This is a genomic window from Alteromonas sp. HB246098 (assembly GCF_054890645.1).
On sequence record NZ_JBTZUG010000009.1, the window covers coordinates 1 to 115,343 of the forward strand.

At 43.2% G+C, this 115,343-nt stretch carries 94 protein-coding genes (1 of these 94 running past the window's edge); 25 read left to right on the plus strand and 69 right to left on the minus strand.

Annotation, left to right across the window (positions count from 1 at the left end; translation table 11 throughout):
* The first annotated feature begins 301 nt into the window (after nucleotides 1–301).
* Nucleotides 302–1,111 carry a hypothetical protein gene (locus ACYTPF_RS16660; RefSeq protein ID WP_461852997.1) on the plus strand — a complete coding sequence of 270 codons (810 nt, stop codon included), beginning with the start codon at nucleotides 302–304 and terminating at the stop codon, nucleotides 1,109–1,111.
* A 192-nt stretch (nucleotides 1,112–1,303) separates the two neighbouring features.
* Here the strand turns inward: ACYTPF_RS16660 and ACYTPF_RS16665 are convergent, their stop codons facing one another.
* The 3 genes from ACYTPF_RS16665 to ACYTPF_RS16675 are packed head-to-tail and all read right to left on the minus strand — an operon-like array spanning nucleotide 1,304 to nucleotide 5,550.
* The gene (locus ACYTPF_RS16665; RefSeq protein ID WP_461852998.1) at nucleotides 1,304–2,758 is read right to left on the minus strand and encodes a TolC family protein; all 1,455 of its coding nucleotides are present in this window, start codon (nucleotides 2,756–2,758) and stop codon (nucleotides 1,304–1,306) included.
* Entirely contained in the window at nucleotides 2,752–3,804 is a 1,053-nt protein-coding gene (locus ACYTPF_RS16670) for an HlyD family secretion protein (protein WP_461852999.1), read from the minus strand. Before ACYTPF_RS16670 ends, ACYTPF_RS16665 begins: the two co-directional genes overlap by 7 nt.
* Complete coding sequence (locus tag ACYTPF_RS16675; RefSeq protein ID WP_461853000.1) at nucleotides 3,805–5,550, minus strand: ABC transporter transmembrane domain-containing protein; 1,746 nt, start codon at nucleotides 5,548–5,550, stop codon at nucleotides 3,805–3,807.
* Between the two features lie 203 nt (nucleotides 5,551–5,753).
* Between ACYTPF_RS16675 and ACYTPF_RS16680 the strand changes: the two genes are divergently transcribed.
* Nucleotides 5,754–6,644 carry a LysR family transcriptional regulator gene (locus ACYTPF_RS16680; protein WP_461853001.1) on the plus strand — a complete coding sequence of 297 codons (891 nt, stop codon included), beginning with the start codon at nucleotides 5,754–5,756 and terminating at the stop codon, nucleotides 6,642–6,644.
* Nucleotides 6,645–6,688: 44 nt separating this feature from the next.
* On the opposite strand, the gene ACYTPF_RS16685 is transcribed toward ACYTPF_RS16680, so the two are convergent.
* Entirely contained in the window at nucleotides 6,689–7,351 is a 663-nt protein-coding gene (locus ACYTPF_RS16685) for a transposase (protein WP_461853002.1), read from the minus strand.
* Nucleotides 7,352–7,500: 149 nt separating this feature from the next.
* Nucleotides 7,501–8,148: a YkgJ family cysteine cluster protein gene (locus tag ACYTPF_RS16690; RefSeq protein ID WP_179984690.1), complete on the minus strand. Its 648-nt coding sequence runs from the start codon at nucleotides 8,146–8,148 to the stop codon at nucleotides 7,501–7,503.
* A 442-nt stretch (nucleotides 8,149–8,590) separates the two neighbouring features.
* On the opposite strand from ACYTPF_RS16690, the gene ACYTPF_RS16695 reads away from it, so the two are divergent.
* The 3 genes from ACYTPF_RS16695 to ACYTPF_RS16705 all read left to right on the plus strand — a co-directional run bounded on the left by ACYTPF_RS16695 (nucleotide 8,591) and on the right by ACYTPF_RS16705 (nucleotide 10,706).
* Entirely contained in the window at nucleotides 8,591–8,821 is a 231-nt protein-coding gene (locus tag ACYTPF_RS16695) for a type II toxin-antitoxin system Phd/YefM family antitoxin (RefSeq protein WP_461853003.1), read from the plus strand.
* Between the two features lie 134 nt (nucleotides 8,822–8,955).
* Nucleotides 8,956–9,207, plus strand: a complete 252-nt coding sequence (locus ACYTPF_RS16700; protein ID WP_461853004.1) for a type II toxin-antitoxin system VapC family toxin — start codon at nucleotides 8,956–8,958, stop codon at nucleotides 9,205–9,207.
* A 92-nt stretch (nucleotides 9,208–9,299) separates the two neighbouring features.
* Nucleotides 9,300–10,706 (plus strand): mannose-1-phosphate guanylyltransferase/mannose-6-phosphate isomerase, encoded by a 1,407-nt coding sequence (locus ACYTPF_RS16705; protein ID WP_461853005.1) that lies wholly within the window; start codon nucleotides 9,300–9,302, stop codon nucleotides 10,704–10,706.
* Nucleotides 10,707–10,807: 101 nt separating this feature from the next.
* Here the strand turns inward: ACYTPF_RS16705 and ACYTPF_RS16710 are convergent, their stop codons facing one another.
* The 41 genes from ACYTPF_RS16710 to ACYTPF_RS16910 all read right to left on the minus strand — a co-directional run bounded on the left by ACYTPF_RS16710 (nucleotide 10,808) and on the right by ACYTPF_RS16910 (nucleotide 52,891).
* A complete protein-coding gene (locus ACYTPF_RS16710) occupies nucleotides 10,808–11,995 on the minus strand; it encodes a nucleotide sugar dehydrogenase (RefSeq protein ID WP_461853006.1) in 1,188 nt (395 codons plus the stop codon).
* A gap of 163 nt (nucleotides 11,996–12,158) precedes the next feature.
* A complete protein-coding gene (locus ACYTPF_RS16715) occupies nucleotides 12,159–13,835 on the minus strand; it encodes a glycosyltransferase family 2 protein (RefSeq protein ID WP_461853007.1) in 1,677 nt (558 codons plus the stop codon).
* 86 nt (nucleotides 13,836–13,921) lie between these two features.
* Nucleotides 13,922–15,004, minus strand: a complete 1,083-nt coding sequence (gene rfbB, locus ACYTPF_RS16720) for a dTDP-glucose 4,6-dehydratase (RefSeq protein ID WP_461853008.1) — start codon at nucleotides 15,002–15,004, stop codon at nucleotides 13,922–13,924.
* Nucleotides 15,005–15,041: 37 nt separating this feature from the next.
* Complete coding sequence (gene rfbD / locus ACYTPF_RS16725) at nucleotides 15,042–15,911, minus strand: dTDP-4-dehydrorhamnose reductase (protein ID WP_461853009.1); 870 nt, start codon at nucleotides 15,909–15,911, stop codon at nucleotides 15,042–15,044.
* 45 nt (nucleotides 15,912–15,956) lie between these two features.
* Nucleotides 15,957–16,502: a dTDP-4-dehydrorhamnose 3,5-epimerase gene (gene rfbC, locus ACYTPF_RS16730; RefSeq protein ID WP_461853010.1), complete on the minus strand. Its 546-nt coding sequence runs from the start codon at nucleotides 16,500–16,502 to the stop codon at nucleotides 15,957–15,959.
* A gap of 76 nt (nucleotides 16,503–16,578) precedes the next feature.
* Complete coding sequence (gene rfbA / locus ACYTPF_RS16735; protein WP_461853011.1) at nucleotides 16,579–17,463, minus strand: glucose-1-phosphate thymidylyltransferase RfbA; 885 nt, start codon at nucleotides 17,461–17,463, stop codon at nucleotides 16,579–16,581.
* A gap of 12 nt (nucleotides 17,464–17,475) precedes the next feature.
* Nucleotides 17,476–17,598: a hypothetical protein gene (locus tag ACYTPF_RS16740; protein WP_461853090.1), complete on the minus strand. Its 123-nt coding sequence runs from the start codon at nucleotides 17,596–17,598 to the stop codon at nucleotides 17,476–17,478.
* 150 nt (nucleotides 17,599–17,748) lie between these two features.
* Nucleotides 17,749–19,065, minus strand: a complete 1,317-nt coding sequence (locus tag ACYTPF_RS16745) for an alginate O-acetyltransferase AlgX-related protein (RefSeq protein WP_461853012.1) — start codon at nucleotides 19,063–19,065, stop codon at nucleotides 17,749–17,751.
* Between the two features lie 22 nt (nucleotides 19,066–19,087).
* Nucleotides 19,088–19,765: a hypothetical protein gene (locus tag ACYTPF_RS16750; RefSeq protein WP_461853013.1), complete on the minus strand. Its 678-nt coding sequence runs from the start codon at nucleotides 19,763–19,765 to the stop codon at nucleotides 19,088–19,090.
* A gap of 247 nt (nucleotides 19,766–20,012) precedes the next feature.
* Nucleotides 20,013–22,802 (minus strand): glycosyltransferase, encoded by a 2,790-nt coding sequence (locus ACYTPF_RS16755; RefSeq protein WP_461853014.1) that lies wholly within the window; start codon nucleotides 22,800–22,802, stop codon nucleotides 20,013–20,015.
* Between the two features lie 15 nt (nucleotides 22,803–22,817).
* Complete coding sequence (locus ACYTPF_RS16760; RefSeq protein ID WP_461853015.1) at nucleotides 22,818–25,532, minus strand: glycosyltransferase; 2,715 nt, start codon at nucleotides 25,530–25,532, stop codon at nucleotides 22,818–22,820.
* A 669-nt stretch (nucleotides 25,533–26,201) separates the two neighbouring features.
* Nucleotides 26,202–27,374 (minus strand): glycosyltransferase, encoded by a 1,173-nt coding sequence (locus ACYTPF_RS16765; protein WP_461853016.1) that lies wholly within the window; start codon nucleotides 27,372–27,374, stop codon nucleotides 26,202–26,204.
* Nucleotides 27,375–27,667: 293 nt separating this feature from the next.
* The gene (locus ACYTPF_RS16770; RefSeq protein ID WP_461853017.1) at nucleotides 27,668–28,378 is read right to left on the minus strand and encodes a DUF6270 domain-containing protein; all 711 of its coding nucleotides are present in this window, start codon (nucleotides 28,376–28,378) and stop codon (nucleotides 27,668–27,670) included.
* Nucleotides 28,379–28,489: 111 nt separating this feature from the next.
* Nucleotides 28,490–29,637 (minus strand): IS3 family transposase gene (locus tag ACYTPF_RS16775; protein ID WP_461853018.1). Its coding sequence is split into 2 segments (ribosomal slippage): nucleotides 28,490–29,397 and nucleotides 29,397–29,637, totalling 1,149 coding nucleotides; the frame shifts between segments, so codons are not numbered across the junction.
* A 546-nt stretch (nucleotides 29,638–30,183) separates the two neighbouring features.
* Nucleotides 30,184–31,380, minus strand: coding sequence for a hypothetical protein (locus tag ACYTPF_RS16780; protein ID WP_461853019.1), 1,197 nt, complete (start codon nucleotides 31,378–31,380; stop codon nucleotides 30,184–30,186).
* Nucleotides 31,381–31,389: 9 nt separating this feature from the next.
* On the minus strand, nucleotides 31,390–32,229 hold the full coding sequence (locus ACYTPF_RS16785) for a glycosyltransferase (RefSeq protein WP_461853020.1): 840 nt from the start codon (nucleotides 32,227–32,229) through the stop codon (nucleotides 31,390–31,392).
* Nucleotides 32,226–32,996 (minus strand): sulfotransferase family 2 domain-containing protein, encoded by a 771-nt coding sequence (locus tag ACYTPF_RS16790; RefSeq protein WP_461853021.1) that lies wholly within the window; start codon nucleotides 32,994–32,996, stop codon nucleotides 32,226–32,228. Before ACYTPF_RS16790 ends, ACYTPF_RS16785 begins: the two co-directional genes overlap by 4 nt.
* 39 nt (nucleotides 32,997–33,035) lie before the next feature.
* Nucleotides 33,036–33,716 carry a hypothetical protein gene (locus tag ACYTPF_RS16795; protein ID WP_461853022.1) on the minus strand — a complete coding sequence of 227 codons (681 nt, stop codon included), beginning with the start codon at nucleotides 33,714–33,716 and terminating at the stop codon, nucleotides 33,036–33,038.
* Nucleotides 33,713–35,254: a glycosyltransferase family 2 protein gene (locus ACYTPF_RS16800; protein WP_461853023.1), complete on the minus strand. Its 1,542-nt coding sequence runs from the start codon at nucleotides 35,252–35,254 to the stop codon at nucleotides 33,713–33,715. Before ACYTPF_RS16800 ends, ACYTPF_RS16795 begins: the two co-directional genes overlap by 4 nt.
* Nucleotide 35,255: 1 nt before the next feature.
* The gene (locus tag ACYTPF_RS16805) at nucleotides 35,256–36,866 is read right to left on the minus strand and encodes a hypothetical protein (RefSeq protein ID WP_461853024.1); all 1,611 of its coding nucleotides are present in this window, start codon (nucleotides 36,864–36,866) and stop codon (nucleotides 35,256–35,258) included.
* Nucleotides 36,853–38,091: a hypothetical protein gene (locus ACYTPF_RS16810; RefSeq protein WP_461853025.1), complete on the minus strand. Its 1,239-nt coding sequence runs from the start codon at nucleotides 38,089–38,091 to the stop codon at nucleotides 36,853–36,855. The genes ACYTPF_RS16805 and ACYTPF_RS16810 overlap by 14 nt, the downstream gene beginning before the upstream one ends.
* Before the next feature lie 405 nt (nucleotides 38,092–38,496).
* The gene (gene rplQ / locus ACYTPF_RS16815) at nucleotides 38,497–38,898 is read right to left on the minus strand and encodes a 50S ribosomal protein L17 (RefSeq protein WP_012519212.1); all 402 of its coding nucleotides are present in this window, start codon (nucleotides 38,896–38,898) and stop codon (nucleotides 38,497–38,499) included.
* A gap of 41 nt (nucleotides 38,899–38,939) precedes the next feature.
* Nucleotides 38,940–39,929, minus strand: a complete 990-nt coding sequence (locus ACYTPF_RS16820) for a DNA-directed RNA polymerase subunit alpha (protein ID WP_039217818.1) — start codon at nucleotides 39,927–39,929, stop codon at nucleotides 38,940–38,942.
* A 19-nt stretch (nucleotides 39,930–39,948) separates the two neighbouring features.
* Nucleotides 39,949–40,569, minus strand: a complete 621-nt coding sequence (gene rpsD / locus ACYTPF_RS16825) for a 30S ribosomal protein S4 (RefSeq protein WP_012519214.1) — start codon at nucleotides 40,567–40,569, stop codon at nucleotides 39,949–39,951.
* A gap of 24 nt (nucleotides 40,570–40,593) precedes the next feature.
* Nucleotides 40,594–40,986: a 30S ribosomal protein S11 gene (rpsK, locus tag ACYTPF_RS16830; protein WP_012519215.1), complete on the minus strand. Its 393-nt coding sequence runs from the start codon at nucleotides 40,984–40,986 to the stop codon at nucleotides 40,594–40,596.
* A 14-nt stretch (nucleotides 40,987–41,000) separates the two neighbouring features.
* The gene (gene rpsM / locus ACYTPF_RS16835) at nucleotides 41,001–41,357 is read right to left on the minus strand and encodes a 30S ribosomal protein S13 (RefSeq protein ID WP_012519216.1); all 357 of its coding nucleotides are present in this window, start codon (nucleotides 41,355–41,357) and stop codon (nucleotides 41,001–41,003) included.
* Nucleotides 41,358–41,532: 175 nt separating this feature from the next.
* Nucleotides 41,533–41,649 (minus strand): 50S ribosomal protein L36, encoded by a 117-nt coding sequence (gene rpmJ / locus ACYTPF_RS16840; RefSeq protein WP_012519217.1) that lies wholly within the window; start codon nucleotides 41,647–41,649, stop codon nucleotides 41,533–41,535.
* 38 nt (nucleotides 41,650–41,687) lie between these two features.
* Nucleotides 41,688–43,007: a preprotein translocase subunit SecY gene (gene secY / locus ACYTPF_RS16845; protein ID WP_012519218.1), complete on the minus strand. Its 1,320-nt coding sequence runs from the start codon at nucleotides 43,005–43,007 to the stop codon at nucleotides 41,688–41,690.
* Between the two features lie 5 nt (nucleotides 43,008–43,012).
* The gene (rplO, locus tag ACYTPF_RS16850) at nucleotides 43,013–43,447 is read right to left on the minus strand and encodes a 50S ribosomal protein L15 (RefSeq protein WP_012519219.1); all 435 of its coding nucleotides are present in this window, start codon (nucleotides 43,445–43,447) and stop codon (nucleotides 43,013–43,015) included.
* Nucleotides 43,448–43,450: 3 nt separating this feature from the next.
* Entirely contained in the window at nucleotides 43,451–43,630 is a 180-nt protein-coding gene (gene rpmD / locus ACYTPF_RS16855; RefSeq protein WP_012519220.1) for a 50S ribosomal protein L30, read from the minus strand.
* A 6-nt stretch (nucleotides 43,631–43,636) separates the two neighbouring features.
* Nucleotides 43,637–44,137, minus strand: a complete 501-nt coding sequence (rpsE, locus tag ACYTPF_RS16860; RefSeq protein WP_012519221.1) for a 30S ribosomal protein S5 — start codon at nucleotides 44,135–44,137, stop codon at nucleotides 43,637–43,639.
* 9 nt (nucleotides 44,138–44,146) lie between these two features.
* Complete coding sequence (gene rplR / locus ACYTPF_RS16865; RefSeq protein WP_014950908.1) at nucleotides 44,147–44,500, minus strand: 50S ribosomal protein L18; 354 nt, start codon at nucleotides 44,498–44,500, stop codon at nucleotides 44,147–44,149.
* Nucleotides 44,501–44,512: 12 nt separating this feature from the next.
* A complete protein-coding gene (gene rplF / locus ACYTPF_RS16870) occupies nucleotides 44,513–45,046 on the minus strand; it encodes a 50S ribosomal protein L6 (protein WP_118491876.1) in 534 nt (177 codons plus the stop codon).
* 13 nt (nucleotides 45,047–45,059) lie between these two features.
* On the minus strand, nucleotides 45,060–45,452 hold the full coding sequence (gene rpsH, locus ACYTPF_RS16875) for a 30S ribosomal protein S8 (protein ID WP_012519224.1): 393 nt from the start codon (nucleotides 45,450–45,452) through the stop codon (nucleotides 45,060–45,062).
* A gap of 13 nt (nucleotides 45,453–45,465) precedes the next feature.
* Nucleotides 45,466–45,771, minus strand: a complete 306-nt coding sequence (gene rpsN, locus ACYTPF_RS16880) for a 30S ribosomal protein S14 (RefSeq protein WP_012519225.1) — start codon at nucleotides 45,769–45,771, stop codon at nucleotides 45,466–45,468.
* A 12-nt stretch (nucleotides 45,772–45,783) separates the two neighbouring features.
* Nucleotides 45,784–46,323, minus strand: coding sequence for a 50S ribosomal protein L5 (gene rplE / locus ACYTPF_RS16885; RefSeq protein ID WP_012519226.1), 540 nt, complete (start codon nucleotides 46,321–46,323; stop codon nucleotides 45,784–45,786).
* A gap of 17 nt (nucleotides 46,324–46,340) precedes the next feature.
* Nucleotides 46,341–46,655 (minus strand): 50S ribosomal protein L24, encoded by a 315-nt coding sequence (gene rplX / locus ACYTPF_RS16890; RefSeq protein WP_014950912.1) that lies wholly within the window; start codon nucleotides 46,653–46,655, stop codon nucleotides 46,341–46,343.
* A 12-nt stretch (nucleotides 46,656–46,667) separates the two neighbouring features.
* Nucleotides 46,668–47,036: a 50S ribosomal protein L14 gene (gene rplN, locus ACYTPF_RS16895; protein WP_012519228.1), complete on the minus strand. Its 369-nt coding sequence runs from the start codon at nucleotides 47,034–47,036 to the stop codon at nucleotides 46,668–46,670.
* A gap of 221 nt (nucleotides 47,037–47,257) precedes the next feature.
* Nucleotides 47,258–49,366, minus strand: a complete 2,109-nt coding sequence (locus ACYTPF_RS16900; RefSeq protein ID WP_461853026.1) for a GAF domain-containing hybrid sensor histidine kinase/response regulator — start codon at nucleotides 49,364–49,366, stop codon at nucleotides 47,258–47,260.
* Nucleotides 49,367–49,498: 132 nt separating this feature from the next.
* Complete coding sequence (locus ACYTPF_RS16905) at nucleotides 49,499–50,893, minus strand: DUF4397 domain-containing protein (protein ID WP_179984718.1); 1,395 nt, start codon at nucleotides 50,891–50,893, stop codon at nucleotides 49,499–49,501.
* A gap of 309 nt (nucleotides 50,894–51,202) precedes the next feature.
* Nucleotides 51,203–52,891 carry a S8 family serine peptidase gene (locus ACYTPF_RS16910; RefSeq protein ID WP_461853027.1) on the minus strand — a complete coding sequence of 563 codons (1,689 nt, stop codon included), beginning with the start codon at nucleotides 52,889–52,891 and terminating at the stop codon, nucleotides 51,203–51,205.
* Between the two features lie 1,011 nt (nucleotides 52,892–53,902).
* Here ACYTPF_RS16910 and ACYTPF_RS16915 point away from each other — a divergent pair.
* Nucleotides 53,903–54,343: a hypothetical protein gene (locus ACYTPF_RS16915; protein ID WP_461853028.1), complete on the plus strand. Its 441-nt coding sequence runs from the start codon at nucleotides 53,903–53,905 to the stop codon at nucleotides 54,341–54,343.
* A 222-nt stretch (nucleotides 54,344–54,565) separates the two neighbouring features.
* Here ACYTPF_RS16915 and rlmB read toward each other — a convergent pair whose 3' ends face one another.
* From rlmB to ACYTPF_RS16935, 4 genes are all read right to left on the minus strand, one after another.
* Complete coding sequence (gene rlmB / locus ACYTPF_RS16920; protein WP_461853029.1) at nucleotides 54,566–55,306, minus strand: 23S rRNA (guanosine(2251)-2'-O)-methyltransferase RlmB; 741 nt, start codon at nucleotides 55,304–55,306, stop codon at nucleotides 54,566–54,568.
* The gene (gene rnr / locus ACYTPF_RS16925) at nucleotides 55,307–57,724 is read right to left on the minus strand and encodes a ribonuclease R (protein ID WP_461853030.1); all 2,418 of its coding nucleotides are present in this window, start codon (nucleotides 57,722–57,724) and stop codon (nucleotides 55,307–55,309) included.
* Between the two features lie 325 nt (nucleotides 57,725–58,049).
* Nucleotides 58,050–58,409 (minus strand): HigA family addiction module antitoxin, encoded by a 360-nt coding sequence (locus ACYTPF_RS16930; protein ID WP_461853031.1) that lies wholly within the window; start codon nucleotides 58,407–58,409, stop codon nucleotides 58,050–58,052.
* Nucleotides 58,406–58,693, minus strand: coding sequence for a hypothetical protein (locus tag ACYTPF_RS16935; protein ID WP_461853032.1), 288 nt, complete (start codon nucleotides 58,691–58,693; stop codon nucleotides 58,406–58,408). Before ACYTPF_RS16935 ends, ACYTPF_RS16930 begins: the two co-directional genes overlap by 4 nt.
* A 235-nt stretch (nucleotides 58,694–58,928) precedes the next feature.
* Here ACYTPF_RS16935 and ACYTPF_RS16940 point away from each other — a divergent pair, with 235 nt between their 5' ends.
* On the plus strand, nucleotides 58,929–60,641 hold the full coding sequence (locus ACYTPF_RS16940; RefSeq protein WP_461853033.1) for an alkaline phosphatase D family protein: 1,713 nt from the start codon (nucleotides 58,929–58,931) through the stop codon (nucleotides 60,639–60,641).
* 125 nt (nucleotides 60,642–60,766) lie between these two features.
* On the opposite strand, the gene ACYTPF_RS16945 is transcribed toward ACYTPF_RS16940, so the two are convergent.
* The 3 genes from ACYTPF_RS16945 to ACYTPF_RS16955 all read right to left on the minus strand — a co-directional run bounded on the left by ACYTPF_RS16945 (nucleotide 60,767) and on the right by ACYTPF_RS16955 (nucleotide 63,888).
* Nucleotides 60,767–61,063: a type II toxin-antitoxin system RelE/ParE family toxin gene (locus ACYTPF_RS16945; RefSeq protein WP_014950919.1), complete on the minus strand. Its 297-nt coding sequence runs from the start codon at nucleotides 61,061–61,063 to the stop codon at nucleotides 60,767–60,769.
* Nucleotides 61,044–61,292 (minus strand): CopG family ribbon-helix-helix protein, encoded by a 249-nt coding sequence (locus ACYTPF_RS16950; RefSeq protein ID WP_044583914.1) that lies wholly within the window; start codon nucleotides 61,290–61,292, stop codon nucleotides 61,044–61,046. Before ACYTPF_RS16950 ends, ACYTPF_RS16945 begins: the two co-directional genes overlap by 20 nt.
* 232 nt (nucleotides 61,293–61,524) lie before the next feature.
* Nucleotides 61,525–63,888, minus strand: a complete 2,364-nt coding sequence (locus ACYTPF_RS16955; protein WP_461853034.1) for a TonB-dependent receptor — start codon at nucleotides 63,886–63,888, stop codon at nucleotides 61,525–61,527.
* Nucleotides 63,889–64,196: 308 nt separating this feature from the next.
* Here ACYTPF_RS16955 and ACYTPF_RS16960 point away from each other — a divergent pair, with 308 nt between their 5' ends.
* The 4 genes from ACYTPF_RS16960 to ACYTPF_RS16975 all read left to right on the plus strand — a co-directional run bounded on the left by ACYTPF_RS16960 (nucleotide 64,197) and on the right by ACYTPF_RS16975 (nucleotide 65,952).
* On the plus strand, nucleotides 64,197–64,514 hold the full coding sequence (locus ACYTPF_RS16960; RefSeq protein WP_461853035.1) for a type II toxin-antitoxin system RelE/ParE family toxin: 318 nt from the start codon (nucleotides 64,197–64,199) through the stop codon (nucleotides 64,512–64,514).
* 2 nt (nucleotides 64,515–64,516) lie between these two features.
* Nucleotides 64,517–64,810: a helix-turn-helix domain-containing protein gene (locus ACYTPF_RS16965; RefSeq protein WP_461853036.1), complete on the plus strand. Its 294-nt coding sequence runs from the start codon at nucleotides 64,517–64,519 to the stop codon at nucleotides 64,808–64,810.
* A 190-nt stretch (nucleotides 64,811–65,000) separates the two neighbouring features.
* Nucleotides 65,001–65,282: a PepSY domain-containing protein gene (locus ACYTPF_RS16970; RefSeq protein ID WP_014950922.1), complete on the plus strand. Its 282-nt coding sequence runs from the start codon at nucleotides 65,001–65,003 to the stop codon at nucleotides 65,280–65,282.
* Nucleotides 65,283–65,382: 100 nt separating this feature from the next.
* Nucleotides 65,383–65,952, plus strand: a complete 570-nt coding sequence (locus ACYTPF_RS16975; RefSeq protein WP_461853037.1) for a cytochrome b/b6 domain-containing protein — start codon at nucleotides 65,383–65,385, stop codon at nucleotides 65,950–65,952.
* 59 nt (nucleotides 65,953–66,011) lie between these two features.
* On the opposite strand, the gene ACYTPF_RS16980 is transcribed toward ACYTPF_RS16975, so the two are convergent.
* Both ACYTPF_RS16980 and ACYTPF_RS16985 read right to left on the minus strand, forming a co-directional pair.
* Nucleotides 66,012–66,656 carry a tetratricopeptide repeat protein gene (locus ACYTPF_RS16980; protein WP_461853038.1) on the minus strand — a complete coding sequence of 215 codons (645 nt, stop codon included), beginning with the start codon at nucleotides 66,654–66,656 and terminating at the stop codon, nucleotides 66,012–66,014.
* A gap of 161 nt (nucleotides 66,657–66,817) precedes the next feature.
* The gene (locus ACYTPF_RS16985) at nucleotides 66,818–67,069 is read right to left on the minus strand and encodes a TIGR02647 family protein (RefSeq protein ID WP_179984728.1); all 252 of its coding nucleotides are present in this window, start codon (nucleotides 67,067–67,069) and stop codon (nucleotides 66,818–66,820) included.
* Between the two features lie 295 nt (nucleotides 67,070–67,364).
* Between ACYTPF_RS16985 and ubiD the strand changes: the two genes are divergently transcribed.
* Nucleotides 67,365–68,831 (plus strand): 4-hydroxy-3-polyprenylbenzoate decarboxylase, encoded by a 1,467-nt coding sequence (gene ubiD / locus ACYTPF_RS16990; protein WP_461853039.1) that lies wholly within the window; start codon nucleotides 67,365–67,367, stop codon nucleotides 68,829–68,831.
* Between the two features lie 97 nt (nucleotides 68,832–68,928).
* A complete protein-coding gene (gene fre / locus ACYTPF_RS16995) occupies nucleotides 68,929–69,624 on the plus strand; it encodes an NAD(P)H-flavin reductase (RefSeq protein WP_461853040.1) in 696 nt (231 codons plus the stop codon).
* Nucleotides 69,625–69,682: 58 nt separating this feature from the next.
* Here the strand turns inward: fre and ACYTPF_RS17000 are convergent, their stop codons facing one another.
* Together ACYTPF_RS17000 and ACYTPF_RS17005 are read right to left on the minus strand one after the other, a co-directional pair.
* Entirely contained in the window at nucleotides 69,683–70,126 is a 444-nt protein-coding gene (locus tag ACYTPF_RS17000) for a PIN domain-containing protein (protein WP_461853041.1), read from the minus strand.
* Complete coding sequence (locus tag ACYTPF_RS17005; RefSeq protein WP_461853042.1) at nucleotides 70,123–70,344, minus strand: AbrB/MazE/SpoVT family DNA-binding domain-containing protein; 222 nt, start codon at nucleotides 70,342–70,344, stop codon at nucleotides 70,123–70,125. Before ACYTPF_RS17005 ends, ACYTPF_RS17000 begins: the two co-directional genes overlap by 4 nt.
* A gap of 181 nt (nucleotides 70,345–70,525) precedes the next feature.
* Here ACYTPF_RS17005 and ACYTPF_RS17010 point away from each other — a divergent pair, with 181 nt between their 5' ends.
* Together ACYTPF_RS17010 and ACYTPF_RS17015 are read left to right on the plus strand one after the other, a co-directional pair.
* Entirely contained in the window at nucleotides 70,526–71,938 is a 1,413-nt protein-coding gene (locus ACYTPF_RS17010) for a M28 family metallopeptidase (protein WP_461853043.1), read from the plus strand.
* 303 nt (nucleotides 71,939–72,241) lie between these two features.
* Entirely contained in the window at nucleotides 72,242–73,267 is a 1,026-nt protein-coding gene (locus tag ACYTPF_RS17015) for a substrate-binding periplasmic protein (RefSeq protein WP_461853044.1), read from the plus strand.
* A gap of 150 nt (nucleotides 73,268–73,417) precedes the next feature.
* Here the strand turns inward: ACYTPF_RS17015 and ACYTPF_RS17020 are convergent, their stop codons facing one another.
* The 3 genes from ACYTPF_RS17020 to ACYTPF_RS17030 all read right to left on the minus strand — a co-directional run bounded on the left by ACYTPF_RS17020 (nucleotide 73,418) and on the right by ACYTPF_RS17030 (nucleotide 94,349).
* Nucleotides 73,418–76,141, minus strand: coding sequence for an ATP-binding protein (locus tag ACYTPF_RS17020; protein ID WP_461853045.1), 2,724 nt, complete (start codon nucleotides 76,139–76,141; stop codon nucleotides 73,418–73,420).
* A 185-nt stretch (nucleotides 76,142–76,326) separates the two neighbouring features.
* The gene (locus ACYTPF_RS17025) at nucleotides 76,327–77,097 is read right to left on the minus strand and encodes an outer membrane beta-barrel protein (protein WP_461853046.1); all 771 of its coding nucleotides are present in this window, start codon (nucleotides 77,095–77,097) and stop codon (nucleotides 76,327–76,329) included.
* A complete protein-coding gene (locus ACYTPF_RS17030; protein ID WP_461853047.1) occupies nucleotides 77,094–94,349 on the minus strand; it encodes a tandem-95 repeat protein in 17,256 nt (5,751 codons plus the stop codon). Before ACYTPF_RS17030 ends, ACYTPF_RS17025 begins: the two co-directional genes overlap by 4 nt.
* A 461-nt stretch (nucleotides 94,350–94,810) precedes the next feature.
* On the opposite strand from ACYTPF_RS17030, the gene ACYTPF_RS17035 reads away from it, so the two are divergent.
* The 4 genes from ACYTPF_RS17035 (at nucleotide 94,811) to ACYTPF_RS17050 (ending at nucleotide 98,327) form a co-directional block, all read left to right on the plus strand.
* The gene (locus ACYTPF_RS17035) at nucleotides 94,811–95,368 is read left to right on the plus strand and encodes a GbsR/MarR family transcriptional regulator (RefSeq protein ID WP_179984736.1); all 558 of its coding nucleotides are present in this window, start codon (nucleotides 94,811–94,813) and stop codon (nucleotides 95,366–95,368) included.
* A gap of 11 nt (nucleotides 95,369–95,379) precedes the next feature.
* Complete coding sequence (locus ACYTPF_RS17040; protein WP_461853048.1) at nucleotides 95,380–96,753, plus strand: cytochrome ubiquinol oxidase subunit I; 1,374 nt, start codon at nucleotides 95,380–95,382, stop codon at nucleotides 96,751–96,753.
* A gap of 11 nt (nucleotides 96,754–96,764) precedes the next feature.
* Nucleotides 96,765–97,772 carry a cytochrome d ubiquinol oxidase subunit II gene (locus tag ACYTPF_RS17045; RefSeq protein WP_461853049.1) on the plus strand — a complete coding sequence of 336 codons (1,008 nt, stop codon included), beginning with the start codon at nucleotides 96,765–96,767 and terminating at the stop codon, nucleotides 97,770–97,772.
* Nucleotides 97,773–98,162: 390 nt separating this feature from the next.
* The gene (locus tag ACYTPF_RS17050; RefSeq protein ID WP_014950935.1) at nucleotides 98,163–98,327 is read left to right on the plus strand and encodes a hypothetical protein; all 165 of its coding nucleotides are present in this window, start codon (nucleotides 98,163–98,165) and stop codon (nucleotides 98,325–98,327) included.
* 42 nt (nucleotides 98,328–98,369) lie between these two features.
* Here the strand turns inward: ACYTPF_RS17050 and ACYTPF_RS17055 are convergent, their stop codons facing one another.
* The 8 genes from ACYTPF_RS17055 to prlC form a co-directional block, all read right to left on the minus strand.
* Nucleotides 98,370–98,852, minus strand: coding sequence for an Lrp/AsnC family transcriptional regulator (locus ACYTPF_RS17055; RefSeq protein ID WP_461853050.1), 483 nt, complete (start codon nucleotides 98,850–98,852; stop codon nucleotides 98,370–98,372).
* A 66-nt stretch (nucleotides 98,853–98,918) separates the two neighbouring features.
* Nucleotides 98,919–99,560: a hypothetical protein gene (locus ACYTPF_RS17060; RefSeq protein ID WP_461853051.1), complete on the minus strand. Its 642-nt coding sequence runs from the start codon at nucleotides 99,558–99,560 to the stop codon at nucleotides 98,919–98,921.
* 215 nt (nucleotides 99,561–99,775) lie between these two features.
* The gene (gene cspE, locus ACYTPF_RS17065; protein WP_012519905.1) at nucleotides 99,776–99,985 is read right to left on the minus strand and encodes a transcription antiterminator/RNA stability regulator CspE; all 210 of its coding nucleotides are present in this window, start codon (nucleotides 99,983–99,985) and stop codon (nucleotides 99,776–99,778) included.
* A gap of 293 nt (nucleotides 99,986–100,278) precedes the next feature.
* A complete protein-coding gene (ubiB, locus tag ACYTPF_RS17070) occupies nucleotides 100,279–101,907 on the minus strand; it encodes a ubiquinone biosynthesis regulatory protein kinase UbiB (protein ID WP_461853052.1) in 1,629 nt (542 codons plus the stop codon).
* A gap of 23 nt (nucleotides 101,908–101,930) precedes the next feature.
* Nucleotides 101,931–102,566 carry a ubiquinone biosynthesis accessory factor UbiJ gene (locus tag ACYTPF_RS17075; RefSeq protein ID WP_461853053.1) on the minus strand — a complete coding sequence of 212 codons (636 nt, stop codon included), beginning with the start codon at nucleotides 102,564–102,566 and terminating at the stop codon, nucleotides 101,931–101,933.
* Nucleotides 102,566–103,363: a bifunctional demethylmenaquinone methyltransferase/2-methoxy-6-polyprenyl-1,4-benzoquinol methylase UbiE gene (gene ubiE, locus ACYTPF_RS17080; protein WP_269918560.1), complete on the minus strand. Its 798-nt coding sequence runs from the start codon at nucleotides 103,361–103,363 to the stop codon at nucleotides 102,566–102,568. Before ubiE ends, ACYTPF_RS17075 begins: the two co-directional genes overlap by 1 nt.
* Before the next feature lie 183 nt (nucleotides 103,364–103,546).
* Nucleotides 103,547–104,236: a DNA-3-methyladenine glycosylase I gene (locus ACYTPF_RS17085; RefSeq protein WP_461853054.1), complete on the minus strand. Its 690-nt coding sequence runs from the start codon at nucleotides 104,234–104,236 to the stop codon at nucleotides 103,547–103,549.
* A gap of 6 nt (nucleotides 104,237–104,242) precedes the next feature.
* Nucleotides 104,243–106,279: an oligopeptidase A gene (prlC, locus tag ACYTPF_RS17090; protein ID WP_461853055.1), complete on the minus strand. Its 2,037-nt coding sequence runs from the start codon at nucleotides 106,277–106,279 to the stop codon at nucleotides 104,243–104,245.
* 305 nt (nucleotides 106,280–106,584) lie between these two features.
* Between prlC and ACYTPF_RS17095 the strand changes: the two genes are divergently transcribed.
* The 6 genes from ACYTPF_RS17095 (at nucleotide 106,585) to ACYTPF_RS17120 (ending at nucleotide 114,558) form a co-directional block, all read left to right on the plus strand.
* On the plus strand, nucleotides 106,585–107,145 hold the full coding sequence (locus tag ACYTPF_RS17095) for a response regulator (RefSeq protein WP_179984746.1): 561 nt from the start codon (nucleotides 106,585–106,587) through the stop codon (nucleotides 107,143–107,145).
* 22 nt (nucleotides 107,146–107,167) lie between these two features.
* Nucleotides 107,168–107,992 (plus strand): phosphate/phosphite/phosphonate ABC transporter substrate-binding protein, encoded by an 825-nt coding sequence (locus ACYTPF_RS17100; RefSeq protein ID WP_461853056.1) that lies wholly within the window; start codon nucleotides 107,168–107,170, stop codon nucleotides 107,990–107,992.
* Between the two features lie 11 nt (nucleotides 107,993–108,003).
* The gene (locus tag ACYTPF_RS17105; protein ID WP_461853091.1) at nucleotides 108,004–109,683 is read left to right on the plus strand and encodes a sensor histidine kinase; all 1,680 of its coding nucleotides are present in this window, start codon (nucleotides 108,004–108,006) and stop codon (nucleotides 109,681–109,683) included.
* A 66-nt stretch (nucleotides 109,684–109,749) separates the two neighbouring features.
* Nucleotides 109,750–111,054 (plus strand): response regulator, encoded by a 1,305-nt coding sequence (locus ACYTPF_RS17110; protein ID WP_461853057.1) that lies wholly within the window; start codon nucleotides 109,750–109,752, stop codon nucleotides 111,052–111,054.
* Between the two features lie 242 nt (nucleotides 111,055–111,296).
* Nucleotides 111,297–112,646: a glutathione-disulfide reductase gene (gene gorA / locus ACYTPF_RS17115; RefSeq protein WP_269918556.1), complete on the plus strand. Its 1,350-nt coding sequence runs from the start codon at nucleotides 111,297–111,299 to the stop codon at nucleotides 112,644–112,646.
* Nucleotides 112,647–112,911: 265 nt separating this feature from the next.
* Nucleotides 112,912–114,558, plus strand: coding sequence for a methyl-accepting chemotaxis protein (locus ACYTPF_RS17120; RefSeq protein ID WP_461853058.1), 1,647 nt, complete (start codon nucleotides 112,912–112,914; stop codon nucleotides 114,556–114,558).
* Between the two features lie 68 nt (nucleotides 114,559–114,626).
* Here the strand turns inward: ACYTPF_RS17120 and ACYTPF_RS17125 are convergent, their stop codons facing one another.
* On the minus strand, nucleotides 114,627–115,343 hold the 3' portion of the coding sequence (locus ACYTPF_RS17125; RefSeq protein WP_461853059.1) for a molybdopterin oxidoreductase family protein. It continues 1,506 nt past the right edge of the window; the window shows 717 of its 2,223 coding nt (coding positions 1,507–2,223); its start codon lies beyond the right edge, outside the window — the gene reads right to left on this strand; it ends in the stop codon at nucleotides 114,627–114,629.

Consider the following 115,343-nt stretch of genomic DNA (forward strand, 5'->3'; position numbering starts at 1 on the left):
GATGAAAAAACTGAACTAACCGTCTATTTTTCATTCAAATGTGATAATTAGTAGACAATATGGACTAATTACTAATAGGATGGGGATTCAGATCCTATAAAGTAGTCGTTCTTAAAGTAGTAGTAGATGCTGCCGTTATTATATTAGTGCTTGATATTAGTTAGTGATATTGAAGCCAGCGTAAGGGAATACGTATAAGAATATATATAAGCGTAAACGATGTACGCTTTGCGTTCTTTCTAAATGTATTAATACTGGCTGTGTCATAAATTGACTACGCAATAATTATAAAGGTGGGTTTATGTTACGAACTCTTTCATTGCTATCATCTGCAGTACTAGCCTCTCAGGTTAGTTTTGTTGCAATGGCACAAGATGCGTCTTCGAGTGAGAGCATTCAACCAAGCACTTCAAGTAATGTAGTCGCCGTTGATGAATCGAATCATTTTCAAACTGCCTTTTTGAAGCGTCAGGTTGAACAAACTATGTCTGTGGGCAGAGCTATTAGTTCAATAGCTGGTCATTACCCGCAAGAAATCGTATCTATCGTAGATATAGCGCTAGATACTTACCCAGATAAATACAGAGAAATTATATTTGCGGCTATTTCGGCACAACCGGCCTCAACTGAAGAGATTGTTCAGCTGGCTATTGAAAAAGAAGTAAGCAGTTGCCCCAACATTGTACAGCTAGCAATAACAGCGGAACCGACTTATGTAGATTTTGTTGTGCAAGCAGCTGCGGTTTCTACGCCTGAAGAGTTAGATGAGATTGTACGCGTTGCCGTATTAACGCAACCTGATGCTGCTGACAGCATTGTGCAAACATTGTCTCAGGAACATCCAAACAAGATTGTCGATATAATGACAAGCGCGTTAAACGCTGTACCTTTTGTGGGTGAATATGTAGTAGATGCGCTTTTGGCTGTATTTCCTAACGAAGCGGAAACTGTGGTTGAGACAGCAGTACGAGAATCAGCACAGCAACGCGAACAAGTTATGCGTATCTTAAACACCGCTCAACATGCCGGTGTGTCAGAAGACAAGTTAAAAGAATATGCGATGTCAGCAGGGCTGAGCGAGGACGATGTTAATAGCGCGCTTAGCAATTAGTGCCTTAACTCGTAATTAATGCTTAACTGAAAACGGCGTATTGAGTGAATCAATACGCCGTTTTTGTTTGTGGCTTTGTAGTAACTTCATTTGGTATGGGGTTCGTAGTAAGTACCAGTACAACGTACTTATAGTATTTTTAGCACGTACACATCCCCATATTGCAATTACAATGTCTAGATTTTGAAAAAGCTAGTTGTCGAAGGAATGCAGCATCGCCGCTTCTTTATATAGCATAAGCTCCGATTTTAATAAGTCGACCTTGGCTTTGATCTCTTTGATCTTTGCTTTAATCTCGTTTTGCGCTCGCGCATTTAATACGAACATATCGCTATCTCCAGCATCGAATCGCGTTTTCTCTACCTTTGACAAAGTTTTTGCTAACGCAGCATTTTCGCTTTGAAGCGACACAATATCCTTTGCTTGAGCCCAGTAAATTAACGCCTGTTCAAAGCGCTGTACAATAGCTTGTTGTGTTGAAGTGAGTTTGTGTGAAAGCTCTCTTTGCTTAGACTGCAATTGTGCGCGCTCTGCTTTTGCCTTTCTGTTGCCTAGTGGATAAGAAAACGATAAGCCCACTTTGGTTTCTGTACCTTCCAACGTTTCAGAGCCTGCACCCACATCTCTGGCGATAGAGGCTGTAAGGTCAAGCTTGGGGAGTAGCGCGTTGTCTGCTAGTGCAACTTTGTTTTCTACCACCTGCTGTTCTAACTTCATTACGTCTAATTCTGGGTGACTTCGAAGCGCATTACGGAGCGTTACCAACTGGCTGTTGCCAATCCAAAAGGGCCAGCTTATTTCATTTGGCGGCTGCTCGCTGTTAATTGCTAGCATATCACCATTAGGTGAACGCCAGTAAAAAGACAGCATTTGCGCGTGCGTATCTCGCTTTTGTTTAAGTTCAGCCAAAGTTAAACGCTGTTGAAGTAAGTTGGCTTTAAATTCCGTAAGCACGATACTGGCTAAGTCGCCCTTCTCTACCCGAGTAACCAAGGCTTTTTCACGTTCAGATGCCGTATTAAGTAACTCAGTGACGGCTTGAATTTGTAACGCACTCTCGTACCACGCAATGTACTCACTCACCCCTTTATATACAAAGTCGTTGATGAGGCTTGTAGCTAGTGCCTGCCACTGAGAGGTAGCTAGCCCCGCGTTGCGCAATTCAGTTCTTTGTTTATCTATCTCACGGTTTTGCAAAAGCGACATGGCAACACCCACACTAGCCTCGCCGGCAGAAAGCGTATCGTAATACCCTTCATAGCTAGGAAAGTCACCCGCTGCGATGCGATACTCACCAAATACAGACGCGTTGAAGTCTTCAATTGGATTTGTGAAACGCTGAGTGAGGTTGGTCCCATCATAATAACCTGACACTCGGCTTTTGGTTTTCTGTTCAATAAAGGGGTCGAAGCTGCTCCTTGCAATTTCAAGTTCAGCGGCAGCTTGATAGTTCCCTTCGTTAATTGCCTGCACATAAGGGTGATAGTTAACCATGCTATCGACTAACGCTTCGATGGTTGGTGCCTGCCTACCCTGTTGAGTTTGCACCTGATTCGTATTTTGTGTCTGCGCGAATGAATCAGGTACACTTCCACCTATATATGTAGCTAATGTAATTGCAGTAAAGAACAATCTGCGCATTACCATATTGATGCTCCTGACCCTTTTGCCCCTCCTGAAGATGATTGCTGTGTAGGTAATGGCGGGAAGTTATTTAACTGGCGCCACATTTCATAACCTAATCGCACTTCTTCTAGCAACACCCATGCTTTTACTCGACTACCTAAACGGGCCGAACTTTCTGCTGGCCATGGAACATCTGACTCGTCGGGTCTGATCCAAACATTAAAGTCGCCCGTGGCGTTTGCCACTGGCTCTACATATACCACTTCACCACCGAAGGTACCTATTGCACTTCCCGGCCACCCGCTAAATTGGAAAACCGGCCAACCTTCGAATTGCAATCGCGCTTTTGCACCAGGCTTTACCAATGGTGCATCTAATCCTCTTACCGTTACCCGTACACTACGCTTGGCATCGGCAGGAATAAACTGACCTAAGATATCGCCAGATTTCACAAAAGTAGACACACCACCCGACAGCAAACGCACCACGGTACCATCTACCGGCGCAAATTTGGTTTGGGTAGATTGACGAGAGAGCGTCATGCTTACTTCGTTTATTTCAGATACCGACGCTGCGGCTTTAGCTCTTAGTTCCTGTACTTTAATCTCAGCTTGTTCAACTTCTTTACGAGACACCAAGCCTTGTTCCTGCAGTGACTTTTGGCGCGCCAGGTTATTTTCGGCATTTCTCACCGCCGTTTCGTTAGCTTGGTTCTTCAGATTTGCTGCCGAAAGCTGCGACTGAAGCTTTTCAAGACGTTGTGCATCAATATCTATAAGCGTAACAATAGGCTCGCCCGCTTTAACTTGCTGACCTTCTCTCACATGCCATTTTTTAACCTGCCCATCAACAAGTGCGTTAATTGGTTGAGTACGGTCTTTAGGGTCGAGCGAGTCTACCATACCTGTACCATAGGCGGTCTGGATCCAAGGAGTAAAGTACAGTATCAATCCGGCAGCCAGTACCAAGAAAATGATCACGCCTGTGATGACGCGGTGAAGCTTGGGCACTTTCAAAGAGGGTAACGATGTAATGTTGTCTAAAAAGCGACGTTCTGCGTTATTCACTTACTCACCCTCCTTATCATTACTGTGTAAGTTATTATCTTGTTCGTTATTAACGTTAGCACTTATATGCTTCTCACTGACTGGCGTATCGCTAGCGCTATATTTGTTTAACATAGCCGTAGCATTATCATGTAGATGAAGCACACCTTCGAAGCAGTCTGTTATTGGCATATTGGTAAAGTACATCACAGTGAAATCGTACTTGCTTAAACGTCTCAGTAGCCTTGCTCGTAAATCGACCGGTATGGCATCAAAGTGCTGGTTTAATACAAGAAGTTTGGGCTTACCTATAATAGCGGCAGCCAGTTTAAGCAGTAAAAATTCTAGCAGCTGTAGAGGCGCACCTAATACCGACACTTTAGTCTGCAGACCTTCGGGTAAGCTATCGATAACCTTCGTCATTTCAACTTCTTCAAGGGCTGCGCGAATATCGGCAATGCTCGCGTCGGGATGAGCCAGCTTCAAATATCGCTCGATAGACACTTCAATAATTAAAGAGCGATCTAAAATAGTTACCGCCTGCCTTAGCTCATGGGTGTCATAATCGTTTAGGCTAAATTCACCTAATAATATATCGCCTGACTTCACACGGTCGTATTGCTTTACCAGCCCCAACAGTTGCTTTTGAACCCAGCTTTTATCAGTAGTAACGAAGTACTTAGTACCAGGCTCGAACACAACGTTTAAATGGCAGGTATCGTTGCCATGTTTAAGCTCTACATTGTTAAATACTAACTTAGACGATGCAGGAATGTGCTCTGAAGCATTTAGCTCTTCCTGGGGCATAGCTAAAGCTCCACCTAGTTTTTCAGCCGCACCATATAGTTCATAATAAAGCTTTAAGTACTGAGTAAAGCGGGATAAACCAAAGAATACGGCAGACATTACCAGCTCGGCCGCGACTAGCTGACCAATAGACAGTTCGCCTTGCACAACAAGAACGCCACCAATACCAAGTAGCGACGCACTTGCCACTGCGTACATTAATAGAAACATTACCACTTGCGCGAAAGTGTAATTAAAGTGGCTTTTGTGCTTTTTCACATAGTTACTAATATAGCCTTCGGTACTGCGCCCGGCATATTCAACGTGATCCGCCGATTTGAAGAATTCGTGAGCGATGGCGATATCGTGTAGCCACTTCGCCGAGTCATACTTAGCGTGAGAAAGTTCGATGGCCGTGCGTTTAGCGCCCCGCCCCCAAATCTTCCATACGGCATACATAGTCAGTAGAAGTACTACGTTAAACGCAAAAAGCGCAGGATGATAAAACGAGACAAGCGTGAACCCTACTAGCATCTGCAGTACCAGAGCGAAGCCGTCGATCATCAGCGAAGGCATGTTCTTTTGAAACGTCATAATATCGAAGTAACGCTGCGTAATACTTACGTTCTGACGACCTTCGAAAAAGCTGTGCGGGGCAAGAATAGTTTTAAGCCCCAAATCTGCGGTAAGACGTGCATACACCTTACGCTCGTAAAACTCCATTACGCGCATACGAAGTGCGCTGAACACACCTGATATAAACAAGGTAAGAAACAAAATAACGGCAAGGATAATAACCGCACGGGTTGAGCCAATATTGGCAATACTGTTTATTAACGTTTGGACCGCTATAGGTACTGCCAGTGTCATCAAACTGATTGCCACGCCATAAGCGATTGCAACCCAAAAAAAGCCAGCCTCCGGTTTCAATAACGAAAACAGTGTTTTTCGCGTTTTACGTAAGTTTATTGTTTTGGCCATAGTTATGTCTTCAATATACCGCTAGCTCAGAAAAGTTAGTTATGCGTTGTTATACATAGCATATGCAACAGCACATACAGTGTATTGCAATGGCTAGTAAGAATAAATCTGTTATATTCTTAATACTTCATCGAAAATAATTGTGTTTACGAATAGTGGGGTCAGAGTACATTTCTCCAATTCTTTTAACAGGTCGCTAAAGTATGCATCACCTAAACTACCATCATTTATATTATTTTTATCTGGTTGCCCGCGAAGGTAGCATTGCTAAAGCCGCTAAATTACTCCACGTTACTCCGCAAACGGTAAGCGGGCAACTCAGTACGTTTGAAAGTCAGCTTGGCTATTCACTATTCGACAGAATAAACAAACGGCTGTACCTAAACGCACGGGGTAAAGTAAGTTATCAGTATGCCAGCGAAATATTTCACAAGGGTAACCAACTGGCTGAAATACTTAACAATAGCGATGAAGTAAATACGAAGGAATTCGTAATAGGTATTACAAATGGCATTCCAAAAGTGCTCTTTTATGATTTTGTGCACGACATCATGCGCAAATACTCGCAAGTAAAGTACGTAGTTAAAGAAGATAGCTTTGATGGTTTACTAAAAGAGTTGGCCATTAACGCTATCGACTTTATTGTTGCCGACAGAGGCATAGCGCCCGGTACGCAAATTAGCGCTAACAGCTACTTCTTAGGGGAAAGCTCATTAAGCTTTTTCGCTAAGTCGCCCCTTAGTGAAGGCTTACAGTTTCCTGACTGTTTAAACCAAATGCCGTTGCTTATACAAGGTAACACGTCGGGCATACGCCAAGCACTTACAAGCTGGCTTGAAACCGAACAGCTTTACCCCAAAATTGTGGCCGAGTTCGATGATACTGCGCTGCTGAAGTTGTTCGGCAGCGAAGATTTCGGCGTATTCTGCGCACCTTCGGCCATTTCGAAACACGTAGAGGAACAGTATGGTGTGCACTGTATTGGTAATGCCAATACGCTTAACGAAAGGTACTACGCCATTACCGGTAAAAGCCGTGCCGACTATACGATTAGTGAAGCGATCGTGAAATCGGCACGTGAAATTTTAGCGTAACGCTCTGAGTTTAAGTTATGGGGTCAGAGTCGGGAGTTATGGGGTCAGAGTCGGGACTCTGTCCCCAATGCTTCATATAGTCGCGTTTTAAACTGTTCTGAGCCAAGCGCCTTACCTATTTGACTGTATGTTCGAATACGCTCTATATCTTTATTTGAAAGTTCGTCATGAAAAAGTGCGCTGTAAGACTTTTGCCGAGCTTCAGGATCTGTGCCTAATGATGTATATATTGGGTGCTCAGTGCATAATGAGGTGTGAACCCCACGTGCATTGCGATGATAGCTTGACCACTTATAGTTAGCTGGGTGTTTCGCCAGGCCAGCTCTTACTGGATTGAGCTCAATGTAGCGTGACACTGTCATTAGGTATTTCTCTGAATCCACTACACAGGAACGAAAACGCCCTTCCCATAATGTTCCGGTACGCTCATATTTTGCATTAAATCTTCTTACATACATTCGACCGATTGACTGCATCATTGCACTTACCCCCCTATTATCTTCTTGAGGTGTGCAAAGTAAATGCACATGATTTGTCATCAATACCCAGGCATGTATATGTATATTAAACTTTTTCGCGTAGGCATTGAGCCATTTTACGTAAGCAATAAAGTCCGTTTCACTTAGAAAGCAATTAGAACGATTATTGCCGCGTTGAATAACATGTACAGGGAAACCAGCTGGGGAAATCCTTCTCCTTCTTGCCATACTATAGCTCCGATTAGTCGTTATTACTTATCGATGATAAGTGGACTTTTGCGGAGTACAATCCTGTACCTAGAAAATCTGGTACAAAGTCCAGCAATAGAAAATTTGGGGGTCAGAGTCGGGACTCTGACCCTATCTCTTGCTATCTATTACGCTGCAACACCATCATCTATGTTTTGAGAATAGAGGCTGATTGTAAGTATTTTTCCTAACATAAAGCTAAGTGCTTCATTTATAGGCATCAGCTTTTCGCCTAACCCATAATCCAACTGCGCAAGTTTCTGCCTACCTTCAGCAATCATTGGAGGTTTGCGGCCTGAAGTAGTTGTGGGGTCAGAGCTGTTACTCTGACCCCATGCTGGCTGTATAGCAATTAACGCGGCTGCATATTTTTCAGGTACGGCTTGCTTTATTGGTTTGCATACCGAAAGCGTTGCTTCGCCTGACTTTGTCTTATAGCCTGCCGCACCAAACATACGGCAAATTCCCGGGCGGTATTCGTAAATTCCGCAATAACCTTCTGTACCGTCCAAACTTAAGCGTTGATATTGCTTGCATGCAAAACCGCTATAACTTTGAAGTTCATCGAATACTTGTTCGGCTTGCCCTATATCAAACAAATGCAAAGCAAATGGCAACATTTCTAAAGGCGACACTTCAATATCGGGTTTATTGCAACATGCACCGCATTTCTCAACACAGTTTAATGACTGACTTGATTGATATGCGCTAAATTCTTGAGAAAGAGTTTGGTAAACATCCATTACTTGGCTGGAAAGCTCACGCAGCCTATTCATAACGACTCCGCTAATAAAAGCAAACTAAAACAAATAGATGTTCATGCAGTGTTGTATGTTAGGCGGCATGAACTCGTTTTACTGATTGAAAACTTTGAGAGCTAACAAACAGTCAGTAGTGGGGTCAGAGTCGTGACTCTGACCCCATAATTTAAAGCATGCTTCTTCCCCGCCGGGTGTGAGTAAGCTTGAGGCTTGATGGCAGGGGTTGAATTGGCGCGGATTTTATTTTGAATTTTGGGTTTTGGGAAGTTTTTTTGTGAATGAACTTTGTTGATTAGAGATACCGAAGTATTGACACGATAGGTATTTGGTTTGGCTGCTTGTCAGACTTTGGAGCTACAAGCGTTAGATATGAACTGAAAAGAGGACGCGATTGCAGCTGTTGTTTTTCCAAACTATTATTATAGCTAAGTTTAGCTAAGTCCATGAGGGGTTTTGAATGCTAGCTAATATGCATGAAGCAAAAAGTAAGTTATCCCAACTTGTCGAACGGGCAGAGGCCGGTGAAGAAGTTGTTATCGCCAAGTCGGGAAAACCAGCTGTGAAGCTAGTGCCTTTTAAAACAGAAAAGAAACTCACTTTTGGGCAGTTCAAAGATCAAGTTCATGCAACCGAAGACTTCGATTCGAAAGAGGTTAACGAAGAGATAGCAAATATGTTCGGTTTGTAAGGAAAAGAATCTTGCTGGATACCCACGTTTTAATTTGGTGGATGAATGGAGATGAGCAATTAGGTCTTAGTGCTCAGAAGCATATCTCAAATACTGAAAACGATATTTATATCAGCGCTGCTTCTGTTTAGGAAATGTCGATAAAGCAGCAGCTGGGAAAACTTACGATACCAGACGATATTGAGTCGCTTATTGAAGAGTTAGGTTTTAGCGCCTTACCTATCAATTTATTTCACGGCCAGCAAGTGGGGAGATTGCCAATGCACCACCGCGATCCATTTGACAGAATGTTGATTGCCCAAGCTCAAGCCGAAGGACTGCAAATATTAACGAAGGACGAACACTTTCCCGCTTACGGGATTAGATTGATTAACGCATTGAAATGACGCTTAGAATTGTTGTGCTGAACCGTTTTTAACTCTTTCATAACCCAGTATACTGAGTCAAGAATATATATACCAAAAATCAAGGAACGCTAATGAAGCCAGTCATTCTTGCAGGCGGAACTGGAAGCCGCCTATGGCCAAAATCTCGCGCCGCTTTACCTAAACAATTTTTGTCACTTACTTCTGACAAAACTATGATTCAAGACACTGTGCTACGACTTAATGGTATAGAGTCTCTACCGCCTTCTATTATATGTAACGAAGAGCATCGCTTTCTAGTTGCTGAGCAAATGCGACAAATAAGTGTTGATAAAAGCGATATACTGTTAGAGCCTGTAGGAAGAAATACAGCACCAGCTATCGCATTGGCGGCGTTTCAAGCTATGGAAGGGGGTGAAGATCCCGTTCTTCTGGTATTGGCAGCTGATCACTTAATTCAAGATAGCGATACATTTCAGTCGAAGATAAAGGAAGCTCAAGCTTTAGCGGAACAAGGTAAGTTAGTCACATTCGGCATTATTCCTACCCAACCCCATACAGGCTATGGATATATAAAGGCTGGCAACAAACTCAATATTGGCTTCGCTGTAAGTGACTTTGTTGAAAAGCCTGATATGCCTACCGCCACAGAATACGTTCGTTCAGGCGAGTATTTTTGGAACAGCGGTATGTTCATGTTTAAGGCTAGTGCCTTCTTAAAAGCGCTTGAAGCTCATGCCCCAGATATATTCACAACCTGTAAAAAAGCTATCGAGAAAACTGAAAAAGATCTCGACTTTGTACGTATAGATGAAGAAATCTTTGCATCATGCCCTAGTGACTCTATTGACTACGCGGTGATGGAAAAAACATCAGAAGCCGCCATGGTAACACTAGATGCAGGATGGTCTGACGTAGGAAGCTGGTCATCCTTGTGGGAAACAGGTGACAAAGATGAAAACGGCAATGTAACTACTGGCGATACGCTATTAGAAGGCACCAAAAACAGCTACGTAAATGCAGAACATAGTTTAGTTGCTGTTATCGGTTTAGAAAATGTTGTGGTGGTTGAAACGAAAGATGCTGTTATGGTGGCAAATAAGAAAGATGCCGAACATATCAAAACAGTAGTAAACAAGCTGAAAACTGAAAAGCGCCCCGAATTTGAGTTCCACCGCGAAGTATTTAGGCCTTGGGGAAGTTACGATTCAATCGATAACGGCGGGCGATTTAAAGTTAAGCGCATAACTGTGAAGCCAGGCGAAAAATTATCGGTTCAAATGCATCACCATAGAGCTGAACACTGGGTAGTAGTATCAGGTACTGCCAATGTGACTATTGGTGAGGAAGTCCAAATGCTTACAGAAAATGAGTCGGTGTATATCCCAATTGGAGCTGTTCACGCATTAGAGAATCCTGGAAAGATTCCACTAGAACTAATCGAAGTACAGTCAGGCGCTTACCTTGGAGAGGACGATATTGTCCGTTTTTCTGATAGGTATGGGCGATCTGATAAATAATCGCAGTGTAAGACTGTTTATTGAGCCTAAAAAAGAGCCAGGTTATAAACCTGGCTCTTTTTGTTTAGAAGGAATAATGTACTCTGACCCCAGAACTTGGGTTAGTCAGCGTTGAATAGGTCGCGGCTGTATACTTTATCTAGTACGTCTTCAATATCGCCTGTTACACGGTTAGCGACGATAACATCAGAGATCTTCTTAAATTCTTCTAGGTCGTTTACTACTCGTGAGTTAAAGAAGTCCTCTTCTTTGAGTACTGGTTCGTAAACCACAACTTCAATACCTTTCGCTTTAATACGCTTCATGATGCCTTGAATCGCACTTGCGCGGAAGTTGTCTGAACCAGACTTCATGATAAGGCGATAAATACCTACGATTTTCGGCTGGCGGCTAACTATTGAATCAGCAATAAAATCTTTACGCGTACGGTTAGCATCAACAATCGCTTGAATCATGTTATTAGGTACATCGCTGTAATTAGCTAGGAGTTGCTTAGTATCTTTAGGAAGACAGTAACCGCCATAGCCAAAGCTTGGATTATTGTAGTGGCTGCCGATACGAGGGTCTAAGCTTACACCTTCGATGATTTGTTTTGAGTCTAACCCATGGCTTTCAGCATAGCTGTCTAATTCATTGAAGTAAGCAACACGCATCGCTAGATAAGTGTTCGCGAAGAGCTTGATAGCTTCTGCTTCAGTGCTGTCGGTAAACAACACATCAATTTCTTCTTTAATTGCACCTTGCTGAAGTAACTTCGCAAAAATTTCAGCTCGCTCAGTTCGCTCACCAACGATGATACGGCTAGGATAAAGGTTGTCGTAAAGCGCTTTACCTTCACGCAAAAATTCGGGTGAAAAAATGATGTTCTCTGACCCGAAACGCTCCTTTGCATCTCGGGTGAACCCAACAGGAACCGTAGATTTAACAATCATTACCGCATTAGGATTAATTTCCATTACTGTTTTGATAACCGCTTCTACACTACCTGTATTAAAGTAGTTCGTTTGCGGATCGTAATCTGTTGGTGTTGCGATTACAACATAGTCAGCATCTTTATACGCTTCTTGCGCGTCCAGAGTTGCAACTAGGTTCAACTCTTTCGTTGTTAGATATTCGGCTATTTCTTTGTCTTCAATTGGAGACTTCTTATTATTAAGCATCTCGACCTTTTCTGGGACTAGGTCGACCGCTTTCACTTCATTGTGTTGTGCAAGTAGCACTGCATTTGAAAGCCCTACATAGCCTGTGCCTGCTACAGCTATTTTAAGCTTCTGCATAGTACTATCCATTTAAATTCTCTCCAGTTTTGTACAAATAATTTACGAAAGCTTCATTACTATCATTGCATAGTAATTTTAAACAATGATGAATACTACGGCTAACTCGCCTAATTTTTTAAATAGTGTATCAAAGCTCTGTTTGATGCACTATGCATCAATTATGCCTTATGCGTCACTTTTTCAACTCTACCGCGCTTCTTATCGAAAAGTTCTCACGCTTTAGCGTAAGATTTGGATTATAAGCGGGGTCGTTTGCAATGAAGTCACTCCACGATGTTTGGAGATAAGCTAATTCGCGATTAAAACGCGCCGCTTTTTCAGGTGAAATATCTAAGCCTCTGCTAACCGATTCATGATGGAAAAGCTCTGCTTCTGCGCAGTAAACATTGTTAACGCCCAAGCCTTTAACCTTTAAACAAAAATCTACGTCGTTGAAGGCAACAGAAAGGTCCTGTTCATTTAAACCGTTTACAGCATTAAAATGCGTGCGTTTAACTAGTAAACACGCTGCGGTTACGGCGCTATAGTTGTTTGTAGCGACAATCCTGTTTAAGTAACCAGTATGAAAGCGAGGAAAGTTCTTGTGAGCGTGGCCAGCACCACCGCCGTAGCCTAAAACAACGCCAGCGTGTTGTAGCCGTGTATCAGAATAAAGCAGCTTTGCACCAACACAGCCAACATCTTTGCGCTCCACATGGCCAACCATATAGGTAAGCCAAGCCGGCGATATAACCTCAATATCGTTATTAACTAACCCAAGGATGGAGCCTTTTGCATGTTCAACACCGAAATTATTAATTGCCGAATAATTAAATGGCGCCGGGTAACGAATAACTCTTACTTTTTCCAACGTGTCTAGATAACTAAAATACTCAATACTTTCCTGTTCATCAGAGCCGTTATCAATCAGCAATATTTCATAATTTTGGTAGGTAGTTTTCTCTAGAATTGACTCGATGCATGCTTTCACCAAAGCTTTCCCGTTTTTCGTGGGAATGATTAAGCTTACCAAGGGACTACTATTGGGCCAGCACACGCGGTTTACGCTAAATTGCTCGTCTAGTTCGACTTTCGCGTTTGTATGTTTTTCTATCACTGTTTTAACGCGCTCTAGCGTGTTTGATTCACCTTTTTTATCTGGTGATTGGTGCACCAAGGGCAGCGGCAAATGATTAATAGCCAAACTTTTTATAGTGAGGGAAAGCTCTGTAACTATCTCTGCAATTGTTGTTTGGTTAGTAATGTGTAGCGACTTTAAAAGTGCTGTTTTGATCATTACCCCAGTATTAATATAAGCGGTAGAGAATTGAAGCTCAGGGTTCCAATCAGGTAAGAATCGTGGCGATGACTTAGCCCCATTAGTATTAAGTTCGTCCGTATCACAATAAACTAAGTCGCGTTCTTGCAAAGCATCACATAGGTGGCCAATAGCAACTTCCTGTAATGAATCACCACCGTTAAGTAATAACGTAGGAATTCGGTCATCCAGTCTAGCAATATTCTTTTCTAACGTACTTTTATCTATATCGCCCACAATAAAGCAGGTTTTAACACCAAGCGCCTTAAGTCTTTCTTCAGTTACGCCTTGGCTGTCGGTGCCAAATACTATAGCTTGCCATCCATCAACCTTACCTGCTGGCTTTGAAAAAACAGACTCATTTACTTCAAGCCAATAATTGTATAACGCCTGCGTTTGTTTAGGCGTTGGAGCATCGAAAAATAGCCCCGACTTCCTTACCGACCTTACATACAAGCCAGTTAAACGTTCGTTTTGTTTGAGCTTGTTTTTTAAGTTTTTAGGAATAAGTTGAAGGGCGGCACGCACTGACCGCATAGCAATTTTTTTCATGTAGACTATTTAGGGCCTTAAAAATAAAGAAAGCCGCTTTATTTAAAGCGGCTTTCTAGTTTAACACTTGTAAGTTTGTATGGGTATCAGCTTCCGGTACCTAAGCGCTCACCTTGATAACTTCCATCAAGAACCGCTTTCCACCAGCCTTCATTCGCTAAATACCATTCAACGGTTTTACGAATACCGCTTTCGAAGGTTTCTTGTGGCTTCCATCCTAGCTCACGCTCAATTTTGCTAGCATCAATGGCATAGCGCATATCGTGGCCTGGACGGTCCTGTACGTAGGTAATTTGATCAGCGTATTTACTATCTTTTGGCTGAACTTCATCCAGAATTGAACAGATAGTTTGCACAACTTCAATGTTCTGCTTTTCGTTGTGACCACCTATATTATAGGTTTCACCGATTTCGCCGTTTAGTGCAACCACAACTAATGCTCGTGCATGGTCTTCAACATACAACCAGTCTCGAATTTGATTACCTTTGCCATATACAGGTAGCGGCTTTCCAGCAAGGGCATTTAGAATAACCAACGGAATAAGTTTTTCCGGGAAGTGATACGGGCCGTAATTATTTGAGCAGTTAGTTACAAGGGTTGGCAACTTGTAGGTGCGAAGCCAAGAACGCACTAGCTGATCTGAACTTGCTTTACTTGCTGAGTACGGCGAGCTTGGTGCATACGGGGTAGTTTCTGTAAAGAGTGGAAGCTCTGTGCCTGGCTCAACTTCATCAGGGTGAGGTAGGTCGCCGTATACTTCGTCAGTAGAAATATGATGGAACTTGAAGCCTGCTTTTTTATCGTCTTCCAGTTCAGACCAATATGCTCTTGCTTGTTCAAGCAAGGTATACGTACCAACTACATTGGTTTGAATAAACTCGCCTGGCCCATCGATAGAGCGATCTACATGAGATTCAGCAGCAAGGTGCATGATGATATCAGGCTGATGCGTATTGAAAACGCGCTTTACTTCTTCAGCATCACAAATATCAACCTGTTCAAAGCTATAGCGGTCGCTATCTGAAACAGGTGTTAGTGATTCTAAATTACCCGCGTAAGTTAGCTTATCTAAGTTAACCACAGTGTGGTCAGTGTCGTTTATAAGATGGCGAACTACTGCTGAGCCAATAAAGCCCGCGCCACCTGTTACTAAAATCGTTTTACTCATTTTCTTTTTACCAAAAGTATAATTCTGTTTTTGCCATTTAGGCTTTCAATTCTTCAAGCATGCTGGCTAGTTGTTTGCGCCAGTGAGTAGGCTTACATGACGCAAACGCTTCGCGTGCGGTTTGCTTGTCTAATACACTGTAATGCGGACGTTTTGCAGGCGTTGGGTATTGGCTTGACGGAATAGGTAATACTGGAATCGATTTATCTAGCAAACCTTTCTCAACACCTAGTTCTTGAATAGCGAGCGCAAAGTCGTACCAACTAGCTACGCCTTCATCAGTCCAGTGGTACACGCCACTGGTTTTATTCAAAGCGGCAGTAACACAAACTTCAGCTAACCCTTTAGCCCATGTGGGTGTACCAATTTGGTCATCTATTACGCTTAACTGAGGTTTATCTGCCATCAAACGCAGCATGGTTTTCACAAAGTTATTACCATGCGAAGAGTAAACCCAAGCAGTACGAATTAGGCAACTGGCATCAGGTAGGATCTCAAGCAGCGCTTTTTCGCCTTTTGCTTTCGACTTGCCGTAAGCACCTTGCGGCTCGATAGGGTCATCTGTGAGATAAGGCGAACCTTTGTGACCGTTAAATACATAGTCGGTAGACACATGAACCATAAAAGCGCCGTTTGCTTTACAGAATTTTGCTAAGTCCTCAACAGCAAACACATTGATGGCATTACACGCTTCTGTATCTTCTTCTGCCTTATCAACAGCCGTATAGGCCGACGCATTTATTAAAACATCAACCGATAAAGGCGATAGTGTTTCTTCAATATTAGAGGCGTTCGTAATATCAATATCATTGCGCCCTAAAAACGTAACTTGGTGCTCGCTATTATCTAGTTCACGAGAAAGTTCGAAAGCTAACTGCCCAGACTTACCTATAATTACAATATTCATTAATCGCTAGTACTCTATAAAAAGTCAGTAAAAAACCGATAACAATTAAAACGTAGGTGCGTCTATAAATGCCAAGCCCGCCTCGTCTTTACCTGATAGAGAAGGCTTCTCACCATTTACTAATGGCCAGTCAATATTTAACGTTGGGTCGTCGTACTTAACTGATATTTCAGATTCCGGGTGGTAATAGTCTGTGCACTTATAAACAAACTCGGCAGACTCGCTGGTTACGTAAAAGCCGTGAGCAAAACCGGCAGGTACCCACAATTGTCGTTTGTTCTCAGCTGATAATGTCACCCCAACCCACTTACCATATGTAGGTGAGTCTTTACGCATATCCACGGCTACATCGTACACTTCACCGCTAACTACACGTACTAATTTGCCCTGGGTTTGCTCCATTTGATAATGAAGGCCGCGAAGAATACCTTGGCTAGATTTAGAATGGTTATCCTGAACAAAATCTACATCTGCACATTCTTTCTTAAACCAGTCGGTGCGAAAGGTTTCTAGAAAAAAACCGCGCTCGTCGCCAAATACTTTAGGTTCGATGATTTTTACATCAGGGAGGTCTGTTTTAATTACTTGCATTTACTTTCCGTACAAATGTGCAAATGAATATAAGAAGAAAGGTGGCAAAGCCACCTTTTTTGAACTTAGATATAGATTAAACTTTTACTCTGTCCTTTAGAACTTTCAGAAGGTAATCGCCATACCCACTTTTCTTAAGTGGTGCGGCTAACTTTTCAAGCTTCTCAGCGTTGATATAGCCCATTCTATAAGCCACCTCTTCTGGGCAGCACACTTTTAGGCCCTGCCGTTTTTCTATTGCAGCGACGAAGTTTGCTGCGTCTAGTAGCGAGTCTAACGTACCTGTATCCAACCATGCTGAACCGCGGCCCATTAGCTCTACTTTAAGTGAGCCATCTTTAAGATACAGGTTGTTTAGGTCGGTAATTTCAAGTTCTCCACGAGGTGAAGGCTTCACTTCTTTAGCGAAATCCACTACGCGATTGTCGTAGTAATAAAGGCCTGTTACCGCATAGTTTGATTTAGGAACGGCTGGTTTTTCTTCAATAGAGAGAGCATTCCATTCATCGTCAAAATCGACCACACCATAGCGCTCAGGGTCGTTAACGTGATAACCAAATACAGTAGCACCTTGCTCTTGCTTAAACGCATTCTGCAACGATAGTTTTAAGTCGTGGCCATAGTAGATGTTGTCACCCAAAATAAGTGTGCATGGAGAACTACCGATAAAGCTTTCGCCTATAAGAAATGCTTGTGCTAGACCATCGGGCGAAGGTTGAACTGCATATTGAACATTAATACCCAAGTCACTACCGTCGCCAATTAACTCAATGAAACGGCGCTGCTCTTCTGGTGTGGTGATAATTAAGATATCGCTTATCCCAGACATCATGAGTGTAGCCAAGGGATAATATATCATTGGCTTGTCGTAAACAGGCATAAGCTGTTTACTAACTACCTTTGTAAGTGGGTGCAATCGCGTGCCTGAACCACCCGCTAAAATTATTCCCTTCCGTTTCATAGTTATTCCTTTTTAGTTTTCTTTAATAACTTCGGCCAAGCTATTGGCTAACTCAGAAGCAATTCCCATATCTGTAGCTGCTTCTATCATCACACGAATTAACGGTTCTGTTCCAGATTTTCTGAGAACGAGCAGAGCAGATGAACCTAATGCTCCTTAAACTCGCGCTACTTTTTCTTTTACAACTTTTAAAACAGGTACAGACTCCAGTAAGTTATGACGAACATTCACCATACACTTTTTTTAATTCTCATTCTCACGGAATCGACAGAGGTTCAAAAGACTCTAACGCAACATTTCGTTAAAGAACTTTATATAAGAAGCACTATGCTCTGGAAGTGTTTCAGCAACAGAAGGAGACTTTGTCTCACTATTTTTTCTCTTCGCTTTTATATACTCAAGAACTGAATCCTCGAACTTAGGAGCTTTGACCACAAAACGTGCGTTAGTTTGCAAGCATAAGCAGTCTGGCCTAACAGCTTCAATTACGTCATGATCTATATTACCAGCAGTATGAACGAACACGATGTTTGTGTACAAACGGGTTAAGTAGTCAAACATAGTGTAAGAAGATGACGACCCAAATACTAAGAGCGTTTCACTAAGTAAAGCTTCCCGGTTAAACATGCAAATAACTCTGCCAAAGTTATCTATATTATTGTCATATACAATCTTTTCCCTGTAATTAAAGCTAGTAAGCCTATCTTCTTCGTGTAATTGAGCAGGGAAAAGTTTTGAGCCCAAATCTCCACTTAATCTTTTTGTTTGATAAACATCAGAGTTAAAAATATCTAGTTCGCTGACAGGTTTACGTGAAAGTTTGCTTGAAACTAGTTGCGAAGCAAGCCTCGCTCCATGAACGCTCCAATGGGTATCACAAACTCGAAATGACCGACGGTCTAGATCTCTCAATTCTTGTATGGGCAGTACAAAATTAAGAGTATCCGGAATTAATTTAGTAAGTTTCCTAATCGGCGCTTGTTTAGAGAACTTATATGGGTAATATTGTTGATATACCATTTCTTTTGAAGGTGCAACAAGTAAACAAACAGGCAAGTTTTTTGAAAGAGAATAATTAGTTAAAGAACCTAAGTATTCTTTCCATTCTGCCCTTGCTGTGCGTGACAGCCTAAACTTACCAGTATGTTGTTCAATACTTTTATTTGTATCATTATCTAGAAATAGCCACCCGTTCTCTCCTTTAAGTATTTGGAACTTTCCCTCTATCGCCCCCCTTAAAATTTGAATGAATCGCCCGTCTTTTACAACACAGATAGAGAAGGAAGAATGCTTAAGTTTAACCTGCTGAGAAAAACCACAATGCAGCTTAGGGTGGTTTTCGGGCGACTCCCCTAGAATTTTTGAAATAACATCAGGCCTGGCTCGAGATAAGGGTAAGGGGATAACGTCACAATCATTTAAAACAACCAATGATATAGCTGAGTCACTATCGTCTAAAAACCAACCTTGAAGTAGCAATCCTTGTTTATGTAAAAGGGTGCCATCAATATTTTCCCCCTGTACAGGGAAGTCTAAATGCCAACGAAACTGTGTTTCATCATCTGCGCCCATCCTTTGTGTACTAATTGAATAAACTGCCACTACAGTTCCTTGCCATAAAACATTACAGATAATCTCCAACTATTTCGTACTCTTCCTGAAGATAGGATTCCAGGCGCCGAATGCTAGTAGGTATACAATGACTCATATTATTTCTTCTATTGATTTGTTTAATTTCTAGCTCTAAATCTAACAACGCAGAAAGTTTACTCAACCCTTTTTCGTAATGATGCTTGGACCCCACGAAAGCAAAATCACTTATCGGCACATCTCTAAAAAAATTACTATAAGCCCGAGTGAACACTTTCACTGCGTCTTCGGTAACTAGGTCATTCACAATACTTGTTTGAGACTTAAAGTTAGTCTTTGGTAACGCTGATTTTAATAGCTGATACTGGGGATGCCTTGTTTCTAATGACATAAGATGGCCAACTAATGACCATAACCTCTCTAAAGGATCGCGCACCCATACAGCCCTCTTCGCAAAAGGGAACATCTGCTCATGATTACTGTGCGGTTTAAAATGCCCATGTAATATCTTAGCTTTGGAGGGTAACCAAACAGCTTTCCCAGCGGACATTTCAGATGCGCCTGTATTATCATAAACACCGTATACTACTCTTTTCCCTAATGACTGCTCGAAAGCAACTCTCAGTGAACTTCCGGCGGTTTTCGGGATATGATGAGAGAGAAAAGTCACACGAGGGTGAGGAAAACTTTGCGAGTACATCGAAGGCGACATCAATCGCTCTAGTCTCCAAAGTGGATGTATCCGATAAGACATAAGTTACTAACTTGCTATGTTATTTGGCATTACACCATAAAATTTGCTGCTATTAAACGCTTAGTTTTAGTTACATTGTTACTCATAGAGAGTAACAGCAACCTTACGTTTCAATTTGTGATTATGGCAGCATTTAAAAGTTGTCGAGGACAACTCAACAATAAACCATCAGTCGAAAAAGTCTGTAAGTAAAAAATATCAATCTCTACTGCAGTATAATTTTCTCAACGATGGCCTTCATTGAACTATTAAAAGATGACCGAGAAAATAGTGAATCAGCTCGTCTTTTAGCATTGTCGGCATATGAAATCAGCATTATTTTTTCTTCAGATAGTTTTTTCAAGTTCTCTGCGATTTGCTCGACATTTTTGAATGGTACAAGAATACCACTCAATTCATCTACAAGCTCTTCGATAGCGCCCCACTGATAACCAACAACCACTCTTCTGTGGATCATTGCTTCTGCAGCGGTTCTGCCAAAGGACTCTTTAAATGACGACAAGCAAAGTATAATGTCATTATTTAATATTTCAGTACTCACCTTCTCAGTATATCCTCGTATCCTCACATTATTTGTGGTGAAACGCCTACTCGCGGCTTCAACTTCTGAGGTAACTGGACCATAAAGCGAGAAGGTTATTTTGCTGTCTATGCACCTACTGGCTATTTCAAAGAAATCTTCGACACCTTTTTTAGGCAAGTTACTACTTAGCATGCAAACTTTTAACGGTTTAGATGTATCGATGGCAGAGGTTGCTGTTGAAACATTTACAACATTATAAACAGTAGTACATTTATCTTTAGCGTCTAGCCACTCGGCAGTAAGGTTAGAATTAGCGACTAAGTGGGTAGAAACTTTGAGTATGCGTTCTCGAGTTTCTTCTTCGTCTTCACCAAGAACATTCCGGATATGTTCGTCAAACTCCGGCAACTCCCTTACATGTGTTAACGTTTTTATATTTGCTTTGGCAGCTGCACAATAGGGCTCGAAAAGCATGATAGTATTAACATATACAAGCTCTATGCGACTTTGCTCAAAATAATTACAGAGATATTCCACCTGCATAGCGCTGGCGTCTCTTCCTTTGCTAAACCAAATTAGGGGGATAAAAATTAATCTAACAGCGTACCGTTTTAGTTTATTTATATAACTTTTATTCAGGGCATTGGGGAGAAAAATATGTAGGCAATACCCGCTTTCCGATAATGCCTCTGCTATGTCCAAGAAGCTTTTTTCTGCACCAAAAATATCTTGGGAAACACTGTGTGCAAACAATGCAATTTCCCTTCGAGAGTTTTTTGAGTCGCCATCCAGAGTTACTGGATGCTCGAAAGACCAAGTGCTTTTCAACGCGTGCCATGTTGGAGACTCTTGGTTCCGTAGCTGAAATTTAAACTGGTAAGCGCTGGGGACAAATAATGGATTTGGAGACATGTCCAAACGCTCCCCCAATGACAGGTAATGGTCGTAAATACTCCCCCCCATCTTGTTGACATTTGGGTAGCTATTTAAATACCAGTTATTGTTAAAAGCCCTATACCACCGATGCAAATCATCATTTCGCAGTGACCTCGCCCCCTTGTTTGGACAAAGCTCATGAGGCACTGGGAATAGACTTTTTGTTAAATCAAACTTAATTGGGGTTGGCGTATTTCTGTGCCACACTTGAGCAAAAGCCAAATGCTCCTGCCTCGCACCACCAAACTGCGTTACTAAATGGGTAGCGGAACTTTGTGTTAGTGAAGTCTCAACAACCCTTCCAAAGGATAAAGGAACGTCAGGAAGTACCTCGTGCACACTATTATGCCCAAAATTTGCAATGAGCCTATGGTAAAACTCCGTATCTGCACCCGCTTTTAGTTCATCCCACATTCCAATATCGTCAAAAACACTTTTTTCGACCATTAGCGAAGAGACGTTTCTATAGATGAGAGAGCCGTCAATTCTCATTTTGGTAAATGACAAATCTTCAGTACATCTCACCCAGTGAGTAACCGTAGCCTTAACTTTACGTTTGAATAAAAACGGTAAAACTTGCTGCTCTATTTTCTCGGGGTGTGCCCAGTCATCTGCATCCATAACCGTCACAAAATCACCTGATGCTAAAACCGCCCCTTTGTTTCTAGTTGGGTAGGCCCCTTTATTTTCATCGTTTTGATATACGAAGAGGTTTGGTTCTTCATTGTATTCTTCCAATATTTTCAACGTATTGTCTGTTGAACAATCGTCAATCACTATTATCTCTATATTACTCCAGCTTTGCGCTAACAAAGCGTCTAGTGCTGTTTTTATAGTTTTTTCAGCATTAAATACTGGAACAATTACAGATACTTTCTTTCGGAAAAAAGTTTTGAGAATACGTTGTGTAATCTTTGTTTTCTGCTTTTTCGCAATAATGCAGTCAATATTGATTTCGCTGGCGTTTGTCTCAATAGTTGCAAGGTTACAGGAACGATAAATTGAATTTATTTGTCCTAGCTTACAATCTTGAGCTTCTAACATTTGTCTAGCTAGTAGTTTAGAGTTGGATTCCACCCATAAAGGATGCTCAATTAACTTTCTAGCCGAGCTTAACTCTTTACTTTTAAACTGTGACTCAAAACACAATAAAAAAAGCGAAGTAGAGTCAAACAGTTTTGAAGCTACATTTATGTTTAACAGAACTTTTTCTGAAAAATATAGAGCTTGAGGGTACTCTAAACGAAATAGAAAAAATTCAGTTAATACCTTTTGCGCGTAGACACCATTAGCATCCGTTTTATCAGAATACTCAATTAGTTTATCAAGAAATTGCTTCTGACCTTCTATGTCGAGGGCGTTCGCCCATAAGTCGCGCTCAATAGAAAGTGAAGGCAACTCACAGGGAATTCTTCCCTCTCTCCTACCATGTTTGTCAAAATGGATAACAGGATCAATACCGGCTGCAGCAACATCCGGATAGGTTTCGAGATACCATTTTTTATCTACGTAAAATGAATGGGTTTGCTTATACATTTAATGTTAGATCTTTTAGCAGGATAATAGCCCAGCAATATTTTTTGCGACTTTCTCTTGGCTGCAATTGTCCACGACAAAGCTATAGCCTTTTAGGACCTGTGCACTGTACTTCTCTGCGCTGCTCCACATTTCTAAAACCATTTTTTCCACGTCTTTCTCTAAGCAGTAAACAGCAGCATCGCCAAAAATCACTTCATAACTGTGAGGCAAAAGAACAACACGCCCATGTGCCATTGCTTCCATTATATTTCTGCCGAATTCTTCTATGTAATCTTCATGAGTAAAGTGTAAAAAGAAATCTAATTCGCTGATGAAAGTATCAACCGCTACGGAGTCAAACTCTAATACAGACCAGTTTTTGGGTAATGTTTTTAACATCTTTTTAGGTGTTTTAGCCCCACCTAAAAGTTTTACAGCTACCTGTTTACTGTTTGCACAATAAGCTGCTTGTAGTTGCTTAGGTTGCGAAGGCCACTTTGTCCAATGGTCACGGCTATGGCGCCCCAGAATTATTTTCCTTTCGCCCCCAAAGTTTTCAGGTAGTTCAGGTGTTTTGCCAACTAGACTTTTAGAGTACGGTGGGTACCAAACTTGGTCATGAAGATGTTGCCCTCCACCAGCCATTTTCATGGTTTTATTTACAATAGGTGAAATTGGGATCCAAGTAGGCTTCTTATTGAATAACTTGACACACAGTTGGTTAACTTCGTCTTCGTTATAGTAATGCGGTTCTTGACTCCATAACTGCATTGGAGATTGATTAATAAGTATTCCAAGCTTTTCACATTGAATTTTAGGAACAGCGTCTATTTCGTACTTCAATATCGGCGGGTGATGTATAATAACTAAATCTGCAGATATTTCGTCTTCATGAACAAGCATATCGACGTTATCTTTATAAGTAAGTTCCGTATATTCATTAGCAATATCGGCAAGCTTCAAATCATACCTTGGCCAGTGGAAAAGCCCCACTCTGAGACCTGACTCTAAAGCTGCTGCTATATAACCCTCATTACACCTTCTTGTGCCACCTAGGAGACTTAAATCAGATATTATGACCAGATCATAATGATTATTTATCGGCCAATTATTTGGCGCTAAACCAGCGGGGATCGGGAATGGTTTTTTTAAGCTTGTTCTTTCAGTAATAATAGTTTCGCTATCATCTTCAACCTTATACTCTTTCCAGTAATTAGCTTGTCTAGAGTATTCATGGCGTATACCGAAAGTTAAGCTATTCAAACTCGTTTTTGCATTTTGAGTTAAGGAGTTTTCATGAACTAAAAAGAATGATAAGGGCACGCCAGTCAAAATATCTTGAACAGATTCTTTGCCCCAGAGAATTCTAGCTCTTTGAACAAATTCATCATCAGCGTTAGCCGAAACACCATCCCATTCACCCAAAGCTTTCAAGTCGCTCGCTCTTATAAGCACAGATGGGTAACTTCTATGAACGTACTCAAGGTTATTTCTTTGTGGCCTAAGCATAAAGCGCATGTCTGGCAAAACTCTTGCCATCATTGAGCAAGTCACTTTTAACCTGGGGTTGCTAAACATCGCTCCTAACTGAATTTCAAGCATTTGAGGGTGAGACCAGTCATCACTATCGTGGACTGTTATAAAATCACCTGTTGCAAGGCTAAGTGCTTTATTTCTAGTGCCATAAGCCCCTAAGTTTTCGGCGTTCTCAAACACCTTGAGTCTAGTATCGTTTTCCGCTAATTCGTTTAGTATCTCAACAGAACGATCTTTACTGCAATCATCTACAGCAATAATTTCTATGTTCGACCAGCTTTGCTCCAACAACGAGTTGATAGCAACCTTAATGTAGTCCTCAGCATTATATACCGGCACAAGAATGCTAACTTTGGGCCCATTGCTAATTGGTATAAAACTTTTCTCTGCTTTCAAATTACCAAAACTCATTCCTTTGCTAGCATCATTGAAGCTAAGTGGGGCTAATGAGTAATAATTGTAAATTTCGTTGATGTAAGAAAGTCTTTGCTCTGCCGGTAATTCTTGATTCGATAACGCACAGACAAAGTCACTGTCAAATCTATATTCTAAAGATGGCTTGATGAAGTTAGAAGCTTCTTCGTACTTACCAAGCTTTTGCAATGCCTCGACTAACAACAACTTTGTACGCTTTGAGCGATAAGACTTTATATCTAACTTACGAATCTTTCGTATATTTTCGACGGTGCAAGTCCAGTTGCTATTCGTTGCATGCCAGCGAGCTAGAACATATATTGCAGCTACACGTTCTTTTATCTTAACAGCAGAATTATCAGCTATTTTAGCCAACTCTGCAGAAGCATACTGACTAAAGCCGCCCCATAACTTTTTACTGAGATCCGCTACCTGAGTAGGGGCTGTTTTGTACCTAGAAGCAATTTTTTTAGAAGAGTGCAACAAAGAAGGCAGAGGCAGTCTGCCCTCCGTTCGTCCATACTCGATGAAATGTAGCAGCGGATTAATTCCCGACTCCTTCACATCTTGGTAATAGTCTATATACCACTTTGAGTCGAACGCTTTACTTGGATTACGACCTTCATTCGCACCATTTATAAGGTAATGTTCGATTGGATCCATACCAGCGGCTTCTACATCTGGATTTTCGCTCATATACCAAGAAGAATCAAAAAGGTTTGAGCGCTTTATAAGCTCTATTTGCTTCTTTGTAACGTTTCGCGTAAACGGAGAGCTTTTCTTAAATGCTTTGAACATTATGAGTTTCCATGTTTCAGTAAAAATGTACGACATACCTACTTAATTTATCAGTAAAACGAAAAGTTTTGGGTAGGTCGATACATCTTTAATTTGTTTCATTACTACTTTTCTAAATTTCAATTGGAAACGGACTTGTTTCCTTATAAGTAAATTCGTTGGTATCTATTTCGAGAGTATCGTGTAGGCCTCTCAGCAATCTACTGAGAAGGCACTGAAATAACAGATATTGGAGCCGAACAAAAAGTTTTAATGTTTGTCTTACCTATAAAAATTGTAGCAATAAGGCCTTATTACTCTTACTAAAGTGCGCAGTATAACAGCAATTCACTTGTAGCAAAAAGAACTGTTAATTTGGAAGTCATTTACTTGCGGCTGAATAGAGCCAATTGTACAGTGAGCGCCTAATGTTAGGAGATCATTCCTTACTATGCGTTCACCGTAAAATTAGGCTCAAGATCCTAGCAGTTCGTAGGGTCCTAATGTCATGCGGTCTAGTATCGCTGATGACCTCTCCATATGAACTCCGAAAGCCAGAAATCCATATAGAATAATTGGACATTGCTAGGTACTAAAAGGGATTACCGGACATAACCGTTCTCCCACTGCAAAAATGTACCTGTTTTATCAAACAGGTACTTTAAATAGTGGAAAACAATCCGGCCGTACTTATATAGTAAAATCAAGAACTGACATGTATAGATTAGCAACACTCTTTACATGCCTTTCTGGCGCAAAACGCCATGACATACTGTTTGCCACGTCATCCCTAACACTTACATAACGCTGAGATAGCTCGTCAACCTTATTAAATTCATCTTTAAATTTGCTGGCATTAACATTTTCGACAAGACAGAATGGAGAGAGCTGCTGGAGTAACTCTTTATGTCCTCCCTCAGAGGAAATAATCATCGGAGTACCCAACATACCAGCTTCAACTATTGTACGTCCTAAAGGTTCATTTTTGGCAGTAGAAACTAATACATCGGTTCCCGAGACAATTCGCAAGGCATCATAACGATAACCAGCAATAATGAAGTTTTTTGAAACGTCTGATGGTAGGTACTTTCGTTTTAAATCATTAATTTCACTACGAACCGTTAACCCAAGACAAATAAAATAATGACGCTTATCAGATTTTATAGACTTTGCAGCTGCCTCAAAAAACATCTCCCAACGCTTTCTTTTATTACCATTGGCAATCATCGTAAATACTTTGGCGTCTAATGGAATATCAAATTCTTTTTTTAGCCAATAACTATCTTGTTTGCGATCATAAACTCCATCAATAGTAATGGGATCATCTACTACTATAACTTTCTCTCTGATACTTTCGGGTGCGCGATCCCTAACGAACATAGTGATGGTCAGCACCATTTCGGCCGCAAGCAGAAACTCTTCAGCTTTAGCGGGATGCTGAAACAATCCTCTCTCATGCCATACGTGAATAAATCCAAGTTTTTGTTTCAAGGCACCCCAAATCCTATGCATACCAGCATCATTTGTATGAATAGTACCAATAGACTCTCTCAACAAATGCCTCTCGACATCAGCAGAATGATGCAAAATACCGTCAATAACAGAGTCGTCAAATGGGGCTCTTTTATCAATTGTTGGCAATTCAATAACAACGTAATCTAAACCTAGGCGTGTAATGTAATCAACGGTGGGACCATCGTTATCTATAATTACGACAATTTGAAACCCCATTTGTGACATTTTCACGGCCAAATCAAGAGCTGATAAATCGGCTCCGCCAGGTCTAGCCTCTTCCCAGTTCCCACGCTCTCCTTTTCTCCCGGAAATAGGGAAGCCAATTTTTTTCATCGATGAGTAATTCACAAAAATAAAACCTCAATAATCTCAGCTATATGCAAATATCCAAATATGCATACTAAAAAATAAAAATATAAAATTTACGCTTTAAGTAAATTCAAAATATAGAACTTTTGACTCTTCGCAACTTTTCGTCAGTTTACTTTAATTAAAAGCATATACCCTATAACTATCTCTTGCCTTTTTATGAAAAGCAGCAAAGGAATAATTAGAGTTAAAAGAATTAATGCTTTAAAATATTACGTCGGGCTAATATATTCATATTGAAATCAGCAAACCAAAATTGACAATTAAACTGATTACAAATCTTGTGAAGTTTTCTTTTGCAACTCAGAAAGAAAAAATTTGTATGTGTCCGTAGTAAAATGAAAAGGCGCCAACCCCCACTTATGGTTAGCATCTGCTTTTATTATTCCTTCGGGGTACTCTATCATTGCGTGACGCCCGAAAGCGTCTTCTAACTTGAGGTAGGCCTCTCGCAAATATTGGTTTTTTTCTGCAATATTCGATGAAGAATCTATAGAGTGATCGCCTGTTGGCTGATAATACACGCAATTAACAAAAATTTTATCTAACTTTAGCTCGTCACAATGACTCTTAAGACGTCTTAAACCAGTTTCCCATAAACTTTTAAATTCGCCAGATGAGCTTTTTACTATACGACCCTCTTGACGTTGAGAGTTCATTGCTTTCTTGTACTCCGATGAAACAGTATGTGACGAATCATCATCAAACAACTTCAGATTAAATCTGTCATCAATTAGGTCAATAACAATAATGTCATTTTGACTGTCTTCTAAACTAAGCCAAAATCGCTTGGTCATATCTCTTTCTACCATTCTCTTTTGAAAAGTAGATTTAATATTATCAAGTAATTTTGAGTCTTTTCTGCTTTTGGTTGCCAATGACGCCAAGCTGGTTCTTGCCGTATAGTCAACTAACTCAAAATCTGTTGCTATTTCAAGTGCATCCCGAGTTACACAACTACCAAGAATTCGTACTTTTTTCATTTTAAAAAACGCTGTAACCTTAATCTCTGCTTTATTTTTAACATCTCATAACGTTAAATGTAAATAAAATCTACACTTTCAGTAAAACTCGGCTGAATCGACCAGACTTTACTAGACAGATTTTTGTTTGAATTCTTCTAGCTTTTCATAAGCCAGTGGAGGCATATTATTCGCTTCACCATGCTTGCGTCTAGAGTTATAAAACATTTCGATATAATCGAATATGTCGGCTCTTGCATGTTCACGTGTTGTATAAATTTTTCTCTTTATTCGTTCTCGCTTAAGTAGTTGGAAGAAGCTCTCCGCGACGGCATTATCATGGCAGTTCCCTCGACGGCTCATGCTGGCTTTTAGATTGTGCTCAGTTAGGAAGTCGCTCCATTCATAGCCAGTGAATTGACTTCCCTGATCTGAATGTATAAGTACCTGCTTTTTGGGCTTTCGTCGCCACACCGCAGCTAGCAGCGCTTGAGTAACAAGCTCAGATTCCATGCGAGAACTCATCGACCAACCAACAACAGCGCGAGAGTATAAATCTAAAACGACGGCGAGGTAGAGCCAGCCTTCATGAGTGCGGATGTAGGTAATGTCAGTGACCCAGTATCTGTTCGGTGTAGCAACCGTAAACTGCCTATCAAGCACATTATCGGCAACAACCGCAGGCTTGCCGCTGAAGTGGCCTTTATGTTTTTTATAACCGACTTGTGCCTTTATACCTTCTAGCTTCATCAATTTGGCTACACGATGTTTGCTGCACGCTTCGCCTAAATTCTTAAGGTCACTCGTGACTTTTCTATACCCATAGACACAGCCACTTTCTAGCCAAGAATGCTTAATTAACCCCATTAAGCGCTCGTCTTCTAACTGTCGCTTTGATTTCGGCTTATCCACCCATGCATAAAAGCCACTTCGTTGTATTGAGAGTGCTTCACACATGAGTTTTATTGGGTAATTCTTGAGCCTGGCTTTTATGAACGCGTATTTTTCTTTGACTCGCCCGCGAAAAATACGGTGGCTTCCTTTAGGATGTCGCGTTCCATTGTTACGCGTTTAAGCTCTTTTTCTAGCTGCTTAATTCGGTCGGATTGTTCTTGAGACTGCCTATGTTCTTCACTATCTGGGCCGTAGGATTCTATCCAGTTATAAAGTGAACTGCTGGTCACTCCCAGCCTCTCAGAAACGCTTGCCACCGAATAACCTTGGTCAGTAACTTGTTTAACGGCTTGTATCTTAAATTCTTCTGTAAATCGCTGAGACATCTTTTCTCCTTAGTACACATAATTATAAAGCAATTAAGTGTCTAGAGAAGTCTGGTCGATTCACCCTTGTTGCTCGCACCAAAGTCGCCAGCGGCTCTATAGCAGGCACGGCCTCCGTTGTAACTGGTGCAATACCAGAAAACGTTGTTGTTGTTGGCTCGCCCGCTCGAATCGTTAGAACCAATGTAACTTGGAGTCGAGAAAAAGCGGATTTAGACGATTACAGTTCAACCCTGCTAGTTCGATAACAAAGTTTACGCTTTAAAGTGATATAAAGTAATTTTCAAAAATAATCTGCATTACTGGATTCCAATTGACCACTAGCAAGACGATCCAAGTTAGTTTTTTTAGTTTTTCTCGGTAAGCTGCCAAATGCAGGTTACCGAGGTTTAACATATTCATTTCTACGCACAGCATGTTAGCCAGTAAAAAGCTATTTCTCTGTCGTTTCCTAACCCCCTAATTCTTAGTGTAATTATTCAGACTGCCACTGTTTAGGGGAAGTGTACAACCTCTCGTCGCTATAATCAGGCACTGACTTTCGAGCTATTCAATCAACGAGTTATACTCCTCAAGTTTTCTCTTTATAAAGGGGCCATTCGGCCTTGCTATACTTGCCAAAAGCATAAGTTCACGTGCGATAATTGTATCTTCTACCTCCATACTAACCGCAGCATCTCTAATCAAATCTATCGACTTGGCGGACAGTGAGGGAAAAGAATAAAATTTATCGAAGACACTTGATAGTTCAATTAGGTTAGACACATCAAAATTAAACACCACTCTATTCGCTGAAGTGTATTCTAACTGTTCACCATTGTAGAAAAGAAGATCAACTAGATATAAGTATGTAAACGGTCCGTCTACCTTCCCTCTTTTCATCAGCGTATCCAAACAGTCACTATCAGAAAAAAAGGGAGAAATCACCACATCGCCATACGAATCAAAATCTAGAGCTTCAAAAAAGTAACCATAACCAGAAAGCGCAATTTTATGTTTTTTGTTAATTACACATCCTGGTGACCCCTCAGCTCCCTTTAACCCAAAGTAACCTATGGCTAGCAACTTGTTCCTGACATCACATTTGACGCAAAATTCTTTTTTGATTTCTGCATATTCAATATGGATAAGGTCATTCTTAAATTCGGTAGAATTGCCAACAACTTCTGGGATATTGACAATTGAAAAGGGGTTGTTTTTACACTGTCCTCCCGAAGGTCTATTTCTCTTTAATCTATATTCGTGACTAGCTAAGACACCTCCTAAAATAATACCGAAAAAATAAGACGTACGATGGCTTAGGTGTATTTTATCTTTAAAATGGCCTTTAGAAAAATTGAGCTCGTTAAGGTCAATTACAGATATAGAATTCAAATGGCAAAGTTCTAAAACGGTGTCATAGAAAGAATTAAACTTGTAATCTCTCAATCCAATTACGGGAAAAAAAACATTGACAATATTAACGTTTAATGTGCTAAGAAATTTGTAAAATTCCTCGCACAAATGTTGATACTCATCACTTAGAATTCCTCTATAAACATTAACGTCGTTTATGTAATGATCTAGTATCAACAGATCACAATTCTCGACTAATTCTCTATTTTTTATTAAAGTCTTTAGGTGGTAAAAAAAAGGTACTCTACCACATGAGAGCTGAATGACCTCATGTTGTAGGCGGAGAGATTGTATAAACCCCTTGTTCCCAATTACCGAATTTGATGTGCCTACAACTACAATTTTCATATTTATCTGCTATAAGAATACGAAATATTTATCTACCAAATCTTTAGTTAAGGGTTGCTCAGATCGCTTGACCTTGTTAATAATAGGTATCTCGACTCCCTCTCCCAACCTTTGAACATAGGTATCATTCGTTTCGTGAAGAGACCTTATCCAGCAGTAACTTATAGTTCCGTCTAATATAAGTGGTACTTGCCTATCAATCTTTTTATGAGAAACATTGGGAACAGCAGACTTTATTCTGTGCTCACCGGTCTCACTGCAGTGATTTATAAAACCCAGCCCGATTGCAATTTTTTCATCATAGCTTTCGACAAAATGTGTATATGTATCTAACTTTGAATCATATAATGCGTTAACACCAGCTGGTAGCGATAGCGCTTTGCCGACAAAAGCATCTACAGCGTATCTTGATATATACTCAAAAAAGTGAGGTGCAAGAATATCGTCATCATCTAATCTTAGAAGAGAATATACCCCTCCCTGATTTCTTCCTTGAAATTCTTCGCTTATTAATGCTCTGGTACTTTCGACTATATTAAAATCTTCTTCATATGTTACCCAGATTATCTTCAACCAACTATAATTCTCTTCTGCGCTAGACAATAGGTCTTGTGCCCACGAACTAATCAGAGTGGAAGCAAAAACGAAATGCCTTACTTGTGCGCCCTCTTTATGCGCTTTTTCAATATTTTTAACTGTTCTATCAAGAAATATTTTTAATCGACCACGCAAGCGCTCGTCATTTGCGACAACATTATCGATTTGCTCCTGTACAGTTAAAGCACTCGTTTTCCAAGCCTTTGTCATATTTTTATTGACCAAGCTAAATCGTGTGTATAAAAAAATCATTTGCTATTATCCTTTAAGCTATTGATTAGCTCGTAATCTGTTACATAAAAAGCTTTCAGTTGCTCTTCGATTTTAGGAGTTCTAAAAAGAGCACTTTTAGGAATTCTTTTTTCGCTTTTAAAAATTTGATTTAGCTCTTCAGCAGACTGAGTAACCACATTCCCCTCTCTCTCGCTTTCGATATTGCTAGTACTCGCATTGACAGGCTTTTCGAAAAACTTTTGAGCTAGAGCAGTTCCAACGACTAACTGCATTGAATCATACAAGGAGTTCATGGGAATAACAGCATTGTAATTTATATCTCGCAAATGAAGATGTTGAGAGTAAAGGTGAGGATCTAACTCTCGTTCGCTTACTTGCTGGTTCATTATATATAGTGAAATAAATTCTTCGAAACTAGCCTTAAATGCATCCCTTCCAGTAATTTTCTCATAACTTTGGAAAATATCCTTGTTTCCAGTATTTTGAATGAACTTATTTTTGTATACAGAAATAGCTCTATCTATAGGATCCCTAAATATGAAGATTCTAAAATCACATGAACAAAGCTTATCTAATGAACTCTCTACATGAAGTTGATTTAAGGCCGCTAAATCTGTTTTATATTCAGAAAAGCATCCATGAGAAAAATGAGAAAAAAACTTTTTAAAAGAACTGCAAGCATTTTTACGTATGTAAGTATAGGCAATACTTACACCATCTACTTTAATAGTATAGGTGTTTGAAACAGGCCTTTCGGTAAAATCCCAGTTGTTTAGTGAATACATATTTTTCCAGTGGTTTGAAATTGAACTCGTAGCGAGACACTAAAATAATTTAGAATACCCAGTTAGCAATTGAACTTCTTTGGTTACATTTAAGGGCCACTTGGTAGTAAATGTGGAAAAGATCGTTTGCCCATGCTTAATTTCTCTTAACCACTCTTCTTTTCTTGCAATACAAACTATGGGCAATTCCTTTTTAGAACAGTGCACAGCGAATCTAACATCTACGTATTTTTGAGAACCTTTCATAAACGCATGTCGAGGCCTGTTTTTAGCTTTAATTGCTACAGTACCTGTTCCAACTTGGTTAACTAAACGGTCCTTCTCTAACGCCCTTGGAAATGAAAACACCCTACGAAGCCCTACATCACCATCATAGGCATCTGGGTAAATAACACCATGAAGTCCATATGCTGCTTCATCATTTTTTGCTAACTTTTGACACATCACAAATGAATAATTCTCTGGATAAATAATATCATCATCAACATATAAAATAACGTCTTCATCATCTACATCAATATCTAAAAATTTACCAACATCTCTTTGATCGGTGGCAGGAATTATTGCTTCTAACTTCTTATATTTATTTAGAAAGGGCGGGATTTCTTCGTAATTATTGAGGCATAGATGTATTTTATCAACTTGGTTATAAAGAGAGTCAATCGCAGGTAAAATCAATTCACCACGCGCCGGAAAAGTACACATACATGCAATAATCATATCGCCTCACCTTCACACTGAACACCATGATATTCTCTGTATATTCCTTGATCCCTCAGAACATTATCGACGTCTTCGTCAGACACTATGTGGCTGCCAATAACTCTTTGTCTCGCCGCAATATCTGAATAAGCTCTGCGTCTAGGTGCTACACAGCCAGTATTTTCCGCAGCCAAGCCTGGGCGCTTTGTCAAAGAACCATCGCCCCACAGCCCAAGAATCAGCGGTTCATCTAGCACTCTAACGTTTTCGGCACCAAGCATAAACAAGCATAATTCATGGAATTCAGTATCTGCGGCTACAAGCGATTGCCTAAACTTAGGCAAAATACTAAACACTTCTTTTTTTACCATTGTCGACACTACGCAAAATCTGTTGATTAGACCATCTGGGAAAAATATGACCTCTCCCTTTGGTGATATTCTTATCCAACGGCAACTTGTAACGAGCGATTGAGAAACCGTTAAATCATTTACTTGTCGCTCTATCCGTTGGGGGATAGCTATGTCATCTGCATCTTGAAAAGTAATGAACTCTCCTCGGCAAAGGGGAATAAGCGCATTTCTTATATTGTAAGTGCCTTGATTTTCTCTTGATGAAAAAACTCTGACACGTCTATCGGTTAACGCTAAAGACTTCATTATTTCTAGAGAACGATCATCGCTGTTGTCATCACACACAAGAATTTCAATATCTTGGTAGCTTTGATTCAACAGAGAGCGAATCGCATATGCCACTGTTTTATCCGAGTTAAAGCATGACATTATTATCGAGACTAGCGGTCCTCTCTTAACATTTGGCCTTTCAAACACTAATGAATCTAAAACATTTTCATCGAGCGATAAAGACACGACGTTAGACAAGTCATAGTGTGCTAGCAAACCATTTAATGCTGACTTATAGCTCTCAGCATTTTTAAGCCTAGCTTTATTCAACCCAAGACCCAGCCTGTGCTGAATATGCTCAAAAGATTCAAGCTCTATATTTTCTAAAAACTCTTTATTGTCGAAGTTATCGAAGATAACGTTGTTTTGCTGTACCTTCTGGGAAAAGTCCTTCGAAGAGAATTTTGTTAGGTTGCTAGATATTTTAGTCGGTATTGAAAGCATTGGTAAAATAAGGGGGTGGTTTACCTTCACCAACTCAAGTAACTCTTCGTCTTGGCTCAATAGAAATGCGTTTCTTACGTGCTTCGCGAAATAATTTTTCTCGTCTTTATCTAAGTTTGAAAAGTTAATTGCGAATGACTTTACTTGGTTCAAGTAAGTCTCTGACATTTGAACAAAGCGAAGTCCGTCCATGTACCTCAACAAGTTCTTCTTCTCTTGAGCTAGTGGTGCTCTACATAAGTCATAAGCCAGAGTGTGAATATTAGTATACTTTGCTACCTTAGGCTCAAAGCCATCCAATACATACTCAGCTTTTTGTAATAAATTTTCCTTAGTGTAGTGACTCAATAAAAACTTAAGCGCTCCGAAGTCATTTCCATATTGTTTTGCTTTCTCAAGCAAATTCAGAACTTTTATTGATTTATTCACTTTAAACTTCTCTTTTTCCAACTTTTATAATCGCTAAGCCTTTTTCTGCTGACAGTGACGTTACGTCAAAAGGTCTACTTTTAAGTTCAGCTTCTTTCTCCCACATTTCTACACATTCTTTTTCATCAATTCTTGAATAATCGTCCATAAATATAGTGAGGTTAGACTGTTCAAAAATATTGATAATTTTAGGGAATGCAGGATAACGCGCATGTTTGTTTGTCGCACCAGGAGGACCATCCACAAGAACAAGTACGTTAGCAGGAATGTTTTCATTGTAGACTTGATCAAGCTTGGTCTCGCAATCGTAATGCATATACGTGTTGCCTAGTGCTTCAAAGCTGGTAAGCGGGGCGTGACATAAATCTACGTGCTGTTCAACACCATGCTTCCTAAGCATGGTTAAAGTACTGTTGTAATACTTTTCTAAATGGTCAAAGCTTATAAAACGAGTTTGAGCTGCGCTCATTTTAGCAAGTGCACTGCACATAATTAGTGTAGATGTTCCACTGCCGAATTCGATTATCAAATCAAACTTCTGGGAAGTAATCATATCGATTAGACGCACACCAACGTCAGGGCTCACAGGCCAACCATGAAAATGAACAGGTAATACACCGTATTGTAAAAACCTTTTTATAGTGTCGTATGCTTCTAATTGAGTAACAACGTTGGCAGTTCTACTTTTTACTATTGAATCAATTTTACTTGAAGACTCAAGCCTGTTTTCTACTAATGAGTCTGAAAACAACTTCGGTAACTTATCTAAGCTTTCATTAGTGCTTTTCAAGGTGTCAGCGATAGTACTTGGGATGGAAGTAGAGATACTTTCAAGAGCTGTCAGAACAGCACCAAAGTGATTATTAACGTCACTTGCTAACTCCACCGTTTCTTTTGCAGAGTTTCTAATTTTTGCTATTTCTGAGTCTAGTACGTCTAATTTACCCTTGATCACTTGGAACGTCGAAGTTAGCTCTTGTTGCTTAGTGTTTAGTCTACAAACAGCCTCTTGCACTTCATCTCGAGAAAACATATAAATTGCATTAAAATCATCATTAAGAACTTCAGTAACACAAAAGCCTTGTAATTCCATTAGGTGGATGTATTGATATGGCTTACTTCTTCCATCTCTAGTTCTTGTTAACCTTAGAAATATCGTTGAAAAGAACTGACTTTGCGTACTTAATAAAAATTCTCTTAATACCTCGTGCTCTACTTGTACAAAGTCTATAATTAAAGCGTTCAAGCTCGTAGAGCACTTTAGCTCAATCTCGTCAATTATCTCTAATATGCTTTTGGGCGTTATATCAATAGTTTCTAAATGTCTACAGCCCGGAAATTCGCTCAGTATAGTATTTAACTCCCCAACACTTGATAAATTAGCGGGAGAAAGAACGTGAAACTGTCTATCACCTGGTTGAGCAATAAGCGCTCTTTTTCTATCGATTTGTGTTGCTACGATGTTATCGCTAGGGTTGTTATATACTGCTGATTCTGAGGCGTCTATTAGGTATAGCGTGTCGCAACCAAGCTTTACCGTTCCATTGAAAAGACAATCTCCACAACCAAGCCAAACGATGTTTTCAACTTCTAAGAAATTATTGTTCATCATTCTTGCCATTAACTAGTACTAACAGGTTACTTTGGTAAACTCGCCCTTCTTTCTTTCCATAACGCAAATAGTGAATTAACGGGTTGACCCCTTGGTTTGCCACGTCGGGATATGCTTTTAAATAAGACAGGCCATCAAAATTTTCACTTGGTTGCTTGCCTTCGAGATAACCGGTAGTAGCGTAATGTTCCTCGGCTGCTATTTGGGTACCTTGAGTGTCTGGATATTGTTTTAGATACCATTCTCTATTGAAGAGAGGCGAGTTTTTCAAGAGGTTAATGTTATCTTCCAATTCCTGCTCATTGTTATTTAACACTTTAGAAAGCATGGTTTTGAGCGATTTAGTTGCCTTCACTGCCTTGTTATTTTCAAATGAACGTAGCGCACTTCTTGAGTGCATTAAAGCTAGTTCTTTTAAGGCTAGTTCTCTCTTTAACTTTTCATTATTTTTACGTTCTCTGTCTAACTTTATGCTAATCGACTTAGCATATTTATCCAGCTCTTCAACTTTCTTCTTATATTCCCGTAACACAGAATTTTGAGCTTCAATTTCTTGCTGAAAGCTTTTTTCTATACTCACTGCAGAAGCTTCAGAATCTGACTTTTTCTTACGAAGCCAAATAACCTTTTTTTCCAACTCTACCTTCGCATTCTTAAGAGCTTTAAGATCGTTAGAATACTGTAAATTTGAGTCATGAATATCTTCATATTTGGATTGGAGCTTTTCTAATTCTTCAAAGAGTATTATCTTCTGTTGCTCATTATCAGCTTTAACTGACTCAACATCCTCTAGCCAATCAATACTTTCTACAAAAGTGCACAAATCAGTGGTGTTCGCTAAAATATCTTGCTTCACAATTGTTTGGAATATATTTGAAGCCCTACTTAGTTCTGACGTCGAATAAGAATTTGCTAATAGGTAACTAACACCAGCAAGTTGCAGCTTCTTTCTATCTAGTAACATTGTTCCAAAATTCAGAGACTTGAAGCTTATTTTTTGACTGTTAGCCTTATAAATGTTGTACAAACTTTCTACGTAGCGACTCCAAACTTCATTAATGGCTGCTAACGAGCTATTATTTGCTAAAGAATAATAAAGACAGCCTTCGAAAGGCATTACTAGCCATGTGGTTTCATCCTCGACTTTTGATACACCTTCCACATACACAACGTCAATGTTTGGGACATTGAAGGTTAATGCCGATGGTAGTAGAAGCTTTTCCATTTAACTTACTCTTAATTTGCAGTTTTTCTGACAGCGACCGAATCATACTTCGCTGGGAGAAGTGCACACATTTATGTATGTCGCTTTAGATTTATGACGTAAGGACCACAATTGTAAACTTTTAGTGCAAGTAATTACAATGGTACGCGGCGAAATGAAGAGAATATTAGTTTTTAAATATGAGTAATACACAATAAAAAACCTGCTCATCGCTAGACTTAGTCAGGTCCCGAAAAGAAATACCCGCTTGTTCGACTATTTGCGCTTGAGTAAGCTATGCGTTTTTTGACGCGAAGTCTGCGTTCATTATTTGTGAGTGGGCGCGGCTTATACTCATCGTACTCCGGCCACAAAAAAAAGGGGCCTGAGTTTTCACTCAGGCCCCTTTTTCTAATCGAGTATTAATTACTCTTCAGTTGCTTCTACTGCTTCTTCTTCAGCTTCTACAACTGGACGGTCAACTAGCTCAACATATGCCATTGGGGCATTGTCGCCAGCACGGAAACCGCATTTAAGAATGCGAGTGTAACCGCCTGGGCGAGCTTCGTAACGAGGACCAAGCTCGTTGAATAGTTTACCTACAACCTCTTTGTCACCAGTGCGGGCAAAAGCTAGACGGCGATTTGCAACGCTGTCTTCTTTAGCCATAGTGATTAGAGGCTCGATTACGCGACGTAATTCTTTCGCTTTTGGTAACGTAGTTTTGATCACTTCGTGCTTGACCAAAGAACCGGCCATGTTTTTGAACATAGCTTGACGATGGCTGCTGTTGCGATTCAACTGACGACCACTCTTACGATGGCGCATAGTTTTATCCTTCTCTACAAATCAGTTTGATAAAAACCTGATTAATCTTTTTCAGCGATGCTCTCTGGCGGCCAGTTTTCTAGGCGCATACCTAGAGAAAGACCACGAGATGCTAGAACATCTTTGATTTCAGTTAGCGATTTCTTACCAAGGTTTGGCGTTTTAAGTAGCTCAACCTCAGTGCGCTGTACCAGGTCACCAATGTACTGGATAGCTTCTGCTTTCAAACAGTTTGCAGAACGTACTGTTAGCTCTAGGTCATCTACTGGGCGAAGCAGAATCGGATCGAATTCTGGCTTCTCTTCTTTCGCTTCTGGCTCAGATACATCACGTAGGTCTACGAATGCATCTAGCTGTTCAGCTAGGATAGTAGCAGAACGGCGGATCGCTTCTTCAGGATCTAAAGTACCGTTCGTCTCCATGTCGATGATTAGTTTGTCTAGGTCTGTGCGTTGTTCAACACGAGCAGACTCTACACTGTAAGCAATACGTTCAACTGGGCTGTATGAAGCGTCAACTAACAAACGACCAATTGGACGATCATCTTCTTCAGAGGAGCGACGGGTAGAAGCTGGTACATAACCACGGCCCATTTCTACTTTAATGCGCATGCTGATTTCAGCTTCGCCAGTTAAAGTACAAATAACATGCTCAGGGTTTGCAATTTCTACGTCGCCATCATGCTGAATATCACCAGCAACAACAGGGCCAGCGCCAGATTTCACTAGAGTTAGGGTTGCCTCAGTTTTACCTTCAAGGCGAACCGCTAAACCTTTAAGATTTAGCAAAATCTCAATTACGTCTTCCTGAACACCTTCTTTGGTGCTGTACTCGTGAAGAACGCCGTCAATTTCTACCTCGGTAACTGCACATCCTGGCATAGATGACAGTAAAATACGACGTAGGGCGTTACCTAGAGTGTGGCCAAAGCCGCGCTCTAGTGGTTCCAAAGTTACTTTGGCACGAGTAGGAGAAACGTTTTCGATCTCAACTAATCTCGGTTTTAGGAATTCAGTCACAGAACCCACAATGCTTCCTCTTTAGTTAGCTTTACTTAGAGTAAAGTTCGACGATCAACTGTTCGTTAATTTCCGCAGACAGGTCAGTTCTTTCAGGAACGCGCTTGAAAGTGCCTTCCATTTTGCTGCTGTCTACTTCAATCCAGGTTGGCTTCTCACGTTGGTCAGCCAGTTCCAAAGCAGCAACGATACGCGCTTGCTTTTTAGCCTTTTCACGAACAGAAACCACGTCTTCGGCAGAAACGTTAAACGATGGGATGTTCACAACTTGACCATTTACCATGATCGCCTTGTGGCTAACTAGCTGACGTGCTTCAGCACGAGTGCTAGCGAAACCCATACGGTAAACTACGTTATCAAGACGCTGTTCTAAAAGCTGTAGCAAGTTTTCACCTGTGTTGCCTTTTAGACGTGCAGCTTCTTTATAGTAGTTGCGGAATTGTTTTTCCAGTACGCCGTACATACGACGAACTTTTTGTTTTTCACGCAGCTGAACACCGTAGTCAGACAGACGGCCACGACGGGCACCGTGCTGACCAGGCGCTGTATCGATTTTACATTTAGAATCGATTGCGCGAACGCCGCTTTTTAGGAACAGGTCAGTTCCTTCGCGACGGCTAAGTTTGAGTTTAGGACCCAAATATCTTGCCATGATCTTTCTCCAACTGTCCGTCGATTAAACGCGACGTTTTTTCGGTGGACGACAACCGTTGTGAGGAATAGGGGTCACATCGGTAATGTTTGTGATCTTATAACCTGTAGCGTTAAGAGCACGGATCGCAGACTCACGGCCTGGACCTGGACCTTTAACGAATACTTCAAGGTTCTTAAGACCGTATTCTTGTGCAGCAACACCTGCACGCTCAGCAGCTACCTGTGCAGCAAATGGGGTAGATTTACGTGAACCACGGAAACCAGAACCACCAGATGTCGCCCATGCTAGTGCATTGCCTGAACGGTCTGTAATAGTCACAATTGTGTTGTTGAAAGACGCATGGATATGAGCCATTCCGTCTGCAACCTGACGTTTAGCGCGCTTACGCGTGCTACGAGCTGGTGCTTTAGCCATAACTTACTCCCCGTTTACTTCTTAATTGGCTTACGAGGACCTTTACGGGTACGCGCATTAGTTTTAGTGCGCTGACCACGTAGAGGCAAGCTACGACGGTGGCGAATACCACGGAAGCAACCCAGGTCCATCAAACGTTTGATGCTCATAGAGACTTCACGGCGTAGGTCACCTTCAACGGTGAATTTAGCCACTTCGTCACGAAGCTTATCAATAGTAGCTTCGTCTAGCTCTTTGATTTTTGTATTTTCTGCAACACCAGCACCCGCACAAATGCTTTTCGCACGTGTGGGACCAACGCCATAGATCGCTTGGATAGCGATTACAGCATGCTTGTGCTCAGGAATGTTAATGCCAGCGATACGGGCCATTAACAGCACTCCTCTTGTTTATTTGTCGACGACCTAAAAAGCCCGATAGGATACTTACCCGTCGACTAAATTGCAAATTAAGGTTCAAAATACTTTTAAACAAAACTAGCAGAACCTGACAAGTATAATTCAGGTTCTGCTCACTTAGTCTTGCAAATATTCTGTTCCGCTTTGATTAGCCCTGACGCTGCTTATGCTTTGGGTCAGAACTGCAAATTACACGCACAACACCGTTGCGCTTGATAACTTTACAGTTACGGCAAATCTTTTTTACTGATGCACGAACTTTCATTACATCTTTCCCCTTTCTATCAATATTAAGGGGCTAACTTATCGGCCGTAGCCTTTAAGGTTAGCTTTCTTCAGCACAGACTCATATTGACTAGACATCAAATGTGTCTGTACTTGTGCCATAAAGTCCATGATAACCACTACAATAATTAGAAGCGACGTACCACCGAAGTAGAACGGAACATTCCAAGCGATTAGCATGAATTCAGGCACTAAACAAATAAAGGTTATGTACAGTGCGCCAGCCAGTGTAAGGCGAGTCATTACCTTGTCAATGTATCGTGAGGTTTGCTCACCCGGGCGGATGCCTGGGATGAACGCGCCAGACTTCTTCAAGTTATCTGCTGTATCACGCGGGTTGAATACCAACGCCGTGTAGAAGAAGCAGAAGAAGATAATCGCAGCTGCGTATAACATCACGTACAGCGGTTGACCAGGAGATAGCATAAGCGCTACATCTTGCAACCACGCTGTTGATTCATTCTGTCCGAACCATCCTGCGATGGTACCCGGGAACAGAATAATGCTAGAAGCAAAGATTGGTGGAATTACACCAGCAATGTTGACTTTTAGCGGTAAATGGGTGCTTTGCGCAGCAAAAACCTGACGGCCTTGCTGACGTTTTGCATAGTTTACCACAATTCTGCGCTGTCCGCGCTCTACAAATACAACTAGGTATGTAAGAGCGATAACAATTGCGCCAATCAACAGTAGGAACAACAAGTTAATGTCGCCCTGCCTTGCTTGTTCCGCAGTCTGACCTATCGCTGTTGGCAGACCGGCAACAATACCAGCAAAAATCAATATAGAGATACCGTTACCAATACCTCGTTCGGTAATTTGCTCACCTAACCACATAAGGAACATAGTTCCTGTGACTAGACTCACCACTGCCGTAAAGTAGAATCCGAAGCCAGGGTTTATCACCAATCCATTAATCAGGTTAGGCAAACCAGTCGAAATACCAATAGATTGGAAGATAGCCAATACAAGCGTTAAATAACGCGTGTACTGACTAATTTTACGACGGCCTGCTTCGCCTTCTTTTTTAAGCTCCACCATCGGTGGGTGAACCACCGAGAGCAACTGCATGATAATGGATGCAGTAATGTATGGCATAATGCCCAAAGCCAGAACGGATGCACGCTCAAGCGCACCACCAGAGAACATGTTAAACATTTCTACAATGGTGCCTTTTTGTTGCTCGAACAAGTCAGCAAGTACCGCTGGATCGATGCCAGGGATAGGAACATAAGAACCTAGTCTGAATACAACAATCGCACCAAGTACGAACAACAATCTTGCCTTAAGCTCACTCAAGCCGCTTTTAGCGCCTGAATCCAATCCTGGTTTAGCCATCTAGCTTATTCCTCTACTTTACCGCCAGCAGCTTCAATCGCTTCTTTAGCGCCTTTAGTAACCTTTAACCCGCTTACTGTAACAGCGCGTGAAACTTCACCGCTCTTTACAACTTTAACGAACTGGATTTCTTTCTTAACAAGTCCAGCTGCTTTTAAAGTCTCAAGAGACGCAGTATCACCATCAACCTTCGCGATTTCAGCAAGAGTTACCTGATCAGTAACAAAGCTCTTGCGTGAAGTGAAACCGAACTTAGGAAGACGACGCTGGATAGGCATCTGACCACCTTCGAATCCTGGCTTAACACGGCCACCTGAACGGCTTTTTTGACCTTTGTGACCTACGCCACCTGTTTTACCAAGACCTGAGCCGATACCACGACCAGAACGCTTACCAGTAGGCTTTGAACCTTCGGCTGGAGAAATTGTATTTAAACGCATGTCTTACTCCTCCACTATCTCAACCATGTAATGTACACGGTTGATCATGCCACGAACGGCTGGGGTATCTTCCAGTTCACGAACATGGTTGATTTTACGAAGGCCTAAACCTTTAAGCGTAGCTTTGTGCTTTGGCAAGCGGCCAATTGCACTTTTAGTTTGCTTTACTTTAATCGTTGCCATGTCTGATTACCCCAAAATTTCTTCTACAGACAATCCACGCTTCGCAGCAACTTTCGCCGGGCTATTCATTTCTGTTAGCGCGTTGATTGTTGCACGTACAACGTTGATTGGGTTTGTAGAGCCGTAACATTTTGAAAGTACGTTTTGTACACCAGCTACTTCAAGTACTGCACGCATCGCACCACCGGCAATAATACCGGTACCTTCAGATGCTGGCTGCATGTAAACTTTAGAGCCAGAGTGACGACCTTTAATCGGGTGCTGTAACGTGTGACCGTTAAGGTCTACGTCAACCATGTTGCGACGTGCCTTTTCCATTGCTTTTTGGATTGCAGCAGGAACTTCACGTGCCTTACCGTAACCAAAACCAACGCGACCGTTACCGTCACCCACTACTGTCAATGCAGTGAAACTAAAGATACGACCACCTTTAACCACTTTAGAAACGCGGTTTACAGCGATCAATTTCTCTAGAAATTCACCATTTTGAACGTCTTGTTTAGCCATTATAAACTCCTAGAACTGAAGACCAGCTTCGCGAGCTGCATCAGCTAATGCTTTAACGCGACCGTGGTATTGGAAACCACTACGATCGAAAGCCACTGTTTTAATGCCTTTCTCAAGCGCGCGCTCTGCGATTGCTTTACCGACTACCGTCGCTGCTTCAGCGTTACCTGTAGACTTAAGATCTTTCGCAAGATCTTTCTCAACAGTTGAAGCCGCTGCCAACACTTCAGAACCGCAAGGAGCGATTAACTGAGCGTAGATGTGGCGAGGTGTACGGTTAACTACCAAGCGATGCGCGGCCAGTTCACGAATTTTTGCTCGTGCGCGAGTAGCGCGACGAATGCGAGCTGTTTTCTTATCCATCGTATCACCCACCTACTTTTTCTTAGCTTCTTTACGACGTACGTGTTCGTCAGCGTAACGTACACCTTTACCTTTGTAAGGCTCTGGTGGACGGTAACCACGAATGTTCGCCGCAACCTGACCAACCACCTGCTTATCGGCGCCTTTAACGACGATTTCAGTTTGGCTAGGAGTTTCAACCGTAATGCCTTCAGGCATTTCGTATACTACAGGGTGAGAGAAACCTAGTGTAAGGTTTAGCTTGGCACCTTGTGCTTGTGCACGGTAACCAACACCTAACAGAGTAAGTTTTTTCTCGAAACCTTGTGAAACACCTTGAACCATTGCGTTCAGGATAGAGCGAGCAGTACCTGCTTGTGCCCAGCTGTCAGCGAAACCTTCACGTGGAAGTGCTTTAAGTTGGTTCTCTTCCTGTGCAACTTCTACAGCGTCGTTGAAAACGCGGGTCAAAGTGCCTTTACTACCTTTAACAGTAACTTCTTGACCAGAGATAGAAACTTCTACACCTGATACAACGTCTACTGGGGCTTTTGCTATACGTGACATTTCAACTCCTCCGTTATGCTACATAACCGATGATCTCACCGCCCATGCCAGCGTTACGCGCTGCACGGTCAGTCATCACACCTTTAGAAGTCGACACGATAGCTACGCCTAAACCACCCATAACCTTTGGAAGCTCATCTTTTTTCTTATAGATGCGCAGACCAGGACGGCTTACACGTTCGATAGTGTCAATTACTTGCTTGCCTTCGAAGTACTTAAGCGTAACTTCTAAAACAGGCTTAACGTCACCAGAAGCAGCGAAGTCAGTGATATAACCTTCAGCTTTCAATACTTCACAGATTGCAACGCGAAGTTTTGAAGAAGGCATAGTCACAGAAACTTTCTGTGCCATCTGGCCGTTACGGATGCGGGTAAACATATCCGCGATAGGATCTTGCATGCTCATTATCAGCTACTCCTTACCAGCTGGCTTTCTTAAGGCCAGGGACTTCACCGCGCATCGCTGCTTCGCGAAGCTTAATACGGCTAAGACCGAATTTGCGTAGGTAACCATGTGGACGACCAGTTACACGGCAACGGTTACGTTGACGTGAAGAACTAGAGTCACGTGGCAGTTGTTGTAGCTTCAGAACAGCGTCCCAACGCTCTTCTTCAGAAACGTTAACATCGCTGATAATCGCTTTAAGTGCGGCGCGCTTCTCAGCATACTTAGCTACTAGCTTAGTACGCTTAGCTTCGCGTGCCTTCATTGATTCTTTTGCCATAACCCTACACCCCTACTTTTTGAATGGGAAGTTAAACGCGTCCAGCAGAGCACGTGCTTCGTCATTAGTATTCGCACTGGTAGTGATAGTAATATCCATACCGCGAACCTTATCCACTTTATCGAAATCGATTTCAGGGAAAATGATTTGCTCACGCACGCCCATGCTGTAGTTACCACGTCCGTCGAATGATTTAGGATTCAAACCACGGAAATCGCGAACACGTGGAATAGCGATTGAAATCAAACGCTCTAGGAATTCCCACATACGCTCGCCGCGTAGGGTTACTTTACAGCCAATCGGATAACCTTCACGGATTTTAAAACCCGCTACTGATTTTCTAGCAACTGTAACAACAGGCTTCTGACCGGCGATAGCCGTCATGTCAGCTTGAGCGTTCTCAAGTACCTTTTTGTCAGCAACTGCTTCACCTAAACCCATGTTTAGAGTGATTTTTTCAATCCGAGGGACTTGCATGACGCTTTTGTATCCGAACTGCTTAGCAAGTTCAGCTACTACTGTTTCTTTATAGAAATCATGCAGTTTCGCCATCGTACTCTCCAATATAATTAAACAAGTTCGCCGTTAGACTTGAAGAAACGTACTTTCTTCTCATCTTCGAAACGGAAACCAACGCGATCTGCTTTGCCCGTTGCCGGGTTAACAATCGCAACATTAGAAACGTGAATAGAAGCTTCTTTCTCAACGATGCCACCAGCTACACCCAGTTGTGGGTTTGGCTTAGTGTGCTTCTTGACAAGATTAACGCCTTCTACAATTACACGGTTATCAGCAATAAGCACTTTAAGGACTTTGCCTTGTTTGCCTTTGTCTTTACCCGCTAATACGACTACTTCATCATCACGACGAATTTTATTAGCCATTATCGTGACTCCTTATAGTACCTCTGGGGCCAATGAGATGATTTTCATGAAGTTTTCACTTCTCAACTCACGGGTAACCGGGCCAAAGATACGCGTACCAATTGGTTGCTTGTTAGCATTAAGCATAACAGCCGCGTTACCGTCAAAACGAATGGTAGAACCATCTGCACGACGAACGCCTTTTCTAGTACGCACCACCACTGCATTCAGTACGTCACCTTTTTTAACTTTACCGCGAGGAATTGCTTCCTTAACAGTAACTTTGATGATGTCACCGATACCTGCATAACGGCGATGCGAGCCACCAAGAACCTTAATACACTGAACCCTGCGAGCGCCGCTGTTGTCTGCAACGTCCAGGTTAGTTTGCATTTGGATCATGTTAGTGCTCCGCTCTTAAAATTAAGACTCTCCCGAGTCGTTAGTGCTGCTAAAAACAACTGGATATCGTTGCTTTTATGTACATACCCCCATAAAAAGGGCGCGAAATAATAACAGAAAACTTTGGGAAGTGATAGCGGTAAATTGAATTATTTTTAAACTATGTGAGCAATAAAAAAGCCCCGACCAAAAGCCGGGGCTGATAACCACGTCATAGGTTATCAAGCAGGATCTTTTAGCGCAGAAATCTTATTTACAAACTGCTTACTTAAGTGCCGAAAAACAATTTCTTTTAAACGGCTTACACCAACAGGTTTAGATATGAAGTCATCCATGCCAGATTTCAAGCATTTTTCTTTTTCTCCCGTCGAAACATTAGCTGTTAAGGCGATTATGGGTATTTGCGCAGTCTCTTGGTCCAATAGCCTAATTTGTTTGGTTGCCTCTAGCCCATCCATAATAGGCATGTGGCAGTCCATGAATATTAGCGCGTAGGGAGCTTTTTCAGCCATTGAACGCTTAACATTCTCTAAAGCTTCCTCACCGTTTACTGCTAAATCACTGATAATACCTATCTCTCTTAACTGTTCTTTAATGACGAGCTGGTTTATCTCATTATCTTCAACAACTAGTGCCTTAAACGCCCTTAGCTCCTCTTTGCTTGGTATGTAGGCATCGTTCTGCGCTACTGTTTTATCTGCAATAGCCCCCGCATTTGCATCATCTAATGTAAGCGTAACGGTAAAGCGAGCGCCAATACCTAACTCACTGCTCACTTCAATTTTTCCGTTATAGTGCTCGACTATTTGTTTAACAATTGACAAGCCTAAGCCTGTACCGCCAAACATCCGTTGTGTTGAGCTGTCCGCTTGCATAAACGGGGTAAAAATGATTTTCTGCTGCTGAGCGCTGATACCAATTCCCGTGTCAGTCACTATTAATTTAACTCGATAGCGCCCCTTACCGTAACGCACACATCTCGTCTCAACCGTCACCTCACCTTCTTTGGTAAACTTAAATGCGTTGTTCACAAGATTGATGAGTACCTGCCCTAACCGCAACTTATCGGCAATAAAAGTTTTCCCCTTAAGTGCCGCTGTATTTACGCTAAACGCTATTCCTTTCTCCTGTGCAAGCCTTGTGAACATGGGTATCTGTTCTTCAATGGTTTCTTCAAAGTTGGTAGGCCCGTCTTCAAAGGCCAACTCCCCTGCGTCTATTTTTGAAAAATCTAAAATGTCGTTCACAATATTTAAGAGGGAGTCTGCGCTTTGCACAGCTAGGGAGGCTAATTCCATTTGTTTCGGATTTAAAGGCGATGCCATTAGTGCTTCTAACATCCCCTGAACACCATGAATTGGGGTACGTATTTCTTGGCTCATATTCGCCAAAAAATCACCCCTGGCTTTGAGAGCGTTTTGCGCCAAATCGCTTTTGTGTTGAAGTACAGCCCTGTCTATGTGCATTTGCGTAATGTCGACGGTAGCACCTACTACCTTTACGCACCTGCCGTTATCCATTATCGGATGGGCTCTGCTTTCAATCCAGCGGGTTTCACCTGCATCGGTTCGAATCTCTACTTCGTAAAGGAAATCCTCCCCTGTTTGCTTCATTTGCTCAAACTGTTCTGCGTACCTCTTACGATGGACGTCATCGGGAATGAATTTTAGTATATCTTCGGCCTGCATGGAGCGATCGCTGTGAACATGGAACATGCGCTTTAGCGCGCCCGACCAGATTACTGAACCGCTTTCTATATCCAATTCCCATGTTCCGACTCCAGCCAAATTTGTGACTTGTTTTAACAAAGAGTTTCGCTCTTCAAACACGACCTTTTGGGCATTTAGATTACTCATAGACTGCTGTCGTTCGAGTTCATTGCCAATCCAGGTGGCAAGCAGTAGTAAGTAATCGGTTTCTAGTTCATTAAACGGTTCATCTCTTGAAGACAGTGAAGAAAAGTTTACCGTACCGTAGAACTCACCGAATACGCGGATAGGAGAAGCGAGGTAGCTTTTTAGTGTGTATTTATCGAAACACGGGTGCGAAGCACCAGGTTGCACATCGATATTATGGTAAGCAATGACAGAGTCGGCCCTAGCTGCATCAGCACAATACGTATCGCAAAGGGAAAATTCAGCGCCTTTTGGTATGTCACCGTTGGGCGTGACAACACTTAGTACACTATACCGCTCTCCCTGAATATTACTAACGATCCCTGTTTCTAAACGAAGCGCTTCTGTACCGATACACAGCAAACTCTCTAACTTTTTATCTAACGACAAAGCCTTATCATTAGATATTTCTTGTAGGTCTCGGATAATACTCATGAGGATTTTAGCCCTCCCAGACTGCAAATAAAAAAGGCCAATGTATTAACATTGACCTTTTAAATTTATGGGATATTTCGCGAGATGAAAGTTTTCCCTATTATCAATTAGTATAATAAATAGACTAACTAATTAATAAAGCACGTTAATTTCATATCCTGTCGCTGTGTCTGCTGGCTCTACCGTCACGATGTAGTTTTCCTCTTCAGTAAAACCATATAGAGAGGTTCTATCTAGAAGCACTTGCTCTTCGTTCTCATCTTCGTACACCGCAATTACTTCGTAGTAATCTGACGGCAGCACTTCGCTGGTGCTTTCTGCAAACTCCAGGTTCTGTATATCATATTCTGCGGTATCAATGGTTTCGTCGTTTCTTACTAAGTAAAAGTCCACATCATCGAAGTCGCTAACCAAGTTGATGAAGTTAACGGTCTTGTCATATGCCTGCGGCAAACCACTTTCAACAAAGGTAGCTGCACCTAACTGGTTGTTAGTGTTGTAGATAAGAATAGCTTTACTCTCACCTTGGTTAAGGGTGATTAGCTTATTGCTAAGCGATGTAACTGTACCTGACGGGTCAGTAACGGTTACGCGATAATCGCCATAGCGGATAGCACTAAATTCAGACATTTCACCCGCGGCTAGCGTAAAGCTCACATCTTCTTCGTCTGTATTGCCGCCAAAGGTAACGTTTAGCTCAGCATCTAAATTAGTCGAGTTGTATATACGATACTGCGAATCAGCTTCAACATCGGTCAAGGCTGTTACTGTTGAAGAATTTAATACCGTGTCTACCACAAGCCCTTCTTGAATAGCGCCGCTTACATCACGAAGGGTCATTAAATACTCAGTTTCGTATACAAAATCGATTGTTTGTGATTCAAATACAACCTCATCACTACCTGGTTCAGTAAGGTAAATTGTATACTCATCTTCATCGAAGTATTCGCTGTCGTCGTCAGCATCCCAATAGTCGAACTCTATCATGTCACCAGTGGTCACTGTGCCAAGAAAATTAGCCGCTTCAAACGGATCGCCCGATTCACTCATGTAGAAATCATATGATGAGTCATCTACGGCCACAGAGAGCGCAAACAAACGGAAATGGTCTTCTAGTGTTTCGCGCTCATACGAATAGGTAGTGAAAGTCGGGTTGCTAAAATCACCGCTCATCACAACGATGGTTTTATAGCCATTTTTTAAATCTACGGTAATTTCGTCAATGTAAACTTCTTGGTCATCTGAGTCAGTACGAATGAACTCAATTTCGTATTCGCCATCATCCATCGAGTACATTGAGGTAGCGTCACCAAATTGAGCTGAACCAAAGCTATCTCCATCAACCTCTCGCATTTCAACATTCGCGCCATTAGGTGATGCGTTATAAAACTGTATGTAAGCATAAGAGTAATCTGAGCTACTGCTATCTGAGCCACCACATGCGGTAAGCCCTAGTAGCGCTACAAGCCCCATTGCCGCTGCACGGAACCAGGTTCCCCTTAGCAAAGAGTGAGAGGTCAATTGCATAAATTGAATGTCCTTTGAAGTTGTTCTTTATTGGTTTAAGACTGCGTTAACACAAGCAGGCACACGTAGAAAGTGCTTATATTGGCTCGCACAATACAGCGATATGGCTATCTGAGAAGGGCTTAGTTCAGAGCTTTACGCTATCTTTGCAAAGCTGACTTTTCTTTGTATAACTTGACAGTTCGTAACCGCTGGGAACGTTTGTAGAAGCTATCTTGACGAGGAATGTATTGATAAAATGCAGGTAGAAAAGAAATAAAAAAGCCTGCAAGTGCAGGCTTTGAAAGTATCGTTTGGTTATGGCGTTAATTATTCATAAGAATAGGACAGCGTCACACCGCTATATGATGAGTATGCGCGGATACCTATGTGCCAAGTACCCGATGCTGGTGCATCGAATGTACATACTTCGCTGTTACCGTTTTGATAAGGGCGGCAATCGTAGCTATTGGTTTCCGGTTGTGAGCCAAACTTCACATAAAGATCAGCATCGCCTGAGCCACCAGAGGTACGAATGGTCATTTGCGTTACACCTTCTGGAATAGTCCAAGTGTAGCGATCCCAGTTTCTGCGAGTACCTGAAAGGCCTGTTAGTTGACCTGATACTGGCTCTACGCCAGGCTCAGAGCCGCCACCACCACCCGTGCCGCTTCCATCACAGCCATTGGTGTTCAAGTAGTTATACGCATCAGCTAACTGCATCAAACCATAGCCATAAAAGTTATCGCGTCCAGCACTGCCTTTGTCTTCGGCTGTTGCATTTAGCGCATTACGTATTTGATTATTTGAACACTGCGGGAAGTAGCTCCACACCAATGCAGCACCACCTGCCACGTGTGGCGTAGCCATTGATGTGCCGCTTAAAGATGCGTAGGTATTAGTTGGGTAAGTAGATTGCACGGCACTTCCTGGCGCAGCAATTTCAACTTGGTCGTTATACTGGCTGTAGCTTGCGCGGTTTTCGTTTGAGTCTACCGCTGCAACCGACATTACTTCATCGTAAGAAGCTGGGTAAGACTTCGCGCTATTACCATCGTTACCTGCAGCAGCGACCAATAACATGCCGGCATCAGTAAAGCTCTGCATAGCATTTCGTTCGGTAGTAGATGAACTGCCGCCACCTAAGCTCATGTTAACTACGTTTGAGCCCGCGTCTTGACACTGAGTAATCGCATCAATTAGGTCAGATGCATAAGTCCATTGGCCATTATCGTTAAAGATTTTAACAATATGCATATCCACGCCAGGGTAAACGCCAACAACACCTTCATTGTTGTCGTAGGCCGCAATTGTACCGGCGACGTGAGTACCATGACCATTTCCGTCGTTATACCAGTTACCAACAGCACTATTGTTTGCTTGACCCGTAACACCATCGTTGGTTCCAGGCAAATCTGGGTGACCTAGGTTATAACCCGTATCAATGATACATACCTTGCGAGCTGTAGTATCTGACTGACCAAACTGATTTGCTTGTACCATGGTGTAGCCGTAAGGCGTAGTTTGTGCCATGGGCTTACGGCGAACATCTACTTCAATACTTTCTACATTAGGGTTTTTGCGAAGCTTGTTTAGTGCAGACTTACTCATAGTAGCCGCCACCATTTTATGCTTCTTAAGCTCTTTCTTAATTGAACCACCGGCTTTTCTAACTTCAGATTTAGCTGAAGCAATGCTGAAAGGCTTCTTGTTTTTCAGTTTAGACTTAACCTTAGATTTGGCTTTGCTGCTGGTAAGCGTATCGCTTGAACTGGTGACCTCTACAGTTTCACTTATCATTTCGTCTTTAAACTTAATGATATAGCGCTCTTGATCCACCGTTACAAGGCGGTCAACAGTGAGTTTTTTGCCTAGTGCTTGTTTTAAGGTTTGCGGTTTTTCTTTAACTTTTACCAGGCCTTCGCCTGCTGCCATTGCAGAATTAGTCATTAAACCAAATGATACAGCTAGTGCAGCTGCTGTTAGACATGTGTGTTTCTTATTTAATTTTGAGTTCAAAATTTATTTCCTGTTGTATCTGTCTTATTAACTTCAGCACTGTTTTAACCCGTGCTTTTGAAGCTATTTGTTATTAAATGACATACAGGTATAACCATTACCTCATACGAAAAGCTCATCCATGACAACCGACGCAACAGCGTTGCAACGACCTACCCGTTTGTCAGGTTAATAGCTAACCCGCGGTAGGCAGGCTAGCTATAGAGCTCATATTAGGCGGCTAATCAAACAGTTGAGTATGTTGCCTTAACCCTGGTGAGCATTTTTAATACCTTTAAAAATGCACAAAAAAACAACACAACTTATGAAGAGCGCGCCAAATGTGTATTACGAGCAGATTCATGGTAGGAATAAAAAACTATGGTTAACATTTAAATTACAATTTGAGATGTAACAAAATATTAATTACCTGTTTAGCTTTTCTTATTAAACGAATTCAGTAGTGATTTGTAGATTTCTTCGTCTGGTTTTCTTTAATTGGCTGAGCCATTAAGCAATGCAATATTTCAAGACTGGTTAGTAACTATATTATTTAGTTTGGCGTTGACGAGCCAGGAAGTTGTTGTGCGCTCGGGCATAAGGTTTAGATACTTATCACCCAGCGGCAATGCAATGGCGGTGTAAAAAAGATCACTACTTAAAAGATAATATGCTAATTTATAAATGAAAAAGCCCACGCTATAAGCGTAGGCTCGTTCGAGTCTTATGTCTTTGGTGGGCTGCTTAAACAGGGATATCCAAAGCTCTCGCTTGAGAGCGTAAGTAATCGAACACCAATTGTCAAATGGTTAATTAAAGGGAATGATTTGTGCCGTACCAATCTATTGAAAATACGTTGTCTCTGAGCCGATTAACAACGTTTAGAAATGCGGTAGTAAAAAAATAGGAAATGACTGCACTGCGACAACTCTTAAGCTCTACGAATGGAACGCACAGCTTTCTTCCGTGATGTTCTTCCCGCTTCACATATATGAAGTCGTTTTAAGGAATGCGGTTTCTGAGGCTATATCAATGCGCTACGGCGAAGACTGGCCAACAAACGTCGTATTCCAAAATTCATTGCCCTACAAAGACAAGCAAGACTTAGTACGACTAACTCAAGATTATCAAGGTGTAGGTAAACTTTTGCCAGAGCTAAAACTGAGTTGGTATGAAAACATGCTGGCAAAAAGACATGAGGGGCGTATTTGGAAGCCTTTTATCGAACAAGTCTTTCCCAACTCAACGGAAAATACAGTATCTACCATTCGAAACACACTGAAAAACGGTTGCGACATAATCAGGAAGCAACGCAATAGAATTGCTCACCATGAGCCTATTTTTAATCAGCCTACATTAACCCAGCTACTGCCGTTAATTGAAGAAGCCGTGTCATGGCGATGCAAGAAAACCGTCGCTTGGCTTAGAGCTCAAGAAAAAGCGACAGAACTACTAAACAACCCTATTTTTTAATATAAATACTCGTGATAGCAACGGATTGCTACTAACTTATTGCTTGGCAACCATATGCAACGGTTGACGCAACCAAAAGTGCTATTTCAGACAACCAAGCACAGTTTGCATAGATTAAGTAAATACTCTAAAAAGAAAAAAGGCGCGCAACAATCTTTCTGCGTGCCTTTAACATTTCTTGTTTTGGACGCTCTCGCGTCGCGTTCAAACGCTTAGGGAGCATTACAATCCACGCTGTCTCACTATTTCGTACAGGCATACACCTGTAGCTACCGACACGTTTAAACTTGTTACACTGCCAGCCATAGGGAGCTTCACCAACTCATCGCACGTTTCTTTGGTAAGCCTACGCATGCCCTTACCTTCAGCCCCCATTACTAATGCAGTTGGGCCTTTCAGGTCAACATCATAAAGGGTTTTATCGGTTTCACCGGCAGTTCCCACAATCCAGAGCCCTTTGTCTTGAAGGTGCTTCAAGGTTCTGGCAAGGTTTGTAATTTGAATTAGCGGCATCACTTCAGCTGCGCCGCAGGCCACCTTTCTGACTGTGCCGTTTAAGCTTGCTGATTTATCTTTCGGTACTACTACCGCGTGCACCCCTGCTCCATCTGCAGTACGCAGGCACGCACCTAGATTATGCGGGTCGGTAACACCGTCTAGTACCAAGATTAAAGGCTGCGCTTCGCTTTCTAAAATTTTGTCTAAGTCAGCTTCATCTAGCACGCGGGCTGGTTTCGCTCTTGCTACCACGCCTTGGTGTTGTTCGCCGTTTACTTTGTCATCTAGCGCTTTACGCTGGCTGAACTGAACTGAAATTCCGAAACGGCGCGCCTGGTTAACAATGTTGGTCAAGCGTTCATCGTTACGCCCTTTTAAAACCCACACTTCCATTACACGCTCGGGCTCTTTTTCAAGTACCGACTGCATGGCATGTAAACCGTATAACCATTCTTGCTGCGCCATTTAACGCTTACCTCTTTTATTCAATGACAGTGTTTTGCCGCTGCTACCGCCTTTTGCGCTGCCGCGACTTGACGATTTTCCACCGCTTCGACTAGACGAGCTTGAGCCGCCTTTACCTTTTCTCCCTTTATTATCAGAACGGGAGTCTTTACCAGAGCGGGGCTTGTTATCAAAGCGAGTAGGTTTGTCTGAAGACTTTTTAGCTGTCTTCACTTTTACCTTCTTGCCTTTAGTGCTGCGCAGCATAGACTTATCGAGTAATAAATCAATCTTTCTTTCATCAAGGTTTACTGCCGCAACAGTTACCTCGACTGTGTCGCCCAGTCTGAACTGACGATGGCCCGACTCACCTACCAACGCTTGTTTCACATCATCATAGTGATAATAGTCGTCATCTAGTGAGGTTATATGCACTAAGCCGTCGATATGGTATTCGGTAAGACGAACAAATAAGCCAAAGTTTGTGACCGAGCTCACCACACCTTCAAAAGTGTCACCTACGTGATCAAGCATGAATTCGCATTTAAGCCAGTCGGCCACGTCGCGGGTAGCATCATCAGCGCGTCGTTCTGTCATTGAACACTGTTCACCAAGCTGCTCAATTTCATCAACAGTGTAGTTTTTAGCTCCGCTTACCGCTTTTTTACCCTGCTGTTTAGCAATAATGCCTTTGAGCGCGCGGTGTACCACTAAATCAGGGTAACGACGAATAGGTGATGTAAAGTGTGCGTAAGCTTCTAACGCCAAGCCAAAATGCCCTACGTTTTCGCCATCGTAAACCGCTTGCTTCATTGAGCGCAGCAGCATAGTTTGAATAAGCTCTTCGTCTACTCGACCACGGGTTTTAAGCACCACATCGGTAAACGCGGCTGGCTCAGCATCTTCTACAATGGCATGAGGGATACCAATTTCACTTAAGTAGCTGGTAAAAGCGGTAAGTCTGTCTGCATCTGGCTTGTCGTGCACTCGGTACAAGGCTGGCGCTTCGTGCTTTTCTAACATTAAAGCAGCACTCACGTTTGCCATGATCATGCATTCTTCAATAAGCTTATGCGCATCGTTACGCACCAACGGCACGATATTTTCAATTTTGCGCTGGGCGTTGAAAACGAACTTCACTTCTTGAGTTTCAAACTCAATGGCCCCGCGTTTGGCTCGGGCTTTTTTAAGCGCGCGATAAAGGTCGTGCAAATTGCGAAGATGAGGTACATGAGTCTCGTAACGCTGATGAAGCTCTTTGTCTCCTTGAAGAATATTCCACACTTTGGTGTAAGTTAACCGGGCATGTGAATTCATTACCGCTTCGTAAAACTGGAATTCTTCCAGCTTACCATTCGCGCTGATGGTCATTTCGCACACCATGCAAAGTCGGTCTACTTCAGGGTTTAGTGAACACAAACCGTTAGACAGTACCTCTGGTAGCATTGGAATAACTTGGTCAGGGAAATACACTGAGTTACCGCGCTGCTGCGCTTCATCATCAAGCGCTGAGCCTGTTCTTACATAATGACTTACATCGGCTATGGCTACCCATAATTGCCAGCCGCCATTATCTAGTGGCTCGCAGTATACTGCATCGTCAAAGTCGCGGGCATCTTCGCCATCTATGGTAACAAGGGGAAGCTGGCGTAAATCAATACGACCTTCTTTGGCATCATCGGGCACCTGATCGGTAAGTTTTTCCACCTGTTTAGTCACGCCTTTTGGCCACTGGTGTGGTATATCAAACGTGCGAAGCGCCATTTCTATTTCCATACCTGGCGCCATATGCTCGCCAAGTACTTCAACGATTTTACCCACCGGGCTCATTTTACGGCGTGGGCGCTGAGTAAGTTCTACCACTACCACCTGCCCCATGCGGGCACCGTTGGTGCTTTCTGGAGGAATTACAATTTCGTGCTGCAAACGGCTGTCGTCTGGCACTACCATGCCAAAGCCCTGCTCAACAAAATAACGACCAACAATAGGCTCGCTGCGCGGCTCTATGACTTGCGTTACAAACGCTTCTTTTCTGCCGCGACGGTCGGTACCGCTAATACGCGCTTCTACCACGTCATCGTGGAGGAACAAATTCATTTGCCCTGCGCTAATAAATAAGTCACCGCTTTTATCTTCAGGACGCAAGAAGCCGTAACCATCTCTGTGACCAATAATTCTGCCTTTAATGAGTTCATCACGGTTTTGAAGTATGTACTTTTTCTGCTTAGTGAATTGCACCTGCCCTTCGCGCTCCATGGCACGCAGTCGGCGCTGAATACCAATTCGCGCTTCTTCGTCAAAGGCGTTCACCAAGTTACAGATATCAAGAAACGACAATGGCTTGTCGTGTTCTTTTAATAAACTCATTAAATATTCGCGGCTGGCTACCGGATTTTCGTACTTTTCTTTCTCGCGCTGATAATGCGGATCATCACTCATGTATTTTTAAATTACCTTTAATTACTTTGTTCACAATATCTTCGTTGGAGGCTTAGTTCTTCAAAGCACTATGGAAAACATTGAAATATATTTTTTAGACACATAAACCATTTTTGGTTCATGTGGTTATTTGCTGCACAGTATAACAGTATTTGCAGTAAAAGATTGTGCGTTATTAGGCTTACGACGTTTAGCAGACTATTTTGCTACGAGCGGGGGTCTACCACTTTGAATAGCGTTTTTTCAGTAGCGAAGAATAGAAAATCTATTGCTAAGTCAGCACATATGAAATTTACAGCAATAATTTTGTAGACTGAGATACTTGCTAGTAGATTGACTTTAGGTCGGGTTTGCTGTTTGCGGTTTTATATAGGTCGTATGCAACCTGATAATGCATCCAGGCTTGGGCACTAATACCGCTCACAGCTTCAAGCTTACGAGCAAACTCAATGGTTAAATTCGAATGCCCGTTAATAAACCTTGATAAATGTTTTGTTGAGATATTTAAACACTGTGCAATCTCATTTTGCTTCAGCGATGACTTTGACATGCACCTGCGTTTAAACACTTCACCTGGATGAGGCCTTTTTAGATGTTCAGGTCTTGATACTCGCTCTCCAGTATCGAATAGTGCTTTGCCCCGGTCACTATTGTATTCAATACCTATGTGCATACTGTGTTTCATGGGTTGTATTCTCTGTAATCAAGGTTGAAACAATCGCCATCATTAAAAAAACATGTTACCGCTCCACACGGTTCTACGTTATTAACTGTCACCGTTACATACCAAAGACCGCTTCCTTCAGCTTTTATGGCACCAATATCTATCAAATCTGAAACTTGTGATGCAGCATCTAAGTCAAATAGCGCGTCCCAAACCTTGTGACGATATGCTACAGGAAGCCATTCATCATCATCACTCTGCCACATTGTAAGGAGCTTATCGTGGACAAAACTTATTATTGCCAATGGAACTCCAATTAAGATTACCATAGAGGTAATTTTTTCTCAAAAACATGTACACATTTTACCCAGTTATCAATGCAGCAACTTCGATCTAAAGTCCTGTTCTAGTTTCATCACAGCCTGACATCTCTATGTCATAAACACTAAGTATAAACATGGGTTTTCGTTTTTGTTGCATGAGCGTTCAACAAAACAATGACATCACCAGTTACCTTACAAACTTATAAAGAGCAGGCATATGGATAGAAGAACGTTTATAAAGCTGTCGTCATTCGCAGGTGCGAGCGTGGCAGTGTCTACCGGGCTAGCGGGCTGTACCGTTAGCACTTCAGCAAATAGCCAACCGCAAACAAGCGCTACCTTTACTCATGGTGTGGCTAGTGGAGACCCCTTAAAAGACGCCGTTATTATTTGGACGCGCGCCGTGCCAGATTCTGGTACAGGTGCAGATTCAGGCTCGGGTTTAGCCAAAGCCGATATTTTGTGGGAAATGGCGAGCGATGCCGACTTTACTGACATAGTAAGCAGCGGCATTGTTGAAGCGAAAGCAACCCATGATTTTACCGTAAAGGTAGACGTAACAGGCCTTAGTCCCGCTCGCCGCTATTTTTACCGTTTTAAAAGCGCTGATAATACAAGCCCGGTAGGCGAAACCCGCACACTGCCTGAAGCCGATGTGACTGACGTTACGTTCGGCATATTTTCCTGTTCTAACTACCCTGCTGGCTTTTTCACGCCATACATGGAGGCAGCGAAAAACGACAACATCGATTATGTATTGCACCTTGGTGACTACATTTATGAGTACGATGGAAAGGGATACGCAACTGAGCACGCAAAAGAGATTGGCCGAACCTATGCGCCTGATAACGATACCGAGCTTTATACGCTGACCGACTATCGCAATCGCTATGCGCTATACCGCACGGACGAAGGTTTGCTGTCGTTGCATCAAAATAAGCCATTTATCGTCGTGTGGGATGATCATGAAATTACTAACGACACCTATAAAGACGGTGCTGAAAATCATCAAGCCGATGAAGGTGATTTTTATGAGCGCCGCGCTGCGGCCGTGCAAGCTTATTATGAGTGGCTACCTATACGCCCGCCCTTTGGCACAGAGCGTTTAGAAATTTATCGCCAGTTTACTTTTGGTAAGCTTCTTGACCTATATATGCTCGATACCCGCGTACTTGCTCGCGACAAACAGCTTGAGTACGGCGACTATCGCGATGCTGAAACAAAAGCGTTTGACCAAGCTGGCTTTATGAAAGATATCAGTAACCCTAGTCGTGGGCTTTTAGGTGAAACCCAACGTAACTGGCTACATTCATCTATGCAGCAAAGTCAGGCTAAATGGCAGGTGTTAGGCCAACAGCTATTAATAGGCCGCATGCTTTTCCCCGTATCGATATTTAACGGCGTTGAACGAAAAGAAATTCCTGCTCATGTACATAGGCTCGCGAATATCAAACGCAAACAAAAGCAAGGTGGCGCACTTAGTGAGCAAGAGCTTGCGCTTATCAATACCGTAATGCCTTACAACTTAGACGCATGGGACGGCTACCCTATTGAACGGGAACAGGTTCTGATGCAGCTTAAATCTATCGGCAAGCCAGTTATTGCCCTTGCAGGTGATACACATAACGCATGGCACAACAAATTGACTCTTAAAGATGGCACAGAAGTGGGGGTTGAACTTGCTACACCAGGCGTAACATCACCTGGTATGGAACATTATCTAAGCATGAATGATGAAATGGCAGAAACGCTTGCCGACGATCTTCCGCTTCTAATTGAAGATTTGCAGTACTGTAATCTTCACCAGCGCGGCTTTATGACATTGACCGTCAGCGAAGACAGCGCAAAAGCCACGTGGCACTATGTGGATGCAATTTTAACCAAAGCTGGAAAAGTAGTTAACACGCATAGCTATGAGATTAAGGCATAGCGTTCTACAAGTTTATAAACGTGTATAGGCTTGAGCCTATGCACGTTATTTATGCAGTTAAAGGCTACAAACGCTACCTTACAAGTCTGACAACGAGCTTAGTGCTTTCCACAAATAGTTTGTTTTTAATCTGCGTTGGGCCATTGCTGAGCATCATGAAGAACACGTAGTATTTCGATGCAATTTGTAGTGATGTTTTCTCGATATATAACGATAAACGGCAGGCCATTAATTACAAGTTCACGCGTATTCTTCAATCGGCCATGACGGCCTGCTCTAGGATGTTCTGATAAGACTAGGTGCGAACTATCAATAATGTTCATGACAACGTCAATAGCTACAGAGGGGCTATTTTCTTGAGCAATATGAGCTTCAATTTTCTCTAAATCGGTACCTGCAAGATCAGTCCATTTGAGCTGCACGCTTAGCCTCCCACTTAGCTTTGACATCAGTATGGTCGGTCAAACGTCCCTCATCAGCGGACTTCACTCCTTTTTCCACCTCTCGGATAAACCATTCTTCGCGAGCGACATACTGCTTGATAGCTTCGGCCATCAGCCACGCCCTAGGCCTGTCCATCGCTTTAGCCATTTCGCCTACACGTGCAAGTGTTTCGTCATCTAATCTTACTGAGGTAGCTTTTAAAGGCACACAGATTCTCCGAGGTTCTTTGAGAATCTTTATTGTAACTGCACTAGCATTAAATGTCTTCTTTTGCTTTCCATCAACAAAGACAGAGTGCAAGACATTATAGTTAAATTGCACCAACTAAAAACAGAGTCTCTAATAGTCCTTCTTATAACCCATATAATTTAAATTACGCCCTATTCCCATCAAAGCTAGAGCATGTTGACGGGAATAGGTAATCTCTTATTCTTTACTTCTAGAACTCGTAGTAAACACGCACACCGGCAATACGAGGCATGCCTCGTACGAAGGTAGGAATACCTAAACCGCCGCCTGTATTACCTGCATCAATTAAGAACTCTTTATCAAACAGGTTGTTTACGTAAAACTCGTAGGCAAACTTGCTGTTGTCTTGAAGCAGCTTCACCGATACATCGGTCAGTGAGTAAGTATCCTGAGAAAGGCCAGGATAATTACTGCTTTCAAAGAACACTTCAGACTGGAAGCTGGTTAGCCAGTTAACATCAATGTCGAAGCTATTCATGTTAAACACTTTATTGATGTTTATCGCGCCGCTAACCTCTGGCGCTAAGCGGAACTTATTGCCGCCGTACTGGAACTCAGAACCATCAGCAGTATTATCAGCAAATTCAGCATCAAGGAAACCAAGGCTTGCTGTTAGGGTTAACGTTTCGCTGTAATTATAGGTAGCCATACCTTCAATACCCGACATGGTCGAATCACCTACCGTTACAGTAATCGACTGTAACGTTTCTGCATCGGTAAAGCTTTGCTGATAATCGCTATATTCGTAGGTAAAAATGGCACCTGAGAACAGGAAGTTGGCGCTTTGATACTTAACACCTAAATCGTAACTGTCTACTATTTCAGGTTTAGTCACATTAACGCCACCCGCGTTTGCATCCACAACCGGTGAACGACGACCTTTGGCGTAGTTCGCATATAAGTTCCAGTTGTTGTTCACATCGTAACTCACCGCAAAGCGTGGCAACGTATCGTTGAAGTCGCGCTCGGCATCGAAAGTGAACGCACCGTCTGCGGTGGTAAAGGTATTTCGCGTATAACGGGTTTCATCGATATAGCGTATACCCGCCGTTACATTAATGTTGTCGGTCACGTAATAAGACACTTCAGCAACATAGGATGCGATGTCTAACTCAGCTTCAAAAATAAACGGCCCTTGTGTCAATATAGGCGGCAGCGCAGGGTTAGAAATAGGCGAACCATCTGCATTAAATAGCTGAGACACCAATATTGCGCGCAGGGCTTCTATTTCCTCTAGCGATGCATTGGTCGCTATATTCTGATTAAGCGGAATATTAGAACTAGCCTCTAACTGTGCTTTTACTGTATCAAACGTACCGCGTATAAATGGGTCTACCATCACATAGTAAGGCAAAATAGAATCGTCTTGAGTAATAGACGCGCCTACAAACGCGGCCAACTTATCACCCGAGTCATACACTAAACGCATTGATGCGCCTTGAAGCGTGGCGTCGTTATCGAAATAAGCATCTTGAATACGCAACGCTGAACCATCAGCATCAAATCCCTCGCTTACTTCTACATCTTTATAGTAGGCATCGGCGTGTAGGCTAAGCATCTGATTGAAATCGTAGTTTACGGTTAAGTCATAGGCTTGAAGCGTACGCTCAATACCTAATTCACCACCCAAGCTGAACTCAGCATCGGTAAAAGGGCTAGTATCTCCACCGTTTGGAGCAATAGAGCCAGATTTGAAAGCGATGCCCGGCTGGTCGTTGTATTCCATTGCTGCACGCGCAATGATTTCAAGTTGCTCGTAATTCGCTAGCCATGTTGCCCGTAACGCTTGCACCGATACCCCCTGAAGATCTTCGCTATTGCACGGTACCTCTTCACCCAGGTGGTTGTACATATTCGCATTACCATAGTAAGAGTCAGCACTGCACGCATTGTTCTCTACAATGCCGTCCATCTCTCGGTAAAGCCCTGCAATACGAAAACTGTGATTATCATTAATAGGCTGGTTATACATAAACTCTACTTCTTGGCCCTGTTCTGAGTTATAGCCAACCTGCACTTTACCCTCTTGCTCAAAGGTAGGAAGATTAGAATGAATGCTTACCGCGCCATTGGCTGCCGCCACACCAAATAGGGTTGGCTGTGGGCCTTTTAAAACCTCTACGCGGGCAATATCGTAAAGCGCAACACTGGCTACAGTTTTCTTACTAATATCAAAGCCATCTTGATATACCGATATGCGAGGCGTTGCCGACACTGACGACACATCATCGGTGACACCGCGAATATTAAAAGACGGTAAGCTTACGGCCTGCTCCTGAATTTGAACGTTAGGCAAAATACGAGAAAGCTCATCAAGCTCCATAATATTGGTGCGCTCTAGAAACTCGCTGCCTATAACATCCATAGTAACGGGCACATCCATTACAGACTGCTCTCGCATCTGAGCGGTTACCGTAATCTCTTCTATATAGTCATTTTCGTTTTCAGTGTCGGGCGCTACTTCTTGTGCAATTGTTGCGCTTGATAAAGCAAACGCAATTGTTGTGGCAAGCAAAGAGCGTGAACAAACGGGACGTGGATACAGAGGGCGCATTAAATCATTCCTTTCGTGTGCTTATAGGGTGTTTTATGTGTTTTTATAAGCAGTTCACCGATAGATTGGCGACATTGCTTACCTTTTAGAATTATCGAAGCACAAGAATGTAGAGCGCTTTTGAGACGGTTCGATGAAGTATAGGTTACAAATGAAAGGCAATTTTGTGACAAACGACCTTCCCTTTCTTTTTCCCTAGTTAGCTCTGTACCAGAGCTCAGTTGTTATTAAGTAAAGCTCTATGTAACTTTTGTTGAATAAATACACAACAAAAGTTATCATTAATGATAACCCCAATAGGAATAATGATGAATTGGGAGATCAAGTTTCACAGAGGCGTTAAAGAGCAAATATTGGCTATGCCACCTAAAGTGCAGGCACGGTTTATACGATTATTAGAACTTATGGAAAAGCATGGCCCAAACTTAGGGGCTCCTCATACTAAATCCATGAGTAATGGGTTGTTCGAGGTCAGAGCTAAAGCAAAAGAAGGAATCGGTAGGGCGCTATTCTGCTATACAAAAGTAAAACAGATACATATTTTATATGCATTCATGAAAAAGTCTCAGAAAACGCCGAAAGAAATAATACAGATCGCCAGATTGAGAATAAAAGAGGTTAACTAGCCATGACTTTACAAAGCCTTAAGCATGAAGCATTGAAGAATGAAGATGTAAAACAGGAGTATGATCGCCTAGAGAGCGAGTTCACACTTATAGAGCAGCTGATATCTATGAGGAAAGAGGCAGGGCTAACTCAAGAACAGCTTGCGCAAAAAATGCAAACACACAAGAGTAATATTAGCCGATTGGAAAAAGAGAATAGCAACCCTAGTTGGAAGACTCTACTCAAATATGCGAATGTCTGTGGGTTCGAACTTTCGATTACCCTTCATAAAAAAGAAAGCCACATCTCGCGCTAACGATTGTTCTTTACCGCGCTAATTTTTAAAGATATATCCTGATGACTTCATTTATCGACAATAAGAAAAGTCTGCGCCGCGATAATTGGAATAATAAAAAACGCCCCTTTGAATCATAGAGCAAACTAAGTACACTCATTCCACGTAGGACAAAAATAACTTTTAACTAAAAAGCGAAATGGAGACTGCAATGAAGAAATTAATGATGGCTACGGCTATTGGCGCTGCGACCCTATTAAGTGCTTGTAGTGCAGAGCATGGCACTACGCAGTGTACGACTGCACCTGAAGCTGAATGGCAGAACCAAGATGCGTTTCAGGCTCAGCTATTAGCGCAAGGCTACAAAATTAACGAGTTTAAAGTGACTGGTGGCAACTGTTACGAAATCTACGGCTTCGACAAAGAAGAAAACAAAGTAGAAATTTACTTTAACCCTGTTGATGGCAGCATTGTTAAAAAAGAAATGCATTAGGTGTGTTTTAGCAAACCGCTCATAGAGCGCTTGCTTTAAAACTTAATGAAACGCTGCAAACTATTGCAGCGTTTTTGTTTTACCTTAAGAAAGTTATGTAATGTACAGACCTAAAGATACGCCTTCGGATATTTATATTTGGGATTGGGTAGTGCGCCTATGCCATTGGGGCCTTGTCGCTACCTTTGTGACCAACTATTTTATTGTGGAGCCAGGTCGCCTTTATCACGAAATAGCTGGTTATATCGCAGTAGCACTTATATTAACAAGGATTGGCTGGGGCTTTTTATCAGCCAAATTCGAAGCTAATAAAAAGGTTGCCACTGAATACGCAAGCTTTTCTAACGTGTCATTGCATCAACAAGCCTTCGCTGAACATATTCAGCACGTAAAACAAAAGAAAATTCCCACTCACCATGGGCACAACCCTTTCGGCTGGCTAATGATAATGGCCGTTATCACGCTAATGCTGGGATTAGGTATTACCGGTTTTCTGATGGAAGAAATAGATGCCATGTTCGGTAATAGTACGCTGGAATGGATACACAGCATTATGGCCGATGTGCTTTACGCATGTGTGCTAGTACACGTCGCAGCAGTGTTTGCTGTGCAATATATGGGAAATATTCAGTTAGTTCGCCCTATGCTTACTGGCTGGCGGAAGCGCTAAGCCCCCGCAATCTATCTTAATCATTTAGGCGTTTGCTATCGATTATGTACCACTAATATTTAGCTATCTAAAGGCCGCTTTGCTTCACGCACCGCTTTGGGATGCATAAGTTTTTCTAAGCGAGCGAGGTATGACGCTATTTGCTGGTGCTGCTTTTTATCATTGGTCACCGAGTTGTAAAGCCAGTGATACGCATCTTCATAGTCGTAAGGACTGCCGTGACCGTCTAAAAACAACTCGACCAAACGAAGCTGCGCTTTTAGGTTTTTAAGTGCCGCGGCTTCTCGTAAGTACACCACTGCGCGAGATTTATCTTGTTGTACAAGCGTGCCCTTTGCATAGTAACGCCCAAGCTGCTCTAGTGCCGCAGGCAAACCTTGATTTGCTGCATCTTCCATATAACCAATACCACGAGCAGGTTCAGCATCTACGCACACACCCCACGCCAGCATATCGCCCCATAAAAATTGGTAGGCTGGAATTTTTAACACATCAGCGCGAGCTTCAATGTCTTGAACAAGCTGACATCTGTCTGCTACCACTTTATCTAGGTGAGTATTCGCGTTAATCATGTCGATGAGCGCGTCTTGGCTGTATAGCTGAACTGCACGAAGCTCTTCTATCGTCTCACCTTCAAGCGCATGAGCAGAAAACCCCGCTACGGAGGCACAGATTAATAAAGCAGTAGATATAATTCGTTTCATAGCTAAGCAAAAATGTTGATAACGCAAACTTAGTTTAGTTATCGACCTATTATAGATTAACTTAACCAATAGACGCTTTTCTTTACGTAAATAGTCACAAGCGGCCAAAGCATTTTCCACTTTAGCCTCTTGGTTAAAAGATATAGCAAAAAGCGTTTGGGCTAATGACTACTTTTTCGCGGGCACATGGCGGATTGGATATGGCGGGCATGGTCGGCTAAATCAATACCTAAATCAGTTAAGTATCCACCGTCAGGCTGGGTAATTAAGCCTTTCGAGTACAGCCTGGACGCCGCGTTCACCATACTTTGACTGGCATCGTGATGGATTTTCAGCCCCTGAAGCAGACTGTCTGCAGGAAATTTCATTAGCAAATTTAACTCGTCTAGCATGTCCTGATCGAATGAACTCATGTAACCACCTTAGGCAAAAAAGGGTTATTAAGGTTTTAATACGCACATTGCTGCAGCGTGTTATCGCAAAGCACTAAAATAAAAGAGCTAAAGTGAGAATACGCACGCCATGTGTTATTGGCCCGTAATTGTTAAAATTCATAACATATTGCTATATCACACCTAAATAGCGTCACTGTAAAGGTTAATTTGTCTGTAGAACGTTTAATGTTGGTTTCACACCGCTAACTGATCGGACTTTGTTGGAAAATGGTATATTCTTGCCATAAATAACGTGTGTGGATACGCCAAACAGATGAAGTACAAAGATTTACGCGACTTTATTCGCCAACTTGAAGCAAAAGGCGAGTTGGTGCGCATTAGCCAGCCCATTGATACTGACCTTGAAATGACAGAAATTGCCGATAGGACTTTGCGTGCTGGCGGCCCTGCGCTGTTGTTTGAAAACCCTAAAAACCACGATATGCCGGTACTGGCCAATCTATTTGGTACGCCAGAACGCGTAGCGATGGGCATGGGGCAAGACTCTGTTGAAGCGCTGCGCGAAGTGGGCAAACTACTGGCTTACTTAAAAGAGCCTGAGCCACCAAAAGGGCTTAAAGATCTTTGGGAAAAGTTACCTGTGTTTAAACAGGTGCTGAACATGCCTGCTAAAGTGTTAAAAAAAGCCCCTTGTCAGGAAGTGGTGCTTACCGGTGACGATGTAGACTTATCAAAAATTCCTGTGCAGCGCTGCTGGCCTGGAGACGCTGCACCTTTGGTAACCTGGGGGTTAAGCGTTACGAAAGGACCACACAAAAAGCGCCAGAATTTGGGTATTTACCGACAGCAGGTTATTGGCAAAAACAAACTCATTATGCGCTGGCTATCACACCGTGGTGGCGCCCTTGATTTTCGTGAGTGGTGTCAAACCCACCCGGGCGAACCCTACCCTGTGTCTGTGGCGCTTGGTGCAGATCCAGCCACAATCTTAGGTGCGGTTACTCCTGTACCGGATACACTTTCAGAATATGCTTTTGCAGGCCTACTGCGCGGTGATAAAACCGAAGTAGTTAAGTCTATTAGTAACGATTTGCAAGTTCCTGCCAGCGCAGAAATAGTGCTTGAAGGCTATATTGCTCAGGATGAAACTGCGCCTGAAGGCCCTTATGGCGATCACACGGGGTATTACAATGAAGTCGACGACTTCCCTGTGTTTACCGTTACCCATATAACCCATCGCAAAGATCCTATTTATCATTCTACCTACACGGGCCGTCCACCCGATGAGCCCGCCATTTTAGGTGTAGCTTTAAACGAAGTGTTTGTGCCAATTTTGCAAAAGCAGTTCCCTGAAATAGTAGACTTTTACTTGCCGCCAGAAGGTTGTTCTTATCGCATGGCGGTAGTTACCATGAAGAAACAGTACCCGGGTCACGCTAAACGGTTGATGATGGGCGTGTGGTCTTTCTTACGACAGTTCATGTACACCAAATTTGTGATAGTGTGCGATGACGACGTTAACGCGCGCGACTGGAACGATGTTATCTGGGCCATCACTACCCGTATGGACCCAGCCCGCGATACGGTGATGATTGAGAATACACCTATCGATTACTTGGACTTTGCGTCACCGGTTTCAGGGCTAGGTTCGAAAATGGGTATGGACGCCACAAATAAAATGCCGGGCGAAACCGACCGTGAATGGGGCGTACCCATTGTGATGGACGAAGACGTTAAAAAACGGGTTGATGATATTTGGGACAGTCTTGGTATTATGTAGCGACTATTTTTAGTGCTATTTATTTTGTATTAAGCATGCGCTTGTCTTAAAGCGCATAAAAAGGCGACACGCTAGCAAGAAGGTTTAAAGAGAATACATGTCAGAAATTAAGTGTAAGGTTGCAAGCATCACGCCTTTAACCGAAGTGGTTCAAAAAGTTGAATTAACGCCAGAAAGCCCTGTTGAGTTTAAGGCGGGTCAGTACGCTATGGTGGTAATGGGCGAAAAAGATATGCGTCCATTTTCTATTGCTAATGCCGCCTTCGATAATAGCCGCATTGAATTACACATTGGTGCAGAGCCTGGCAACAGCTACGCCGGCGAAGTACTAGAGCGCATGCGTGCAGATGGCGAAATTACCGTAAATGTGGGTAATGGTAATGCCTTTTTACAAAGTAATGGCCTGCCTATGGTGCTTATTGCTGGTGGTACAGGCTTCTCGTATACCTACTCAATTCTGCAAGAGCACCTTAACAGCGGTGATAAAACACCACTTACCCTTTATTGGGGTGGAAAACACACGGCTGATTTGTATTTAGCCGATGAGCTAACAGCGCTTGCTGAAGCAAATGAGCACTTCACTTTTGTGCCGGTTGTTGAGTTTGCATGTGATGAGTGGAAAGGCAGAACGGGCTGGGTGCATCACGCAGTAATGGCTGATCACGCTGACTTTGCGAACGTTCAAGTATATGTTGCCGGCCGCTTCGAAATGGCAAAAGTCGTGCGCGACGATTTTACTCAGCGCGGCTTAAAAGTTGAGAACTTGTTTGGCGACGCGTTCGCGTTTATTTAAGCCAATTACATAAGGGCTTGTTAAAACCTATCGCCATCGAATCGTCGTTGGCGTTTTATTATGGATATTGAGGATCAGTCATACCTTCAATCTCCTGAGCCGTCTTATCAAAGGTAAACAGGTTTGTAAGGTTTAGCGTATATAGCTGCGCGTGACGTTTGGCTTTATTAATAATGAGAGCATCTGGGAAATCTGCTTGCTTGGTTTTTTCGCCTGCTTTTATAGGCTTAGTATTGGTAAAATCTTTCAGTGCGGCCCACACAGCCTGATTATCTTCAAACACAATATTTGGCTCGGCAACTAGTGCATGAATAACCTGAATAATTTTCTCTTTATTTAAGCTGTAGCGCTTACCTTTTAGCGTCCAGATGGTTTCAATTAATACCACATCTGTAATCAATACTGTTTCAGAAGACAAAATCAATTTGTTTGCTTGCTTAGCTTGCATTTCCTCGTCTTGAAGTAGGTAGCGGAGCAAGATATTCGTATCTATAGCTATCATTTTTCTAACGCGCTATGGAGCGACGCCTCATCACTGAAGCTGTGATTAACAGTGATATTTTTCAAAATTCCTTTTGCCGCGCCAGTTTGTTTTTTCACAATAGAGATAACACCTTGACGATCAACAAAGCTTTCAACATCATCGCCCGCACGGATATTTGCAATGCTACACAACTCTGCGGGTAGCGTTATCTGCCGTTTCATACTAACTTTTGCCATTGTTATTTAATCTCCACACCTCTCAACTGTTCATTTATCATACTATCATCTTTACTTTTTATCAGAAAGTAAAGAATAGATAGTTTTAAGCTTGCGACAGTTGGCTAGTTTAAATCGTTTACTCCAATTGTAGCCAAGCCACGTATTGGTTATGGTGAAAAGATAAATACTGGAGAGAACAATGATAAAAAACCTATCCGCACTCGCTAACATAAGCGCCAAAATGAGAAAAAATAGTTTGCTGGCCTCTGCCATATTATTAAGTAGCACTGCATCTTTCACTGCATACGCACAAAGCGAGCAGCAGCAATCCCTTTACGATATTGCCAAAAATGTCTCTGCTGAAAACATTGAAAAAGACATTACTAAGCTGGTCAATTTTGGCACTCGCCATACCCTTTCTAAAACCGAGTCTGATACACGTGGTATAGGCGCTGCGCGCCGCTGGATTAAATCTGAATTTGATAAAATTTCAGCCGAATGCGGTGGATGCTTAGAAGTGTACTACCAATCAGAAGTGATTAGTGGTGAGAAACGTATTCCAGACCCAGTGGAAGTGGTCAGCGTTATTGCTATCCAGCGTGGTACTACTGACCCAGACCGCTACGTAATCATGTCCGGCGACATTGATTCAAGGGTGTCTGATGTAATGGATTTCACCTCTGATTCACCTGGAGCCAACGACAACGCTTCTGGTGTTGCCGGTACTCTTGAAGCAGCGCGAGTATTATCAAAGTACAAGTTTAACGGCAGTATCGTGTATGCCGCTTTATCTGGTGAAGAGCAAGGGCTTTTCGGCGGACGTATTATGGCGAACCAAGCAAAAAAAGACGGCTGGCGAATTAAAGCCGTGCTCAATAATGACATGATTGGCAATATCGAAGGGGTAAACGGTGTGATCAACAACACCACCGCTCGCTTATTTGCCGAAGGTACACGCGTAACAGAAACAGATGATGAAGCTCGCATGCGCCGTTTCACCGGTGGTGAAGTAGACTCACCAAGCCGTAACCTTGCCCGCTATATTGATAAAATTGCCGATCAGTATATTGAGAACTTAGACACTATGGTGATTTATCGCTTGGACCGCTTTGGTCGTGGTGGTCACCATCGCCCGTTTAACGACTTGGGCTATCCGGGTATACGTATTATGGAAACTAACGAAAACTATACCCGCCAGCACCAAGACCTTCGTGTAGAAGACGGTATTGCCTATGGTGATACTTTAGATGGCGTTAACTTTGACTACGCAGCTAAGCTTACCGGCTTAAACGCTGTTTCTCTTGCAGCAATGGCGTGGGCACCGAACCCACCTGCAAACGTACAAATTGCCGGCGCCGTTCAGCCTTCAACTTTTTTAAAGTGGGATGCGTTAGATGCTAAAGAGAACCCTCAGCTTAAAGGATACAAAGTATATTGGCGGCATACTGATGCGCCGCAGTGGGAATATAGTAAGTATGTGGGCAATGTGACCGAAGCCATGCTTGAGAATGTAGTTATCGACAACTACTTTTTTGGCGTTGCCAGCGTGAATAAAGACGGTGTTGAAAGCGTTGTGGTTTATCCAGGTCCCGCGGGAAGCTTTGGAGAATAAGCGTTTATATTGAGCGTTTATTTTCAGCGTATCTATACGCACCCAGGCACGCACCCAGGCACGCACCCAAGCACGCACCCAATCACTCATCCAAACAAGTTTGTGACGTTAAGTTGGTAATGAAACTGGCTTAACGTCACGAATGACTTTACTCAACAAAAGCCTGCCTAGACGTCAGCATTACGCACAATCTATTGATGCCGCTTACATTTTGTTAATTTAAACCAGTGCGGGTTTATTGGAATTAAGTGACTAACTGCATTACAGTGTAGTAAATGCATGACGGCAGTTCGGAGTTCACTTTTGGTAAGATTCAGCGCGCTTTCGCTTTCCTTTTTCACTCGACGCCTTGCCTTATTAGGCATCAGCCTAGCACTTTGTTTAGTTAACATTTCTCCTTTACAAGCTGCCACAACGACTTTGGGTGCCGCCACATTTGAAACTTATATTAGTGATGATGGTGAGCCTGCTCGAATTAATGCTTTGCTTGAAAAGGTGTTCGAAAAAGCGGAGTTGGATATTCAACTTCAGGTTATGCGACAAGCTTTTTTAGGCAGTTCTGTACTAACAGGGAAACTAGACGGTGAGTTTGCCTACGTAAATTTGGGCGAAGACAGCAGTAATTATTTTCTATCCGATATTTACTTACCTGTTTATCTTTATGCGGTAAGTAAGAAGGCAAACGTAGAAGACATAAAACTTTTTCCCCACTTAAAAGGCAATCGGGTTGCGATTGAAAACCGCTTTGCAAACACGCCCTCTTTCAGACTACTTAAAGATATAAAATGGTCGCGCAACCCCACTACGTTTGATGCCTTTCGCCAACTTGCCGATGATAGAGCACCTTACTTAATTACTACTCAGCTTCTCGCTCGCGAGCTAAACACATTGCTGGCTAACGATAACGAAGAAACCCTGCACTTTTCATCAAAGCCTTTAGCAAAAACGGGGTTTCAAATAGCTATCAGTAAAAATATTGCCAGTGCTAAAAGCATTATTGCGAAATTTAACCAGGCGGTATCGACATTGCAAAATAGCGGTGAATTCAATCTGCCTCTCGCCTTAGCGTGGCTAAGCAAAGACGTAAATGGCGATGGTGTAGCTGATTTTATTGGACACAGCAACATAACTACAACCGCTGACTTACTAGAGGCAGCTTACTCGCTAGATGGTAAGCCTACCTCTGATAGCAGCATGTTTTATGTTGATGGTGAGCAATATGTATCGTTAGAAGAGGCACGCGCAGCACTTTCAGCTAAAGAAAGCTTATCGGCCCGCGAGTCACTTTTAGATAAAAGTGTCTATAAACAGCTGCTTCGCCGCTGGTAAGTTAAACACTCAAATCGAAGTACAGATATCACTAGCTTATTAGGTAGCACAATTGCAGACTTCAAAGGCTGTGAAGTAATAACCTGATACACCGTTAGCCTTATCAGCAAACTCGCCGCTAATAAGGCTTACAGGTGCAAGTAGCAAGTGTTAAAGTGACGTCTCTGGTAAATACATTTCCAAAATAGTCAGTAACTCTTCGCCATCAACAGGCTTAGATACATAGTTATTGAAACCTGCCTTAAGCGCTTTTACTCTATCTGATGTATAGGCATAAGCCGTTAAGGCTATCGTATTAAAATTAGCAATCTCTGGGTTCTGGCTGGCTCTTATTTTCGTTACCAATCCTAATCCGTCCAATTCAGGCATACCTATATCGGAGAGTAGTAGATCAAAGGCTTCAGGCATCTCGTTCAGCTCTTTCCATGCCAGCAAGCCGTTTTTAACTACGTTTACGCGAGCACCATTAGATTCTAAAAAGAGCTTTATAAAGTCACGGGCGTCTCGCTCGTCTTCCGCCACCAATATTCGTAAACCACTTAACCGTAAAGACTCGGTTAAATCACTGATTTCACTGTTTTTGGTTTCGATAATTTCATCGTGCAAACTTAATGGTGCGATAGGCAGAGTAACGTAGAACGTAGTACCCGTATTAGGCCCGTCGCTTTCTGCGTAAATTTCTCCTCCATGCATTTCAACCAAGCTTTTTACAATAGACAAGCCTAACCCAAGACCAATTTTATTGTGGGAATCTTTGCCTTGGTAAAAGCGCTCAAACACATGGGCTAGTTGTTCGCGTGTCATACCTTTCCCGTTATCTTTCACACGAAATAGGTAGTTTGAATGCTCTCTTTTACCACGTACATGCACAGTACCGCCTTTTGCCGTAAATTTAAGAGCATTGCTTAATAAATTATTTATAACCTGCTTTATGCGTAAATTATCGCCTAATATCTGGGTATGTTCGTCTTCGCAATTTATTGAAAGTTGAATGTTCTTACTTGCAAAGCCTGCTTCAAATGACTTTGCTACCTCGGAAATAGACGAGGCAATATTTAACGAATGGGTACTTAGCTTCATCGTTCCCGAAATAATCCGAGATAAATCTAGGATGTCGTTTATTAACGCAGCTTGCGTAGACGCAGCGCGTTTGATTACACCTAGCGCGTCTTTCATTCTATCTACATTCCCCACATCCATCAGGGCTAAGTCTGTCCACCCAACGATAGAGTTAAGCGGTGAACGAAGCTCATGTGAAATACTGGCAAGGAACTGATCTTTAGCCTTGTCCAATTCTTCTAACTTGCTAATTTGCTGGTCAGAAGAGGCTTTTAGACTGAGAGCATAAGGGATAAACAAGTGGTCAAATCCATCAATGATTAGCTTATCATCTTCGCTCCATTCTACCGATTCATCAGCCACGCTTTGCAGGTATAAATCAAAAGAGTTACGGGGGGTTAGTGACTTTCCAATATCTTTTTTAGCCGCGTCTCGGCCTGCCCAGCGAATTGTCTTATCACGCTGTTCTCGAAACCAGACGGTAAAGTAACCCAACTTGGCAGATACACAAGAAATGTACATACCGCGTATACCGTTTAGCGAACAGTTTTCAGAAACCTCGTCGGCTAACCGATTAATGGCTATCGACTGCTCTGAATCGCTGATGGAAAATTTACCTAACAGCCGGGTTAAGGTTTCCTCTGAAGGGGTTTTTCCAACAAAGTAATTACCCGTGGGTGTAATCACCGCCATGCCACAAGCATCAGCAACCTCCAGCAAAGGGGCTTCTTTGTGTGAGATAGCCTCAAGTGGATTTGAGTAGGAAGTAAGTTGATGCACAATGTTGTTCAGCTTGCGCTGACGTGCTTGAAACTGCTCTTTTTTGGTATGAAGCGCTTTGGTATGCATTTGCCAAGCATAAAGATGCCCAAGTGATTCGCATACCAATCGTTTCTTCTGGTCAATATATTTTGGTTCATTGTTATGGCAAGCAAGCAGCCCCCACAACTTCCCTTCAAACACGAGGGATACAGAAAACGATGAACGAATGCCCATATTTTTCAGATAATTAATATGGATAGGTGATACCGAACGTACCATTGACATTGAAAGATCTATTGACGGACGTCCAGCCACAGTTAAAGACGGCTGTAGAGGTACAGGTTTCTCTTCAACATCAAATACACAGCGAACACGGTTTTTAAGGTAAAGCTCTCGGGCTTGTTTGGGAATATCTGATGCGGGAAATTTCAACCCCTTAAATGAACGCGAGTCTGGTTCAGCGGCTTCACCTATAACCTCGCCGCAATATCTATCATCAAATTGATAAACCATCACTGCATCAAAATCGATATAATCTTTAAACACCTTCGCTATCGCATCTGCGACATCATTAATCGAGTCCTTGTCATCTACGTTAGGTAACAAAGCGCGAATATCTACATCCATCGGTACCCATTGCTGGGCCGCTTCATAACTTAACTGAGGCGTGGGTTCTAACTCTATTACCAGTAAACCGTTAGAGTCGAAGGCAACGCCGCTGCCTTCTTTTTCCCAGTTATCTAGCCAAAGTGCATTTTTTGCAAACTTCCACTGATAGGCGTGGCGAACACTTCTGCCTTTTACTGAGTTATGTATAGTTTTAAACGTGGGAGCGTCTGCTGAAGGTACGTCAATCAAATCCGTAACTGGCGTTTCACCCGCCACTATATCTACTTTAAATAGCTCTTTTATATTTTCACTGAATACTTGAATTTTTTTAGTGTCGGGGTTTATCGCAATGACATATCCAAAGCTCTGAACACTTTCGATTAAATGAATGGCTTCATCTTCACAATTTTGAAGTGAAGGCTTTGAGTATTGATTTTGTTGCATTACCTTGCGCCGAGAAATTTGGAAAGCGAGCTTTCATGATTAGAACAGTAATTCTCGCCACGATAACAACTTATCATGAAGAAAGCATGCATTATCCTAAAGTCTACTACATAAAAAAGAGGGCTAAACGCCCCCCCCATTTATCCGCTCTCAATTACTTTTTTACGTCTTGATATAAGTAAGTGTTAAAACAAGTAACTTAATCCAATAGAAAAAAGGTCTGTAGTATTATCTTGTAAGTCGTAACGTTCATACTCAATCGTTGCAACCCAATCATCGTGGATACGCCAATTAGCGCCAATGCCATAGAACAAATCCGTGCCTTCATCATCAACATCTTGAAGTAGTGCTTCATCTTCAAAAACGTCTAACGAATCGTAGTCACCCTCCCAAAAGTACAAACCTACATGGGCGTGTAAAAACCAGTCCTCATGACGTAAAAACTGATAGGCTACACTTAATGTATAGCCATCTACTGATGTTGGGCGGATACGCGATGTCTCGCTGAAAAAGCGAGATGGCTCATTGGTCGTAGTTGAAAATGCTGCCGATACATCACCTAAATCGGTATAACCGACTTGAATAAAGCTGTTTTCGGTAATATTGGTACCTACTACCGCTTTCCACGCACTGCGGGTGTCATCAATATCTATGTCAAAGACATCAAAGCCCAGCTCTGCGGCTTCTTGTTGCACATCGCTTTCCTTGAAATCTCCTGATGCGCTACCCCAACTTCCGCTTATGAAAAACTGTTTAGCCGTGCACTTTTCATATTCTTTAGAAAGTTTTGAGACATCCTCTTTAGTTAAGCATTGAGTTTTGCTAGCTAAAAAAGGGGAAGCATCCCTTTCTTTATTAGATTGCTGAGCCATGGTTGGAAATGAAAACATTGCTCCCATTGCAACAGCGCTAACAATCCCATACCTAAAAGTTCTATTCATCTTAGCTACGCTCACGCTTTTACTCCCTTTCTTTGCGCCGCCAATAAGCGGCGCAATGTCATAACAAATACCAGTAACATCAGCAGGACAGCGTTCATGCTACCACCGCCTCCGCCAGAGTTTTCAATTCTAACGGTCACGGGTTGAACAGTAATGGTTAGTCTACCCTCGCTCGTTCCGCCCTGTGTATCTTCAATAATATAGGTGACTACAGCATTGCCCGTAAATGCAGCAGGCGGCGTAAAGGTTAATGTATCGTCAGGGTTAACAGATACGCTACCGATTGATGCCTGGGCACTTACAACACGAATACTATCGCCATCTTCGTCGAAGTCGTTGGCAAGCACGTTAACGGTTACAGATTGGTCAACGTCTATCGTTACAGTATCGTCTACAGCCTGTGGAGGATTATTACCAATAATGGTTACCGTAATTACACCCAGGTCTGAACCTCCGTTTCCATCACTAATACCATAATTAACAATCACTTCGCCAATAAAGCCAAGTGGAGACGTGTATTCAATGGTATCCCCCGCTATCACAGCTGTGCCGAAGGTGGTTGTAGCAGAGGTAATACGCAAGTCATCGCCATCTGGGTCTGCATCGTTACTTAAGGCTTCAATAGTTACAGACTCATCAACAATGATAGTTACTGCATCGTCAGTTGCCACAGGTTGGCTATTGCCATTAAATAGAACGCCTACACCGCCTGGGTCGACAATCGTTCCGTTAACTAAACCGTCATCATCATCTACACCACCATCAAGAATTTCCAACTGCACACACCAATGGCCTTCAGTTAGACCTTCTGTCCAATAGTCTCCGCCTGGAGGTGGGCAATAACCTGGCTCACCTTCAACAGACCATAACCGGTTGTTCGCGTTTTCCGTAAAGGTTACCCAACCGTTTTCAGGCGTGAACTTACGGTACACCGCATTTGCAGGTATTGGCTTAAGCTGTGGCATAACAATATTCAGCGTTTGACCCGCTTCAGGTAAACCATAGGCAATGAAATCGAAAATGCCGCCAATATTTGTCGCTTCTGGGTCAGGAACAATGTCATCGTCGCTTGCAATGTCGCCATCAATGATTTTAGCGCCGCCGAGTTCACTACTTACAGAGAAGTTACCTAGGCGCAAGCATACGCCTGGGTCACCTTCCACCATGTAACCGTCAACAAACGTCACTTCTTGTGGAAGCACATTACATTCAGGCGTTGGATCCAAGTAATCCAAAATACCGTCTCTGTCACTATCAGCAAGGCCATCTACAACATCTGGCACCCCGTCGCCATCACTATCAAGCTCAGCTGGTGTAGGTAACGCATCAACTACCTGAATGTATAAGGTATCCGAGTCTGTAAAGGCCGTGTCATCTGCGTCTGTGACCGTAGCTCGAATTCGGTAAACACCCACTTCCAGTCCACTTGGGTCAAAGGTAAAGGTGTCATCAACGCTATCGGTATCTGCAATGTCCGCATCCAGTGATGTCCACACAAACTCATACTCATTCGTTGGATCTGGATGGTCAACAGTAGAGCTTACCAATACGTCAGAACCAGTGGGAACAACAAGTATTCTTGATTCGCCGTCCTGCTCGGTAAACAAGTCAACGTCAGGATTCACGTTATCTTCGCGAATTGTAATTTCGTGAATGTACTTATTACCTATGTTAAGCACATCAGATAGCTCAATTGTGACCGTCTCTATACCTTCAATATCCGCATCAGGGAATACATTGAAGCTCACCGTTATATCGCTACCTGATTCTATCACGATGACGCCGTCAACCAGGTCATGATCGCTGCTATCTGCCGTACCGCTTACTGTGTATGGTATTTCTAGCGGATAAACAGGTGACGTACCGTTTAAGTGAATGCCAAACTCAACTTCATGGCCTTCCAGAACTACCTGATCTTTAGTGATAGAAACCAAAGGACGTACGCGAACAGCTTGGCTCGCCACAGAGGTTAAACCGTCTTCGTCGGTCGCCTGCCAGTATGCCGTATTGTTACCCGGCTCGTAGAAGATAAGGCCATCAACTAGTGACACAGGTAACGGATTGCCAAATTTATCGACAGCCGACGCTACCCCAAGGTCGATTTTGGTAAATAGTGCATTAGCATCTACAAACACGTCTTCTGGCACCTCAATAACTGGGCGGTCGGCCAGGTCATCAGGCATAACATCTACAATCACTGTCGCACGAGCAACTTCGCTTTGAGGGTCGGTGATGGTGTAGTCAATTACTATTTCACCGACAAAACCTTCAAGCGGCGTATAGGTAAGTGAATCGTCAGCCCAAGAAACGTCGCCTAATTCAACGCGGGCACCGATGATGCGTAATGTATCGCCATCAGCGTCAGAGTCATTGGCCAGTACATCAATTGCAACTGGGTTGTAGTTACCCAACGTTATCTCATCATCACGGGCAACCGGCGCATCGTTCACGGGGTTCACGTTGATGGTTACGGTACCTACGTTGGAGGTTTCCTCACCATCATTTGCGGTATAGGTAAAGCTTGTTGTGCCACTAAAGTCGGCTTCAGGTGCATACAATACGCTAGGCAAGCGACCAACAAGCTCACCGTCTGGTGATGTTGCCAACTGGTACGTTAGCGCGTCGCCGTCTGCGTCACTACCCTGTAATCGAATTGGCAGTGTTGCGTCTTCTTCCATTGTGAACGTTAAGTCCATCACCGTTGGCGCATCGTTAGTGTCGATTACCGTTACCGTATAGGTCGCACACGCTTGCGCGCCCGAAGGGTCAGCCACACACATCGTAATGGTGGCAGTGCCGTGGAAACCATCTGCAGGCGTAAATGTCCCAACGCCATTGATGATTTCTACGGTGCCGTTAGTCGCTTCGGCACTAGCAATAGTGAGCGTATCACCGTCGATATCGTTTGCATTGGATAACACGTTAATACTAAGCGGCGTGTCTTGATTTGTAGATACTTCTCCACCTTCAAGGGTCGGTGCATCATTCACGTTTTCAACCGTCACCATAATTTGTGCAGTCGCTACACCGCCATTACCATCTGAAATGGTGTAGGTGATGATCGCCGTTCCAACAAAGTTAGGCAGCGGCGTGTAAACAATGTTTCCATCACTACTAATGGTTACCGTGCCCGAGTTAGCCGTTGCATCTGTGATGATTAACGTATCGCCGTCAATGTCAGCATCGTTGGCAAGTGCATTAATAATGACACTGCTGTCTTCACTTACATTAGCTTGGTCGTTGTTTGCTACTGGTGCGTCGTTAATAGCAACGATGACTACGGTAACCGTCGCGGTATCAGTACCACCGAAGCCATCACTGATAGTGTAGGTAAATGTTGCTTCACCATTTACATTGGCAACAGGTGTATAGGTAACAGTAGTGCCGTTATTGACCGCTACACTGCCGTTCTCAGTACTTGCCATGGTTACCGTTAGTACATCGCCGTCGACGTCGCTATCGTTTGTTAGTACGGTTACAGTAACACTGCCATCTTCGGTAACACTTGCTGTGTCATCAACGGCAACAGGGGCATCATTCACCGCAGTGACAGTTAAGGTTACCTGCGCTGTATCAGTACCACCATGACCATCTGAAATGGCGTATTCAATAGTGACCACCCCGTTATAGTTGGCAGGCGCTTGATAGCTTAACTCACCGCTTGGCAACAATATCACCGTGCCTGTAGATGCTGTTACTTCGGTAATGGATAACGTATCGCCGTCTTCATCGGTATCGTTAGACAGCACCTCCAAGGTTACCGCCTCGTCTTCTTCAGACGTAAAGCTGTCATCATTTGCAACAGGGATATTGTTCTCAGCAACGGTTAGCGCCAAGGTACCCGTTACCGTGCCGCCCATACCGTCTGACACGGTATAGGTAACCGTTACTGTGCCAACGAAACCTTCCGGAGGCGTGTATGACACTAATCCATTAACAATAGTCGCCGTTCCAAAATCAGCCGATACTGAGGTAAGCGTAAGTGCATCGCCATCTGCATCTGTGTCATTAGCCAGTACGTCAACCTCTACCGCTTCGTTAAGCTTAATAGCCAGCTGATCGTCTTGAACGTCAGGAAGTGTATTGCCATTAACAAATGTGCCTACTCCACCAACAAAGCTAACCGCTCCATTGGTTGTAGCGTCAGCATCGTAACTTCCGCCATCAATAAGCGTCAGCTTCACACACCAGCTACCTGCAACAAGACCTTCTTGCCATTCGCTACTATTAACGACAGGGCAGAAACCTGGTGCGCCTGGTGCTGAGTGAATCACTGCGTCGCCGTCTGCAATAACGTCGAACCAACCTAGCTCAGCAGTCCAGCTACGCATAAATGCGTCTTCTGGTACGGCATTGCGCTGTGGAATAACCACATCGAACTGTGCTTGATTAGACTGACTATTCACCACGTCGAAGTTAAACAACCCACCAACATTGTTAGCTTCCGTATCTGTCGGAATGCGACTTGTTACTGCGCTGTCATCAGCAAGTAGCAATACGCCAGCATTTGAAGTGCCACGGGTGTACTCACCCGCACTTACACATGTACCAGCGTTTGACTCAACAAGATATTGCGCGCTTTCACCTGCAATTTCTGGTGCTAGGGAACAGAGCGCAATGCTATCTAAGTAGTTTGGCACACCGTCTAAGTCGGCATCACCTGCGCCTTCAATATTATCTGGCAGGCCGTCACCGTCGGTGTCTGCACCTGTAAGCTCGGGTAAGGTTTGTACCACTTCAATATAAATTGTGCGTGAACTTACAAGCGTGGGGTTTTCACTGTCTGCCACAAGTAGCGTAACCGCATAAACACCTGGCGCTACTAGAGCAGGGTCGAAAGTAAATACGCCATCATCACCTGAAACATTAGCAAGCTCTGATGATGAATTACTCCAGTCGTAGATAAAGTCAGCGGCTGGATTGGTGTGACTGATGGCCGCTAGTACGTCGACTAGACCCTCATTTTGGCCAACAGTTAACGTTGTCGTGTTACCTTGCTCAACTGACAGCGCTACAACTGCTGCCACTGGTGCTTCTGCAATTGTTGTGGTCTGCGACGCTTTTTCTCCGACATTTACGTTCTCGTTCAGCGTTACGATTACCGTTTCGCCGTCATCGATAATCGAGTCGGGGATAATATTGAATTTAACGGTTGCCTGTGTACCGCCCTCAATAGTGACAGTGCCAGAGATAAGGTCGTGATCGCTAGTATCTGCAGTACCTGAAACCGTGTAGTTCACTGTTACTGGGTAACTAGGTGCATCGCCGCTTAACAGTACATCAAAACTTGCTGCACCACCTTCGGTTACAACCACATCATCACTTAATGACACTTGAGGGTTTACGCGGATAGTCTGACTAACCGTTGTCGTATTGCCTTCATCGTCAGTTGCCTGCCAATAAACGGTATGTAGCCCTGGCGTAAAGCGGGTTTGACCGTTCAATAAGGTCACTGGTAATGATTGACCGCGAGATGTGGTAGCCGTTGCAACGCCCAAGTCTACAAGCGTAAGGTATCCGTTCGCGTCAACTTCAATATCAGCTGGCGCAATTACTCTCGGGTTTGCATCGTTGCGGTCAGACGTGCGATCTACATTCACCACCACATAAGAGGTTGATGTCGCACCTGAAGGGTCAACAATGGTGTACTCTACCTGTACCTCTCCTGAAGTGCCTTCACCTGGCGTAAACACCAATGCATTATCGATAATTTCTACGCTACCAAAATCAGAGTTTGCACCAACGATACTTAGCAGGTCGCCTTCGATATCGCTATCGTTTGCTAGTACATCAATAGTTACACTGTTCTGATCTGTCGCTTCAGCTAAATCAGCAACGGCGACAGGCGCATCGTTCACGGCTATCACATTCACTGTGATATTGGCAGTGTTCGAATCTTCTTGACCGTCATTCGCCTTATAGCTGAACAGTACCGTACCGTTGTAATCTTCTGGAGTAACGTACAGCAAAGAAGGAGCAGAACCTAACACTTCACCTGTTGGCAACGTCACCAATTCAAACGTTAAAACGTCTTCGTCTGCGTCGGTACCCGTTAGGGTGATGGGTAGGCTATCCCCTTCGTAAATGGTGAACTCGAGATCTTCAACGACTGGACCAATGTTTGTATACACCACAGTAACGGTAATACGGGCACAAGCCTCTTCGCCCTCAGCATCTTGAATACAAATATCGATGCTTACTTCACCGGAATAATCTTCAGACGGCGTATAAACCAGTTTGCCGTTAACAATTTCAACCGTGCCGTCTGAAGATGTTGCGCTTACGATAGTATGCGTATCATCTGTATCTACATCTTCAACATTGGCGATAACATCGATAGTTAACGCTTCATTTTGGTTCGTTGCAGCAGTGAAATCAGCAAGTGTAGGTGCATCGTTAACAGCGGTAACCGTTACAACAAGCGTACCTGTTGCCGTTGCTCCATTGCCATCAGAAACTGTGTAGGTAATGGTTGCTGTACCATTGAAGTTCTCATCTGGTGTGTAGCTTACTTGCCCACCTTGAATAGCGACTGAACCTTCGTCAACGGTTACGTCTGAAATAGTCAGTACGTCTTCGTCAATGTCAGAGTCATTCGCGAGCACGTCGGTAACAACAGAGCCATCTTCCTCGACTGTGGCCGTATCATCCACCGTTATCGGTGTATCGTTAACCGGGTTAACGGTAACAGTGATCGTTGCTGTATCAGTGGCACCATTACCATCGCTTACCGTATATGACACTGTCGCTTCGCCATTAAAATCAGCATTTGGCGAGAAAGTAACCTGGCTATCTGCCGTGATCACTGCACTACCCTGCGCTGACGAGGCCACCGAAACTGAAAGCACATCTTCATCTATATCAGAGTCATTGGCGAGAACAGCTACTGTTACTGAAGCGTCCTCATCAACAACAGCGGTGTCGTCCAAAGCGATAGGAGCATCGTTCACCCCTTCTACCGTAAAGCTAATGCTGGCAGTGGCGGTACCGCCATTTCCGTCTGAAATAGTGTAGGTGGCGGTTGCCGCCCCATCAAAATCAGCAGGTGGTGTATAGGTCACACTGTTATTTGCATTAACTGTAATAGTCCCCTCAGATGCGCTAGCAGATGTCACGCTTAATTCATCGTTGTCAACATCTGTATCATTGTCTAATACAGCAAGCGTAGTGCTTGAATCTTCGGTAACTCTTCCGGCGTCATCATTGGCTACTGGTGCGTCGTTAACAGGCGCCACCGTTACTGTGACTGTCGATGAGGCGCTACCACCAGCACCATCCGATACACTGTAAGTTATCGTGGCTGTACCGTTGAAGTCGGCACTTGGCGTAAAGCTAATCGTATTATCGCCGGTAATAGTTGCAGTGCCTTGACTGCTGCTTGCAGCCGACAGTTGCAACGTGTCGCCGTCAATATCACTGTCGTTCGAAAGCGCATTAATAATTACCGTTTCGTCTTCCTGTACACTCGCCGTATCTGCCACAGCCACCGGATTGTCATTTACTGGGTTTACCGTAATTGACACTGTTGCTGAATCAGAGCCGCTGTTTCCATCAGAAACGGTATACGTCACTGTTGCAGCACCGTTATAGTCGGCATCCGGCGTATACAAAAGATTACCATCGCTATTAATGGTTGCCGTACCAGTACTAGCATTAACCGCAGTTAACTCAAGGGTATCGTTGTCTACATCTGTATCGTTAGCAATAACGTTAACCACAACGCTGCTGTCTTCATCAACGCTAGCTGTATCATTATTCGCAACGGGGGCATCGTTAACGTTTACAACCGTCACTGCCACCGTTGAATTGGCGCTGCCGCCAGCACCATCTTCGATGGTGTAAGTAATAGTGGCGCTGCCGTTGAAGTCAGCGTCTGGCGTGTAGTTCACCTGGTTACCTACAACCTGCACACTACCGGTTGAAACAGAGGCGCTCGCCACACTTAAGGTGTCGCCGTCAACATCGGTATCGTTAGCAAGTACATTAATGCTAACCGACTCGTCTTCATTGACACTTGCGGTATCTGGGTTAGCGATTGGGTTGTCGTTAACCGCTGCAATCGCTACAGACACCGACGCATTGTCACTGCCGCCGTTACCGTCTGTTACCGTATAGGCTACTGTGGCACTACCGTTGTAATCTGCCGCTGGGGTAAACACCACATTGCCGTCACCATTAACTACCGCAGTACCATTGGTCGCCGATACACTTGAAACGCTTAATGCATCGTTATCAATGTCGGTATCGTTAGCCAATACATTAATAACTACCGCCGTGTCTTCGTTCGTGCTGGCCGTGTCATCACTTGCCACTGGTGCATCGTTAACGTTAGTAACATTAATAGTCACCGTACCTGATCCCGTACCACCTGCACCATCACTGATGGTATAAGTTACGGTTGTTGCGCCATTAAAGTCGGCCGTAGGTGTAAAGGTAATATTATTTCCGTTAAAGGTTACTGAACCATTTGGCGATGCTGCATTGGTGATCGACAACGCATCGCCATCTACGTCAGTATCGTTAGTCAAAACATCAATAATTACGCTGCTGTCTTCGTTCACCGTCCCTGAATCAGGGTTAGCTATTGGCGCGTCATTTACCGCATTAACCGTTACCGATACAGAAGCTGAATCGGTTCCGCCATTTCCATCAGAAACCGTGTAATTAAGTGTAACAGGGCCATTGAAATCGGCCGGCGGCGTATAAAGAACATCGCCATTTGAATTTACGGAGGCCGCACCAGCGCTTGCCGACACCGCAGTAACACTTAGGGCATCGCCATCTACGTCACTGTCGTTAGCTAACACATCAATAATTACGTCATTATCTTCGTTAGTATTCGCACTGTCGTTTGTGGCAACCGGTGCATCGTTATCTGCTTGCACATCTACCGTTAGATTCGCGCTATCACTGTTCCCATTTCCATCAGAAATCGTATAGGTCACAAGTGCTGGACCGTTAAAGTCTTGTGCAGGCGTGAAGGTGATATTGCTTCCCGCGAACGAAACCGCACCGTTGCTAGAATTAGCCGCTGTGATAGACAGTGAATCGCCATCCACATCGGAATCATTTGCCAAGACATTTACTACCACTTGTGTGTCTTCAGTGGTATTGGCTGAGTCGGCCTGTGCTACAGGCGCATCTTGAACATTGTTTACCGTAAATGTTGCTGTGGCGGTGTCGCTACCGCCTGCGCTATCGGTAAGGGTGTATTGCACGGTTTCGGTGCCGAAGAAATCAGCTGCCGGCGTATAAATCAAGTTCGCGCCATCTGTAGTTACCGTACCGCCGTTACTTGGCGTAGCTACAGAGGTAATGATGATACTTTGACCGCTGTCTGCGTCGCTATCATTGCTACGGACCGCTAACGTATTGCTGGTTGTATCTTCATCTACAGTGAAACTATCATCATTCGCTGATGGTATACGGTTAAGTAAGGTTACCGTCACGTCGTTAGCATTTAATGACTGAGGCTGAGCTGCGCCATCAACGTAGCTAAGCGCAGAAGAAATAGTTAAATCTTGGGTAGCCGCACTGGGCACTAGGGCGCTGGTGTCTAGCTCAACGCTAAACACATAGGTTTCAGTGTCACCATCATTATCGCTATTTACAATACTGCCTAAATCAAGCGTTAGCGTATTGTTAGACACACTAATATTGCCGTTCACGTTAACCGCTGTGCCGCTAGCAGCACTGTTAATACTTGCTGGATTGACACCTGAAGAAAGGCCAGTATTAAAGATACGAGCAAGTTCCCCCGCCTCTGCGAGCAATGAAACATTAGCAGGTAAGGTAACGCTTAAGCTTAAATCGTCTGTTGTCCCCTTAGGTACAGTAACAGTTTGTGTAAGGGTTAGTGTTTCGCCCTGCACAAAATTGTTACCAGATGTACCACCATCACTGGTATCGGTAAGGGCAAAGGTTGGCGCAGATACGGTTTGCGCTTGCGAAGTAACCGGAATAAGCAGAGCATTCTCGCCATCAGAAGCGTTACTGTCGTTGTCGCTTAACTGGTTGGCACCGAGGTTGTCACCGCTAAACAGCGCTTGAACTGAAAATACGGTGTTGTCAGCTGCATTAGCATCTAGCGTTAGCACCACAGAAGCGGTTACCGTTTCACTTGGGGCAATTCCGCCCACGTTTACGTCAAACGGCGTTTCGCTTACTACAACGCCTTGGCTGGTAACAGCTGTATTAGCTACTACGCTTAAGCCTGCATTGACCGGCTGAGTAAACGAAACGTTTTCTGCAGTCGCTGAACCTTGATTGGTTGCCACGGTGTAAATGCGTACGCTGTCACCTGGATCAACAACCCCATCACCGTCTACATCGTTAACAAGTTCATAGTATTGAATAATCTCTAGTTCTGGCGTGCCCGCGCCTGTCGATGCACTGAACGTGAGCGGCTGGAAACCATCGCTATCTGCACGGTTATTGTCTGCATAGACAGTATCAGTTTCGTCACTCGTTGCTTCACCTTGTAGCGAGAAGCTTTCGTTTGCGGCATTGCCGTTGAAATCAACCAGCGGTGAATCGATGGTAACATCAAAAGAAACCGTTTCACTGGCGCCAGCTGCTAGCGTGATAAAATCTGCGCTTAGTGAACCACCTATTACACTAACCGTATGTCCACCGCTTACCTGCGCCGAATTAGCGACGTAAGTAAGACCTGCGGGTATAGCGTCACTTAGGGCAATGTTTGATAGCGCTTGGCTACCCGTATTTTCAAGTAAATACGTAACGGTTAACGTATCATTAGGGCTAATGACGTCATTAGTATCAGCATCGGTTGATAGACTTACCAACTGAGTAATATCTAAATCTGCTGTGCTTGCAGGTGTGCCCACTCTGAAGGTGTTTGCCTGGTCGCCGTTTACATCGTTACCATCGGCGTCAGTTGGTTCTGCTACTGTGTCAGATGAATCCACGCTACCTTGCAGTGAGACTAACGTGTTGTTTGCTACATTGGCATCAACAAGCAACTCGAAAGTAATGGTTTCAGATTCACCAAATGCCATATCCCCAACATTTACCGCGATGCCGGCACTGTCATCAAGAGTGCCTTTCGTCGTTGTCGCGGACCCTGCTACATAGTTTGTATTTGCAGGAATCCCATGAGTAAATACAACGTCAGTGGCTGTGGCACTATCGCTTTCATTAGTTAGCGTTGCAGTGACTAATACGGTGTCACCAGCATCAATAAATCCGTTGCCATTTACATCATCAGATAGCACAACTGACTGAGCTGCACCGATAAATGCCGCGATATCACCTGTCACGTTAATAGAATCAGCAAAGCTGTAATCACGTTCGTCAGCTGTGTCGCCGCTCATTGAACTATAAGCACCATTGGTCAAACCAATTGAAAGTGCATTACCCACGTCGGCATCACTATCTACAGTGAACTGCATTGTCACTTGTTTGCTGCCTTCGACCAGTGTGATACTGCCCATATCTACGACAAGTAGCGTAGATGACGTATCATCGATCGTACCTTGCCCCATGAAGCTATTTGCTACATAAGTAAGACCGCTAGGAACCGATACGTTAAATGTGGTCTCAAACGCGTCGGCAAAACTAGAGTTGTGGCCTACGTCAATAGTTAGGGTAAAGGTATCCTCCAAAGATACCGAGGTTTTATCGAGCGTCATTGTTGAGTCTAAATTTGGCTCAACGATATCGATCTCGAGAGTAGATGGACCTGCGCTTTCGCCGCCACCTGATGCATTCACACTATTAGTAAGTGTTGTACCCTGCCCGTTGCCTACTTCGTTTTCTACAACACCGGTAAACGTAACCGTTATGTAATCATTTGCGCTATTGCCATCTGCGGTGTTGCTCACAGTTCCAAAATCAACCGTGACATCATTGCCAGACACCGAAGCGGTTGCTGCGCCGTCATAGCTAATTTGTGCTGGGCTGTTAATACTAATACTGTCAAAGCGAATGTCCGCTGGCAGTGTATTTACAATAGAAACACCGTCAATTGTGCCTTCTACTAAATCGATACGCGCATCAATAGAAACCGACTCTCCCACTGCGAAATCATTATCGCTATGTGTAGCATTAAGTGCAGATTGAATAGCCAGTGTGTTATCTACCGTTACATTACTACTAGCTGTTTCACGGTAGTTATTTAACGTAGCGTTATTGTCGTCATCTCCACCATCGGCGCTGCTACGTCCGCTGCCGTCTAGCTGACTGTTATAGGTTGCTTCAACTGAATTAGTTAGCGTTTCACCAGCGCTTGCTTCGTTAGCCATTATAACGCTGTATTCGACGGTAACGCTTGCAAGTGCTGGTAGGTCGAATGCTGCAACCGACAGCGTATCGCTAGTGTTGGTCGTAGTAGTCTCACTAACATCACTTGCGGTCAGTGCTGTGTTCGTGCCTGTTAATACAGCTTCATCACTTGGGTTGGTCAGGGTTATTGCTGAGAAGGTAACACCAGAACCGCTGCCGTCAGGCCCTCCAAGTAATTCTGCAGGCATCACATCTTCAAAGGTAACGGCGTACGCGGTTGCAGTATTCCCCGTGTTGGTTACCACTGTGCGATACGTTACCGTATCACCGCTATCACTTGATGTCGCACCTGCAATGATGGTTTGCGTAATAGATAAATTCGGTTCGATAACATCCACGTCAACATTCGCAGAAGGTGCTGGCGTGCTTACGTCTTGGTAACTAAGTGAACCAGTACTGGTTAGCGTTGTTCCTGCTTGGTTACTTAAGATGTTGGCGACTTCAACAGGCACAGCAATGGTAACTTGTTGAGACGTTGAAGCGCTGTTGGTGATGGTACCAAAATCTAATACTACTGGGTCGGTTCCTTCACCAGGGGTGGTATTAGGTGTATTTGTGCTGGTGAAATCTGACACTGGTGTTGTAATGGTAATGGCGTCGCCGGTATACGTTAAGCCTGAAGGAAGATCTAACGTATAAACAAAGTTGTCTGTTGTACCTGTCGGTATAGAGAAACTTGCCGTTAAATCAACCACAGTTCCAATAGCAGCATCGGCTGCAGTAGTCGTTAGCGTAAGCGTGGGCGCATTGGCGGTCACTGATGCCATAGCAGAATCAGCGATATCGTTAACGTTTTGGCCTGAGTCGTTATTCGCGCCGCTACCAGTACGTTCACCGGTATCTGAACCGGCTGCGCCTGGCGTCGCATTTCCAGTACCTGATGCGCCTGGCAAAGACGTTGCCGAAGTTGAAACGGTATTGGTTACGGTTTCTTCAAAAGCAATATCAAAATTGACCTGAGCAGTGTACACAACGGTGACGCTTTCGCCCGCTTCCAGGTAATCAATGTCGCTAACCGCGCAGCTATCAGACTCAACCGTTAACTCGTTGCCGCTGATGCTTGCACAGGCTGAAACGTCAATACCTGCCCCTCTTGAATGCGTCGCGCTTACCAAGCTAACCGTATTAAATCGTGCAGGTACGTTATCGTTGATGTACCAATCGTAAGCGCGAGAAACTCGAGAGCCCGCAGTATTTGTTAACGTAACGGTGAATGTTACTTCGCTTCCACCATCAACGGTTGACGGCGATGCTGCCTTTGTTGCTGTTAAATTAGGCTCTGCAATACGAACATTTTGTGTAGCATTGTTGCTTTGGTTAGCGCTGCTTTCATTTAAATAGTTTACTTCACCTGTTACCGTTTTATTATTTGTACGGTTATTGTTACTGGTGTTTAAGGTAAGCACACTAAGTGTAACTGTGATACTTTCATCACCTGCATCGTTGTCATTATTTGTAACATCACCCAAATCGAAGACAACAGACTGACCACTGACAACAGGGGTAATAGTTGTATCTGCCCCCGTAATCGACACGCCGTTTGCAGTCGTAAAGCCCGTATCAAATGTTCCACGAATTAAGGCGGTGCCGGTTTGATAAGACATCCCAGCAGGCAAAATAACTTCTATAATGTCCTGATTAGCGGTCTCTTTTGTCTGCCCTTCGGGAACGATAGTGGTGAACGAATAGGTTAACACCTCACCAATAGCGGCTTCTCGTGTGCCGGTGTCATTGGTAAAGGCTTCAGACGAAGCAATTAATGTTATGTTATTAGCGGAAATGGCTTTGGTTGCCGTGGTATCTGCACTTTCTGACTGTGAATCACGCTCAACGGTCTGGTCGCCAGTTTGGCTATCACCAGTAGCTTGCGCACTAATATTAAATGACGAACCCGTTTGTACACCTGCTTTTACTTCTGCAGTATAAGTAAACTGCACGCTATCACCAGCAGCAAGCTCTGAACCTGAATAGGTTACTCTGTCCGGGGTATTTTCAAATGCATACGTAAACCCAGACGGGGTTGTTCCTTCAGTTACATTTGTGAAAATATCAGTATTTACATTGCTGACAACGTCGACATCATAAGCGGTAGCTGTACCTGTATTTTCAACGTTGATTGTTACAGTTACCGTATCACCTGCTTCTACGCCAGAGCTAGGCGCCACGCTTGTTGTTGCGCTTAATACATGCTCTGAAAACTGATTAGTTGACGTAGCTGACGCATTGTTGGTGGTATTGTTGGTTCCCGCATTTACCTGTAACTGCTTGCTTTGCGTTGACGTTTTAGCGGCATTTTGTGTGACATCTTGCACCAAGGCTTCAAGCGTAATTGAAAATGTATTATCGCTTGGATCGTTATCATTATTGGTGGTTGTACTGCCGTTAAACACTGCTTTGACAGTTTGCCCGCTTTCGACCGTTCCCGACGATGTCACAGTGGGGCTGGCGCTTACGGTTCCGTCAAAACCTGTTGAATTTACCGTTAACGTATTGCTGTATTCAAAACCAGCAGGAAGCGTCATGTCTACCGTTAAGTCGTTCGTGGTACCCTCCGGCAGGGTGACGTCTACCCGATACTGTACGGTATCACCTACCACAACATTCCCCGTGGGGCTTACTATGGTAGACGCGATAGCAATATCAGAAACGGTAACCGATGCGTCATCTTTTTGTGGGTCAAAGGTTACGGTCTGACCTGAAGCCGATGCCCAATTTATTGTCGCTTCGGACGTGATGACATCATTAGGCTCTGCGGTTTGCGCAATATCTTGTGTGAAGGTAAGTACATAAACATCACCTGCAGCGAGGTTTTCTACACTGTAGGTGCCCGCAGATAAGGAGCCGCTACCTAACGTTGTGCTATTCCCATTAAGCGTTGCAGATACAAGGCTCTGCGAAGCCACGCCAGCAACAAGTGGAACACTGGCGGTTGTGTCAAATGATGTAGCACCACCTTCGTTAGTTACTGTTAAGGTGTACTGAACCGTATCACCGGCATCTACATTTCCTGCAGAAGTAGTAAGTGAAACGGTCAATTCTGGTGCACGAACTATTATCTCAGCAGATTTAAGATCGGCGCTAACAGCGTCTGGTGTATTGGTTGATGTTCCTTGGAACAAGTTAGCTAACCTTAGACCGTCGGCGTAAGGCTCGTCGGTAACCTCAACAGTAAAATCAACTTCTAGCACTTCAGGCGTAGATGTTGAAATATCCCCCCAATCTAGCGTTACGCTGTTCTCCGTGGTCGATAGCGTGATGGTAGGTGTAAGCGACGTTATTGTGTTTTCAGGGCCATAAGCGAAATTAGCGTTAGTCGAAAAATCTGAACTAGTACTAATTGTTGACGAGGAAACTAGGAACACAGGAAGCGGTAAAAAGTCTTTGAAAACAATGTCGTTTGTATCGCCCGATGGGATATTCATGTGAAGGCGATAAGTCACGCTTTCACCCGGTGCGTACTCAAGAACTTCTGTAGTCGTGTTATTGTCAGAATTTACGAGGAATTTAGTGGTGGTTATTCCTTCTATAGATACTGAGTCACTTGAGCCTTCTGAGCAGCTCACTGCGCCATTCACTAGGTTATATTGAGCACTTTGAGAAAACGACAGTGAATCGTTAGCTACGACAGGGGCATTACTATCAACTCCTGTGTAACCACCAACGTAATTTTGCTGAATATCTACGGTGTAAGAAACCGTCAAAACGCTTCCCCCCGGAAGCGTGCCTGTTGCGTTAGTAACGTTGTAAGTGATGGCCTCATTTTGACTGGAATCAGTGCTTGAAGCAGGCCTAGTTATGTTAAACGTACTTCCACCATAGCTAACCGTGATATCTGATGAAAAATCTACGCCATCGGCAATGGTATCGTTAAGTATTAAAGAATCTACCGATATATAGTCAGAAATTTGAATAGAGTTAGTAACAGTGAGGGTGTTGCCAGGGCTTGATTGGGCGGCGTTAACGCGTTGCTGAATCGCAACATGCTTTGCCGAAACCGTATCATTGCTAGAAACTTGAGTAAGCCCATTACCATTAAAACTGGCATTAAAATCTAACGGGTGAACAATACTTGACGTACTACACTGCTGCGCATTCAGGACGTTAGTAAAATGCATGGGGTAGCTAACGCGCACATCATTTTCGCTACTTGTTCCCGTAGCAGAAGCACATGAAACATCTAAAGTACCACCAGTACTGGTCGTAGAAGGTTCGCTATCTATAGCGCACCCAGTTCCACCAGTTATCGTAGCCTGCGCGCTGTACTGAACACCATTGTCTAAAACATCTGTGAACTGTAAGTTGTCTATCGTAGGACCATTTGCAACATCTACTGTATGGGTAACGGTTGCTGAAAAGCTTGGACCCGCAGCAAGTTCGTTTTCCGCAGCAGAGCTTTGCGTAGTTACTTGGTAGAGGGCAGCCTCAACCGACGCACTTTGCGTTGTTCCTACTATTGGGCCGTTATCACCTGTTGCTGTGTCACCAAATTCATAAACAGGCGTTACCTCTATAGCAAACGCTTCCGCTGGCGTTGCATTGCTGTCGATAGTGAAACAAACATTTGTAGTTAGATCAGGGCCATTGGTTACAACCGAGCCCACCGGTATGTCTACCGTTGAAAAACTGTACCCCTGCGTTCCGCTAACGGTTTGAGCGATGATAGGATCTTCAAGTTCATTGTTGTTCGCAATGGGGTCGAATGTGCCGACATTAACGGTATCACTATTGCTTCCTATGAATGTCGCACCATTGAAGGTTAAGTCGGCATCATGAATAACACGCAAATAAGGACCATAGCCAGTGGTACCTGAGTTAGTTAGTGGTATGTCGTAACAGAATGACTCTCCAATAAAAGCACTTTGCGGCGCTGTGTTGGTGATAACAGGGGTTGCTGCTTGTGCAGTTTGTAATGCACCTAGAAGTAATGAAGTACCGATAATGGCTTTGGACAATGTGCGGATCATGTCTTTCCTTTAGCGCGTATATTTATTAGAGAGATAGCTCTCTTCCATAATCTTTAATTGAGAAAACTTTTTTAAAAAGCTCTCGACAAGACTTTGAACGTTAGTTCAAGGATTTCGATTTCGCCAACAAATCAAATATTAAAAATAAATAAACAATAGCTAATATTTGTTGTTTATTAATAAGTTAGCGTTATGAAGCGCGGACGATACAACGATAGATCTAGTAAGAAAACTAGACATAAGGATAAGGAAAGGCTCTAGGGGTAACTCCCTATTTAAATTCTCAATCGCCCGCCCGATGTTGCCTTTGAGCGCTTTTTTGATAAAAATTTTGGTGTAATTAAGTATTTCTATAAACATTAAATTTTTGTTTTATGCGGCTCATAACATGAATAACACTTGTATTTATTGACCTTTGACAATAAACTTTCAGTAATTTCTGAAACTTCTGGAAAATAAGAATGAAAATGACGCCTTTAATAACATCTGCGGTTATGCACTTTGGCGAAATGGGAAGTCGCTGGGGCTTCAATCGAACAGTTGGGCAAATTCTTGCTCTTATTGTGTTAAACGAAGAGCCCATTTCGGCACAAGAAGTTGCCGATGCGCTCAATATATCCAGAGGCAACACTAGCATGGGCTTAAAAGAGCTACAGTCATGGCGCCTTGTTAAACAACACCATGTTCCCGGCGAGAGAAAAGAGTTCTTCATTCCCGCGGGTGATATCTGGACACTGGCGAACAGAGTATTTGAAGAGCGCCGAAAGCGTGAAATAGACCCAACCATGAGCCTGCTTCGGGATTTACTTCTCGATGCACCTGCAAATGAAAAGGAGGCGAATGCTCAACATAAACTGAACGAAATTCATGATTTACTCGAATCAATTACGGCATGGTCTGAAGAGCTTCAGAATCTTGGGCCTGAAAAGTTAAACACGTTGATGAAGTTAGGTTCTGGCGTGGGCCGTATGCTTGAGCTTAAGGACAAGCTACTTCTGGGGAAAAACAGCGTTAACTAAGGGGGCTCTCTGTGGATGCATTCTTGCTGTCTCGTTTACAATTTGCGTTAAATATTAGTTTCCATATTTTGTTTCCAACCATCACCATGGCGATGGGCTGGTTTCTATTTTATTTTAAGCTGCGCTCTAACATTTCAGGTCACCCTGTGTGGATGCGCATGTATCGCTTTTGGGTACGTGTTTTCGCTCTAAGCTTCGCATTAGGTGTAGTAAGCGGCGTTACTATGTCATTTCAGTTTGGCACCAACTGGCCAGGGTTTATGGAAAAAGTTGGCAACGTAGCAGGCCCCCTTCTAGGCTATGAAGTACTTACCGCATTTTTCTTAGAAGCCACGTTCTTGGGGATCATGCTATTTGGTATACGCCGAGTTCCTAACTGGCTGCACACGGCATCTACTCTTATTGTCGCTCTTGGCACCACAACGTCTGCATTTTGGATACTAGCGCTTAATAGCTGGATGCAAACGCCACAAGGTTTTGAAGTAATCGATGGTGTGGTTTATGCCACCAACTGGAAAGAAATCATCTTCAACCCATCTTTCCCTTATCGCTTTGCTCATATGATGTTGGCGTCTGGGTTAACGGCTAGTTTCCTTATTGCCGGACTTTCAGCATACCGAATGTTGAAAGGTGACGATAAACTTGCCCCAAAATTAGCACTTAAAACAGCCACCTACACGGCGGCCGTGCTAATTCCTTTGCAAATTTTTGCGGGCGACATGCACGGTTTAAATACCCTTGAACATCAACCTCAAAAAGTGGCGGCGATGGAAGGGTTATGGGAAACCACTGAAGGTGCACCTTTATTGCTTTTTGCTATTCCAGATGAAGAAAGCAAAGAGAACCACTTTGAAATTCCCATTCCCTATGGTGCAAGTTTAATTCTTACCCATGAACTCAAAGGAGAGATAAAAGGACTTAATGAGTTTGAGGGAGAGCACCCACCTGTAGCCCCTGTTTTCTTCGGTTTTAGGGTTATGGTGGGCATGGGCATGTTGATGCTCGCTGTTTCATGGCTGGGTAGTCTTTACCTTATTCGCAAGAAAGAATTCCCTGCGTGGCTGAAACGCACGTTTGCGGGCATGGCATTTAGCGGCTGGATAGCAACGCTCGCTGGCTGGTACGTTACAGAAATAGGTCGACAGCCTTATTTAGTGAGTGGTGTCTTAAGAACCGCTGATGCGGTTACTCAACTACCACCTGCTAATATAGCGCTGTCATTCACGCTTTACCTTGTTATTTACACGGTGCTTTTAATCGCATACATGGGAACGCTTATGTTGATGTGCCGAAAAGCAGTGGAAATCGAGGAAATAACGACGGAAGAGCGCGAAGTAGCGAAGGCTAAGATGCAACCCTCTGAACCTGACCCAAGCACGGTATAAGGAGAGCAAACATGTTTGAAAATATATCAGCAGAAATGCTTGGAAACATCTATGTCGGCTTACTTGGTTTATCTGTATTGCTGTACGCTATTTTAGACGGCTATGATTTAGGTGTTGGTGTATTAATACCGCCGAGAACAGAGGCTTTCCGCGACGACATGATAGCCTCTATTGGGCCTTACTGGGATGCCAATGAAACTTGGCTTGTGCTTGCCATAGGATTACTGCTTATCGCTTTTCCTGAAGCCCATAGCGAGTTTCTGCAAACTCTGTACTTACCTGCAACTTTCATGTTGTTAGGGCTTATTTTGCGCGGTGTGGCGTTTGATTTTCGCGCTAAAGTTGTGCAAGTGAAAAAGCGCAAGTGGGATTTGGTATTTAAGTACGGTTCTCTATTAACTACGCTCGCGCAAGGTTACATGTTAGGCATTTATGTAACGGGGCTTCGCACTGATATTTGGGCTCAAGGCTTTGCTCTACTTGCGGCGTTTGGAGTAACCGCAGCCTATGCATTTATTGGCTCATGCTGGTTAATACTTAAAGGCGAAGGAGAGCTTCAAGCAAAAGCGTATTATTGGGCACGCCGAGGTTTGGTTGTACTGGCTGTGGGAATTACTGCAGTAAGTATCGCTAACTTAACCTTACACGATGATGTGCGAGACTTATGGCTATCAGCACCTTGGGGTTATGTGCTTTTTGCTATACCTGTAGCATGTTTTGCGCTTTTAGCCTTATGTGGCGTGTTGCTTAAAAAGCTGCCTGATGCTCAAGGTAAAGGCGAATGGCTTCCGTTCTTTATAGCCTTGCTTGTATTTTTACTTTGCTTTAGCGCATTTGGCATTAGCTACTACCCCTTTATTATACCTGGGCAGATGACGGTGATGGATGCCCTCAGTGATGCTAACTCCCTTCGCTTCTTGCTAGTAGGTGTAGTTATTGTTGTACCTATTATTCTGGCTTATACGGCCATGGTATATAAAATTTTCTCCGGTAAATCAGAGAAGCTTTCATACTACTAGCATTTAATAGTGGTATCTCAGCAGATCCCAATTACTCAAAACAATAGTGAACATCACTGATAGTCAGTGGTGTTCACTTTCTATTCAGCGCTATAATTAGCGCTTATACGCTGTGAGTTTTTTCTGTTTCCAACTACTTCCTGAACTGTGGCGTTTTCGGCGACTACTATAACCTGCGTGGAAACTCGATTTAAAAACCTGCGATCAAAATATGATCCTTTCTCTCGAACAATGTATACCAATGAATAGAGGATGCCTAGTTGTACTTAGTCTATCCTTATTATGTGAACGAGATATCTAAATTGTTTAATGACAATTATTTTGTTGACATCAAAATGTAATATTACTATATTTTATTTGGGGCAATTTTTACTAGAAGGAGCCAATACTATGGAAAATGTATTCCATTCGTTCTCACGGTTCTTCAAACGCGCGCACCCCTATACAGTCGCTCATTACATCGGCCGTAAAAATGCGCAGCGTATCTTAGGATGTAAAATTAAAAAGAAATCCAAGATATTTGCCGACCAGCACGTTGAAGACCAAAATCATTAATTTATATGGGGCCCGTCAAACCGGCCCCATTTTTTTGGCGTATTAAATGTGATTTAAAGGGACTGAGGTTGTGTACTTAATCTGTTCCATGGCAAAGCTAGAGGTTACGTCTGAAAACTCTATACCGTTAACCAATCGCTTATAAAAGTGGTCGAAGCAATCCATATCGGTAACAAGGACTTTTAGTAGATAATCGTACTCGCCAGACATACGATAACATTCAACAACTTCATCAAATGACGCGGCGTGCTTGGCGAAACTTGCTAGCCATTTTCCATCGTGCCTTCCTGCTTTCACCTGAACGAAAACCGTCATTGCAAGGCCTAGCTGCTTTGCTTGCAACAGCGCCACTCGCCTAGAAATTATGCCCTTATCTTCTAGCTTTTGAATGCGACGCCAGCAGGGCGTGACCGTTAGCCCGACTTGCTCGGCGATTTCTGCAACAGGCGTATCAGCATTATTCTGAAGCATGGCCAAAATGGCTTTATCTATTGCGTCTATAACGCTCATTTTATCACTAGCCATAGTGGAACCTGGCCCTTCATCCCCAACACTTTCAGTTGTACATTTGTTTTGTTGCTCATGCTTAATTTAAAGCCACCAAGGCTTAGAAAAATCCACGTTTTCATTTGCAATTTCATACTGATAGGGAGGTTTAAATAAGTCCCAAAATGCTTCGCGAAGGTCTTCATCCACTATGTTTAGTTTACCCACATCACGATAGTGAGAGAGCAATTCGTTGTAACCATCAATAGGCATTTGCGGGTTAGACTGACGAAAAACAACACGACCGCCAAACTCTTCGAACATGGCTTTTTCTGCTTGGAATTGCATTACTTGCTTAACCGCTATTTCTTCGATGGGTTTAGATGAAGTTTCGCTAGATACCTGACTCTTAAACTTATCGATAAACTTATTTACTAGCGTTTGGTCAAGAGCAATACCTCTTTCCTTAGCGTAGTCCTCTAACACTAGTTCGAAAATTTTGTTAGACGCGTTTACACGTGTGACATATTCGAGCACTTCGGCGTAGGTATCTTTCGCCTGCTCCTTCATGCTTTGACGCTTTTCTTCACTGGGCATTACGTCTACTGCTCGAATTTCGGTATTGAGCACTGTCGCCAAAACACTCTCGCCAACGTCTAGACCATCTGCTTGGGCGGCGTAAGTAGAGTTTGAACAAAGAAGAAGTAGAGCAGCCAGTGTGGAACGAATAGTTAATGTGATGCGCATAAAGCACTCCCTGAAGGCGTATTCATCATAATAACGAGTAAAGCATTAAACGTCATGACTACGCAACACCGCAGAGCACTGATATTAGGAATATGCTGTGAGCATCGAATTTATTGGGGCGAATGATTGAGCGTTGTCACGCGTTTAGCGTGAGCGTGGGAAATATTGACAATAGAAAGAAAAACGGCGGTCAAATGACCGCCGTTTTTGAATTCTTAGATAGCTTGCACGTTAGCAGCTTGAAGACCTTTTTGACCTTCTTCAACTTCAAATTCTACTCGCTGACCTTCTGGAAGCGTTTTGTAACCGTCAGAGATGATCGCACGGAAATGAACGAAAACGTCCTTGCCGCCGTTATCTTGAGTTAGGAAACCGTAACCTTTATCAGCGTTGAACCACTTAACTGTGCCTGTAACTTTAGACATGTCGTATAGACCTCAAATATCGTATTAAATTGCGCATAAGCGCGTGTAACAAAGTTCTTTAGAGTCTTTAAATTGGCGGAGTATTGGGTCTTACTTACGAATGGACAAACAACTTACAACAAATTACCGGGTAACTCGAGTGGTTTTACATATAGCAAATAATACAAAATCGCGTCTATTTAAAGACTTTGGCTTAGAGCCGTATCCACTATAACACTCTTCGGGACGATTACTATACAAATTAATTAATTAACTACGGTTTTCATAAATATTTCACCGCAGCGTAACAAAAATCACAGCCCTTTTCGCCACGCTAAATACCAACAAATTGCGCCAATTACACCTGTACTTGCAGGGAAATACCAGGATAAGTCATAAATTGGCAATATTGCTGTCATCAGTACAAAGGTTGCCCCTACTAGGCTCAAGTGAGTGGTCTGAGTTGTTTTCTTTTGCTCTTGAATTAGGGCCAAATGTGCCCTTTGCTGTTGCAATGGCAAGCGCTTCATTTGCTGTAGACTATCGTAAAGCAGGTCGGGCATTTCGGGGAGTTTTTCAGACCAGAAAGGTAAGTTGTCTTTTACTTTCCCCATCATAGCCGTAAAACCAATTTGTTCCTTCATCCAGTTTTCAAGAAATGGCTTGGCGGTTTTCCAAAGGTCGAGTTGAGGATACAGCTGACGACCTAAGCCTTCGATATACAGCAAGGTTTTTTGCAGTAGCACCAACTGCGGCTGCACAACCATATTGAAACGTCGCGCGGTGTTAAATAGCTGTAGCAGCACATTACCAAAGGATATTTCTGCCAAAGGCTTTTGAAAAATAGGTTCGCATACTGTGCGAATGGCCATTTCGAACTCATCAATGTTGGTATCTTGCGGCACCCAACCTGAGTCGGCGTGAAGTTGCGCCACTTTGCGATAGTCGCGATTAAAAAAGGCGATAAAGTTTTCGGCCAAATAGCGCTTATCTTCGCGATTAAGCGTACCCACAATGCCAAAATCGATTGCGATGTATTTTGGGTTTTCAGGATGTTCCGTAGATACAAAAATGTTGCCTGGATGCATGTCCGCATGGAAAAAGCTATCGCGGAATACTTGAGTAAAGAACACTTCAACCCCGCGCTCTGCTAACTTTTTCATGTTGGTATTTTGGGTCAACAAAGCGTCGATATTAGATATAGGTAAGCCGTAAATACGCTCCATAACCAAGACATTACTGCGACAGTAATCGCTGTAGATCTTAGGTACGTATAAGGCATCTGAGCCCTCAAAATTACGTCCTAGCTGGATACCGTTAGCTGACTCACGGAGCAGATCAAGCTCATCTACAATGGTTTTGCGATATTCCACTACCACTTCTACAGGGCGTAAGCGCTTGCCGTCCGGTAACCAACGCTGTAGGACGTTCGCTAGGCTGAATAAAAGCTCCATATCCGCCACTATGGTATCGCGAATATCTGGCCTTAATACCTTTACTACAACGTCTTCGTTGTTGTGCTTTAACTTTGCTGCGTGAACTTGCGCAATAGAAGCCGACGCGAGTGGCGCGGTTTCAAATTCGCTAAACAACTCGTTCAGATCAGACAGCCCTAGTGCCTGTTTGATGATGTCTTGCGCTGCGTCTGACGAGAAAGGTGGCACTTTATCTTGTAAACGGGCAAGTTCGTTAGCAATGGCAGGGGGAAGCAAGTCTCGGCGGGTAGAGAGCATCTGGCCGAATTTAATAAAAACAGGCCCAAGGTTTTGCAATGCAAGAGTAATGCGCTCGCCAGGAGATTTTCCTTTATGCTTATTGCGCACCCAAAAAATGGCATGGCGCATAATTCGCGCGTACCAGGGTAACCACTTTGCTGGAATAAGTTCATCTAAACCGTGTTCCAACAATACCTTGTTAATTCGGTATAACCTAACAATACGCATTTATGAGCCTGTTTCTCTCAATCTTACTTAAGTTTTTCTTCTAAACGGCGCAGTCGCGCATCGGCACTTTCTGCCCTGTCGCGAAGCGCATTTACTTCATCGCTAAAGTGCATTACCGCAAGCTTATGTGCAGCTAGCTGTTTTTCTTCTACCACGGCATTGCCGAAAACCTTCGCCATAGACGCCAGCGCCGTCATCGATTTTTTATGCACTGTTTTTACCGTTTTCACGGTTTGGTGCGCGATAACGTCATTCGTCTTTTGAGCAATCAACTCTTCAACGTCGATGTCGAGCTGCTGAAACAAAGCGCTGACTTGCTGGGCAACGTTTAGCTCCCCTTCTAAGAAGAGTGCTTTTTGTTGAATAAGGCGGGTCAGCTGGCTAGTTTCTTTTAACTCAGGCAAAGTCTGTAGCGACGTTTTAATACAGCAATCTTTTGCTCCTAGCGATGCAACGGCATCTTCAAACGAGCCTTGCTCGCTGAGTACGTCGACTCGGTCAGAAAAAGACAAGGTGATACCGTAAGGCAGCGGCGAAATAAACGCAGTGAGTCTGGCGCCGTTAAGGGCTTTTAACCTTTTTTCGCTATCTTCATCTAAAGACAGCAATTTGTTTAGTGCCGATTCAACCGTAGCGGTAACAAGCGCTGAAGTAGGCATTAAAACTTGTAGCCTCTATGCAGAGCCACAATACCGCCGGTAAGGTTCTGGTAATCACATTGCTCAAAGCCAGCCTGTTCAAACATCCCCTTCAGGGTTTCTTGATCTGGGTGCATACGAATGCTTTCTGCCAAGTACTGGTAGCTTTCTGCATCATTTGCCACCAGCTGCCCCATTTTCGGCAAAATGTGGAACGAATACATGTCGTAAAGTTTGCTTAGCTGCTCTGACGTTGGCTTAGAAAATTCTAAAACCAGTAATCGACCACCGGGTTTTAACACGCGGAAAATAGAATTTAGCGCGTTTTGCTTTTCTGTCACGTTTCGAAGACCAAATGCCATAGTCACAACATCAAAATGGTTGTCAGGGAACGGCAAGGCTTCTGCGTCCGCCTGTACATAGTCTATATTGCTAACCAAGCCACGGTCGCGAAGCTTATCACGGCCTACTTTCAGCATAGACAAATTGATATCGGCAAGGGTTACGCGCCCTGTCGGGCCTACCAAGCGAGAGAACTTAGCGGTCAAATCGCCAGTACCACCGGCAATATCCAAGACTTTATTACCCGCGCGCACACCGCTGCAGTCAATGGTAAATCGCTTCCATAAACGATGTACTCCCATTGACATAAAGTCGTTCATTACGTCGTACTTCGCAGCAACGGAATCAAAAACATTAGCAACCAAAGAGGCTTTTTGCCCTTTATCTACCTGCTTAAAACCGAAGTGTGTCGTATGCTCGCTAGCATTGTCGATTGCAGAGTCTGCTTGCGTAGCGGGAGTTTGATTGTCGCTCATGACAGTCCTGTAATTTGAATATTTTTATTAATGCCGAAGTGTATAGGATTGTGTGCTGAAGCAAAAGCTTTATGCCCACTGCCTTAGATTGAAAAGCAAACCGTTATCTTGCTCTGTGCGAGAACCTGCGAGACACATCTGTTTACTAAATACACTAGGGGCCCCATTCAACGCTAACCTGTATTAAGCAGTAAGATTATTCGTGCCCCAGCTAAATGCCACAATGGCACTGATTTCTTGCAGCGAACGGCCACTTTCTTTATGCCATTGGGCAAATGCTGCATTTGCTGCTGACAGCGACTTTTTCGATGTTAACCCGCCATCAATAACTTCGTTTTTTCGCAAGTAATCTTCAACGTCACGAGAAAACAAAAAAGTATCAATACCCAATGCTCGAAGCATGTAGGGGCCTGTATTGCCACCTAATCGCGCGCCTCGTTTTTTCAAAAACGCCCATAGTTCGGTGATATTGTCTTTATCGAAGCTGGCGACAAACTTGCCAAAGCTGCCGTGCTCCATAGCCACGTCTTTAATCATCATGGCGTTGTCTCGCACAGTCATCACTTTTTTATAGTTGCGAACAATGCGCTTATCCGACGCTTTTTGTTCTAGCATCTCATCTGGCATCAGCAACACTTTATCCACGTTGAAACCAAAAAATACGGTTTCAAAATCTGGCCATTTTTGCTCGATGACTCGCCATACAAAGCCAGATTTAAAAACTTGCTTAGTCATGGCCGCTAAAAAACGATCATCACTAATGGTTTCAATTTGCGCTTTAGAAAGCGGCGCATGAAGCATAGCCTCAAGCCCCCTTTCACCGCCTTTGCGTTCACACGCTCGGCGGTAGATAGTTTGATAAGACTCAGGCATAGCCGCTTAGCCTTTGATGCCGCTGTGTCGAAGCAAGGCGTCTACTTTAGGCTCGCGTCCTCTAAAGGCAACAAACAAATCCATAGGAGGCTTACTGCCGCCCATTTCTAGAATGTTTTCTAAAAAGGCTTTGCCTGTGTCGCGGTTGAAGATGCCATCTTCTTCAAACTTACTGTAGGCATCGGCAGAAAGAACCTCAGCCCACTTATAGCTGTAATAGCCCGCTGCATATCCACCTGCAAAAATGTGTCCGAAACCATTTTGGAAGCGATTGAACGATGGCGGAATAACTACGGCAACTTCTTCGCGCACTTTGTCCAGTGTGCCCTGCGCGTCTACTTCACTGCCCTTTTCACTGTGCAGTAAGAAATCAAATAGACTAAATTCAAGTTGACGAACCATCTGCATAGCAGATTGATAATCACGAGCAGCAAGCATGCGGTCGAGCAAATCAGCTGGAAGCGGCTCTCCGGTCTCATAATGACCAGAGATAAAGTTTAGGGCGTCTTCTTCCCAACACCAGTTCTCTAAGAATTGACTTGGTAGTTCAACAGCGTCCCATGGCACACCGTTAATGCCAGATACACCAGCCACGCTCATTTTTGTAAGCATGTGATGGATTCCATGACCAAACTCATGGAAAAGGGTGACTACTTCATCGTGCGTAAACAGCGCAGGCTTATCGCCGACAGGGGCATTGAAGTTACAAGTCAGGTACGCCACCGGCAGCTGTAGCTCACCGTCTATCATTTCTCGGCGTACTCGGCATTCATCCATCCATGCCCCGCCACGTTTTTTAGCACGTGCGTACAAGTCTAGGTAAAAGCTACCACGCAATGCGTCGGCATCGTCAGTTATAGTGAAATAACGCACATCTTTATGCCAGGTGTCGATGCCAGGCTGCTCAATAATTTTCAAACCATATAAGCGATGCACTACTTCAAAAAGACCTGATAGCACTTTGTCTTCAGGGAAATAAGGGCGCAGCATTTCATCAGAAATGGTGTATTTTTCTTGCTTCAACTTTTCGCTGTAATACGGTAAATCCCATGCTGCTAGCTCAGTAACACCATGTTTGTCCTTTGCGTACGTTCTTACTTCTTCAAGCTCTTTTTCCGCCTGAGGTTTAGACTTAGCCGCCAAGTCGCGCAAGAAACCTATTACCTGATCGGTAGAGTCTGCCATCTTGGTAGCCAGTGAACGCTCTGCATAGCTAGCAAACCCTAACAATTCAGCGAGCTCTGTGCGCAGCGTTAAGGTCTCTTTAATAATGTCGGTGTTATCCCACTTACCTGCATTTGGTCCTTGATCAGACGCTTTGGTTGAATAAGCACGATACATTTCTTCGCGAAGCTCACGATTATCCGCGTACAGCATAACAGGCAAATAAGACGGAATATCTAGGGTAAATAACCATCCCTGCAAGTCTTTTTGGTGCGCAGCTTGCGCTGCCGCTTCTAAAGCTGACTCTGGCATACCTGCAAGCTCAGATTCATCGGTAATGTGTTTGGTCCAGCCCATGGTGGCGTCCATCACATTATTTGAGAAGGTTGACGATAACTCACTAAGCTTTGCCTGAATTTCTGCAAAACGTTTCTTTTGTTGTGCAGGCAAGGCAACACCTGAAAGCGTAAAGTCGCGAACCGCGTTCTCAATGACTTTCTGCTGTTCTTCGCTTAGGGTTTCAAACTCGTCAGACGCTTTTAATGAAGCATAAGCATTATAAAGGCCTTCGTGCTGACCTACCCAAGTACCATATTCAGATAAAAGTGGCAAACACGCATCATGCGCCTCTCGCAATTCATCGCTGCTTACTACACTGTTCATATGAGACACAGGTGAGAACATTTTGCTTAAGCTGTCGTGTACCTCTTCAAGGCGTAATACTAAATTCTTGTAAGAGTAATCATTTGACGCTACGACTGCCTCTATTTCACTTTTACAAGCTTCAATGGCTTTTTCGATAGCGGGCTTAATAGAGGCTGGCTCAATAGCAGAAAAAATTGGTAGGCCGTCTACCATCTCGATTGCAGGGGTTGTCATAATCTTTTTCACTCTTAACACGTTGATAGAATAATGATGGGGTTTCGTTGACTAAAAGCAAGCTATTGTTTAAGCCGCAGTTGACCTATCTTGAAGTTACTTCTAGTTTGAAAGTAAGGATCACGAAGATTTATTGAGCTCAGTGTGCTCGAGACGTACTTTTGATAAATATAAATAAAGGAGTCAACAACTGGTGACGCCGAAAAGCCCCCTGTCACAAATGTCACATTTCATCCTTTTGTCTACTTTGTCTCCATGTAGTACAACAGCTATAATTCTGGTTAATAAATCTACAAGGCTTAGATATGAAAACCTTAACCTCTGGCGAAATAGCGTCGTATTGCGATGTGAACCTTCGTACTGTAATTCGATGGATTGAAAGCGGGAAGCTCAAAGGCTTTAAGCTTCCAGGGCGTGGTAACAACCGTATTCTTGTTGAAGACTTTATTGAGTTCCTTGAACGCCACGATATGCCTATTCCTGATGCCCTCAAAGGCATTGCTTCGCCATCTGTTCTCATTGTTGATGACGAGATGCCGGTAGCGAAATCAATACAGCGTGTGGCTAGACGTGCAGGGTTCGATTCATACATTGCGACAGGCGGGTTCCAAGCCGGGATCATGTTAAGTCAGTATGAACCTAAAGTGATGACCCTCGACCTGAGTATGCCAGGCATGGATGGCTACAGTGTTATTGAATTCACTCGAGAGCAAAACAAGCACAAAGATTTAAAAATTATTGTTATCTCTGCCCTAGACGATATCAGCCTTGAACGTGCGCTAGAAATCGGCGCCGATGCCACGCTTCAAAAGCCTTTCTCAAACCATGATTTAACGAATGTTTTAGAACAATTCATGTCGATGTAATTTGGATGAGGGAGTGTGCACTATGTCGCGGTTAGCAATGTTCATTTTAACAGCTCTATGTCTTACTATTGTTACGCTCTCATCTAACGCAAAAACGCTAACTTTCGCCGTCGTTCCACAGCAGTCAGCCAAAACTTTGGCTGAACGGTGGCAGCCGCTTATTGATTATATGAGTAATTATACTGGACTTGCCATCGAGTTTAAGACAGCTAAAGATATACCCACTTTCGAAGCAAACTTGACTGCTGGGCTTTACGACATTGCCTACATGAACCCCTATCACTTTGTAGTTTTTAACGAATCTGCAGGCTATCGCTCTCTTGCTAGGCAACGTGACAAAAAAATTCGCGGATTAATCGTGGTTCATCAGGACAGTACTGTTCAATCAATCGAAGATTTAAGTGGTGCCGAAATAGCATTCCCTGCGCCCGCGGCATTTGCGGCCACTATTATTACCAGTGCCCACCTGCGCAACAACAATGTTGCTTTCATTCCGCGTTATGTAAATTCGCACGATTCAGTGTACTTGTCGGTTCAGCGCGATTTCTTTAAAGCGGGTGGAGGCATTCTTCGAACGCTAAACATCTCACCTGAGGCAGTGAAAAGTGATTTACGAGTGCTTTGGAAAAGCAAAGGTTACACGCCACACGCTATAGCTACCCACCCCAAAATGGCGTCAGCAGATAGACAAGCTATTCTTAATGCATTGATTGCATTATCTAATGACAGTAGTAAGTCATCAATTCTTCGCAAAATTGGGTTGAGTGAATTTGTTGAATCTAACGACAGTGATTGGAATGACGTTAGAGAGCTGGGTATTGCATCGCTTTCTAGACCACATCTATGAGAAACGAGCAGATGAAGCTGTCGTTACGAGTTAAAACAATAACTGGCATTGCAAGCATCGCAGCGCTCTTGCTGCTAGTGCTAATCGTAACCGTGTTCCAATTATTAAATGATCTTGTTGATAGCAACATTAAAAAGTCTGCTGATACCTCTGTTGCGCTTTTCGTTTCTACAACAAAAAATGCATTTTTAAGTTACGACTTAGCTTCACTCGACGCAGATGTATCTGAAATTCTCACTAACCCGAATATTTCCTACGTGAAGGTAAAGGATAAACTTGGCAATGTGTTTGTAGAGAAAGGCAGCGAGGTCGCGCTTAGCCGCCCTTTTGAAGCAGACTTGTCGGTGTCGGCAGCTAACGATGGGGTATACGATACCCGCGCCCCAATTATGGTCAACGACACTGTTTACGGCTATGTAGAAATTGGATTAAACATCGCTTCTGTAACTGAATCGGTCTCAAGAGTAAGAAACTGGACCGTCACGCTCGCTTTGATGGAGTTCGTTCTAGTTGGCTTGTGTTCATATTTACTTGGTTCGTTTTTAATGTCTCAGCTTCAGCAGCTTTTGCAGGGTGCTAAACACCTTGGCGAGGCAGTTAAGTACAATAATTACAGAGAAGTGTTTGTTCCAGTTAGAGGCAAAGATGAGTTAAGCGAGCTCGCTGAAGCTTTTAATCAACTTGTAGAGCGGTTAAAAGAAGAACACGAACAACGTCAGCGTGCGCAGGATGAGCTTAAAGAACTAAACACACTTCTTGAAGAAAAAGTGCAAGACAGAACGTCTCTACTCAATCAAAAAAATTACCAACTAGAAGAAACAAACAAAGACTTAAAAGAAGCCCAAGTTCAACTTCTTCAGGCAGAAAAGATGGCATCAGTAGGCCAGCTTGCCGCTGGTGTTGCCCATGAAATTAATAATCCTGTCGGTTTTGTAAGCAGTAATATTTCAACACTTAGTGAATACGTTGCTACTTATCAAATGATCTTCTCTCAAATTCAAGCTGTTATAGACGAGAAAGATGAAAACAAACGGGCAGCATCACTGATTGAACTAGAGAAATTGCTAGATAAACAAGATATGGCCTTTATAAACGAAGACATTTCAGATTTACTGAGCGACTCTCGCGAAGGCTTGCTGCGCGTTGCAGAAATAGTTAAAGGCCTAAAGTTGTTTTCACGGGTTGATAGCGACCAAATGCAAAAACACAATATAAATGATTGTGTGCGCACCACCTTGGCTATGGTTAACAATCAACTGAAATATATCTGTACGGTAGAAACCCATTTAGGAAGGGTTCCGGATGTAGACATGAACGTGGGTAAAATTTCTCAAGTTATTACCAACTTGCTCATTAACGCCGGACAAGCTGTAGAGGCAACTAGCCAAAACGGAAAAATAATTATCACAACTTGCACTGTTGGCGAGTTTGTAGAATTGCGGGTAGAGGATTCAGGCTGCGGAATTCCGCCTAGTCACCTTGATAAACTATTTAACCCTTTCTTCACGACTAAGCCAGAAGGGCAAGGGACTGGGTTAGGTCTTTCAATTTCATTTGGTATCGCGCAAGAACACGGTGGAATGCTTTCAGCAACAAGCCGCGAAGGAGACGGTAGTACATTTACGCTAGCTCTTCCAATTAACCCCGTCTCTAAAGACTCACAAGATACCGGTGAGACTAATGATGCATAACGTTACAGTGTCCAAAAGCGCCATTGCATGCGATATTAGTTACGTCGCGAATAAGGATAATTTTTTATGACAGAGCCTACTGAAAAAGCTACAACCTATACCGTGCTATTTGTCGACGACGAACCTAATATTCTTCGTGCCATTAAACGTGCGCTCTTCACCATGGATATAACGCTGCTGCTTGCAGATAGCGGAGCCAAGGCACTCGAGTTGATGAGTAACAACGAAGTACACGTGGTAATTTCAGATATGAAAATGCCTCAAATGTCTGGCGCGGAGCTTCTTGAACAGGTGGCTATTAACTACCCCGACACATTTAGAGTAGTACTGACTGGCTATGCTGATATCGAATCTACGATTAAAGCAGTTAACCAGGGCAAGATTCATCGGTACCTTCAAAAGCCATGGGATAACCAAGAGTTAATATCTGTGGTTGAAGAAGGGTTAGAGCGAGTTAAATTAAAAGCTGAAAATACGCGTCTTCAAAAACTTACACGCCTTCAGAATAGAAAGCTTAGAGATGTAAATGCATCGCTAGAGCAAGTGGTTCAAAAGCGTACTCGCCAAATTAAAGCTGCGCTGAACAAAATTGAAAAGCACAATATTGCCATGGAGCAGGTGCTGTTCAACGTGATTAGCATTAACCCAAATATTAACGGGAAATTTGCCATAGAGGTAAGTGAGTTGTCTTCTAAGCTTGCACGTATTGCACGTTTGGAGAAAGACGAAATCAAACAAGTTCGCTACGCAGGTCTTATATGTGAGCTTGGGCTATTAGGTCTTGAAACCGAAGACTTTAACGCGCCATTTTCAAAGCTTAAATACCAACAGCAGCAAAATTACTTATCGCAGACCAAACAGGCTGCATTGATACTTGCCCCGGCACATGAGCTTCATCAAGTTTCAGATATCATCGAGTTTCAATTCGAGCACTACAATGGCTCTGGTTTGTACAATAAAGTGGCGAAAGAAATTCCCGCAGGCGCGCGTATTTTAGCAATAGCCCGAGACTACTGGCGCTTAGTTACAGGCAGAATGAGTGGTGTTGAAATGAGCCCTCGCGATGCCAAACTTGAAATGAAAAAGCACAGAAACACGCGCTACGACGGCGAGTTTTTAGACCTTTTGCTAGAAGCAGAAGATGTGACTACATCTAAGCTACTTTCTACATCATTGAAGGCCTCACAGCTTAAAGCGGGCATGGTGCTTGCTCAAAATTTATATAACGATAGCCATATTCTAATCCTTCCTGAAGGTCACGTATTTAGTGACGCTACCATTCAAAAACTCGTGCAATTTGAAGAAGAGCGTGGAAAAGCGTTTAGTATTCAAATAGAACCAGAAGAGCTTTCTGCTACTATAAGTGAGTAAGTTCTGAAGGCATTGAGCTTAAATGGGGCTGGCGCAGCATAAATTATGGCGGGTTGCGCCACGCCCTTTTATTTAGTCTGCATTGTCCCCATTGACTAACTAATTGAAACACTATTGAGCAAACCTCGGTCTTTTGATTAATCTTACAAACAGAACCGTTTAAAAATGATTTGCTGCGCGAACGTGTTTAAGCATTTATGCTTGTGTGCACGATCGTAAACCCAATAAAGAAGGCTTTTTGAATGACACATTTTGATTATATTTGTATTGGTGGTGGCAGTGGCGGTATTGCATCTGCGAACCGTGCGGCAAAGCACGGAAAGAAAGCCGCTATTATTGAAGCAAAAGACGTTGGCGGTACCTGTGTAAACGTTGGATGCGTGCCGAAAAAAGCCATGTGGTACGGCGCTCAGGTGGCTGAGGCCATACATCGCTACGCCCCAGAGTATGGATTCGATTTGTCAGTAAACCACTTTAGTTGGGACAGCCTTATTGCCAGCCGCCAAGCCTATATTGAGCGTATTCATGCCTCTTACGACCGCGTACTTACTGCAAACGATGTAACACTTATTCGCGGTTTCGCAAAGTTTATTGATAACAACACAGTAGAAGTAAACGGTGAAAAGTATACGGCTGACCATATTACGATTGCCGTTGGCGGTCATCCAGTAATTCCGGATATCGAAGGCGCCGAGTACGGCATTGATTCTGATGGTTTCTTTGCATTAAAAGAGCAACCTAAGCGCGCTGTTGTAGTTGGTGCTGGATACATTGGCGTCGAGTTAGCTGGTGTACTTCATGCGCTAGGAACAGAGTCACATTTGGTGGTTCGCAAACACGCGCCGCTTAGAAACTTTGATCCCATCATTCATGAGACCTTGGTGGATATGATCCACGCTGAAGGCTGCAAACTGCATGACCATGCCAGCGTAGAGAAAGTGGAAAAGGCTGACGATGGCGAACTATCAGTACATTTAACCAATGGTGAAGTGCTAAAAGCTGACTGCTTAATTTGGGCAATTGGCCGTAAGCCGTCTACCGACAAAATTGATATTGAAAATACCGATGTTGAGTTGAGTGATGACGGTACAGTTAAAGTAGATAAGTACCAAAACACTACAGCCAAAAATGTGTACGCAGTAGGAGATATTACTGGCGAGGCTGAACTTACTCCAGTAGCAGTAAAAGCGGGCCGCTTGCTAAGCGAACGCTTATTCAACGGCCAAAAAGACGCTCACATGGATTATTCAATGATTCCAACCGTAGTCTTTAGCCACCCACCTATTGGCACAATCGGCCTAACTGAACCAGAAGCTATTGAAGAATACGGCGAAGACAATATTAAAGTGTACACCTCTAGCTTTGCGTCTATGTACACCGCGGTAACCCGCCACCGTCAAATGACCAAGATGAAGCTAGTGTGTGCAGGTAAAGACGAAAAAGTGGTAGGCCTACACGGTATTGGTCACGGTATGGATGAAATTCTGCAGGGTTTCGCTGTTGCCATAAAAATGGGCGCGACCAAAGCTGACTTTGATGCCTGTGTGGCCATTCACCCTACCAGCGCGGAAGAGTTTGTTACTATGACCTAAAGGTTTTCGTTGCATTAAAAACGCTGGCGCTTGTTCATAATGAATGGGCGCCTTAAGCTACCCCTCCACCTTCTCTTAATGGTAAATTAACGTTTATTTAATCAATTTTCACTATCAACTCGGATTTAATTTTTCATTAGCATTTCACGTATGCACCCCTAAACTTCATCACAATATGCTTAGCTTTTTGCAGTCTGATTCCAATGTTTTTTAAGCAAAGTTGAACAGAATGCTATGTGTTAACACTTTTTAAAGGGATGTTTGGATGTTTAATTCTTTAAGAGTAAGCCATCGTTTACTTTTCGGTTTTGGCCTAGTTATTGCTATGCTCGTCATAGTTACAGTTGTAGGTACACGGGAGGTTGAGTCGATAGATGAAAAAATGACGACGATAAACGACGTTAATAGTGTTAAGCAGCGCTATGCGATTAATTTCCGCGGCTCGGTGCATGATCGTGCTATAGCGGTCAGAGATGTTGTTCTTTTAGACTCTGTATCTGAAGTGAATGACACTATCAGTGAAATAAATCGGCTCGCAGAATTCTATAGAGCATCAGCCAAACCTATGGCTCAAATGCTAGCGCGGAGCAGCTCTCCCATAGAGCAGCAAATGATTGACCGTATCGAATCAATTGAGTCTGATACCCTACCTTTAGTAGATGAAATCATTGAATTAAGGCTTAACAATAATGTTGTAGAAGCTAAACAGTTACTGTTGACAGAAGCTAAAACGAAGTTCATCAACTGGCTGGCGGCAATTAATGATTTCATTGATTATCAGGAAGAGCAAAATCAACTAGAAACAAAAACTGTTCGCATCGCCACGGGCAACTTTTCTGGAATGATGCTTTTAGCTACTGCCGCGGCAATCGCTATAGCAATTTTAGTGACTTGGTTTCTTATATCCTATTTCAGAAAAGAATTGGGAGGTGAACCACACAAAATTGCAGGTATTCTACAAGACATGTCGAACGGCAACTTGGAAATGTACATAGAGAGTAAGCATGACGGCAGTGTTTTGCATTCCGTCGCACGTTTACAAAACCAGCTCAAAAGCACTGTTATTGGTATCAATAGTGCTGCTGAGAACATATCGACACAGTCTAATAGAGAAAATGATAGTGCTAATTTAGATTCTCTATCAAACATGCAATCGGCACATAGCGATAAAGCAATTTCTATTATGGATAGCCTGCGGGAAGATGCACAAAGCGTGGAGGAGTTGCTCGCACAGACTAAGCAAAATTCCTCTGAAGCATTTGAAACGTCTCAATTGGGTAAGCGCGCAGTATCTAATGCCACTGATGAAATTAGAAGCTTAGCTAATACAGTCAAATCTGCGGTAGAAAATATACGTAAACTGGAGAAGCGAACTCAAGAGATAAGCGGTATTACAAACACTATTAGCGCGATATCCGAACAAACAAACTTGCTTGCGCTGAATGCAGCTATTGAAGCAGCACGCGCTGGTGAATCGGGTCGAGGCTTTGCAGTGGTAGCCGATGAAGTTCGAAGCCTTGCATCAAGGACGGGAGAGGCAACCGCAGAGATATCGACAATGTTAAACGAAGTACAGTCTGAGACATCTATGACGATGGATATAATGTCTTCTAGCCTTCCTCAAGTAGAGAAAGGCATCGAACTGTCAGATGAGTCTAGCCGACTTTTAACATTAATAGATAAGCAATCTCAACAATCATTACATCATGTAAATGACGTAGTTGATGCGTCAACTAAACAGATAAAAACTATGGCACAGTTGAATAAAAGCCTCACCGACATAATATCTACTGCGAACTCTATGGGCGAAACTTCAACAAATCTTTATCACAAAAATGAAGAATTTGCGGTAAACCTCAATGCCCTCGCAAAAGAACTTCGAGAGCATACAGACTTTTTCACAGTTAAATAAGTTTGCCTTTGAAAATTAGCGGTTTGTTGGCTAACAGCTCAGCCAACAAACCTGCTGTTCCCGTCTAGCTAAAATAGCTCAACGGGCACACCATTTAACACAGCATTACCAGACAATTCGTCAACCTGTAAATCGTCAGTAAGAATGTTGGTGTTAACCCCAGGGTGCTGACTTGCCACAGACAGTTTAATACCTTTTTTATTGTGCCCCCATCCATGGGGTATAGATACCACGCCAGGCATAATTGCATCTGTGATTTCAGCCTCTATCGTTAGCCGGCCCACTCGAGATTTCACGCATACCTCATCACCATCTGCAATGCCGTATTTTGCCCCGTCATCAGGATGAAGCTGCAGCGTACAGCGGTTGTTGCCTTTCACCATACGGGGGCTGTTGTGTAGCCAAGAATTATTGGTTTTAATATGCCGGCGCCCTATCAAAACGAGGGGCTGATTTTGCGCTGTAACATGGCTCGCTTTTCCAAAGAAATGCGTGTTTACCCTGCTCAAATCAGCCATAAAGTAATCAAAGTCCAAGTGGATCTTCTTATCTTCGTGAAACAAAGCATGAGGCAAGGAAGGCTGTAGCGGCCCCAAATCAATTCCGTGCGGGTGTGCTTTAAGCATTTCAATCGACAGCCCGCCTTTAGGAACAGCAGTTGAACTTTCACTTGAATTTGCAGCAGCACCTTCACTTTTACTTGCTGCTCGACCATAAAGACCTGCTTGCAATAAATCATCAACCACACCTTTAGGTTGCTTGGTCCAAAGCGAAGCATAGTGAGC

Excerpts from the sequence above, each read along its gene's own strand:
- ACYTPF_RS16805 (WP_461853024.1), bottom strand. The coding sequence starts at position 36,866 with ATGATGAACAATAATTTCTTAGAAGTTGAAAACATCGTTTGGCTTGGT.
- ACYTPF_RS16965 (WP_461853036.1), top strand. The coding sequence starts at position 64,517 with ATGACTTTACAAAGCCTTAAGCATGAAGCATTGAAGAATGAAGATGTA.
- ACYTPF_RS16680 (WP_461853001.1), top strand. The coding sequence starts at position 5,754 with ATGCATCACCTAAACTACCATCATTTATATTATTTTTATCTGGTTGCC.
- ACYTPF_RS16970 (WP_014950922.1), top strand. The coding sequence starts at position 65,001 with ATGAAGAAATTAATGATGGCTACGGCTATTGGCGCTGCGACCCTATTA.
- ACYTPF_RS16695 (WP_461853003.1), top strand. The coding sequence starts at position 8,591 with ATGCTAGCTAATATGCATGAAGCAAAAAGTAAGTTATCCCAACTTGTC.
- ACYTPF_RS17030 (WP_461853047.1), bottom strand. The coding sequence starts at position 94,349 with ATGATCCGCACATTGTCCAAAGCCATTATCGGTACTTCATTACTTCTA.
- ubiE (WP_269918560.1), bottom strand. The coding sequence starts at position 103,363 with ATGAGCGACAATCAAACTCCCGCTACGCAAGCAGACTCTGCAATCGAC.
- rplR (WP_014950908.1), bottom strand. The coding sequence starts at position 44,500 with ATGGATAAGAAAACAGCTCGCATTCGTCGCGCTACTCGCGCACGAGCA.
- ACYTPF_RS17000 (WP_461853041.1), bottom strand. The coding sequence starts at position 70,126 with ATGATAGCTATAGATACGAATATCTTGCTCCGCTACCTACTTCAAGAC.
- rpsK (WP_012519215.1), bottom strand. The coding sequence starts at position 40,986 with ATGGCTAAAGCACCAGCTCGTAGCACGCGTAAGCGCGCTAAACGTCAG.
- ACYTPF_RS16900 (WP_461853026.1), bottom strand. The coding sequence starts at position 49,366 with ATGAGTATTATCCGAGACCTACAAGAAATATCTAATGATAAGGCTTTG.
- rpsM (WP_012519216.1), bottom strand. The coding sequence starts at position 41,357 with ATGGCCCGTATCGCTGGCATTAACATTCCTGAGCACAAGCATGCTGTA.
- ACYTPF_RS16710 (WP_461853006.1), bottom strand. The coding sequence starts at position 11,995 with ATGGATAGTACTATGCAGAAGCTTAAAATAGCTGTAGCAGGCACAGGC.
- ACYTPF_RS16980 (WP_461853038.1), bottom strand. The coding sequence starts at position 66,656 with ATGAAACGAATTATATCTACTGCTTTATTAATCTGTGCCTCCGTAGCG.
- ACYTPF_RS16960 (WP_461853035.1), top strand. The coding sequence starts at position 64,197 with ATGAATTGGGAGATCAAGTTTCACAGAGGCGTTAAAGAGCAAATATTG.
- ACYTPF_RS16755 (WP_461853014.1), bottom strand. The coding sequence starts at position 22,802 with ATGTATAAGCAAACCCATTCATTTTACGTAGATAAAAAATGGTATCTC.
- ACYTPF_RS17105 (WP_461853091.1), top strand. The coding sequence starts at position 108,004 with ATGAAGCTGTCGTTACGAGTTAAAACAATAACTGGCATTGCAAGCATC.
- ACYTPF_RS16705 (WP_461853005.1), top strand. The coding sequence starts at position 9,300 with ATGAAGCCAGTCATTCTTGCAGGCGGAACTGGAAGCCGCCTATGGCCA.
- rpsE (WP_012519221.1), bottom strand. The coding sequence starts at position 44,137 with ATGGCTAAACAAGACGTTCAAAATGGTGAATTTCTAGAGAAATTGATC.
- ubiB (WP_461853052.1), bottom strand. The coding sequence starts at position 101,907 with ATGCGTATTGTTAGGTTATACCGAATTAACAAGGTATTGTTGGAACAC.
- secY (WP_012519218.1), bottom strand. The coding sequence starts at position 43,007 with ATGGCTAAACCAGGATTGGATTCAGGCGCTAAAAGCGGCTTGAGTGAG.
- rlmB (WP_461853029.1), bottom strand. The coding sequence starts at position 55,306 with ATGGCGCAGCAAGAATGGTTATACGGTTTACATGCCATGCAGTCGGTA.
- rplQ (WP_012519212.1), bottom strand. The coding sequence starts at position 38,898 with ATGCGCCATCGTAAGAGTGGTCGTCAGTTGAATCGCAACAGCAGCCAT.
- ACYTPF_RS17020 (WP_461853045.1), bottom strand. The coding sequence starts at position 76,141 with ATGCAACAAAATCAATACTCAAAGCCTTCACTTCAAAATTGTGAAGAT.
- ACYTPF_RS16715 (WP_461853007.1), bottom strand. The coding sequence starts at position 13,835 with ATGAAAAAAATTGCTATGCGGTCAGTGCGTGCCGCCCTTCAACTTATT.
- rpsH (WP_012519224.1), bottom strand. The coding sequence starts at position 45,452 with ATGAGCATGCAAGATCCTATCGCGGATATGTTTACCCGCATCCGTAAC.
- ACYTPF_RS16810 (WP_461853025.1), bottom strand. The coding sequence starts at position 38,091 with ATGGAAAAGCTTCTACTACCATCGGCATTAACCTTCAATGTCCCAAAC.
- ACYTPF_RS16780 (WP_461853019.1), bottom strand. The coding sequence starts at position 31,380 with ATGAAAATTGTAGTTGTAGGCACATCAAATTCGGTAATTGGGAACAAG.
- prlC (WP_461853055.1), bottom strand. The coding sequence starts at position 106,279 with ATGACAACCCCTGCAATCGAGATGGTAGACGGCCTACCAATTTTTTCT.
- ACYTPF_RS17060 (WP_461853051.1), bottom strand. The coding sequence starts at position 99,560 with ATGCGCATCACATTAACTATTCGTTCCACACTGGCTGCTCTACTTCTT.
- ACYTPF_RS17050 (WP_014950935.1), top strand. The coding sequence starts at position 98,163 with ATGGAAAATGTATTCCATTCGTTCTCACGGTTCTTCAAACGCGCGCAC.
- ACYTPF_RS16700 (WP_461853004.1), top strand. The coding sequence starts at position 8,956 with ATGTCGATAAAGCAGCAGCTGGGAAAACTTACGATACCAGACGATATT.
- rfbA (WP_461853011.1), bottom strand. The coding sequence starts at position 17,463 with ATGAAACGGAAGGGAATAATTTTAGCGGGTGGTTCAGGCACGCGATTG.
- rplF (WP_118491876.1), bottom strand. The coding sequence starts at position 45,046 with ATGTCACGTATAGCAAAAGCCCCAGTAGACGTTGTATCAGGTGTAGAA.
- ACYTPF_RS17085 (WP_461853054.1), bottom strand. The coding sequence starts at position 104,236 with ATGCCTGAGTCTTATCAAACTATCTACCGCCGAGCGTGTGAACGCAAA.
- rplN (WP_012519228.1), bottom strand. The coding sequence starts at position 47,036 with ATGATCCAAATGCAAACTAACCTGGACGTTGCAGACAACAGCGGCGCT.
- rpsN (WP_012519225.1), bottom strand. The coding sequence starts at position 45,771 with ATGGCAAAAGAATCAATGAAGGCACGCGAAGCTAAGCGTACTAAGCTA.
- ACYTPF_RS16770 (WP_461853017.1), bottom strand. The coding sequence starts at position 28,378 with ATGAAAAAAGTACGAATTCTTGGTAGTTGTGTAACTCGGGATGCACTT.
- cspE (WP_012519905.1), bottom strand. The coding sequence starts at position 99,985 with ATGTCTAAAGTTACAGGCACAGTTAAGTGGTTCAACGCTGATAAAGGT.
- rfbD (WP_461853009.1), bottom strand. The coding sequence starts at position 15,911 with ATGAATATTGTAATTATAGGTAAGTCTGGGCAGTTAGCTTTCGAACTT.
- rplO (WP_012519219.1), bottom strand. The coding sequence starts at position 43,447 with ATGCGTTTAAATACAATTTCTCCAGCCGAAGGTTCAAAGCCTACTGGT.
- ACYTPF_RS16685 (WP_461853002.1), bottom strand. The coding sequence starts at position 7,351 with ATGGCAAGAAGGAGAAGGATTTCCCCAGCTGGTTTCCCTGTACATGTT.
- ACYTPF_RS17010 (WP_461853043.1), top strand. The coding sequence starts at position 70,526 with ATGATAAAAAACCTATCCGCACTCGCTAACATAAGCGCCAAAATGAGA.
- rnr (WP_461853030.1), bottom strand. The coding sequence starts at position 57,724 with ATGAGTGATGATCCGCATTATCAGCGCGAGAAAGAAAAGTACGAAAAT.
- ACYTPF_RS17120 (WP_461853058.1), top strand. The coding sequence starts at position 112,912 with ATGTTTAATTCTTTAAGAGTAAGCCATCGTTTACTTTTCGGTTTTGGC.
- ACYTPF_RS16790 (WP_461853021.1), bottom strand. The coding sequence starts at position 32,996 with ATGTATTCACTAAACAACTGGGATTTTACCGAAAGGCCTGTTTCAAAC.
- ACYTPF_RS16795 (WP_461853022.1), bottom strand. The coding sequence starts at position 33,716 with ATGATTATTGCATGTATGTGTACTTTTCCGGCGCGTGGTGAATTGATT.
- ACYTPF_RS16760 (WP_461853015.1), bottom strand. The coding sequence starts at position 25,532 with ATGTTCAAAGCATTTAAGAAAAGCTCTCCGTTTACGCGAAACGTTACA.
- ACYTPF_RS16915 (WP_461853028.1), top strand. The coding sequence starts at position 53,903 with ATGCGCTACGGCGAAGACTGGCCAACAAACGTCGTATTCCAAAATTCA.
- ACYTPF_RS16975 (WP_461853037.1), top strand. The coding sequence starts at position 65,383 with ATGTACAGACCTAAAGATACGCCTTCGGATATTTATATTTGGGATTGG.
- ACYTPF_RS17075 (WP_461853053.1), bottom strand. The coding sequence starts at position 102,566 with ATGCCTACTTCAGCGCTTGTTACCGCTACGGTTGAATCGGCACTAAAC.
- gorA (WP_269918556.1), top strand. The coding sequence starts at position 111,297 with ATGACACATTTTGATTATATTTGTATTGGTGGTGGCAGTGGCGGTATT.
- ACYTPF_RS17035 (WP_179984736.1), top strand. The coding sequence starts at position 94,811 with ATGAAAATGACGCCTTTAATAACATCTGCGGTTATGCACTTTGGCGAA.
- ACYTPF_RS17045 (WP_461853049.1), top strand. The coding sequence starts at position 96,765 with ATGTTTGAAAATATATCAGCAGAAATGCTTGGAAACATCTATGTCGGC.
- rpmJ (WP_012519217.1), bottom strand. The coding sequence starts at position 41,649 with ATGAAAGTTCGTGCATCAGTAAAAAAGATTTGCCGTAACTGTAAAGTT.
- rpsD (WP_012519214.1), bottom strand. The coding sequence starts at position 40,569 with ATGGCAAGATATTTGGGTCCTAAACTCAAACTTAGCCGTCGCGAAGGA.
- rfbB (WP_461853008.1), bottom strand. The coding sequence starts at position 15,004 with ATGAGTAAAACGATTTTAGTAACAGGTGGCGCGGGCTTTATTGGCTCA.
- ACYTPF_RS17100 (WP_461853056.1), top strand. The coding sequence starts at position 107,168 with ATGTCGCGGTTAGCAATGTTCATTTTAACAGCTCTATGTCTTACTATT.
- rpmD (WP_012519220.1), bottom strand. The coding sequence starts at position 43,630 with ATGGCAACGATTAAAGTAAAGCAAACTAAAAGTGCAATTGGCCGCTTG.
- ACYTPF_RS17095 (WP_179984746.1), top strand. The coding sequence starts at position 106,585 with ATGAAAACCTTAACCTCTGGCGAAATAGCGTCGTATTGCGATGTGAAC.
- ACYTPF_RS16785 (WP_461853020.1), bottom strand. The coding sequence starts at position 32,229 with ATGATTTTTTTATACACACGATTTAGCTTGGTCAATAAAAATATGACA.
- ACYTPF_RS16905 (WP_179984718.1), bottom strand. The coding sequence starts at position 50,893 with ATGCAATTGACCTCTCACTCTTTGCTAAGGGGAACCTGGTTCCGTGCA.
- rplX (WP_014950912.1), bottom strand. The coding sequence starts at position 46,655 with ATGGCTAATAAAATTCGTCGTGATGATGAAGTAGTCGTATTAGCGGGT.
- ACYTPF_RS16750 (WP_461853013.1), bottom strand. The coding sequence starts at position 19,765 with ATGTCGCCTTCGATGTACTCGCAAAGTTTTCCTCACCCTCGTGTGACT.
- ACYTPF_RS16675 (WP_461853000.1), bottom strand. The coding sequence starts at position 5,550 with ATGGCCAAAACAATAAACTTACGTAAAACGCGAAAAACACTGTTTTCG.
- ubiD (WP_461853039.1), top strand. The coding sequence starts at position 67,365 with ATGAAGTACAAAGATTTACGCGACTTTATTCGCCAACTTGAAGCAAAA.
- ACYTPF_RS16955 (WP_461853034.1), bottom strand. The coding sequence starts at position 63,888 with ATGCGCCCTCTGTATCCACGTCCCGTTTGTTCACGCTCTTTGCTTGCC.
- ACYTPF_RS16660 (WP_461852997.1), top strand. The coding sequence starts at position 302 with ATGTTACGAACTCTTTCATTGCTATCATCTGCAGTACTAGCCTCTCAG.
- ACYTPF_RS16940 (WP_461853033.1), top strand. The coding sequence starts at position 58,929 with ATGGATAGAAGAACGTTTATAAAGCTGTCGTCATTCGCAGGTGCGAGC.
- ACYTPF_RS16930 (WP_461853031.1), bottom strand. The coding sequence starts at position 58,409 with ATGAAACACAGTATGCACATAGGTATTGAATACAATAGTGACCGGGGC.
- ACYTPF_RS17055 (WP_461853050.1), bottom strand. The coding sequence starts at position 98,852 with ATGGCTAGTGATAAAATGAGCGTTATAGACGCAATAGATAAAGCCATT.
- ACYTPF_RS17005 (WP_461853042.1), bottom strand. The coding sequence starts at position 70,344 with ATGGCAAAAGTTAGTATGAAACGGCAGATAACGCTACCCGCAGAGTTG.
- ACYTPF_RS16690 (WP_179984690.1), bottom strand. The coding sequence starts at position 8,148 with ATGAATAGGCTGCGTGAGCTTTCCAGCCAAGTAATGGATGTTTACCAA.
- ACYTPF_RS17110 (WP_461853057.1), top strand. The coding sequence starts at position 109,750 with ATGACAGAGCCTACTGAAAAAGCTACAACCTATACCGTGCTATTTGTC.
- fre (WP_461853040.1), top strand. The coding sequence starts at position 68,929 with ATGTCAGAAATTAAGTGTAAGGTTGCAAGCATCACGCCTTTAACCGAA.
- ACYTPF_RS16665 (WP_461852998.1), bottom strand. The coding sequence starts at position 2,758 with ATGGTAATGCGCAGATTGTTCTTTACTGCAATTACATTAGCTACATAT.
- rplE (WP_012519226.1), bottom strand. The coding sequence starts at position 46,323 with ATGGCGAAACTGCATGATTTCTATAAAGAAACAGTAGTAGCTGAACTT.
- ACYTPF_RS16985 (WP_179984728.1), bottom strand. The coding sequence starts at position 67,069 with ATGAGTTCATTCGATCAGGACATGCTAGACGAGTTAAATTTGCTAATG.
- rfbC (WP_461853010.1), bottom strand. The coding sequence starts at position 16,502 with ATGCAAGTAATTAAAACAGACCTCCCTGATGTAAAAATCATCGAACCT.